This is a genomic window from Pseudoalteromonas sp. CST2 (assembly GCF_028599385.1).
GTDB classification, from domain to species: domain Bacteria; phylum Pseudomonadota; class Gammaproteobacteria; order Enterobacterales; family Alteromonadaceae; genus Pseudoalteromonas; species Pseudoalteromonas atlantica.
Genome location: NZ_JAQREO010000009.1, coordinates 1 through 115,343, shown reverse-complemented (window position 1 = coordinate 115,343; position 115,343 = coordinate 1). Strand labels below are relative to the sequence as shown.

At 40.5% G+C, this 115,343-nt stretch carries 103 protein-coding genes and 1 pseudogene (1 of these 104 running past the window's edge); 72 read left to right on the top strand and 32 right to left on the bottom strand.

Annotated elements, in window-relative coordinates; translation table 11 throughout:
* Positions 1–1,398, bottom strand: partial view of a TonB-dependent receptor plug domain-containing protein gene (locus PSH41_RS13010; RefSeq protein ID WP_273589213.1) — the 5' portion only. 663 nt of this gene lie to the left of the window's left edge; the window shows 1,398 of its 2,061 coding nt (coding positions 1–1,398); its start codon is at positions 1,396–1,398; its stop codon lies beyond the left edge, outside the window.
* A gap of 427 nt (positions 1,399–1,825) precedes the next feature.
* Between PSH41_RS13010 and PSH41_RS13005 the strand changes: the two genes are divergently transcribed.
* From PSH41_RS13005 to PSH41_RS12995, 3 genes are all read left to right on the top strand, one after another.
* A complete protein-coding gene (locus PSH41_RS13005) occupies positions 1,826–2,842 on the top strand; it encodes a Kelch repeat-containing protein (protein WP_273589212.1) in 1,017 nt (338 codons plus the stop codon).
* The gene (locus PSH41_RS13000; protein WP_273589211.1) at positions 2,839–3,555 is read left to right on the top strand and encodes an SIR2 family NAD-dependent protein deacylase; all 717 of its coding nucleotides are present in this window, start codon (positions 2,839–2,841) and stop codon (positions 3,553–3,555) included. The genes PSH41_RS13005 and PSH41_RS13000 overlap by 4 nt, the downstream gene beginning before the upstream one ends.
* A 121-nt stretch (positions 3,556–3,676) precedes the next feature.
* Positions 3,677–4,474, top strand: coding sequence for a response regulator (locus PSH41_RS12995; protein ID WP_004587007.1), 798 nt, complete (start codon positions 3,677–3,679; stop codon positions 4,472–4,474).
* A 59-nt stretch (positions 4,475–4,533) separates the two neighbouring features.
* On the opposite strand, the gene PSH41_RS12990 is transcribed toward PSH41_RS12995, so the two are convergent.
* Positions 4,534–5,136 carry a LysE/ArgO family amino acid transporter gene (locus PSH41_RS12990; protein ID WP_024032917.1) on the bottom strand — a complete coding sequence of 201 codons (603 nt, stop codon included), beginning with the start codon at positions 5,134–5,136 and terminating at the stop codon, positions 4,534–4,536.
* Between the two features lie 72 nt (positions 5,137–5,208).
* On the opposite strand from PSH41_RS12990, the gene PSH41_RS12985 reads away from it, so the two are divergent.
* A complete protein-coding gene (locus PSH41_RS12985) occupies positions 5,209–6,141 on the top strand; it encodes a LysR family transcriptional regulator ArgP (RefSeq protein WP_256850923.1) in 933 nt (310 codons plus the stop codon).
* Between the two features lie 15 nt (positions 6,142–6,156).
* On the opposite strand, the gene PSH41_RS12980 is transcribed toward PSH41_RS12985, so the two are convergent.
* On the bottom strand, positions 6,157–7,470 hold the full coding sequence (locus PSH41_RS12980) for a M20/M25/M40 family metallo-hydrolase (protein ID WP_273589210.1): 1,314 nt from the start codon (positions 7,468–7,470) through the stop codon (positions 6,157–6,159).
* Between the two features lie 668 nt (positions 7,471–8,138).
* Here PSH41_RS12980 and PSH41_RS12975 point away from each other — a divergent pair.
* The 5 genes from PSH41_RS12975 (at position 8,139) to PSH41_RS12955 (ending at position 11,502) form a co-directional block, all read left to right on the top strand.
* On the top strand, positions 8,139–8,786 hold the full coding sequence (locus tag PSH41_RS12975; protein WP_273589209.1) for a hypothetical protein: 648 nt from the start codon (positions 8,139–8,141) through the stop codon (positions 8,784–8,786).
* 115 nt (positions 8,787–8,901) lie between these two features.
* Positions 8,902–9,954 (top strand): serine hydrolase domain-containing protein, encoded by a 1,053-nt coding sequence (locus PSH41_RS12970; protein WP_273589208.1) that lies wholly within the window; start codon positions 8,902–8,904, stop codon positions 9,952–9,954.
* Between the two features lie 491 nt (positions 9,955–10,445).
* Positions 10,446–10,784 (top strand): hypothetical protein, encoded by a 339-nt coding sequence (locus PSH41_RS12965; RefSeq protein ID WP_273589207.1) that lies wholly within the window; start codon positions 10,446–10,448, stop codon positions 10,782–10,784.
* A gap of 207 nt (positions 10,785–10,991) precedes the next feature.
* Positions 10,992–11,246 (top strand): type II toxin-antitoxin system Phd/YefM family antitoxin, encoded by a 255-nt coding sequence (locus tag PSH41_RS12960; protein WP_004587013.1) that lies wholly within the window; start codon positions 10,992–10,994, stop codon positions 11,244–11,246.
* A complete protein-coding gene (locus tag PSH41_RS12955) occupies positions 11,239–11,502 on the top strand; it encodes a Txe/YoeB family addiction module toxin (protein ID WP_248532388.1) in 264 nt (87 codons plus the stop codon). Before PSH41_RS12960 ends, PSH41_RS12955 begins: the two co-directional genes overlap by 8 nt.
* 127 nt (positions 11,503–11,629) lie before the next feature.
* Here the strand turns inward: PSH41_RS12955 and PSH41_RS12950 are convergent, their stop codons facing one another.
* Together PSH41_RS12950 and PSH41_RS12945 are read right to left on the bottom strand one after the other, a co-directional pair.
* Complete coding sequence (locus PSH41_RS12950) at positions 11,630–12,310, bottom strand: SDR family oxidoreductase (RefSeq protein WP_273589206.1); 681 nt, start codon at positions 12,308–12,310, stop codon at positions 11,630–11,632.
* A 227-nt stretch (positions 12,311–12,537) separates the two neighbouring features.
* Positions 12,538–13,536, bottom strand: a complete 999-nt coding sequence (locus tag PSH41_RS12945; protein ID WP_273589205.1) for a DUF4382 domain-containing protein — start codon at positions 13,534–13,536, stop codon at positions 12,538–12,540.
* A 346-nt stretch (positions 13,537–13,882) separates the two neighbouring features.
* Here PSH41_RS12945 and PSH41_RS12940 point away from each other — a divergent pair, with 346 nt between their 5' ends.
* The 3 genes from PSH41_RS12940 to PSH41_RS12930 all read left to right on the top strand — a co-directional run bounded on the left by PSH41_RS12940 (position 13,883) and on the right by PSH41_RS12930 (position 16,137).
* Positions 13,883–14,737 (top strand): mechanosensitive ion channel family protein, encoded by an 855-nt coding sequence (locus PSH41_RS12940; RefSeq protein WP_024032909.1) that lies wholly within the window; start codon positions 13,883–13,885, stop codon positions 14,735–14,737.
* Between the two features lie 257 nt (positions 14,738–14,994).
* Positions 14,995–15,525 carry a GNAT family N-acetyltransferase gene (locus PSH41_RS12935; protein WP_273589204.1) on the top strand — a complete coding sequence of 177 codons (531 nt, stop codon included), beginning with the start codon at positions 14,995–14,997 and terminating at the stop codon, positions 15,523–15,525.
* Positions 15,526–15,756: 231 nt separating this feature from the next.
* A complete protein-coding gene (locus PSH41_RS12930; protein ID WP_273589203.1) occupies positions 15,757–16,137 on the top strand; it encodes a VOC family protein in 381 nt (126 codons plus the stop codon).
* A 129-nt stretch (positions 16,138–16,266) separates the two neighbouring features.
* Here the strand turns inward: PSH41_RS12930 and PSH41_RS12925 are convergent, their stop codons facing one another.
* Positions 16,267–16,947, bottom strand: a complete 681-nt coding sequence (locus PSH41_RS12925) for an SDR family oxidoreductase (protein WP_273589202.1) — start codon at positions 16,945–16,947, stop codon at positions 16,267–16,269.
* 367 nt (positions 16,948–17,314) lie between these two features.
* Positions 17,315–18,223 (bottom strand): LysR family transcriptional regulator, encoded by a 909-nt coding sequence (locus PSH41_RS12920; RefSeq protein WP_273589201.1) that lies wholly within the window; start codon positions 18,221–18,223, stop codon positions 17,315–17,317.
* Between the two features lie 190 nt (positions 18,224–18,413).
* Here PSH41_RS12920 and PSH41_RS12915 point away from each other — a divergent pair, with 190 nt between their 5' ends.
* Complete coding sequence (locus PSH41_RS12915) at positions 18,414–19,733, top strand: alpha-amylase family glycosyl hydrolase (RefSeq protein WP_273589200.1); 1,320 nt, start codon at positions 18,414–18,416, stop codon at positions 19,731–19,733.
* Positions 19,734–19,868: 135 nt separating this feature from the next.
* Positions 19,869–21,071, top strand: a complete 1,203-nt coding sequence (locus PSH41_RS12910) for an MFS transporter (RefSeq protein ID WP_273589199.1) — start codon at positions 19,869–19,871, stop codon at positions 21,069–21,071.
* A gap of 279 nt (positions 21,072–21,350) precedes the next feature.
* Here PSH41_RS12910 and astB read toward each other — a convergent pair whose 3' ends face one another.
* The 3 genes from astB to PSH41_RS12895 all read right to left on the bottom strand — a co-directional run bounded on the left by astB (position 21,351) and on the right by PSH41_RS12895 (position 25,226).
* Positions 21,351–22,697, bottom strand: coding sequence for an N-succinylarginine dihydrolase (gene astB / locus PSH41_RS12905; protein WP_121638288.1), 1,347 nt, complete (start codon positions 22,695–22,697; stop codon positions 21,351–21,353).
* A 412-nt stretch (positions 22,698–23,109) separates the two neighbouring features.
* A complete protein-coding gene (locus PSH41_RS12900) occupies positions 23,110–24,213 on the bottom strand; it encodes an L-dopachrome tautomerase-related protein (RefSeq protein ID WP_273589198.1) in 1,104 nt (367 codons plus the stop codon).
* Between the two features lie 2 nt (positions 24,214–24,215).
* The gene (locus tag PSH41_RS12895) at positions 24,216–25,226 is read right to left on the bottom strand and encodes a zinc-binding alcohol dehydrogenase family protein (RefSeq protein WP_273589197.1); all 1,011 of its coding nucleotides are present in this window, start codon (positions 25,224–25,226) and stop codon (positions 24,216–24,218) included.
* 113 nt (positions 25,227–25,339) lie between these two features.
* Between PSH41_RS12895 and PSH41_RS12890 the strand changes: the two genes are divergently transcribed.
* A complete protein-coding gene (locus PSH41_RS12890) occupies positions 25,340–26,239 on the top strand; it encodes a LysR family transcriptional regulator (RefSeq protein ID WP_029773656.1) in 900 nt (299 codons plus the stop codon).
* Here the strand turns inward: PSH41_RS12890 and PSH41_RS12885 are convergent.
* The gene (locus PSH41_RS12885; protein WP_273589196.1) at positions 26,228–26,686 is read right to left on the bottom strand and encodes a MarR family winged helix-turn-helix transcriptional regulator; all 459 of its coding nucleotides are present in this window, start codon (positions 26,684–26,686) and stop codon (positions 26,228–26,230) included. The two genes, PSH41_RS12890 and PSH41_RS12885, sit on opposite strands and share 12 nt — an antisense overlap.
* 135 nt (positions 26,687–26,821) lie before the next feature.
* Here PSH41_RS12885 and PSH41_RS12880 point away from each other — a divergent pair, with 135 nt between their 5' ends.
* Entirely contained in the window at positions 26,822–27,250 is a 429-nt protein-coding gene (locus PSH41_RS12880; protein ID WP_004587024.1) for an organic hydroperoxide resistance protein, read from the top strand.
* A gap of 275 nt (positions 27,251–27,525) precedes the next feature.
* Here PSH41_RS12880 and PSH41_RS12875 read toward each other — a convergent pair whose 3' ends face one another.
* The 3 genes from PSH41_RS12875 to PSH41_RS12865 all read right to left on the bottom strand — a co-directional run bounded on the left by PSH41_RS12875 (position 27,526) and on the right by PSH41_RS12865 (position 30,957).
* Positions 27,526–27,993: a nuclear transport factor 2 family protein gene (locus PSH41_RS12875; RefSeq protein WP_008129990.1), complete on the bottom strand. Its 468-nt coding sequence runs from the start codon at positions 27,991–27,993 to the stop codon at positions 27,526–27,528.
* Between the two features lie 89 nt (positions 27,994–28,082).
* Positions 28,083–30,218: an FAD-binding oxidoreductase gene (locus PSH41_RS12870; RefSeq protein ID WP_273589195.1), complete on the bottom strand. Its 2,136-nt coding sequence runs from the start codon at positions 30,216–30,218 to the stop codon at positions 28,083–28,085.
* A 118-nt stretch (positions 30,219–30,336) separates the two neighbouring features.
* Positions 30,337–30,957, bottom strand: coding sequence for a glutathione S-transferase family protein (locus tag PSH41_RS12865; protein WP_203987869.1), 621 nt, complete (start codon positions 30,955–30,957; stop codon positions 30,337–30,339).
* Between the two features lie 181 nt (positions 30,958–31,138).
* On the opposite strand from PSH41_RS12865, the gene PSH41_RS12860 reads away from it, so the two are divergent.
* The 5 genes from PSH41_RS12860 to PSH41_RS12840 all read left to right on the top strand — a co-directional run bounded on the left by PSH41_RS12860 (position 31,139) and on the right by PSH41_RS12840 (position 37,252).
* Positions 31,139–32,023, top strand: a complete 885-nt coding sequence (locus PSH41_RS12860; RefSeq protein WP_273589194.1) for a LysR family transcriptional regulator — start codon at positions 31,139–31,141, stop codon at positions 32,021–32,023.
* A 357-nt stretch (positions 32,024–32,380) separates the two neighbouring features.
* The gene (locus tag PSH41_RS12855; protein WP_004587025.1) at positions 32,381–32,734 is read left to right on the top strand and encodes a metalloregulator ArsR/SmtB family transcription factor; all 354 of its coding nucleotides are present in this window, start codon (positions 32,381–32,383) and stop codon (positions 32,732–32,734) included.
* Positions 32,735–32,772: 38 nt separating this feature from the next.
* Positions 32,773–33,783 (top strand): ArsJ-associated glyceraldehyde-3-phosphate dehydrogenase, encoded by a 1,011-nt coding sequence (locus tag PSH41_RS12850; protein ID WP_273589193.1) that lies wholly within the window; start codon positions 32,773–32,775, stop codon positions 33,781–33,783.
* A gap of 31 nt (positions 33,784–33,814) precedes the next feature.
* Positions 33,815–35,032 carry an organoarsenical effux MFS transporter ArsJ gene (gene arsJ / locus PSH41_RS12845; RefSeq protein WP_273589192.1) on the top strand — a complete coding sequence of 406 codons (1,218 nt, stop codon included), beginning with the start codon at positions 33,815–33,817 and terminating at the stop codon, positions 35,030–35,032.
* A gap of 99 nt (positions 35,033–35,131) precedes the next feature.
* On the top strand, positions 35,132–37,252 hold the full coding sequence (locus PSH41_RS12840; RefSeq protein WP_273589191.1) for a methyl-accepting chemotaxis protein: 2,121 nt from the start codon (positions 35,132–35,134) through the stop codon (positions 37,250–37,252).
* A 97-nt stretch (positions 37,253–37,349) separates the two neighbouring features.
* Here PSH41_RS12840 and PSH41_RS12835 read toward each other — a convergent pair whose 3' ends face one another.
* A complete protein-coding gene (locus PSH41_RS12835) occupies positions 37,350–37,937 on the bottom strand; it encodes a TetR/AcrR family transcriptional regulator (RefSeq protein ID WP_024032893.1) in 588 nt (195 codons plus the stop codon).
* A gap of 132 nt (positions 37,938–38,069) precedes the next feature.
* On the opposite strand from PSH41_RS12835, the gene PSH41_RS12830 reads away from it, so the two are divergent.
* Positions 38,070–38,612 (top strand): carboxymuconolactone decarboxylase family protein, encoded by a 543-nt coding sequence (locus PSH41_RS12830; protein ID WP_024032892.1) that lies wholly within the window; start codon positions 38,070–38,072, stop codon positions 38,610–38,612.
* A gap of 63 nt (positions 38,613–38,675) precedes the next feature.
* Here the strand turns inward: PSH41_RS12830 and PSH41_RS12825 are convergent, their stop codons facing one another.
* The gene (locus PSH41_RS12825; protein WP_055255511.1) at positions 38,676–39,206 is read right to left on the bottom strand and encodes a hypothetical protein; all 531 of its coding nucleotides are present in this window, start codon (positions 39,204–39,206) and stop codon (positions 38,676–38,678) included.
* A 53-nt stretch (positions 39,207–39,259) separates the two neighbouring features.
* Here PSH41_RS12825 and PSH41_RS12820 point away from each other — a divergent pair, with 53 nt between their 5' ends.
* Positions 39,260–39,643: a DUF1294 domain-containing protein gene (locus PSH41_RS12820; RefSeq protein ID WP_273589190.1), complete on the top strand. Its 384-nt coding sequence runs from the start codon at positions 39,260–39,262 to the stop codon at positions 39,641–39,643.
* 38 nt (positions 39,644–39,681) lie between these two features.
* Here PSH41_RS12820 and PSH41_RS12815 read toward each other — a convergent pair whose 3' ends face one another.
* Complete coding sequence (locus PSH41_RS12815; RefSeq protein ID WP_273589189.1) at positions 39,682–40,038, bottom strand: PEGA domain-containing protein; 357 nt, start codon at positions 40,036–40,038, stop codon at positions 39,682–39,684.
* Between the two features lie 171 nt (positions 40,039–40,209).
* Entirely contained in the window at positions 40,210–42,183 is a 1,974-nt protein-coding gene (locus tag PSH41_RS12810; RefSeq protein ID WP_273589188.1) for a serine/threonine-protein kinase, read from the bottom strand.
* A gap of 484 nt (positions 42,184–42,667) precedes the next feature.
* On the opposite strand from PSH41_RS12810, the gene tagH reads away from it, so the two are divergent.
* The 33 genes from tagH to PSH41_RS12645 all read left to right on the top strand — a co-directional run bounded on the left by tagH (position 42,668) and on the right by PSH41_RS12645 (position 80,481).
* The gene (gene tagH / locus PSH41_RS12805) at positions 42,668–43,942 is read left to right on the top strand and encodes a type VI secretion system-associated FHA domain protein TagH (RefSeq protein WP_273589187.1); all 1,275 of its coding nucleotides are present in this window, start codon (positions 42,668–42,670) and stop codon (positions 43,940–43,942) included.
* A 15-nt stretch (positions 43,943–43,957) separates the two neighbouring features.
* The gene (gene tssJ, locus PSH41_RS12800) at positions 43,958–44,422 is read left to right on the top strand and encodes a type VI secretion system lipoprotein TssJ (protein ID WP_024032885.1); all 465 of its coding nucleotides are present in this window, start codon (positions 43,958–43,960) and stop codon (positions 44,420–44,422) included.
* Positions 44,423–44,436: 14 nt separating this feature from the next.
* Entirely contained in the window at positions 44,437–45,765 is a 1,329-nt protein-coding gene (gene tssK / locus PSH41_RS12795; protein WP_024032884.1) for a type VI secretion system baseplate subunit TssK, read from the top strand.
* Between the two features lie 20 nt (positions 45,766–45,785).
* Positions 45,786–47,066: a type VI secretion system protein TssL, long form gene (tssL, locus tag PSH41_RS12790; protein ID WP_273589186.1), complete on the top strand. Its 1,281-nt coding sequence runs from the start codon at positions 45,786–45,788 to the stop codon at positions 47,064–47,066.
* Positions 47,067–47,076: 10 nt separating this feature from the next.
* Entirely contained in the window at positions 47,077–50,586 is a 3,510-nt protein-coding gene (gene tssM / locus PSH41_RS12785; protein ID WP_273589185.1) for a type VI secretion system membrane subunit TssM, read from the top strand.
* Complete coding sequence (gene tagF / locus PSH41_RS12780; RefSeq protein ID WP_273589184.1) at positions 50,568–51,296, top strand: type VI secretion system-associated protein TagF; 729 nt, start codon at positions 50,568–50,570, stop codon at positions 51,294–51,296. Before tssM ends, tagF begins: the two co-directional genes overlap by 19 nt.
* Entirely contained in the window at positions 51,289–52,086 is a 798-nt protein-coding gene (locus PSH41_RS12775) for a PP2C family protein-serine/threonine phosphatase (RefSeq protein WP_273589183.1), read from the top strand. Before tagF ends, PSH41_RS12775 begins: the two co-directional genes overlap by 8 nt.
* A gap of 186 nt (positions 52,087–52,272) precedes the next feature.
* Positions 52,273–53,385 (top strand): type VI secretion system protein TssA, encoded by a 1,113-nt coding sequence (tssA, locus tag PSH41_RS12770; RefSeq protein ID WP_273589182.1) that lies wholly within the window; start codon positions 52,273–52,275, stop codon positions 53,383–53,385.
* A 16-nt stretch (positions 53,386–53,401) separates the two neighbouring features.
* Entirely contained in the window at positions 53,402–53,905 is a 504-nt protein-coding gene (gene tssB, locus PSH41_RS12765; RefSeq protein WP_024032878.1) for a type VI secretion system contractile sheath small subunit, read from the top strand.
* Positions 53,902–55,392 (top strand): type VI secretion system contractile sheath large subunit, encoded by a 1,491-nt coding sequence (tssC, locus tag PSH41_RS12760; RefSeq protein WP_024032877.1) that lies wholly within the window; start codon positions 53,902–53,904, stop codon positions 55,390–55,392. Before tssB ends, tssC (PSH41_RS12760) begins: the two co-directional genes overlap by 4 nt.
* 36 nt (positions 55,393–55,428) lie before the next feature.
* Positions 55,429–56,955: a type VI secretion system contractile sheath large subunit gene (tssC, locus tag PSH41_RS12755; protein WP_273589181.1), complete on the top strand. Its 1,527-nt coding sequence runs from the start codon at positions 55,429–55,431 to the stop codon at positions 56,953–56,955.
* A gap of 2 nt (positions 56,956–56,957) precedes the next feature.
* Positions 56,958–57,734, top strand: a complete 777-nt coding sequence (locus tag PSH41_RS12750) for a type VI secretion system accessory protein TagJ (protein WP_126009407.1) — start codon at positions 56,958–56,960, stop codon at positions 57,732–57,734.
* A gap of 17 nt (positions 57,735–57,751) precedes the next feature.
* The gene (tssE, locus tag PSH41_RS12745; protein ID WP_064387136.1) at positions 57,752–58,237 is read left to right on the top strand and encodes a type VI secretion system baseplate subunit TssE; all 486 of its coding nucleotides are present in this window, start codon (positions 57,752–57,754) and stop codon (positions 58,235–58,237) included.
* Complete coding sequence (gene tssF, locus PSH41_RS12740; RefSeq protein ID WP_273589180.1) at positions 58,234–60,060, top strand: type VI secretion system baseplate subunit TssF; 1,827 nt, start codon at positions 58,234–58,236, stop codon at positions 60,058–60,060. Before tssE ends, tssF begins: the two co-directional genes overlap by 4 nt.
* Positions 60,057–61,046 carry a type VI secretion system baseplate subunit TssG gene (tssG, locus tag PSH41_RS12735; protein ID WP_126009403.1) on the top strand — a complete coding sequence of 330 codons (990 nt, stop codon included), beginning with the start codon at positions 60,057–60,059 and terminating at the stop codon, positions 61,044–61,046. The genes tssF and tssG overlap by 4 nt, the downstream gene beginning before the upstream one ends.
* Positions 61,047–61,068: 22 nt before the next feature.
* Positions 61,069–63,672: a type VI secretion system ATPase TssH gene (gene tssH, locus PSH41_RS12730; protein WP_273589179.1), complete on the top strand. Its 2,604-nt coding sequence runs from the start codon at positions 61,069–61,071 to the stop codon at positions 63,670–63,672.
* 237 nt (positions 63,673–63,909) lie between these two features.
* Entirely contained in the window at positions 63,910–64,389 is a 480-nt protein-coding gene (locus tag PSH41_RS12725; RefSeq protein WP_024032870.1) for an Hcp family type VI secretion system effector, read from the top strand.
* A 74-nt stretch (positions 64,390–64,463) separates the two neighbouring features.
* Entirely contained in the window at positions 64,464–66,341 is a 1,878-nt protein-coding gene (locus PSH41_RS12720) for a type VI secretion system Vgr family protein (protein ID WP_024032869.1), read from the top strand.
* A 7-nt stretch (positions 66,342–66,348) separates the two neighbouring features.
* Positions 66,349–66,705, top strand: a complete 357-nt coding sequence (locus tag PSH41_RS12715; protein ID WP_024032868.1) for a hypothetical protein — start codon at positions 66,349–66,351, stop codon at positions 66,703–66,705.
* Positions 66,706–66,742: 37 nt separating this feature from the next.
* The gene (locus PSH41_RS12710; RefSeq protein ID WP_024032867.1) at positions 66,743–67,033 is read left to right on the top strand and encodes a PAAR domain-containing protein; all 291 of its coding nucleotides are present in this window, start codon (positions 66,743–66,745) and stop codon (positions 67,031–67,033) included.
* A 2-nt stretch (positions 67,034–67,035) separates the two neighbouring features.
* On the top strand, positions 67,036–68,061 hold the full coding sequence (locus PSH41_RS12705) for a hypothetical protein (RefSeq protein ID WP_273589178.1): 1,026 nt from the start codon (positions 67,036–67,038) through the stop codon (positions 68,059–68,061).
* A complete protein-coding gene (locus tag PSH41_RS12700; RefSeq protein WP_273589177.1) occupies positions 68,058–68,909 on the top strand; it encodes a hypothetical protein in 852 nt (283 codons plus the stop codon). The genes PSH41_RS12705 and PSH41_RS12700 overlap by 4 nt, the downstream gene beginning before the upstream one ends.
* The gene (locus PSH41_RS12695) at positions 68,909–73,783 is read left to right on the top strand and encodes an RHS repeat-associated core domain-containing protein (protein WP_273589176.1); all 4,875 of its coding nucleotides are present in this window, start codon (positions 68,909–68,911) and stop codon (positions 73,781–73,783) included. The genes PSH41_RS12700 and PSH41_RS12695 overlap by 1 nt, the downstream gene beginning before the upstream one ends.
* A gap of 13 nt (positions 73,784–73,796) precedes the next feature.
* Positions 73,797–74,267, top strand: coding sequence for a hypothetical protein (locus PSH41_RS12690; RefSeq protein ID WP_273589175.1), 471 nt, complete (start codon positions 73,797–73,799; stop codon positions 74,265–74,267).
* A 111-nt stretch (positions 74,268–74,378) separates the two neighbouring features.
* Positions 74,379–75,146, top strand: coding sequence for a peptidoglycan-binding domain-containing protein (locus PSH41_RS12685; RefSeq protein WP_273589174.1), 768 nt, complete (start codon positions 74,379–74,381; stop codon positions 75,144–75,146).
* Entirely contained in the window at positions 75,143–75,673 is a 531-nt protein-coding gene (locus PSH41_RS12680; protein ID WP_273589173.1) for a hypothetical protein, read from the top strand. Before PSH41_RS12685 ends, PSH41_RS12680 begins: the two co-directional genes overlap by 4 nt.
* 55 nt (positions 75,674–75,728) lie before the next feature.
* The gene (locus PSH41_RS12675; protein ID WP_273589172.1) at positions 75,729–75,938 is read left to right on the top strand and encodes a hypothetical protein; all 210 of its coding nucleotides are present in this window, start codon (positions 75,729–75,731) and stop codon (positions 75,936–75,938) included.
* A gap of 97 nt (positions 75,939–76,035) precedes the next feature.
* Complete coding sequence (locus PSH41_RS12670) at positions 76,036–76,572, top strand: hypothetical protein (RefSeq protein WP_273589171.1); 537 nt, start codon at positions 76,036–76,038, stop codon at positions 76,570–76,572.
* Complete coding sequence (locus PSH41_RS12665; RefSeq protein ID WP_273589170.1) at positions 76,562–76,933, top strand: hypothetical protein; 372 nt, start codon at positions 76,562–76,564, stop codon at positions 76,931–76,933. Before PSH41_RS12670 ends, PSH41_RS12665 begins: the two co-directional genes overlap by 11 nt.
* 558 nt (positions 76,934–77,491) lie before the next feature.
* Positions 77,492–77,758 carry a hypothetical protein gene (locus PSH41_RS12660; RefSeq protein ID WP_104643876.1) on the top strand — a complete coding sequence of 89 codons (267 nt, stop codon included), beginning with the start codon at positions 77,492–77,494 and terminating at the stop codon, positions 77,756–77,758.
* A gap of 89 nt (positions 77,759–77,847) precedes the next feature.
* Positions 77,848–78,627, top strand: a complete 780-nt coding sequence (locus tag PSH41_RS12655; protein WP_273589169.1) for a hypothetical protein — start codon at positions 77,848–77,850, stop codon at positions 78,625–78,627.
* A 145-nt stretch (positions 78,628–78,772) separates the two neighbouring features.
* Positions 78,773–79,291, top strand: a complete 519-nt coding sequence (locus tag PSH41_RS12650) for a DUF6795 domain-containing protein (RefSeq protein ID WP_024032856.1) — start codon at positions 78,773–78,775, stop codon at positions 79,289–79,291.
* Between the two features lie 23 nt (positions 79,292–79,314).
* The gene (locus tag PSH41_RS12645) at positions 79,315–80,481 is read left to right on the top strand and encodes a lipase family protein (RefSeq protein ID WP_064387120.1); all 1,167 of its coding nucleotides are present in this window, start codon (positions 79,315–79,317) and stop codon (positions 80,479–80,481) included.
* Positions 80,482–80,495: 14 nt separating this feature from the next.
* On the opposite strand, the gene soxR is transcribed toward PSH41_RS12645, so the two are convergent.
* On the bottom strand, positions 80,496–80,957 hold the full coding sequence (soxR, locus tag PSH41_RS12640; protein ID WP_248461796.1) for a redox-sensitive transcriptional activator SoxR: 462 nt from the start codon (positions 80,955–80,957) through the stop codon (positions 80,496–80,498).
* A gap of 77 nt (positions 80,958–81,034) precedes the next feature.
* Here soxR and PSH41_RS12635 point away from each other — a divergent pair, with 77 nt between their 5' ends.
* From PSH41_RS12635 to PSH41_RS12615, 5 genes are all read left to right on the top strand, one after another.
* Positions 81,035–81,508, top strand: a complete 474-nt coding sequence (locus PSH41_RS12635) for a flavodoxin family protein (RefSeq protein WP_138576565.1) — start codon at positions 81,035–81,037, stop codon at positions 81,506–81,508.
* Between the two features lie 64 nt (positions 81,509–81,572).
* On the top strand, positions 81,573–82,085 hold the full coding sequence (locus PSH41_RS12630; protein WP_273589168.1) for a DsrE family protein: 513 nt from the start codon (positions 81,573–81,575) through the stop codon (positions 82,083–82,085).
* Positions 82,085–82,708, top strand: coding sequence for a GDSL-type esterase/lipase family protein (locus tag PSH41_RS12625; protein WP_273589167.1), 624 nt, complete (start codon positions 82,085–82,087; stop codon positions 82,706–82,708). Before PSH41_RS12630 ends, PSH41_RS12625 begins: the two co-directional genes overlap by 1 nt.
* A 125-nt stretch (positions 82,709–82,833) precedes the next feature.
* Entirely contained in the window at positions 82,834–84,384 is a 1,551-nt protein-coding gene (locus PSH41_RS12620; protein ID WP_273589166.1) for an EAL domain-containing protein, read from the top strand.
* A gap of 58 nt (positions 84,385–84,442) precedes the next feature.
* Entirely contained in the window at positions 84,443–84,964 is a 522-nt protein-coding gene (locus PSH41_RS12615) for a hypothetical protein (protein WP_273589165.1), read from the top strand.
* Between the two features lie 33 nt (positions 84,965–84,997).
* Here PSH41_RS12615 and PSH41_RS12610 read toward each other — a convergent pair whose 3' ends face one another.
* Positions 84,998–87,247 (bottom strand): TonB-dependent receptor, encoded by a 2,250-nt coding sequence (locus tag PSH41_RS12610; protein ID WP_273589164.1) that lies wholly within the window; start codon positions 87,245–87,247, stop codon positions 84,998–85,000.
* A gap of 279 nt (positions 87,248–87,526) precedes the next feature.
* Between PSH41_RS12610 and PSH41_RS12605 the strand changes: the two are divergent.
* The 4 genes and pseudogenes from PSH41_RS12605 to PSH41_RS12590 all read left to right on the top strand — a co-directional run.
* Positions 87,527–88,537: pseudogene (locus tag PSH41_RS12605) on the top strand (LacI family DNA-binding transcriptional regulator); the annotation flags it as partial.
* Positions 88,538–88,701: 164 nt separating this feature from the next.
* A complete protein-coding gene (locus PSH41_RS12600; RefSeq protein WP_138576559.1) occupies positions 88,702–89,940 on the top strand; it encodes an MFS transporter in 1,239 nt (412 codons plus the stop codon).
* A 16-nt stretch (positions 89,941–89,956) separates the two neighbouring features.
* Positions 89,957–91,453 (top strand): trehalase family glycosidase, encoded by a 1,497-nt coding sequence (locus PSH41_RS12595; RefSeq protein WP_273589163.1) that lies wholly within the window; start codon positions 89,957–89,959, stop codon positions 91,451–91,453.
* A gap of 178 nt (positions 91,454–91,631) precedes the next feature.
* Positions 91,632–92,321, top strand: a complete 690-nt coding sequence (locus PSH41_RS12590; protein ID WP_064387111.1) for a response regulator transcription factor — start codon at positions 91,632–91,634, stop codon at positions 92,319–92,321.
* A gap of 129 nt (positions 92,322–92,450) precedes the next feature.
* Here the strand turns inward: PSH41_RS12590 and PSH41_RS12585 are convergent, their stop codons facing one another.
* Genes PSH41_RS12585 through PSH41_RS12570 form a run of 4 tightly spaced genes read right to left on the bottom strand, consistent with a single transcriptional unit; the run spans position 92,451 to position 95,577 of the window.
* Positions 92,451–93,224, bottom strand: coding sequence for a CsgG/HfaB family protein (locus PSH41_RS12585; RefSeq protein WP_004587046.1), 774 nt, complete (start codon positions 93,222–93,224; stop codon positions 92,451–92,453).
* Positions 93,224–93,649: a curli assembly protein CsgF gene (locus PSH41_RS12580; RefSeq protein ID WP_004587047.1), complete on the bottom strand. Its 426-nt coding sequence runs from the start codon at positions 93,647–93,649 to the stop codon at positions 93,224–93,226. Before PSH41_RS12580 ends, PSH41_RS12585 begins: the two co-directional genes overlap by 1 nt.
* Positions 93,639–94,037 (bottom strand): curli production assembly/transport protein CsgE, encoded by a 399-nt coding sequence (locus PSH41_RS12575; protein WP_064387109.1) that lies wholly within the window; start codon positions 94,035–94,037, stop codon positions 93,639–93,641. The genes PSH41_RS12580 and PSH41_RS12575 overlap by 11 nt, the downstream gene beginning before the upstream one ends.
* 37 nt (positions 94,038–94,074) lie before the next feature.
* Positions 94,075–95,577 (bottom strand): curlin, encoded by a 1,503-nt coding sequence (locus tag PSH41_RS12570; protein WP_273589162.1) that lies wholly within the window; start codon positions 95,575–95,577, stop codon positions 94,075–94,077.
* A 571-nt stretch (positions 95,578–96,148) separates the two neighbouring features.
* Between PSH41_RS12570 and PSH41_RS12565 the strand changes: the two genes are divergently transcribed.
* Positions 96,149–98,650: a S8 family serine peptidase gene (locus PSH41_RS12565; protein ID WP_273589161.1), complete on the top strand. Its 2,502-nt coding sequence runs from the start codon at positions 96,149–96,151 to the stop codon at positions 98,648–98,650.
* Positions 98,651–98,950: 300 nt separating this feature from the next.
* Here the strand turns inward: PSH41_RS12565 and puuE are convergent, their stop codons facing one another.
* Genes puuE through xdhA form a run of 8 tightly spaced genes read right to left on the bottom strand, consistent with a single transcriptional unit; the run spans position 98,951 to position 108,011 of the window.
* Positions 98,951–99,889, bottom strand: coding sequence for an allantoinase PuuE (gene puuE, locus PSH41_RS12560; RefSeq protein WP_273589160.1), 939 nt, complete (start codon positions 99,887–99,889; stop codon positions 98,951–98,953).
* Between the two features lies 1 nt (position 99,890).
* Positions 99,891–101,096 carry a urate hydroxylase PuuD gene (locus tag PSH41_RS12555; protein WP_273589159.1) on the bottom strand — a complete coding sequence of 402 codons (1,206 nt, stop codon included), beginning with the start codon at positions 101,094–101,096 and terminating at the stop codon, positions 99,891–99,893.
* A 4-nt stretch (positions 101,097–101,100) separates the two neighbouring features.
* Entirely contained in the window at positions 101,101–102,468 is a 1,368-nt protein-coding gene (gene guaD / locus PSH41_RS12550) for a guanine deaminase (RefSeq protein ID WP_273589158.1), read from the bottom strand.
* A 2-nt stretch (positions 102,469–102,470) separates the two neighbouring features.
* Entirely contained in the window at positions 102,471–102,809 is a 339-nt protein-coding gene (gene uraH / locus PSH41_RS12545) for a hydroxyisourate hydrolase (RefSeq protein ID WP_058547809.1), read from the bottom strand.
* Positions 102,806–103,306, bottom strand: coding sequence for a 2-oxo-4-hydroxy-4-carboxy-5-ureidoimidazoline decarboxylase (gene uraD / locus PSH41_RS12540; protein ID WP_273589157.1), 501 nt, complete (start codon positions 103,304–103,306; stop codon positions 102,806–102,808). Before uraD ends, uraH begins: the two co-directional genes overlap by 4 nt.
* The gene (xdhC, locus tag PSH41_RS12535; protein WP_058547807.1) at positions 103,303–104,193 is read right to left on the bottom strand and encodes a xanthine dehydrogenase accessory protein XdhC; all 891 of its coding nucleotides are present in this window, start codon (positions 104,191–104,193) and stop codon (positions 103,303–103,305) included. The genes uraD and xdhC overlap by 4 nt, the downstream gene beginning before the upstream one ends.
* Positions 104,186–106,525: a xanthine dehydrogenase molybdopterin binding subunit gene (gene xdhB, locus PSH41_RS12530; protein WP_273589156.1), complete on the bottom strand. Its 2,340-nt coding sequence runs from the start codon at positions 106,523–106,525 to the stop codon at positions 104,186–104,188. The genes xdhC and xdhB overlap by 8 nt, the downstream gene beginning before the upstream one ends.
* Positions 106,512–108,011 (bottom strand): xanthine dehydrogenase small subunit, encoded by a 1,500-nt coding sequence (gene xdhA, locus PSH41_RS12525; RefSeq protein WP_273589155.1) that lies wholly within the window; start codon positions 108,009–108,011, stop codon positions 106,512–106,514. Before xdhA ends, xdhB begins: the two co-directional genes overlap by 14 nt.
* A 200-nt stretch (positions 108,012–108,211) precedes the next feature.
* Between xdhA and PSH41_RS12520 the strand changes: the two genes are divergently transcribed.
* The 6 genes from PSH41_RS12520 to PSH41_RS12495 all read left to right on the top strand — a co-directional run bounded on the left by PSH41_RS12520 (position 108,212) and on the right by PSH41_RS12495 (position 115,154).
* The gene (locus PSH41_RS12520; RefSeq protein WP_273589154.1) at positions 108,212–109,771 is read left to right on the top strand and encodes an ABC transporter ATP-binding protein; all 1,560 of its coding nucleotides are present in this window, start codon (positions 108,212–108,214) and stop codon (positions 109,769–109,771) included.
* The gene (locus tag PSH41_RS12515) at positions 109,768–110,871 is read left to right on the top strand and encodes an ABC transporter permease (protein WP_273589153.1); all 1,104 of its coding nucleotides are present in this window, start codon (positions 109,768–109,770) and stop codon (positions 110,869–110,871) included. Before PSH41_RS12520 ends, PSH41_RS12515 begins: the two co-directional genes overlap by 4 nt.
* A 2-nt stretch (positions 110,872–110,873) precedes the next feature.
* Positions 110,874–111,800: an ABC transporter permease gene (locus tag PSH41_RS12510; RefSeq protein WP_273589152.1), complete on the top strand. Its 927-nt coding sequence runs from the start codon at positions 110,874–110,876 to the stop codon at positions 111,798–111,800.
* 66 nt (positions 111,801–111,866) lie between these two features.
* A complete protein-coding gene (locus tag PSH41_RS12505) occupies positions 111,867–112,934 on the top strand; it encodes a BMP family ABC transporter substrate-binding protein (RefSeq protein ID WP_273589151.1) in 1,068 nt (355 codons plus the stop codon).
* 78 nt (positions 112,935–113,012) lie between these two features.
* Entirely contained in the window at positions 113,013–114,389 is a 1,377-nt protein-coding gene (locus PSH41_RS12500; RefSeq protein WP_273589150.1) for a uracil-xanthine permease family protein, read from the top strand.
* Between the two features lie 30 nt (positions 114,390–114,419).
* Positions 114,420–115,154 carry a DUF5020 family protein gene (locus PSH41_RS12495; protein WP_273589149.1) on the top strand — a complete coding sequence of 245 codons (735 nt, stop codon included), beginning with the start codon at positions 114,420–114,422 and terminating at the stop codon, positions 115,152–115,154.
* Positions 115,155–115,343: the final 189 nt, after the last annotated feature.

Genomic DNA, 115,343 nt, shown 5'->3' with positions numbered 1-115,343 from the left:
ACCATTTAAAAATGTAGCTATATGGTATTGATCTATTTCAGCAATACCCGACTGCATGCCAATTACGTCTGAGATTTTTTGGCCATTTACTCTAAAGTTATCGTTAAATTCAATTAGTGTAGGAATACGTACGCTTCGTGAAATTGAACCCCATGCTAGGTGCTCGCTATTTGGCTGATAGGTAAAGCGGGCAAGGGGTTGATTTTCCCAACCGGTTAAATCGTTATGCTCTATTTTTGTGCCTACAATGAGGTTTAACGTATCAGGAATAACACTATATTGCGCTTGCAGCATAGCACCGTATTGATGAAGGTCTTCTAGGTCTTTATCGCTATTAATAAAAATGCTGTCTTGAAAAGAAATATCATTAAATCGATAATTAAGCCCCCAATCTACCTGGAGTGCACCGGTAATAAAGTTCATTTGATAATCAACGTCAATCGATTCAAAATCTTCATTTATATAGGGTTGTTCACCATGTTGTTTAAGCCACGACATTTGCAGCATTTGGTTTGCATTATCTGAAAGACGATGCTCAACACGGGTCATTAATCGTGTATCGCGCCTATCTGCAATAGTTGGAAATTGCTGACTGCGGTTAGACGCATCTACTACCCCAGTAAGGTTTTGGCCGTGCTCTGTGTGGGTATGATCCCCTTGCAGGAGGATTGACCACTCATCACTTGGCGTAAAATCAGCTCTAAAGCCGCCAGCGTGCTGTTTAGTAAAGTCATTAGGTTTAATGCGGCTGCCTTTTTTAGAAGGTGCGGTATTTTTAGTATTATAGTAGCCCCTGTAACTACCAATATCAGAAATATCACCACCATGGCGAAGGCTTATGTCGGCATTTATTTGATTACCTGTAATTGCTTTAGCGTAAGTGTTGCGTGTATCTAAGCTATTTTTAGTAATGATATTGATAACGCCGTTATTTGCGTTATTACCCCATAACAACCCGCCCTGACCACGAATAACCTCAATGCGTTCTATATCGTATAAAGGCACATGCAACGACTCCCAATACACAGCCGCAAATTTTGGGGTATATAGGCTTTGCCCATCTATCATTACTAATAATTTGCTGGAATACCGTGAAGCAACACCGCGTGCAGAAATAGCCCATTGATTGTTATCAAGTTGTCTTACGGCAAGGCCTGGCACCATTTTTAATGCCTCTGGGATAGAGGTAGCGCCCGAACTTGTAATTTGCTCTTTGCTTAGCACATAAATAGAAGAGGCGGTGTTAAAGGCCGATTGTGCTCGTTTCATTGCAGAAGTTGCTTGAACATCCATTCCCATTAACGCGTCAAGGTCTAAGTCATCGTCGTTTAATGGTTCTGCAGCAAGTATTGGTGAGGCAATAATAAGTGAGCACAATAACTTTTTAGGTATTTTCACCTAGGTTTCTCCACAGGGATCAAAAATCAAAAACAGGATATATTTTTGTAAAACATTTGTTACCACAAAATATTAGCATACTTTATATTGCTAAAAGTACACTTTATTAAGCTAACTAGCATAAATTACTAAGTAGTAAGGGTGTTTTAAAATTTAACGCTAAATTATTAAAGTTTTGTAGTTTTTAAATAAAATTAACAAATAAAGCTACAAAATCAAGTAATAAGGCAGTGTACATTAGGCGCTGCTTGTAAATTCGCTTATCTAATTTAGCTCGCTGGCTATATCATTAATTATTAGATGGTATGTAAAACGCAGCACACCTAAACACACGCATTAATAAGGTAAATTACTTATAGTTAGCTGGTTCATACAGGTAAAATAATTTACCCTAAGTGTATTAGTCACTTTTATATTATTTGTTTTTATGAGCCTTCTTTTTTCTATTGCGCTAGCAAGCCTTCCTGCTTTACCCGAACCCGTTGCAAACAATGCCGTAGCTAAGGTTACTGTTGAAAACCAACGCTATTTTTTGAGTTTTATGGGGCTTGGTAAAAACAAACAACACACAGATGTACACAATAAGGTATTTTCACTAAAACTAGGCGACAGCGCTTGGCAGCAACAAGCGAGTGTGCCTTCAAGTTTGCCATTAAAGGGGCGCTTAGCTAGTACTGCTGTTGGCTTAGGTGAATACGCTTATATTTTTGGTGGCTACACGGTAGATAGCGATCATACTGAAATTTCAAGCCCCGATGTGTACCGTTTCGATATAAAAAACAATACATATAAGCACCTTGCAAGTATGCCTGTACCGGTTGATGACAGCGTAGCGCTAAGCTACAAAGAGCGTTACATATACCTTATTAGCGGCTGGCATAACGATGGCAACGTAAATTTAGTACAGGTGTTCGATACTAAAAACAATACATGGCAGCAGGCGTCGCCTTTTTTAGGTGAGCCTGTATTTGGCCAAGCGGCTGCTATTAGTGGTAACACCATTGTTATTTGCGATGGCGTTAAAACCCAAGCAAATCCAGATTCACGCCGCTCGTTTGCAGGTGTTGCGCAGTGTTTAAAAGGCACAATAAATGCCAACAATCCGCTAAAAATAGATTGGCGCACGTTACCTCATCCTACAGGTGAATCGCATTACCGCATGGCTGCTACTAGCTACAATAACAATATTTACATGATTGGCGGCTCTAATAACCCCTATAACTACAACGGTATTGGTTACAATAAACAGCCCGCTCCGGCGAGCAACCATGTGTGGCGTTTTAATATAAAGCAAAACACGTGGCAAGTATTACCTAATGTAGCTGTTGGCAGTATGGATCACCGTGGCCTACTTGAGCACAATGGGGCTTTATATCGTATTGGCGGTATGAACAACCAACAACAAGTAATAAACGATGTACTAGGGTACGAGGTAGCACAGTGAATACACTTTATATTACCGGTGCAGGGGTAAGTGCTGCTAGTGGCATACCTACATTTAGAGGCGAAGATGGCTTTTGGACTATAGGCAGTAAAAACTATACGCCTATGGAAATGGCCACGCGTGCTATGTATCAAAGTAATCCACGCGAGTTTTTAGCTTGGTATTACAACCGTTTTGCTGCCTATCGTAACCATGGCCCGAATGAAGTGCACCATTGGCTGAGCGATAAAAATTTAATAACCCAAAACATAGATGGCCTTGATGGCAAAGCCGGTAACAAAAATTACATTGCTATACACGGCAGGCTCGATCAAATGACGTTATTTCATGAGCAAGGCGAAGCCGTTAAACCGCTTATGACTCCGTGGGATAGTGTAGATGAAAGCCGCCTGCATGAGTCTCTTTTTGAGCTATTTAATATTCAAAACCAAACACCTGAGCTTAATCATTCGTTTAAGCCTTTTGTGTTGTTGTTCGATGAATTTTATACTGAGCTTTACAGAATAACCGAAGCACAACAGCGTATGCTCAACGCCGATAAAATTGTATTTATGGGCACCTCGTTTAGTGTAAATATCACCCAAATGGCATTAGAAGTAGCCCGTAATTACGGCATACCTTTAGAAGTAGTAGACCCTAACCCTGTTCACATAATGCACAGCAATGTAACGTACAAAAAAATGAATGCATTAGAATACATCCAATCTAATTAGAAAGTGCTATATTTTAAAGAGATTGCTAATGTTTTCTTAAATATTACAATCTCTTTATATAATATTAACGAGTTAACAATGTTATTATTATCCTTATTATAACAATACTAAAGAGACTTGAATGAGCGACCTAACTGCAATAGCAAACTTGTCCATTTTACTTGTAGAGCCTTCAGAGGTTCAGCAAAAAATAATAATAAAATCGCTTGCAGAAAGTGGTGTTAAACAAGTAGAAACTGCGGCTACTCAAGCGCAGGTTTTATCGTTACTTGAAAGTTACCACCCAGACCTAGTAATAAGCTCGATGTACTTATCAGACGGCACAGCCGACTCATTATTGCAAAAAATAAGACTTAACCCCGCCACGGAACATCAACCTTTTATGCTTATATCGAGCGAGCGTAATAAAAAGTACCTTGAGCAACTACGCCAATCCGGTGTGCTGGCTATTTTACCTAAGCCTTTTAGTGCAAAAGCCATTACTCGCGCACTCAAAGCAACCCTCGATATAATAAGCGAAGAAGAAGTAGATCTTGATCATTTTGATGTAACGCTACTTCGCGTACTTGTAGTAGACGACAGCCGCTTTGCTCGTAAACACATAATACGCGTGCTTGCTGGCATGGGGATCCCCGAACCGGTAGAAGCCGAAAACGGAAAAGAAGCCATAGCGCACCTTAGTGAGCAATCGTTCGATTTAATCGTTACCGATTACAACATGCCAGAAATGGATGGACGCGAGCTAACCGAAACAGTACGTGGCTCAAATGCTTACTCGCATATTCCTATTTTAATGGTGAGCTCAGAGGCAAACGACACTCACCTAGCTAATATTGCACAAGCAGGAGTTGATGCCATTTGCGATAAACCGTTTGAACCGGCCACAGTGCGAGAATTACTTTATAAAATAATGTCTTAGTCTTTTAAAAAACGGCTAACAACATTGGTAGTTAAATACATAACTACCGCTGTTTTGGCTTATTGGCTTGGCACGTTATATAACTGAAACGCTACAAAACATAAAATAACCGCAATACAGCTATCAAATACGCGCCATCTAAACGGGGAGCTTAAAACCTTTTTTAATTTTGGCGCAAACAACACTAAGCTACTAAACCAAATAACAGAGGCCACACAAGCACCAATAGCAAAGTGCATAGGCGCGGGTTGTAATGCGCCAATGCTGCCAAGCAGCAATACGGTGTCTAAATAAACATGTGGATTTAGTAAGCTTATAGCAAAGGCCGCAAGGGCCGTTTTCCACCAACTCACTTTTATTACCTGAGTTACTTTTAACCCCGATGTGCCTTTAATTGCACTGCGCGCAGAGCCAAATGCTAAGTAAAGTAACATAGCTATACCGCCCCACGTTAACCACGGTAATAACCCCGGCAGCCATAGCTTTAACTCATTAGCGGCAAATACACCTACAATAATTAGCGTGGCGTCGCAAAGAATACAAACCGCAGCTAAAACAAAACGGTTAGCGCCCGCCATACATTGGCTTAAAATCCAAATATTTTGCGCCCCAATGGCAATAATTAAACTCAGCCCCAGCATCACACCCGACAAAAACGACATACTTCAAATCCACTCAAATAAAACCCGTTATCCAATGCCTTGCAGGGTAGGGGGGATTCTGTTACAAATCCAATGAATATATTTATTGTTATATGCGTAAAACTCATGATTGATTACCAGTTACTCAATGCGCTTAGTGCCGTTATAAGTGAAGGCGGATTTGAAAAGGCCTCAAAAAAATTATTTATTACCCAATCGGCGGTGAGTAGGCGTATTCATCAGCTTGAGGCCAAACTAGGCGAGCCCGTATTAATAAGAACCCAACCGCCAACGCCCACGGCACTTGGTAAACGTTTACTTAACCATTTACAGCAAGTATTACAGCTAGAAGTAGCCCTTAATGTAGAGGCACTTAACGAGCACACAGATTTAAACACCCCGCTTAGCGTAAAGCTTGCTGCTAATGCGGATTCGCTTGCCACCTGGCTGCCCGAAGCACTCGCCGTATTAGATACAGAGCTTGCGTGCAAATTACGCTTTGAAGTCATTAGTGAAGATCAATCCATTGCCCATAAAAGAATGAAAGACGGCGAGGTTATGGTGTGTATTAGCTCATCCCCCGAGCCCGTTAATGGCGGCCTAGTTAGCCCGCTTGGCGCCATACGCTACAAAGCCATTGCAAGCCCCGATTTTATAAAACAACATAAGCTTACTGAGCTTTCGCAATTAGCGCATTTACCGTGCTTGGTATTTAGTGAGTATGACAAGCTACAACACCAGTTTTTAGAAGATATTAATGGCTCAGCCCCACTGTTTACCCATATTTACCCTTCGTCAGAGGGATTTAAACAAGCCATGATAGCAGGCCTAGGTTATGGGCTATTACCTACATTACAGCTAGGAGACTCGCTGATAAAAGGCGAGTTAGTCGATTTATTCCCAGAATATTATATAGATACACCTTTGTACTGGCACTATTGGCAAACCGAAAGCCCGCAGCTTAAAACGTTGCGTAAGTTTGCATTGCAAGTAGCAGGCAAACGGTTAGAGCCTATTAGCCCATAAAGGCTAAGCCTGCGTTTATAACTGCCCTAATCTGTAAATAAGCAGTGCTGTTTTAGCGGTGTTTTTATTAAGTGAGGTTAAATCGGCGGTTTCGTTTTTAGTGTGTGCGCCACTGCCCATTAGTCCTAGGCCGTCAAGCGCCATATCAACATGGTTTGCAGCAAACGAAATATCAGCCGCGCCGGCATTACGTGGGTTTGCAGCCTCCACTTTGTTATAGCCTAAGTCTTGGCTTGCTTGGCTATACAGTGCAAGCAGCTTTTTATTACCCTTGGTGAGCCCCATTGGTGGGTAGCCGTCTTCAAAAATAAGCTCAGCATGGCTGCCATTTAAGCTTTTAGCCACTATTTGCTGCATCACTTTTTTAGCGCCTTCTACCTGCTTTGGCGAAAGTGCCCGTAAATCACCCGCTACATGGACGGTTTGCGCAATTACGTTACTTTTACCAAACGCCGTGGCTGACGAGTTAGCACTGTCGTAATCGGCATTTGTACCGCCCACAATAAGCCCGGGGTTAAAGGTTAAATTAGGTTGTGTAGCTAGTTGCTCTCTAAAGTCATTTAAAATACGCGACGCCTCGTAAATAGCGCCATAGCCCACATTGTCACTAAATATTTGCGATGAATGTGCAGCATTGGCCGTTACATTTAACGTCCAGCCGGTATAGCCACGGCGCGCCGCCATCGCGGTTTTAATATTGTTATCGCCGTTCTCAAAACCTAGCGCTACGTCAGCCCAAATTGCGCCATCAACAATCGCCTTTTTAGATAAGCTAAGCGGGCGACCGCTGCTTTCTTCATCGCCGGTAAGCAGTACTTTTACGCTTACGTTTTCAAGTAAATTGAGCGCTTGTAAGCTTTTAAGTGCGGTAATTATAATAGTGTTACCACCTTTCATGTCGGCTACACCTGGGCCTCTGGCGGTGTGTTCATCAATTTGTTTATAGGTAGTAAAGTTATCGTGTTTAGCAAACACGGTATCTAGATGGCCGATCATCAGTATTTTTATTGCATCGGGGTTTTTACTTTTGTGCGCAGCTAATACATGCCCTGCGCGGTTAAAAGCGCTGCCATCTAGCCACTCAACCTTAAAACCAATGGCTTTTAGTTGCTCGCTTGCAAGCGCGCCCACCTTTTTTACGCCTTCAATATTTAGTGAACCGCTATTAATGTTTACCGCTTGTTCTATTTCTTTAAGCGCTTGCGGCATGTTCTGCTCAACTTGTTTTACTATTTCACGCTCGTTTTTATTAAGCGCCGCATGGCTTGTAAGCGACAGGGAACTTGCAAGGATAAATATAAGTGCTTGGCTAAATTTTAAAAGTGACATAACAGCCTCATAATTGAAGAAAAGAGTTAGGGCGTGTTTATTTTTGATGGTTGAATTTGCAGCAGTGTGTTTGGTTTTTAGGCAAGGCAGAGCCTATGTAGTGTGGTTACTCCCCATAAATAGGCGATAACGTAGCATAAATGCCAAACATGCGCTGCCCGCTGGGTTCTTTCTAGGGACGATAAACTCTTTGTTGCTCGGTTTTTACTTAGCCCACTAGGTTACAAACCTCGCGCCGCGATTTAATCGCCCCTAGATTGAACAAATTTCAATCCGCAAAGGTCAACACGCCCCAATATGAAGTAAAAATACAAAGGGTTCAATAGAAGTAGATTGTGATTCTTAACTAATTTTATAAGCAATAACAGGTTACAAGTTTACGGGTTAATGGGTGTATGCGTTACTGGTTTAAACTCAGGTATTTAAAATATGATTTATTAATTAATAATTAATAATCAACTAATACAACTACACAGCTATATGTCTGATATTACTGATCTCCACCATTTTGGGGTTTTGCTGCATTTAGGAAAGGAAAGTCGAAGCTAACTATCTGTTTACAGGTGTTTATTTTATAGCTAGGATGAAATTAGTATAAAATAGGGACATTTCGCAGTTTATAAACGGCAAATGTCGTAGACTAAATTGTTATGTTCAACGGAGAGGTAATGCCTAATTACTCTACCCCTGCTTGGGTTAATATTAGAACAATTGGACGTTCAAAGATTATGACTTTGACAATTTTCATTCCTGTCATAGGGTATATGATCATTTTTAATGAACAGTTGATTCACTTATTTGAACTTTCAGAAAATTTATTTTCTTCTATAACGGTGACTAATGCCACACAAGAAGATGTAGTTTCAGAAGACAGTAAAACTAGGTTGTTCTATTTTTATTTTGGTTTTACATTTTTAGGGCTTGGCTCGCTTTTATTTCAAGTATTTTGTCCTAATCTAATCAAGGAACATGGTTCGGATAGAGAGTTCATAAAAGAGGAACTTTCACTTATGACAATTAAAAGAGTTAAATCAATTTTAGATTTTTTACATAATAAAGTACCTGAGAAAAACGATGAGTTGGTCAAACTTCAAAATGATATAAGTTTTTCAACTTCTGGTATCAGCAATGATGACATGGATAAACGTTATAAAAGTGCCACAATTAATTTAATGCTTATGCAGTGGCAATATGAAAATTGGTCAAGTAAGAATGCAAGGCGCTTCATCAATTTCTTTTATAGCATAGGCTTTTTAATCTTAGCTATCCCATCTATAGAAATGTTTTATAAAGTTGCTAAAGAGTTTATAAGTTGAACATAACAACACCTTCAAACGGACGAAAAACAGTTTGTTGTTTTCACTTCGTTCAGCATTTTAGCAAACAATTTTTTGCCTCTTAATGAGGCGTTAAGTTCCAGAAGGAAGTTTGGTGTATAAATTAATTTTAATCGTGTTTTTTTCCATTTCTTCTAATGTTCTTGCAAATATGCAAGAAGAGTTGACGGCTACGCTAGAAAATATTCGATTACAAAATGATATCCCATCTATGTCTGTAGCTATAATTACATCAGGTGAACTAACTTATATTAAAGGGTTTGGCTTTATTGATGATAAAGATAAAAAACCTACCAATTCAGAGTCATTGTTTCGTATCGCTTCAATATCTAAGCTATTTACCGCTCAAGCAGTAATGCAACTAGTTGAGAAAAACAAAATAAAATTAAATGAAAAAATAGGCCACCATATACCCCGTTTTCAAGACAGTAATATTACGGTTAAAGATCTACTTACTCACTCTTCAGGAATAGATGATTCAATCAAACCTATAAATTTTGATAAGCAAAGAGCAATAAATTCCTACTTAGATAGCGTCATACATTTTTTACCTAAAAACACTGAAAATAAAACTTTTGAATATAGCGATACTAATTTTAATATTTTAGGTGCGGTTATAAGTGCGGCTTCTGGACAAGAATATGAAAAGTTCATACAAGACAATATATTGAAACCTGCTCAGATGAAAAAAAGTAATTATTCGTTAGTTGGGAATGAGTACTTTGCTGAAGCGAGTCCAACTTACAAAGGTAAGTTAATCGATAAAGCTGATCAACGTCCTTATGATGTATCATTTAACCCAAGTGAAGGTTTAGTATCTAATGTTCGTGATTTAAGTCAGTGGCTAAAGCTAACCCTTGCTCGTGATGCATCAATTTTAAAAGAGAGAACATATAATGAAATGTTGGAGCCGCAAATAAAAACTACGTGGGGTGAAATATATATGGCGCTGGGTTGGCAAGTATACAAAACTGAACATGGTAAAGTCGCTAGGCATCCAGGTAGTATCAGAGGATATAAATCGCTAGTTCTTGCTTACCCAGAAAGTAAAAACGCAATGATTATTCTCACTAACTCAAGCAATACTCCACGATGGGAAATAGCAAAATCGATTACACAATTATTAAGACGTAATTCTGAGTGGTAGTAGAACTTAACAAGCAGTTAAACAAGGACAAAAAATAGTTGGCTTTTGCTCCTTCGTCGCTAATTTTAGACAACTATTTTATTGCCTGTTAACAGGGCGCTATCTAGGAGATAGCATTTAGCAAAGTACATTTAGGCCAATAGGGGGATTAGGTGTAGGTTCAATTCCTCTAGCGATTGTTGGCTCTGTAGCCCTTTTATTAATTTTACTTCGTTACTTAACCATTCGTTTAGTTCCTTTGGCAAACGACAACAGTAAAAAGGAGGTGTCTATGGTAAAAACAATAACTGCTCGTACTCGTATTTTTTTAAGCTCTGCGTTTGAAACTTTATGGGCTTACGGAGTCAGCAGCGTCGCAGGTTTGCACCTTTTGGCCTAAGTGTATTTCGATTGCTAACGAGGCGTCCAATCATCGCCACTTAGTGACAGCCTAAAGAGTGCTAGCACACAGCCACTGGTTATGGCGGCATTAATAGTTTAAGGAGTAGTGTATGGAGTGGTTTTTATTAATTTGCTTTTTTGTTAGCGTAACATCTTTGTATTTTAGTTATGGGTCTAGGCATTATAATCCCGAAAAAGTGTTGGTAGACATGGGAGAGCAAGTGTTCATTTCTCACTTACCCGTTGCTAGATTAAATAAAAAGTATGGGAAAACTATTCCTAAGTCTTCGGCTACTAAAATCCAGTTAGCTGGTAATTATGTCAGTTTTTTCAATGCGAGTGATAATGCTGTTGATATTTGGGCACCAAGCGATCGTTTAGCGAAGCCCATTTTTGAGTATGCAAGAGAGATTTTTAAAGGTGCAGACGTTGTTGTTATAAACTGCTAACAATCATATTAATTTTGAGCTAGTTCATAATAAGCTGCTCACAAGGATAATTGCATGTGTGCATTGCTGCCGGCTCGAATTTTAGATCTTATGTCCGTGCGCTTTATTTAGAAATTTGCTACCACCACAAAGTAATGCACAGTATCCTGTACATGTAATAATTTTCAAGCTAAACTTGTCTTATATAATGTACAAGTGAGGTGCAAAATGAGAATAGTGTCTTTTACCGAAGCCCGAAATAGTCTAAAAGCCGTTTTGGATAATGTAATTAATGATGCAGATACGACAGTAATCACTCGTCGTGACACTGAAGATGCGGTTGTAATGTCATTAGATTACTACAACAGCCTTATGGAAACTGTTCATTTACTTCGCTCTCCAGCGAACGCTGAACATTTAAACCGTTCAATTGCGCAGTATAAAGCGGGCAAAACGACTCCACGAGAACTTATTGATGAGTAACAGGTTATTATCATGGACTGATGAAGCTTGGAATAGTTATGTCTACTGGCAGACTCAAGATAAGAAAACCTTGAAACGTATAAATAAGCTAATTGCTGATGTTAAGCGTTCTCCATTTGATGGGATTGGAAAACCGGAACCCCTCAAAGAAAATCTTTCAGGTTTTTGGTCTCGCAGAATAGATGATACAAATCGTTTGGTATATGCCGTGGATGAAACGGCAATTACAGTTATCTCGTGTCGTTACCATTACTAAATAAACAAGATAAACAAGACACCCTCTGAAATTATTCATACTATCCAGCCAGTAGTTATCAAAAACAACCATCAGGTTTAACGCCATTGGCATTTAACCTGACAGCTCAAATTTAACCCAAACAACGTTAATTAGTCGGCATTAAATAAATCTCGCGCACGTTGTTGCGCTGGTTTGCTTCAATGGCAAACAATACGGCGTCGGCTACATCTTGTGGGTCGAGTTTGTCGGGCTTTGCTTCATCAAAAAATGGAGTGTTTACCATGCCAGGGGCTATGGTGGTACAGCGGCCGTTCCATTCGCTCATTTCTTCAGCTAAGTTTTGCCCAAACCCGTAAGCAAACCATTTAGTTGCACCGTAAATAGAGCCTTTTATTGGCTTACGGCCAGCGGCTGAGCTGGTTAATATAAAGTGGCCTTTGTTTTGGCGTAAATGGGGCAGGGTTGCTTTTGCCGTCCACAGCATGGCTTTAATGTTTATGTCTATCATGGTTGACCATTCATCGGGGTCGCCTTTTTCAGTGCCTGCGGTTGAAACGCCCATACCTGCGTTGGCAAATGCGGCATCTAGTCGGCCAAATTTTTTAAGCCCTTTTGTTACTACGTTTTCAAGTTCGGTAAAGTCGGTGGCATCTGCGGGTACACTCAGTGCGTTATCTTCACCTAACGACTCAACTAGTTCAGCTAATTTATCTTCACTTCTGGCGGTAAGAATGACTTTATGGCCGTTATTAACCAATGTTTTTGCACTCGCTTCACCTATGCCACTAGAGGCTCCTGTAATTAGAACTACTTTTTCTTTCGCCATGATTATTTCTCCTATGTTTACATATTCAAAATGATAAGAACGGTTTAACTAATACGTGCTATTAACTGTACCAGTTCTGGGTTAACGGGGCTTGAATGCAGGTCACTTTACGAATGAATTATTTGGATGATGTTAGGTGAGTGGCTTTAATGGTTTTTTGCAAAGGTGGAGTGTTCGTTTTTGTTATACTTTTTATAAAAAAGCGCACCTTAAAGTGCGCTATACGTTTATTGTGTTATGTCAAAGCTAACTGAAAGGTCCTCAGTTTGCGGTACACTAATTTGCTTAAGTTGATAAACAGTGAAATCTGTATCTTCTAGCTCTGCATCGTCTATATGTGCGGTGCACGTATAGCCAAGTTGGTAGTCTCCCGGTGTAATGAAAGCAAGCTCAAACTCATATTGGTTATCGTCTTGGTCAAATACAACATTTGCGGTCGCAAGTGGAGCATCTTCTGGGGTTTGCTCATCTATTTCGTATATATCTTTAGGTGTTTGAGCATCTGATGAATATAAATATACGGCGTGTCCAAACGTTGAATCTGCAGCAGCAGTGGCGATATTGTCTGTTTCACAGTTATTAATAAGCGCTTGGCTTACTGTGCCTTCAATTTCTTGTGACTCAGAAAGATTTTGTAATCGTACGCCTCTAGGTTTTAAAAAGATCTCCTCATTATTTTGGGGATCGACCAGCGATTTTTTTAGGTCAAATTCTAAAACAAAGTCGTTATCAGTTTGGTTAAGTGTAAAGCCATCGAGTTGTATTTCGCCTACACCATCATTCCCTTTTCTTTTTACCACGAGCGGAGCAATGCTGTCGTCTTCGTATACTACGTGAGATGTAAAACTAAGGTTATTAGTATCGCCATTTATAACCTGAGCGCGGATCCACGAGTATTCGCCTGCTGGCACTTCTTGATCGTCAAGCAGCTCAAAAACATCATCCCCGGTGTAATCGAGCAAATTAACCATTTGTGGTTGAGATGCGTCAGCTTCACTTCGGGTTTCAAAACTAAATTCTTCATCGCCTTGTGTTTTAATAGTGATTGAATCAAACACGACGTTAACCGCTTTTAAACCACTAACCGGCGCATCTGACACACCAAGGCTAAAGGTTGATTTGTCGCTAGATTGTGGCGGTGTTGTGTCATTGTCATCACTTGAAGAGCCACACCCGGCTAATGCAAAAAGAACGGCGCTGCTGACTAATGTTGATTTAAAATTCATGATTTACTCCTTTAGTTTATAGAGCAGATTGTAGAAGGGCTAAGCTGAATTTAGATTGAACTGGTTTTTAGAATAGTTACTTGAAGTTAATCTTTATTTTACTTTGCGCATTTTTGAACAAAAGTATGTACGCCATAGGTTAACAAATTTGTGAGCACTAAGGTTTTAAGTGTGAAAATTTAAGCGAAAAAAAGAAAAACTTTGCCCAATTAATTTGCTGATATAGGCACACCTTCCACTTATTTTAATGCTATCGCTTTAAAATTTTTACTATATACTCCCGCCACTTCTTTTGAAGTGTATAGATTTAATTCTTGCTGATAATCAGCCCATAGTTGGAATATGTATGAAAGATAAACTTATTGTGTTTTGGCAAAGCCATTCAGAAACAATCATCACTTTAGGTTACAAAGTGGTATTAGCCTTGGCTATTTTAGTTGCGAGTGCACTTATTGCCCGCTCGGTTAAAAAAGCGATTAAAAATTCTAAGTCGCCATTAAAAAAAGTAGACGAAACGCTACTGCCGCTTTTATCGAGCATTGCGGGGTATTTAGTTTATATAATTGCTGGGCTGTTTATTTTAGATATTTTTGGCGTTAATACGGCAAGTTTAATAGCGCTAATGGGCGCGGCGGGTTTAGCGATTGGTTTGGCGCTTAAAAACACCTTAAGTAATATTGCAGCAGGCATTATGCTACTCATACTTAGGCCATTTAAAATAGGCGATTTTGTAGATGCGAGCGGCACGCTTGGCACAGTGAACGAAATAAACTTATTTACGACCATTTTTAAAACCACCGACGGCCTTTATATCGCATCGCCTAACGGTAAAGTGTGGGGCGGCAACATTAAAAACTTTACCCGCAACGGTAAAAGGCGCATGGATATAGTAGTGGGAATTTCGTACGCCGACTCTATTGATGTTGGCTTAAATGTACTTAAAGAAGTTGCCGAATCAGAAAGCCGATTACTCGCAGAGCCAGCGCCTAAAGTAATGGTTACTTCAATAGGCGAAAGCGCAGTAAATATTCAATTACGTGCATGGGCTGTAAATGGCGATTACTGGCAAACCGTGTGGGATTTAAATAAACGCGTTAAAGAGGCCATAGAAGGCGCGGGGCTGAGTATTCCGTTTCCGCAGCGAACGCTGCATATATCTGAGTCGATGGCATCGGCAGTAACGGTTAATAATGGTAAATAACGGTAAGTAAAACCTTTAAACACTATTAGCATAAGCACAAATAAAAATAGCGAGCCTTGGCTCGCTATTTTTGTATTAGCTTTTTGCTGACGAGTATTAACCTTTTAATTGAAAGTCGTATACCGAGCCTAAATTAAGCAGCTGGGTTAGTTCATCCAGAAAGAAAATTAAATAGACACCCACCCTAAGTTTTGCATTAAGTGAGCCGCCAGATTAAATAAAGTGGGTGTCATCTTAATTAAAAGGAGTTGAGTAATTTGCTAGAAACTAAAAGACTTTTGCTTCGTCCATTAACTAGTAACGATATTAAACCTTTATCACTAATTTTATCTGATCATGAGGTTATGCTTTTTTCTTTAAATGGTGTTATGGATGAAATAGCAACATCAAATTTTGTCCAATGGTGTCAAAAAAGCTATGAAGAATATGACTTCGGGCCTTGGGCAATAATTGATAAAAATAATAACAAGTTGCTTGGTTTTTCAGGCCTAAATAAAGAAACATATAATGATAAGCTAGTCGTAAATTTAGGATATAGACTTGGCAGAGAACATTGGAATAAAGGCTATGCTACTGAAGCTGTTTGTGCAGTTATAGAGTATGCTTTCACTAATTTAAATATTTCAGAAATAATTGCGATAGTGGAGCCTGAAAATACGGGATCAATTAGTGTCATCGAGAAGCTTGGATTTGGTGTGTTCGAGCTTGGCCAATATCACAAAAAGGCAGTTAAACAGTACACCCTAACCATTAAACAGTGGCGATGCTTTAGTAACTCATTGGATTAGACGCTTTACTACTGCAGGCTCATGGTGTCAGGTAGGCAGCCGTCATATCTCAATGGAGAGTACATTGTAGTGAGTGTTCCATAATAAAACCCATTAAACTATTAACCACTTATAGTGTTCACTTTGATAGGCTAAGCTTCAGGCTTTTGTTTATATAAAAAGCAAAATATTACATGGTAGTGCCTAAACAACAGGCATACTTGTCACTTTTAATTTTTACAGGGAAGTTAAATGAACTTAAATCAAATTACATTACCCGTTACAGATATGGAAATTTCGACTAAATTTTATCGCGACTTAGGTTTTACTCAAATTGTAGATACCCCACATTATGCTCGCTTTGAATGCCCAGATGGGGATGCAACTTTCTCATTGTCTTTAGAACGAGGTGAGTTTGATTGTGGCACGGTAATATATTTTGAACATGAACAATTAGATGAACTGGTTGAAGCTTTGAAAGTTAAAGGTTTTGTATTTGTTCAAGAACCTACAGACCAAAGTTATTTATGGCGAGAGGCCGTACTGCATGATCCGTCAGGACATAAAATTAAGCTATATTGGGCGGGTGTTAATAGAGTTAACCCACCTTGGCGTGTAGAAGTACGCAGCTAATACAAATCAGATCTTTAATTATGCAGTGTTCAACTTTACGCTATTAAAACCTAACCTCAAAATACAAACAACCATCAGGTTTAACGCCATTGGCATTAAACCTGATAGCTCAAATTTAACCAATCAGCGTTAATTAGTCGGCATTAAATATATCTCGCGCACGTTGTTGCGCTGGTTTGCTTCAATGGCAAATAGTACGGCGTCGGCCACATCTTGTGGGTCGAGTTTGTCGGGTTTAGCTTCATCAAAAAATGGGGTGTTTACCATGCCAGGGGCTATGGTGGTACAGCGGCCGTTCCACTCGCTCATTTCCTCAGCTAAGTTTTGCCCAAACCCGTAAGCAAACCATTTAGTTGCACCGTAAATAGAGCCTTTTATTGGCTTACGGCCAGCGGCTGAGCTGGTTAATATAAAGTGGCCTTTGTTTTGGCGTAAATGAGGCAGGGTTGCTTTTGCCGTCCACAGCAGGGCTTTAATGTTTATGTCTATCATGGTTGACCATTCATCGGGGTCGCCTTTTTCAGTGCCTGCGGTTGAAACGCCCATACCCGCGTTGGCGAATGCGGCATCTAGTCGGCCAAATTTTTTAAGCCCTTTTGTTACTACGTTTTCAAGTTCGGTAAAGTCGGTGGCATCTGCGGGTACACTCAGTGCGTTATCTTCACCTAACGACTCAATTAGTTCAGCTAATTTATCTTCACTTCTGGCGGTAAGAATGACTTTATGGCTGTTATTAACCAATGTTTTTGCACTTGCTTCACCTATGCCACTAGAGGCACCTGTAATTAGAACTACTTTTTCTTTCGCCATGATTATTTCTCCTATGTTTACATATTCAAAATGATAATAACGGTTTAATTAATACGTGCTATTGACTGTACCAGTTCTGGGTTAACGGGGCTTGAATGGAGAGGCCTGTTTATCATTTGAGGTTGAATTTTCAGCTGTGTATAGTATTTAGATAAGGCTTAGACTAGGTAGTGTGGGTGCTCCCCATAAATAGGCAATATGATAAAAATGCTAAGCCTGCACAATTTTCAGCGCTAACTTTTAAGGTGCTTTAGTATAAAGTCACTCAATTTAAAATGATGACACTTTTTACTTCAACTAATTTTAATCGTTTTTTACGTTGTGTGGTATATAAAAGATTACCTAGCGACTTAATATAAATATTAGGTTAAATTAAATCGCTTGCATCAATAATAGCGTCAATAACATACTTTATACGCTTAGGCCGGCTGCTTATTTGAGGGTATAAAATATATACATCTTTTGTCTCTATTTGGTAGTTATCAAACAAACTTATTAAAGCCCCTCTTTCTAGCTCTTTTTGCACCATATAGCGTGGTAAGCGCGCTATACCTTTGTGTGCTAAGCACGCTTTTTTCAAAACCTCGTTGTCTGAAGACATTAATTTACCTTGTAACTGGATATTTAAAGCTAATTGCTCTTGATGAAATGTCCACTCTCTCCAATGCGAGAGCACTAAGCATGGAAAGTCTATTAACTGCTCAGGTGTAATAGGGTAGTTATTTAGTGCAATAAACTCTGGTGAAGCACAGCATACGTATTTCACTTGGCCGATTTTTTTGGCAACCATATCCTCTGGTGGGGCGTTACATATTCTGACTGCAAAATCGTAATCATCAGCTATTAGGTTATGAGTAGGGTTTCCGGTATCGAGGCAGATAGAAAGGCCGTTATGCTTATTCATAACGTCAGATAAAATAGGCCACAAGCTATATTGAGCAAGGCCTACGGGTGCTGTGCATTTTACTTCACCTGCAATTGAATCTTCGTTGTTATTTAATAATGTTTTGGTATCTGACCAAAATCGGGTTAATTTTCTCGACTGTTCAAAAAGAACCTCACCAGCTGATGTAAGGCGCATAGTACGCGTATTTCTTACTAATAGCTGTTTTTCTAGCTGGGCTTCCAGTTGTTTTATTTGCTTTGATAAATACCCTTTTGAAACACCTAAGCTAAGTGCAGCTTTCGAGTAACTTCCTTGCTTAACAACTTCTGCAAATAATCGTACATCATCTAGTTTCATAATGGTGGCTTGGTGTGGTTTGTATAAAAACATTATCAAGCATTGTTTCTATATGTAAACAGTGATTTTGTTTTTAGCCGGTTGTTCTTGTTTTTAAATACTCGACAATAGTGCCACTTTTACTCAACAGAGATCATTAATGGTACTTAAAAATATAATATTAAATAAAGCGCATGCTTTTACTCTTTTTGTTTCGTTGTTATTTTTAAGTGGATGCAATACCGTGCAACCACAAGATAAATTGCATGCTTATGAACCCCAACCGTATGTAGAATTAACACATCCTCAGTGGAGTAAAAATGCCACTATTTATGAGGTTAATATTCGTCAATATACGCCCGAAGGTACTTTTAATGCGTTTGCCTCGCACTTACCTCGATTAAAGGACTTAGGCGTAGATATACTGTGGTTAATGCCAATTCAACCCATAGGTGAAAAAAATCGTAAAGGTAAACGAGGAAGTTACTACGCAGTAAAGGATTACCAAGCTGTTAACCCAGAGTTCGGCACTATGGATGAGTTTAAGTCGCTAGTTGATCAAGCGCATGAACTTGGCATGTACGTAATACTTGATTGGGTGGCTAATCATTCTGCGTGGGATAACCCACTCACAATAAGTAACCCCGAATGGTACACAAAAGATCATAACGGTAGTTTTCAGCCTACCCCATGGTGGGATTGGACCGATATTATTGATTTTGATTACGAAAACCCACAGCTGCGTAAATACATGACTGACTCATTAATTTATTGGGTTAAAGAAGCAAATATTGATGGCTATCGTGCAGATGTGGCTGGGTTTATTCCTACCAACTTTTGGGACACTGTTCGCATTGAGCTTGATAAAATAAAGCCTGTTTTTATGCTTGCAGAATGGGATGCAAGAGATTTGCATAAAAAAGCGTTTGATATGACCTATGCATGGGAGCTACACGATACGCTAGTTGATGTTAATAAAGGGCATGGCGATGCATCAACAGTTTATTCTCATTTTGCGCATGCGTTGAGTGCTTGGCCTGACAATGCAATCAAAATGAATTTTGTTGATAATCACGATAAAAATTCGTGGGAAAAGTCTATGTTTGCGCGCCATGGTAAATACCTAAATGCGGGTATTGTATTAACAGTGACTGCAGAGGGAATGCCACTCATTTACAGTGGGCAAGAAGCTGGGTTGGACAGGCCTCTGGCATTTTTTGAAAAAGATGAGATCACTTGGAAGGCTCACCCTGTGGGTGATTTATACAAACAATTATTTAAACTAAAGCATAAAAATCAGGCACTTTGGAACGGTAATTGGGGTGGTAAAATGATTCCTGTGCCTAATAACAACAGTAAGGCTATTTTTTCTTTTGCTCGGCAAAAAGCTGAAGATAAAGTATTTGTAGTTATTAATTTTTCAGATAAAGCGCAAAGTGTCTCTTTTAATGAAACAATTCAATTAGGTGAATACACCGAATATTTTTCAAATAAGGCCACAGTTATCAATGCAGATACTCAGCTATCTGTACCTGCGTATGGCTATAAGGTATTCGTAAAATAAGTGTGCAGTTTAAAAATGTTTTTTATAACTGACGCCACACGTTTTCCACTTTAAATAGCCATACTACTACCGCAATTCGACATGGTTAGTGTTTGGCTATTCGCTATTTTTAAAATCAAAGTTAAAGGATCTTCTATGAGTGCAGATGTTGCGTCGGCATCTAATCAGTTAAATAAAGCTGCTATTTTATTAGTGTTAGCACTAGGTACGTTTATTTTAGGATTATCAGAATTTTCAATGATGCCTATGCTGCCGCTGATCAGTGAAACGTTTGGCTCAACCCCTTCGCAAAGTGGCTATGCAATTAGCGCCTATGCTATTGGTGTTGTGGTAGGTGCGCCGGTATTAATGCTTACAACGGCCAATATGCGAAAACGCAAAGCTTTGCTGATTTTTTTAAGCCTAATGTGTATTTCTAATGGTTTGAGTGCATTAGCAACCTCATTAGAGCAGCTCGTTATTTTTCGCTTTTTAAGTGGCTTACCTCACGGCGCTTACTTTGGTGCCGCTATTTTGCTTGCCTCCGATATTGCCCCTTCGGGTAAACGCGCGAGCTTTATGTCAAAAGTATTTATGGGCTTAACCATTGCGACCATCGTTGGCGTGCCTATTGTTACCTTGGTGGGGCAAAACCTAAGCTGGCGTTATTGCTTAGGTGGCGCTGCGGTTTTAGCGTTTATTGCGTTTATATTTGTATACAAAGTAGTGCCAAATATTGATAACGCTAAGCCATCTAACTTACTTAACGAGTTTGGCGTACTTAAAAATAAACTGGTGTGGTCTATTTTAGGTATTGTTGTTATTGGCTTTGGTGGCGTGTTTTGTATTTATACGTACATTGCCGATACAATTTTAGATGTAACTAAAGCAGCCCCTTACACTATTTCTATCGCTATGGTGATGTTTGGTATTGGTTGTACGTTAGGTAATTACATATTAGGTAAAGCGGCCGATAAATCTGCCATTAAAACCACAGGGCTTGCACTTGTGTGTACCATTGTATTTGCAATTGCCTACGTTAGCGCAAGTTACAATATTTGGCTGCTTTATACGGTTATATTTTTAATTGGCTGTAGTATCGGTATAGCAACACTTATTCAATCTCTATTAATGGATGTAGCCCCAGAGGGCCATGCAATGATTGGTGCTTTAGTACAATGCGCATTTAACACCGCAAATGCTATCGGCCCTTGGGTTGGAGGGGCTGTTATTGCACAAGGTGCAGCGCCTAACCAAACAGGCTATGTCGCAGCGGCGTTGTTTTTAGGTGGCTTAGTAATGTGGTTTTTAAGCTACCTGCAATTAAACCGGCAGCAAGCAACAGCACAAACGTGTTGAATATACTCTTGTATTGACGAACTTACCCTACTGCTTAACGGTAAAGTGTGGGGCGACAACATTAAAAACGTTTAAGTGCATGGGCTGTAAATGGCGATTACTGGCAAACCATGTGGGATTTAAATAAACGCGTTAAAGAGGCCATAGAAGGCGCGGGGCTGAGTCGATGGCATCGGCAGTAACGGTTAATAAAGGTATTTAAACTCTATTAGCACAAACACAAATAAAAATAGCGAGCCTTGGCTCGCTATTTTTGTATCAGCTTTTTGCTGACGAGTATTAACCTTCTAATTGAAAGTCGTATACCGAGCCTAAGTTAAGCAGCTGGGTGAGTTCATCCAGTGCTTGGTAGCTTTCGGTAAGTAGGGCTGAATCGGCAAAGTCGCTTGCACCTAGCTTATCGCGGTAGTTACGCTTTGCCCAGTCACAAAGCTGAGTGTATTTATTATCGGTTAAAATAACCTCTGGGTTTACCGCAGCAAGTTCTTGCTCGTTAAGAGCTACACGTAAACGCAGGCAGGCAGGGCCGCCGCCATTTTGCATACTTTGGCGCAGGTCAAAAAACTGCACTTGGTTTACTGGGTTATCGGCTAAAATCATTTCTTCAATGTAGGCATTTACTGCGCTATTACGTTGACACTCTTGTGGCGCTACTAATAGCATTGAGCCATCATCTAGGCTTACTAATTGGCTATTAAACAAGTAACTGCTTACTGCATCGCTAATGCTTACTTTATCGGTAGGTACTTCAATTATGTATAGCTGTTTACTGCCGGTGTAGGCATCGCGAATTTCTTGCAGGGCATCGTGTTGGTTTAAAAATGCTTGCTGATGGCAAAGCAATACGTTTGCGTTACCTACTGCAATTACATCGTTATGAAACACGCCTTGGTCTATAACATCTGGATTTTGCTGCAGTAAAATTTGGCTCGATTCTTTTAAATTATGTAATCGGCAAATGGCTTCTGAGGCTTCTAGTGTTTGCCTTGCAGGAAACTTAGCCGGTTTTGGTAACTGGCTGTTAAAGGCACTTGCGCCAAATACAAACATTTCTAGGCCTTGCTCGCCGTGGCTGTCGCAAAGTCGGGTATGGTTAGCCGCGCCTTCGTCGCCAAAAAAGCCCTGATCGGGTAAATGCGTGTGATGTGCAAAGTAGCTATCGTTATTAAACATGGCTTTTAGTAAGCGGGTAGTTGTAGCAGGCTCTAGGGAGCGATGAAACTTATTGTTTAAATTAGCTGAGGTAAAATGCACTTTGCCATCGAGGGTGTCTGGCGATGGAGAAACAGTGGCTGCATTGGCGGTCCACATTGCAGAGGCCGAATAACACGCGCGCAATAAAATAGGGTCTGCTTTAAATGCTTTATGAATAACTTGCGAGTCGTTGCCGGTAAAACCTAGGCGACGTAATACGTTTAAATCGGGGCGTGCGTGGGGCGCAAACACACCTTGTGTTAGGCCTTTGTCGTGCATGGCTTTCATTTTTTCAAGGCCCTGTAACACAGCTTCTTGAGGGTTTGAAAAACTTGCCGCATTATTTAACGAGGCAACGTTACCATACGATAAACCCGCATAGTTGTGAGTAGGGCCAACTAAGCCATCAAAATTTACTTCTAAGGCGTGCATACACGTTCCAATCATATTGTTTTTAGTTACTTAACAATACAACGCAATGGCCGCGCTTGCAAAGCCTATAAATACGAAATTTATCGGCTGTAAACGCGCTCTTTATCGCACGTGGTATGGGTATTACTCGGATCGTTTACCTGCCATACGCTAATGTCTAAACGCCATAGTAGGTAAAGGGTGTGGTATAGGTTAGCCATGGTATTTTCCTTGAAAGTTTCACTGAACACATCTGTACTTTGAAAGAATTATGCCAACTGTTAATTGAATATTTTATGAATACAAATCAGATATTTATTAAAACACTAAAAATAAATTTTGAGCGCTTAGCACCATTTTGGGGCTAAAAGGCTTAAAAGTTGCACCAAAAAGCCACGCAGCGGGGGCGTGGCGTATGGTTTATACGCTGTATTTAGCGCCCTACTTTACCCTTTACTAGTGGGTCGAACGACAGCACACTAAATTTTCCTTGGCTGGCGTTTTTACCGTTATTTAATACTGGCGAGCGATGTAGCTCATCTACGGTAAAATATATTTTATGATCGGCGCCATAACTAAAGCCATCAGGCCAGCTTAAGCGCTCGTCTTTAAATAATACCTGGTATTTACCGCTTGGTTTTACTACACCAATTGCGCCGTTGGTTATGTCGGTAACATACACATTACCGCCGCCATCAACAATAATGCCATCTGAAATTGGTTTAGTGCCGTAACGCGTTACTTTACTTTCAAGGGCGCTTGCGCTCAGGCTTTTATTGTTAATATCGCTTGTGGCAATACGATAAACCGATGTGCCAGACATAGAGCCAAAGTAAAGCCACTGTTCGCTTGGGTCGAGTGTGATTGGGTTTACGCCTAAACGTGCTGGTTGGCCGCCTAGTTTCATGGTGCGCCCTTCAATGACCATGTCGATGTTTTCGGCTGTGGTGTATGGACTATTTTGTAATACTCTGCGCGCCTCACCTGTTTTTAAATTTACGGTAATAATAGCGGCTTGGCTGCCTTGTGCGGTGTCGGCAATGTATACAACGCCGTGTTTATTATCGATAACTAAATCGTTTAAAAACGAGGTGTCGGTAATGGTGGGTTTAGCTAAATAAATTATTTTATGCAGCTGCTCTTTGTTGGTATCCCAACCGACTAAACGCCCAGCATGATCAGGGCCTGATGTATCAAGCATCCATAACACGCCATCGGCAGATACATTTATGCCAAGTACGTCGTAAAACCCTTTACCGTTTTTGTACGCGTATGCCCATTCTTCATTAGGGTAGGGTTTGGTGGTGCCATCGCTTAATAGCTCCATAATTTTTTGTTTTTGGCCGTAAAAACCATGTACCGATAAAAACTTACGACCCGATGGCGTAATAGCAATATTACCCGGTGGGTGTTGTGCATCAAATGTAGCAACTGTTTTTAAATCGGTGTGCGTAGGTTGGGTATTAGCAAATGCAATGCTGGTTAACAATGCGGTGTTGCAGGCTGCTGCTAAAAGTATTTTTTTAATCTGGTTCATGCTTAAAAGCCTTCTAAAACAAGTTTACCGCGTGAGGTGTGCGATTCTAAAATTTGATGTGCTTTATATAAATTAGCGGCGTTAATTGGGCCTAAATTTTGCCCAAGCGTGGTTTTAAGTGTACCTGCGTCTATCAGCTCGCTAATTTCATTAAGTAAGGTGTGCTGCGCTGTTATATCGGCGGTAGTAAATAGCGAGCGGGTAAACATAAACTCCCAATGCACCGATATACACTTACGCTTAAATTTTAAAATATCGAACGATGAAGGGTCATCTATTAGCGCAAATTTACCTTGCGGTTTAATACACTCTACTATTTGATCTTGGTATTGGTCGGTATGGGTTAAGCTAATAACGTAATCAAACTCAGCTAAACCAAGCTCTAGGCGCTGCTCGTTTAAGTTTTTAGTATGATCAAGCACATGATCCGCTCCTAACTCTTTAAGCCAAGTTACGCTTTGCTCGCGTGATGCAGTACCTACCACCTTTAGCCCCGTAAGTTGCTTGGCAAGCTGTACCAAAATAGAGCCAACGCCACCTGCGGCGCCAATAACTAAAATAGATTGCTGAGTATTTTGCTTATTTTTAGGCACTTGCAGGCGATCAAACAGCATTTCGTAGGCGGTAATACTGGTTAGCGGCAGCGCTGCGGCTTGTGCGTCGGTTAATGTTTTAGGCGCACCCCCTACAATACGCTCGTCAACTAATTGAAATTGCGCATTACTGCCTTGGCGCGATAAATCGCCAGCGTAAAATACACGATCTCCCACATTAAATAACGATACCGACTCGCCAACGGCTTTTACAACGCCTACACCGTCCCAGCCTAATACTTTGTAGCCTTGCTCTGGCGCTACATTTGCACGTATTTTTGTATCTACAGGGTTTACCGAAATAGCCTTTACTTCAATAAGTAGGTCGTGCCCGCTGGCTGTTGGGGTATCAAGCTCAATTGCTTGTATAGAGCTTGCTGTAAGCGTTTTAGTGTTTTTGGTGTAGCCAAATGCTTTCATGTGCGTTCCTGATGATTTTAACCAAGTGTTTTTAACTTATAAGCACTATAGCTCAGTTGAAAAATAGAAAAAGACATGAAAAACTAAAGCACTTTCAAATTTTAATTGAAAATATGCGATCATTTAACGATATTCAAACTTTTATAGATGTAGCCAGTTGCGCCAGTATTTCTGAAGCCGCACGACAAAACGAGCAAACCCCAGCGGCGGTAAGTGCAGCTATTAAGCGCCTAGAAAAAGACTTAGGAAACGTGCTGTTTATTCGCTCTACTCGCAGCTTACGCTTAAGTGTGGCAGGGGAGCAGTTTTTAAGTTACGCCAAAGACTCCCTTTCGCTTATTCAACAAGGGGTAGCTGCAGTACAAACCGCAGTGGGCGAAGTAACGGGAACGCTACAGGTATCGGCTCCGTGCGACTTAGGGCGCAATAAACTAAGTGAATGGCTTAATGAGTTTTTAGCACACTACCCGCATGTAAAACTTAAACTGCACTTAAGTGACGAAGTAAGCGACATTTACAGCCAATCAATTGATATTGCGCTGCGCTTTGGTGTACCAAAAGATTCGCAGTTAATTGCAGCGCCGCTTTTTTTAAATAATGCGCGTATTTTAGTGGCCTCTCCTGAATATGTGGCAAACAATGGGTTGCTTACACATCCACTTAACTTAACGCAGCACACCACCATTACCTTTATGCGCTTTGGCGAGGTGTTTAAAGAGTGGCGATTTTATAAAAATGGCGCAGTGCAAAAAGTGCAGCTAAATTGCCAACACATAGTTAACGATGGCGAAATGGTTAGGCGCTGGGCGTTAGAGGGCAAAGGCATTGCGTATAAGTCGTACTTAGATGTAATTGATGATTTAGCAAGCGGGCAACTCGTTCATTTATGCCCCGAGTGGCAAAGCGATCCGCTACCGCTTTATATGATGTACGCCGATCGGCGCCAAATGACCCCAGTGATCAGCGCATTTAGGGCGTTTATTCAACAAAAAATAACCGCGTTAGTTGGCTAACTCATCATCGTTTTTAGTTGTTAAATCGCTTATTACTAAATCAAGCAGCTGCATTAGCTGTTTGGCTTGTGTGGGCTCTACACTTTCAAACTTACATAATATATTTTTTGGAATATCAGCAGCTTCGTTTTTAAGGGCTTGCCCACTTTGGGTAAGCTGAATTAGGCGCTTACGCTTATCGTGCTCATCTTTAATAACAGCCAGCAGAGACTTTTCGGTCATTTTTTTGAGTATTTGGGTCATAGCGCCACCATCAATAGCGGTTTTATCTATTAGCTGCGCTATGGTTATTTTGTCTTGCTCCCACAGCGCCATCATTACTACATACTGCGGATACGTTAAATTAAGTGCAGCTAAAGGCTCACGGTAAGCACGTGCAATGCTATTTGATGCCATATATAACCTATGACAAAGCTGATTTTTTAATTTTAATTGCTCAAATGACATACCCAACTCCTAGTGCGTTAATAGCTTCAACTCAAAAAACATTTTAATTTGCATGCAAAGTATTTGCAATCTCTAATTACTTGCCCTATTATTTTGCATGCAAACTAAATTAATTGATAAACTTTGGAGTTCACTATGAATGTATTACAAAACGTTGCCTACACAGCAAAAGCAACTGCAACCGGTGGCCGTGAAGGTGTAGCTAAATCTGACGATGGCCGTTTAAATGTAAACTTATCAACCCCAAAAGGGCTAGGTGGCGACGATGGACAAGGCACAAACCCAGAGCAATTATTTGCAGCTGGTTATGCAGCGTGCTTTATTGGTGCACTAAAATTTGTAGCCGGTAGCGAAAAAATTGCGTTACCAAGTGATACACACATTAACTCTGAAGTATCTATTGGCGCGATTGAAGGCGGTTTTGGCATTGCAGTAAAATTAGCTGTATCACTCGGTGATATGGATAAAACAGCAGCGCAAGAGCTGGTAAATAAAGCACACCAAGTATGTCCATACTCAAACGCTACACGCGGTAATATTGAAGTTGAGCTTTCGGTTATTTAATTAACTGATTACTTAGCATTGTAATAGCCCAGTGGTTTGCCACTGGGCTTTTTTGTAAGCAAAGTTTATTAAATAGCTTTATAAATACATGAAAACAGCATGATTAAATTAACCCATGTACCATCAATTGACACAGATGTATTTGTCTTGCAGTGATTAAGTAAGCAGCTCTTTAATGCTGAAAAATGTTGGGAGGATGCAAAGGGTTAAGGCGTTCTGCATGAACGCCGATAGAGGACTGGCTTTATCGCCTGTATCGGGTCTATTGGGTGTGCTTACAGCCCTAATTCCGATAACCCTGGGTGATCGTCGGGGCGGCGCCCCTGAGGCCAGTGGAATTTGCGCTCTGATTCTTTGATGGGTAAGTCGTTGATGCATGCGAAGCGGTTTTGCATTAAGCCGTTTTCATCGAATTCCCAGTTTTCGTTGCCGTAGGAGCGAAACCAGTTGCCGCTGTCGTCGTGCCACTCATACGCGTAACGCACGGCTATACGATTTTCAGTGAAAGCCCATAGCTCTTTTATCAGCCTATATTCCAATTCTTTTTCCCATTTTCCTGTTAAAAATGCGGCGGCTTCCTCACGGCTGTTCACGAAAGAGCTGCGATTACGCCATTTGGTATCCACTGTATAAGCAAGTGATACCTTTTCAGCGTTACGGCTGTTCCAACCATCTTCTGCTAGACGCACTTTTTCGATGGCGCTTTCGCGGGTAAAAGGGGGCAGTGGTGGGCGTGTACTCATGTTTAAATCCTCTTTGGGTAAAGTAACGTTGAATAACTTGTATAGGTTTCATCAATAAGTGACTTTGAATATTAGCCTGATTAATTGAGCTACAAATCTAATATAACAGTGTCGCAATCTTTCGCTGGCACAGCGCAGCATAACAATACGTCTGATGCGTCAATATGCGCACTTGGCTTGGTGCGATACGTTACAGCACCACTTTTTAGTTTAACCGCACATGAGCCACATTGGCCGCTGCGGCAACTGTATGGTGGCGTAAGTCCTTTGCTTTCGGCCACCTCTAGCAAGGGGCTATCACCTTTATTCCAGCTTTGTTCAATACCCGAGTGAGCAAACTTTATCACAGCAGATTCAGCCTCTAGCTCAGCGTGGTTGCAGGTATCTGTTGATTGACGTGCTAAAGATGATGGCCCAAACGCTTCGGCGTGAATATCTTGATCTTTTACCCCAATGCCGATCAGTAAGTCATACATACTTTGCATAAAACCTTGAGGGCCACACAGATAAAAGTCTTTGTCGAACAGCGATGGGAAATCGACGCTATGCTCTGTGGCCATTGCATTGAGTACGTCCATTACCAAGTTTTGGCTAATTCGCCCTTGGGAAGTGTAATTGTTCGACGCCGCAGAACTCTCTGTCTGAGCGTAGTGAATATCACTTAATACAGAATAATACTGAATACGCCCAGCGCTGCGCTTTGCAATGTTGCTCAGCTCTGCATAAAAAGCGCGTTGCTCACTATTTTTTGCGGCTTGAATAACTGCCATCGGGCGGATATAGCGAGTGCGAATACCTTCATTAAGTGCATCATTTGCCATGGCCACCATTGGCGTTATTCCCACACCTGCACCTATTAAAATGGCTGGGCGCTGCTGTGTGTTATCGATAAAAAAATGGCCGCTTGGTGCTTTAATCTGTATTTCACTGCCAATCGATATTCGAGAATGCAAGGTACTTGATACCAGACCATACTCTTCACGTTTTACTGAAATACGGTAACCACTTTGCGATGGGGCACTGGATACAGTGTAATTGCGCACAAGCCAGTTTTCAGTATTTTGCTGTTTAATACGCAGGGTTAAATGTTGCCCAGGGGAAAATGGCAGTACGGGAGAATCATCTTTTGGCTGTAAATAAAATGAGCGGATTGTACTGCTCTCGTCTTCGATTTTACTGACGGTAAATGCGCGCCACTGGTTGCGTTTAGCTTGTGCTTTAACGATTGCTTCTGCCTGTGACCAAGTACCCGTTGCTTCAGAATTGGGTGAGTAGCTGTTGAATTGAGCGCGAAATGGCAGTGCCGCTTTTAATGTCACCCCTTGGGTTAGGGTAAATTGCCAGCCGCGCTGTGCACCTTGAAACCCTTTAATTATCGATGAGTCACTCTCCAGCAAGGTAACCGTGCCGGTTAACATAAAAACATCGCCGCTGGTAAAATCAACAAACAGTAAACCCGCTTTGGGGTTTAACAGGAAATTACCCAGCGTATTGAAGAAGTTATTTCCTGCATAATCAGGAATGGTGAGGGTGTTTTCGTCAACCTTTATAAAACCTGGCATGCCACCACGGTGTGACACATCAACCCCCATAGCATTACGGGCAGATAGCTGACGGTTTACTTCGTTTGCAGGTTCGTGACCCGCAGAACTGGCAACAAAAAACGTATCCGCTTGGCGGATAAAGGCTTTTAGGCTATCACTTAGTTCAAAAAACGTTTCAGCGCGCGGAGCTTTGTATGTCGCATCTGGCGAACGGATAAAATGAAGGTTGCGAGTTTGAATATATTGCGGACAATTGCCAAAAGATTGCTCAACTTCTAGGGTAAATTGGTGACTCGCTGCGCTAGTAACACAAGCGTTGACGCGGTTTCTACGCCGGGTCGACATTTCTAACCCCAATAAACCCAATCGAGCACCTTGTGTGATTGCTGTGGCTAATGGATCACCTGATAAAATTGGGGTGTTTACTGTGAGCTGAGTCGGGGAAGGGGACTGCACGAAGCCCGGCTTTCCAGGTAAAATTGACGCCCAAAGTTGCCCCTTATCTGATGTACTACCCAGCACCATAAACGGCAGTTGTTGGAAAAACTGCCTATGCTGATCTGGCATAAATTCGCGTATCACGCGGCGGCCAATAGTACGCATTTTTTGGTAACTTCCGGCACGTCTTTGCATTTGCTGTTCACCTTCGTGAAAAGCACTTGAAGTAATGTGTGTGTTCATAATGACTCCATTAGCGCAGTGCGCCGGAAAAGCATTTGCCAAAAATATTAAACTGGTGATGCAAAAGAATGTCGGGCTCAAACCTATTCATTGAAAGGCAGAGCCGCTAAAAAAACACTTACTTTACCAGCCCAGCTTTTGTAGCCTGCATAGGAACGAAACCGCTTAACCCTTCTACGTTAGATAACCAGCGACGTATATTCGGATATGGGTCAAGAGATACATCCCCCTCGGGAGCGTGGGCGACATAGCTGTATATCGCAAAGTCAGCCAAGCTCACTTTATTTGCCACTAAGAAGTCATTGCCATTGAGTTGCTGTTCCAGTTTTGTTAGGGCTTTTGCTGCTGTTTCTTTAGCGAAAACAGGGTCAACCGGCGAGTTGAAAACATTAATTAACCTCGCTGCACCAGGACCGTAGGATATCTCTCCTGCAGACATGGCAAGAAAACGATGCATCTCAGCTTCGCTGGCAAGATCTTGTGGAATATATGAAGGGGCATATTTGCGTGCCAAGTAAATCAAGATTGATATTGAATCGTGGATTACCACGTCAGAATCCTCAATTACTGGTACTACACCCAATGGATTGAGAGCCAAAAAGGGGGCTTGTTTATGCTCCCCCGCGGGTAAGTCTACATAAATAACTTCATGGGCTATGCCTGCAACACTTGCAAATAACTCTACTCGGTGGGCATGGCCGGATAATGGAAAACCGTGAATTTTAATGGCGTTTGACATGATATTTACCTTATTTAATCGTTAACTGATGACTTTTGCTGTTAGCCACTGACCTGTTATGGCATGGGTAAATATTAGGCGTTGCGTTTCTTGTGAACAATATGTTGATTTATAGAATAACTATGTACAGAATGTTCATAAATTGGGCGAAGCATTACACGGAGCAATATAAGGAGCTCTTATGGATACACTTGACGGCATGCGCACGTTTATTGCGGTGGCAAAGCAAAAATCTTTCACAGGTGGTGCCAAGCAACTAGGCATAAGCACTAAACTGGCGAGTAAATACATTGCTCAGCTGGAGCAAAAACACGGTGCTTTGTTGTTCCACCGTACTACGCGCAGTGTTACGTTGACCGAAACTGGGCAGGCGTATTTTGTGCGATGCGTTCCTTTGTTGGAACAATTTGAAGAGCTAGAAGATGTCATTCAGCATCGGCAGTCTGCTCTGTCTGGCACGGTTCGCTTAACCGCACCTACCGCATTTGGCAGTACTAAATTAGTTGATGCACTGGCCCCATTTTTAGCCAAGCATCCGAAAATCAATGTTGAGTTGAACCTGTCTGATCAGTACGTTGCTATTATCGATGAAGGTGTGGATGTTGCTGTGAGGTTTGGGCCGTTGAAAGATTCAACGCTGATCGCAAAAAAATTGATGGATATGCGTATTGTTTTTTTTGCCTCTCCTGAGTATTTAAATCGCAATGGCAAACCAAGGCATCCCCGTGCGCTGGCAACACACAATTGTTTATTGCAAACTTCTCAAAACGACCCTGAAAACTGGAAGTTCAAGGAAGATGGCAATACGTTCACCGTTAATGTTAGCGGCGATTTTGCTTCTAACTCCCCCAGAGCAGTAACCCACATGGCTTCTCAAGGGCTGGGAATAGGCATGGGCCCACAATACGTGACAGAGCCTTACGTAAAAGACGGCTCATTGCAGTTACTGTTCGAACCCTATGAAGCAAGCATATTGGAGCTAAACGCAGTGTATGCTTCAAACCGCCACTTACCGGCAAGAATACGAGCATTACTTGATCATCTTGCGCTTTCTTTTGCAACTTAGTGGTAATTACCTCAATAGCTACTGTGCAGGCACAATGTATAACGTATCTGCTTATTGATTTAGACTTTGCTTGTGAAGTAGAGCAAAGCGTAGGGCATCTTTTTATTGCACAGACCTGCGTAAATACTTTGTTAGCATAAGGCTTTAAATGGCAGCAGCGATAAAACAAGTATGCTCATACTAAAACGTTACAAAAGCCCAGTGGGTTGCCACTGGGCTTTTTTGTGCGCTGCAATTTACTAGAGATCACATTAATTGAAGTGGGCTTTTAAATAAACATACGAAAAATCGTATATTCACTATTTCATATGTTCTCATTTTGTTTTATTGTATGCACACTAACTAAACGAGGATGCTATGGAACAACTCAACCCACTACAATTTTACAAATGCTTAGCCGACGATACACGCTTAAAAGCCATGTTATTAATTAGCCATGAGCAAGAGCTGTGTGTGTGTGAGCTTGTTGCTGCGCTGGAACTGAGCCAACCTAAAGTGTCGCGCCATTTAGCGCAGCTTAGGCAATGTGGCCTATTGAGCGACCGTAAGCAAAATCAATGGGTGTATTACAGTATTAATAAAGCCCTGCCACAATGGGCTCTTAGCGTACTAACGCAAACACGAAACGAAAATTCTGCGTTTTATAACGATGATTTAAATCGACTCAATGCTATGGGTAATCGCCCAGAGCGTGCAGCAAGCTGCTGTTAATTAAGCAAATTGATATAACTTTACTAAAGGTATTTATTATGACAATTAAAGTAGGTATTAACGGCTTTGGCCGTATGGGACGTTTAACACTGCGCGCAGCACTAGAGTGGCCAGAAGTAGAATTTATTAAAGTAAACGATGTAGCGGGCGATGCTAAAACACATGCCCATTTATTAGAGTTTGACTCAGTGCACGGGCGTTTAGCGCACAGCGTTACAGCAAACGAGAATAGCTTTAATGTAGGCAAACACACTATTGCAGTTACCAATAATAAAACCATTAGCGATACCGATTGGTCTGATTGCGATGTAGTGATAGAAGCCAGCGGTAAAATGAAAACCACTGAGCTGTTAAATCAATATTTAGCACAAGGTGTTAAGCGCGTTGTGGTAACCGCTCCGGTAAAAGAAGACGGCATTTTAAATGTGGTTATGGGCGTTAACGATAATTTATATAACCCAGATGAGCACAAAATTGTGACTGCGGCTTCGTGTACGACTAACTGTTTAGCGCCTATTGTAAAAGTACTGCAAGAAAAAGTAGGCATAAAGCACGGCTCAATGACCACTATTCACGATATTACCAATACCCAAACTATTATTGATGCGCCACATAAAGATTTACGTCGTGCTCGTTCGTGCGGGACAAGTTTAATACCTACCACAACCGGTAGTGCAACAGCCATTACGCATATATTCCCTGAGCTAAAAGGTAAGTTAAATGGCCATGCCGTGCGCGTACCATTAACTAACGCATCTATTACTGACTGTGTATTTGAGCTTGAGCGTGGTGTAACTGCCGCTGAGGTGAATGAATGGTTTGCTCAAGCGTCTAAAAATGAGCTTGCTGGCGTATTAGGTTATGAAGAAAAACCACTTGTATCGATTGATTACAAAACCGATCCACGCAGTAGCATTATTGATGCGCTTTCTACCATGGTTATTAATAATACCCAGCTTAAATTATACGCTTGGTACGATAACGAATGGGGCTACGCTAATCGTACTGCCGAGCTTATGCTTAAAGTTGCTAAAAGTGACTTGGTTTAACCATTAATTAAAGGTTTTAAGGGTGTTAACCATGTTTGAGCAACTCGCTAATTTACCTACAGCAATAAAACAGTATTTAATAATTACCAGTAATTACTGGGCATTTACCTTAACCGATGGCGCACTACGTATGCTGGTGGTGCTGCATTTTCATCAGTTAGGGTATGGTGCGCTGGACATTGCCATGCTGTTTTTGTTTTACGAAATTTTTGGTGTGATCACCAATTTAGTGGGCGGTTGGCTAGGGGCTCATTTAGGCCTTAATAAAACCATGAACTTTGGCTTGGCGCTGCAAATAATGGCGCTTGCCATGTTATGTGCGCCAAGTGAATGGCTTACAGTGGCTTATGTTATGGCGGCGCAAGCGCTTAGCGGCATAGCAAAAGATTTAAATAAAATGAGCGCCAAAAGCGCCATTAAACACTTAGTGCCCGAGGGAGAAAGCGGCCAAGGCCAGCTCTATAAATGGGTGGCTATTTTAACGGGCTCAAAAAATGCGTTAAAAGGGGTCGGCTTCTTTTTAGGTGGTTTACTCCTTACGGTACTGGGTTTTGTAGGTGCTTTAAAAGCCCTAATTATACTACTTACTATTGCGTGGATTATTAGCGTTGTATTTTTAAAAGGCGACATGGGCAAGGCTAAAAATAAGCCTAAGTTTAAGGAGCTATTTTCTAAATCCCGTGCAATAAATTTATTAAGCGCAGCACGGTTATGTTTGTTTGCCGCGCGTGATGTATGGTTTGTAGTGGCTTTACCTATTTATTTAGCCCAGCAGTTTAACTGGAATTTTTGGTGGGTAAGTGGCTTTATGGCACTTTGGGTAATTGGCTACGGTGGTGTGCAATCGCAAGCGCCGCGAATTACCGGCACCAGTAACTCAAACGTTGATACCGTTAAACATGCCTATTTATGGGTGTTGCTACTAAGTGGTGTAACAGCACTATTAGCTCTTTTTATGCAACTTGATGTGGCCGTGCATGCCACGCTGATTATAGGTTTGCTTATTTTTGGCGGTGTATTTGCCGTTAATTCATCTGTGCATAGTTACTTAATTGTCAGCTTTGCTAAAAGCGATGGTGTATCGCTTGATGTTGGCTTTTATTACATGGCCAATGCCATGGGGCGTTTACTGGGCACAGTGCTTTCGGGGTGGGTGTTTCAGGTTTATGGCTTTGTAGCGTGTTTGTGGGTGAGCGTTGCTTTACTCATAGGTGCCACGATAACCACTGCTATTTTGGCCAAGCGTTAGGCTTAATTGTTCAAAAAACTTAAATTATTTTATGTTATTGATGGCTTGATGCAGTTTGTATATTAAACTGTAGGGGTGTTTTAACAAAAGGTAATTTAAGTGCGAGAACTCACGTTAGCAAAAAAGTTATTATGGATAACTGTAGGGAGTACATTTTTAACAGTATTAGTACTTTCTGGGGTTTTATGGTGGCAAATGTCATCAAACAGCGAGGCGCTCGCTAAAGAATCTGAAGATTATATCGTGGCCGAAGTTGAGCAAAAGCTTAACGCAAACGCGGCTGCTTACGGCGAAAAAATTGCCGGATTTATCAACGAAGCTTACCGAATTCCAAACTCATTAGCTGCATTACTTGGTGATGCGGCTAATACTCAAACATTAAACCGCGACACGGTAGTGAGCATTAACCGCTCTATACTTGAAAAAAATCGGTTTTTATCGTCAATTTATTCGCAGTTTGAAGCCAATGCCTTTGATGGGCAAGACGCGCAATTTAAGCAAGGATATAAACACTCAGTTAATGGCGATGGCACGTTAGAAGTATATATAACGCGTGACCAAAACGGCATTATTGAGCAGCAAAAAGTAGCTAACGCTGCCGATAAATACCTGACCTCGTTAAACGAATTTGGTATTCGTGAAGCGCATTGGTATTTATGCGCAAAAGATACACTTAAGCCCTGTATTATGGAACCTTACCTTTACGAAATACCTTCTGGCGATTCGGTTATGCTTACCTCTTTAACCGTACCTATTACTAAATCGGGCCGCTTTATTGGTTTAGCAGGCGTTGATTTAACGCTCCCTACGTTTCAGGGCTTAACCGAAAAACTTTCGAGCGAACTTTATAACGGCCAAGCAAAAGTAACACTTTTAAGTGACATAGGTTTAATTGTAGGCAGCAGTCATTATAAATCTAAATTAGGCCGCCCATTTAAAGAGGCAGTTAGTAGTAACACTTACAGTGAGCTGGTTAAATTTAAAGGGCAACATGGCCTTTTTAAAACACCTAGCGAGTATTTAGTTAACTACCCAATTAATATTAAGCTGGCTAACACTCAGTGGAGCCTACTTATTGAAGTGCCAAGTAATTTAGCGCTAGAGGGGCCCAATGCCTTAGCTAAAAACATGAGTGACTCGGCCAATCAGCTCGGTGTTGTTATTTTAATAACCGGTGCTGTTATTGCTTTAATCGCTTTTATTATTATGAAAGTAGTAGTAGGCACTGTGGTTGCACCCCTTGAGCAAATTCAACAACGTGTAGATAACCTTGCCAGCTCAGAAGGTGACTTAACTCATACGCTCCATGTAGATACCCACGCAGAGCTGATTGCGCTTGCGGGTGGTTTTAATGCCTTTTTAGCTAAGCTACGTGGCTTAATTGCAGAGCTTAAAGATGTGTCATCGCAAACAAAACAGCAAGGCGAAATAGCACAGCATATTGCTATTGATACAAAACATAATGTGCAATCGCAGTTTCAAGAAATTGAAAGCGTAGTAACCGCTATGAACGAAATGAGCGCCACCGCACTTGAAGTTGCCAGAGCCTCTGAGCAATCTGCTCAACAAGCGGATGAAATAAATGGTTTAGTGGTTAGCAGTGAGTCGAGCTTGTCATCGGCTATGAGCCAAGTGAAAACCATGTCTGAAGAAATAAAAGAAGCCAACCAAGCGGTTGAAAAAGTGGCTTCGCGTAGTAAAGATATTACACAAATTTTAGATGTGATAAGAACCATTTCAGAGCAAACCAACTTACTTGCACTTAATGCAGCTATTGAAGCAGCACGCGCTGGCGAGCACGGCAGAGGCTTTGCCGTAGTTGCCGATGAAGTACGTGCACTGGCGTCTAAAACACGCTCATCTACCGATGATATTAGCCAACTTATAGATAGCTTATTGTTAGAAGTAGGTAATGCATCAACCGTAATTGAAAAAGGCGTAGTACGCGCGCAAAGCGCAGTAGACGAAACCTCAGTGGCGTTTGACGCGCTGCACAGTGTGGTAGTAAAAGTAGATGAAATTACTAATCAAATTACCCACATTGCCACCGCAGCCGAGGAGCAAAGCTTAGTAACCGAAGAGATAAACCGTAACCTTACGCTTATTTCTGATGCGGCATCACAACTTGCTGATTTATCTACCAAAGCGGGCGATAGTAGCGAAGCGCTTAATGCATTGGTAGCACAGCAAGATAGCGAGCTTAATAAACTTAAAACGTAAGTAAAGCTCAACCCTAGCAAATATAAAAAGCGGCTAATTCACACGAATTAGCCGCTTTTTTTAGTTGAGACTTTTTAGAAGTTAGTAATGCGAAACGTTATAGCTTTTTGATCAAGGCAAACATTTGGTTGATCATTGGCTGCGCTAATTGCTCAACCCCTGGGCGGTTAAAATAGCCACGCAGCCCAGTAAATTGCACCTGAAAAAACTGCGCGTATTCAAGCGCGGTAAGGTTGCTGCTTAGCTCATTATTTTTAATGGCTTGAGCAAACAAGGTGGTTAAGTAGGCTTCAAACTTTGCTGATAGATCTAGGCTTAGCTCGTATAACGAGGCGTCTTTTTCTGCAAATTCGCTGTTTGCTTTTACCAACATACAAATAGCACTTGGGCTACAGTCTTTGGTTTTAATAATTACGTTTTCTACAAACGCACGCAAACCACCTAAAACAGAGTCAGAACTTGCTAAAAACCCATCAATTTGGCTTTTCATTTGTACTGTGTAGTCTTTTAAAGACTCGCTGTATAGGCCTTCTTTAGAGCCAAACGCTGCATATATACTGCCTGGGCGCATGTTAATGGCTTCTTGTAAATCGCGGGTTGAGGTGGCGTTAAACCCCTTTTCCCAAAACAATTGGCTTGCAACGCGAATTACATTATCGCGCTCAAATTTAACTTTGTTTGCCATTTTATTCTCAACTATTTTGAACGTATGCTCAATTTTAACTTGAACAGTCGCTCAAAATCAAATAGTATGCGTCTCGAAGTTACTTAACCTGACACCAGGTTACTCAAACACATTAATTTATTGGAGCAGAACATGGCAGAATTTACGTTATATACCCAAGACAACGCACCAGAAGAGTCAAAATCGCTTATGGCTGATTCAGTAGCAGCATTTGGCATGTTACCTAACCTTCATGCCGTAATGGCAGAAGCGCCTACGCTACTTAAAGGTTACCAAGTACTGCATGAGTTATTTCAAAACACCTCGTTTAACGCAGAAGAGCTAACTGTGGTATGGCAAACAATTAATGTTGAGCACGAGTGTCATTACTGTGTACCAGCACACAGCGCAATTGCCGCTTCAATGAATGTAGACCAAGATATTGTTGATGCTCTAGTAAACAAAACACCACTTGCAGATGCAAAACTTGAAACACTACGTGAAACCACACTTGCAATGACACGCGATCGCGGCGTAATTAGCGATGAGCAAATTGAAAAGTTTTTTGCAGCAGGTTACGGTAAACAGCAACTACTAGAAATTGTTGTAGGCTTATCGCAAAAAGTAATGAGCAACTACACTAACCACCTTGCTGATACACCAGTTGACGAACCATTTAAAAAGTTTGCTAAATAATAGCGGTTTTATAAATAACAAAGGCAGCTTAGGCTGCCTTTTTGTGTTTTAAGCGAATGGCCATTATTTAAATTTAACGGCTTTAGTGCTGCGTGTATAAGTACGCTGCTCGGGCTTAGTCCACTCACCCTTTTTTAAATAAGAAGTTGAAACTACAAACGTATCGTTTTTTAGCTCGCTGATCGAGCGCACTTTAGTAATACCTTCTTTACTGCCTGTTACCTCTTCATACGCTACAAATTGGGTAGGGCTGAGCACTTTCATGGTGCCTTTTGTGTAAAAACCTGCGGTAGTAAAATAGTAAAACACCAATGACTCTTTTTTACTGTCGTAAAAAATCATTGATTCCCCACCATACTCACCTTCATTAATAGAGTGCTTGGTATGTATAGCTTTACCATTTAATGCGCGCTCCCAGTGGCCAACATCTTGTACAGGTTTTGCACCTTTAGGTACGTCAAAATCGGCCTGCCATGTACCTAAATAAGGTTTAAAAACAGCGAGTTCTTTATCAAGGTTACTTGGGGTATCAGCGGCGTAGCTATTAAAGGCGTATAAGCATAATACTAAAAATAGGGCTTTAAAGTATGTCATAATTTGGCTCTTATTATTTTGGTTTAACTCTTTTTAGTATAGGCGATCATGAATTGATAAAGAAAACATTAATCACCTTCTCACTGCTTTTTTTGGTCGCAGTATGGCAAGCTCATTGGCTTTATAATATGAGTATTTATATACCAAGCTACTTTACAGGTTTAAGCTTTTTTACTTTTATAATGTACGCATGGGATAAACGACAAGCTAAACAATCAGCGCATAAAAAAGTAAACCGCACACCCGAGCGCATGCTTCAGTTACTGTCGTTACTAGGCGGTTGGCCCGGCGCACTCATTGCACAGCAATGGCTTAGGCATAAATCGCAAAAACGTCGTTTTATAGTGGTGTTATGGCTGTGTATTTTTGGGAATGTGAGTGTAATAGGGGCTATTACATTTTTTGCAGAAAACGTGAGAGTTATGCCTTTAAATTAATGTGTATTTAAAGGCATAAATACAATTTTACACGGTGTTTAGTTTGCAGCTTCAGTTTTGGCTATTTCATCTAACTCTACTGTAAGTATGGTTTTTTTATCAACCACAACCCACTTACGATAAGTTTGGTAACCTGGTTTGCTTACCTCAACATCGTATTCACCTTCTTTTAGTTCGATCGCGTCTTGGTATACCGGTTTGATATTCATAATACGTACGCGAGCGTCATTAGGGTTAGTAATTACGGTAAGTGAGATTGGAGCAACCACTTCGGCTACTTCAGCCTGAACATCGGCAACATTGTCTTCAACTTTTTGTTCAGTTTCATTCATATTTGAAGTGTTTGCACAGCCACTTAAGATGAGTAATGCTGCAAGTGCGGTTATTTTTTTCATTGGTACTCCATAAATCATTATAGTAATTAAAATTGCGAAATATCATGGAGGAGTACAAGCGTTAGCTTAACTCGTCGTCCTTGACTTTCGTCGGTAAAACTAAGTGTTCATCAACTTTTAAAGTGTATTGTAAAAGCAAAGCCACAATCGCTTTGCTTTACTGTTTATAAGTTACAATAAAACATTATCAAGTGATTGAGTAATGGCTTCACTTCGCTCTACTAGTTGTTCAGCAGTACGATACATTTTTCTCTTCATTAAGGTATTCGCCATTGTAATGTATCGTTTAGATAACTCTTGCTTTAAAGAAACCAAAAGCGAAAAGTCTGATGGTAAATCCACTGACTCCACGTTAATCTGCTCTTCAAATTCTAATAGTTCTTTGTATTGTTCAATGCCTTCCAGCTTTTCTGTGTAGCGATTAAAGCGTGGCTGATAAAAAACAACAGCGTCTGCAGTTGGAAATTGTGCTTGCTGGCCTTTATTTACTTTTTCCTGGTACAAGGTGAGTGCATCGATTGCCGACTCTCTTTTGAGCAGCTCAGCGAATTGCAGCTCTTCTTTTTGCGTATTAGTAAAGATAGCTTTCCCTACGTTTAATAACGCTTTTTGAGCAATAACGTCGTCTTCTTGTATAGCATTATCAAGCGCTAGCTTGTAGTTATCAAAGTGAATTTGTGAAGGCTGATAGACGTACGTGTCATCGACCTGTTTTAAATCGATAATTAACTGAGGAATACTATTGTTATCAACTTCGTTATAACGAGATTGCTCTAAAAGTAAATTAATTCGCGATGTAATATCAAAAATAATAGATTGTCTTTCTCTTAAAATACTTTCCAGTTGCACAGAAAGCTTTTCTGAATCTGGGTAGTATTCAAGTGCCTGAGTGTATACATCTATTGTTTCGTCGAAGTTCTTAAACTTATCACCACTATTATTTAGCTGATTAGCCATACCATCAAAGCTTTGCAAAACACTCTCTTGATTTACACGCAATAAGCCTTGCTTTAAAACTTCGTATTGCGGCGGTATTTCAGAAAGCTTATCGAGTATGCTTGGGCCATTCCACGACATCCACGTTTTTACTTGCTGATTTATAGCCTGAGCATTGTCTAATTTTGCTTCGAGCTGTTTTACATTGTTATCGTTAGATAAGTAATATTGCCCTGCTAATACTGTAGCAATCACTAAGCTTGCTACTAGTGCGATAGCTGGTTTGTAATTATGGTTTAATTTAGCAGTAATGGGGTCGAGTGAACTTAATCTATCAGAAGCGTTTAATGCAATTGCTTTATTTAAGCTACCCCACAACCATAATGGGCAGTTACTAGGGCGTTTGGCCGTGGCATCTTTTGCTAGCTTATCGGCTGCTACGCGGTTAAATGGATGTTTGCTGCTTAATAGTTCAAGGGCTATACATGCGTAAGAAAATACATCATCTTTAACTGATGCTTCTGCACCTTTAAGTTGCTCCGGGCTTGCATAGGTGGGGGTGTAACCACCTACAACTGCGGCATTTTGTTGGTTTTGAACAGCATAGGCATCTTCAATGGTTTTATGTTTCGCAATACCAAAATCAAGTACTTTTAAGTTGCCGTTAGAATCAAAAATAATATTCGATGGCTTTAAATCATTGTGGATAACACCGCGTGCATGCGCGTAAATCAGTGCATCAGCTAACTGCTCTAAAATCACTTTGGCTTTTTTAAACACCATGCCAGTGGGTTTATTTCTTTTTATTATTTGCTCAAGTGTTTCGCCTTCAACAAGCTCCATTGTTACATAGTGAAGATCGCCATCTGAACCTGCTGAATAGACTTTAACTATATTAGGGTGAGCTAACTGTTGTGTTTTAGTGGTTTCATCTTTTAGGAGAGTGATGGCCTCTTCTGAGTGTGAAAACTCTTCGAGTAACACCTTTATCGCCACAAACACTTCAGGGCGGCTTGGGCTTTCTAAAAATAAATCCCTTGCGCGATAGATATAACACATGCCGCCTTGGCCAATTAATTCTTCAACCAAGTAACGAGCAGATATTTTTTTGCCAATTAGATTGAGCTTATTTTTAGCTTGGGGTTTTTTGAGATTTGAATCAAGCGACGCTATCTGAGTTTTATCGTTAGAATTATTGATACCGCTCATTATAAATCCTTTTATTGTGTATATATAAATAATTGCAAAGGTGAATTTTTATCGTTTTTATCAATTCTCCCTTTGATAACGTCAGTATTTTTACAAAAAAAGATTACTTTAGCAATCTTTCTAGCGTAGAAGTTTCATACAAAATTAATTATGTCGCCTGTTTTAACTCACTTAAAATTTGTTTTTATTTTTAAACTTAAAAAATAACGTGCTTAAAAGCGCTGTAAAAGGCGTAAAAGGTACATTTATCGGTAATTTTTCACTTTATTTTGTTTGGGGTTAAGTTTGTTACAGTGTGCTGAAAAAGGAACATTCAAACGGTGATTTAATTATTGGATTTCATGTTTTTAGGTTTATTAGATTTATCATTGTCTTCAAATTTAAATATATGTGTATATTTTTATATATTAATTTCAATGTTGACAATAGTTTCGCTTCTACTTTATCCTAATAAAAATGTAGATTTATGGGACTAACTTATCAAATGGAACTGATACTAAATATAACTAGTTATCATAGACTCTCGCCTGAAATTGAAGCTTCTAAAACAACTAAACACTCTCTTATTTTTGGCCGCTCGGAAGCGTGCGATTGGCACTTGCCTGATCCTGAAAAAATAATTTCTAGCCGACACGGCCGTATTGAAAAAGAAGGTGATTCGTTTTACTTATACGATACCTCTACTAACGGAACGTTTGTTAATTTTGGCGTGTCTGCGCTTGGCCAAGGCAATAAACACCGTTTAGCGCACAGTGATGTGATTACTGTGGGGGACTTTCAAATTGAAGTCGAGTTAGCTGATTCTCAATCTACGACAGCATACACTGAAGCACGCCCAAATACGGATGACTTTGCACCAAGAAATAGTGCCCCGGCACCTGCAATAGATAATTTTTCTTCAAGTAACTTATTTTTAAATGAATCTATTTTAGATGAGTCAATGCCTGCTGTTTCAATGAAAGAAGAAAACATGGCACAGACTGATAATCAAATTCCTGAAAATTGGGATGAATTATCACATTTAATGAACCCTGATGTGTCAGTCTCACCGCAAAACCATTTTGATGATGTTGCAGTGGCAGAGCAACCCGTTAAAGTTGAGCCACAAAAAACACCAGAACCCGTTAAGCAGCCAGTAAAACAAACGCAAACACACGCTAGTACCGCAAGCGCTAATTCTGCTTTATCTGAGGCGTTTTTAAAAGGTTTAGGTGTTAAAACTGAGCTTCAAAATGCCCTTAATACACCAGAGTTGTGGTTTGAAATGGGGCAAAGTTTAAATTTACTATTAAACGAGCTGATGGAGTCATTACGACAACGAGCATTGGTAAAAAATCAATTACGTTTGAATCAAACCATGTTTCAAACAAAGCAAAATAACCCTATAAAATTTTCTGCTGATATTGATGATGTTATTCAGAATTTATTCATAAGAAATAGTGCAAGCTTCCTGTCGTCTCGTGAATCGATTAAAGAAAGTTTTACTGATACACGAAGACATGAACATGCTTTATTAGCAGGAGCTGATGGTGTACTTAAAGGGATTTTAGAGCAGGTTTCTCCCCAGCAGATCACCCAGCAAGTAAATGAAAACTCTAATGTATTAAAGATTATTCCAGGCCAGTCAGAAGCAAAATGTTGGAAGATATACCAAAGCCTTCATGAAGAGCTAGCGCATGATGTTAATGCGAAAGGCGCTATGGCGTTATCTGACGATTTTTTAAAGGCTTACAATGATAAAACTCAAGAAACGTTTTAGGAAGGAAAGTAAATAATGTCTAAACTTAAGCTCTTTTTTATGAGCATTAGCCTACTCTTTTTGACGGTTGGGTGTACCACCGTAAATAAAATAGTGCCGCCTTCAACTGATTTAATTATTAATGTTTCTAAAGATGTAAATCCAGACACATCAGAGAGACCGTCGCCAGTTGTTATGAAAATATTTGAACTTAGTTCACGAACTATTTTTGATACGCAGGACTTTTTTAGCTTATACGAAACGCCTGAAAAGCTACTGGGTCCAGATTTACTTAAAAAAGATGAGTTAGAGCTACAACCAAACTCAGTACAAAAATACAAAATGAGCCTTAACAGAAATACCCGTTATGTGGGTGTTGTTGTGGCCTATAGAGATATCGACCAAGCAAGGTGGAGAGCTGTTATTGAGGTTGACCCAACAGGCTATGACGATATAGATGTAAATGTTGAAGCAATTGCTACATACATGAGAGAGCGATAAAAAGGATTTGTAAAATGGGTGATAACACTCGTGTTGCGTGGACTGAAGGGATGTTCTTAAGGCCGCAACATTTTCAACAATCAGATAAGCATTTTTCTAACTTAATAAATCAATTATGCAAAGGGAATTTGTCTGATCCGTGGGGCATACTTGATATAAGTATAGACACACAATTATTGAGCTCAGGGCAGTTTGCTCTTGAGTCTTTAAGTGCTATCACGCCTGATTTACTCCCAATTGAAATGCCGCAATCAACCCCTTTACCTGAGCCATTAGTGGTTAATAAAGACGTGTATGATGAGGTGGTATACCTTGCCATCCCTGCATTGAAAAGCAGTGGTATTAATATTTCAGCGCTGGATGAAAATATCGTCACGCGCTATAAGCTAAATGATCTAACAGTTAGTGATGACTCTTTGGGAGCTCAATCTCAAGAGGTAATTCAAGTTGCTAAAATCTATAGCAAACTTGTGCTTTCATCAGATGATCACGCTGGTTATATTTTGCTACCTGTGGCGCGCATTATTGAAGTAAGCAGCGAAGGCAGCATTAAGCTTGACACTAAATACATACCAGCCTCTTTAAAAGTAGGTCAATGCAAGCCGTTACTTGGTTTAGTAAGAGAAATAGGCTCTATGATAAAACAGCGCGCAGAGAGTATTTCTGTGCGTTTATGTCAAGGTTATGCAGGGAGCACCTCTGTTGCTGACTTTATCATGCTGCAAACCCTTAATAAGTACGATGCTGTTTTTGACAATCTACTTAGCGTGAATAACCTCCACCCAAATGTATTTTATACCCGTCTTATTGAGCTTGCTGGCGAGCTATCTACTTTTAGTACTGCGAATAAAAGAGTACCAAAGCTGCCTAAGTACGATCATGAAAATTTGGGCAAAGTATTTTCTGAAGTAGTTAATTTCTTATATCAATCTTTAAGTCATGTTATTGAACAAACTGCGACAGAAATTAAATTAGAGCAAAGCAAGTTTGGTATTTCGTTTGGCGCACTAAAAGATAAATCTGTACTTAACTCGGCACAATTTGTTTTAGCAATCAAAGCAAGTGTACCGCACGAAGAGCTGCGCAAAATACTGCCCTCACAAATTAAGATCGGTAGTGTAGAAACCATACGTGACTTAGTTAATAACCAAATTCCTGGTATTACCATTAGTAACTTACCAACGGCACCGCGCCAAATCCCATACCATGCAGGTTTTCATTACTTTGAGTTAAACAAGCAGGGTGAACATTGGGAAAAACTTCGTTCAAGTGGTGGTATCGCTATCCACTTATCGGGCAATTACCCAGAGCTACAAATAAGCCTTTGGGCAATTAGAACCTAACTTTTAAAGGAAGAGTTTCAATGGACGAAACCATTATAAAACCTCGCCCTGGTAGACTAGGGCGTGACACTTCAAACACTCCTAATGTAGATAACGATGCTGATAAAACAGTGATGTCTGTTGAGCCTGTTGCCAGCAGTGTTGCTAATACGTCTAAAGTTTCAATTTTTAAAAACCCACTTTTAGAAGCGGCAACAGATTGCTTTTCAATTGTAATTTCGATTAGCCAAACTAAAGAGATGACAAATATTGCTGCTTTAAAGCATCGCTGTGTTGAGGCTGTAAAGCGCTTTGAAGTTGAAGTGCGTAACCAGGGGCTTTCTAAAGATGTCATTACCAACTCGCGTTATTGCTTGTGCGCGATTTTAGATGAATCAGTTTTAAATTCTAAATGGAGCTCAATGGAGTGGGCTGATGAGAGTTTACTATCGACGTTTCATAAAGAAACGTTTGGCGGTGAATATTTTTACACCCTGCTTGATAATGCACTAGCTCAACCTGAACAACACAAACAATTTATTGAGCTGCAGTACCATTGTTTAAACTTAGGCTTTAAAGGTAAATACAGGCTAGACAACGGTGGCGATACTAAAATAGAAGAATATCGCTCTCAAATGTATCACCTTTTAAATCAATTAGATGGCCCATTGAACAATAAACTTTCACCTAATTGGAAGCAGCGTGTTGCCGCTGGCGTAGAGCTTAGAAATCAAGTTCCGCTTTGGGTGATTTTTTCAGTGCTGGGCTTAGTGCTGTTAATGGTTTACTTATTTATCAACATGAAATTAAACGACGGCGTTACTTCACTTAACGATAAGCTGGCTGTTATTCATCCTATAGCGCAAAACGAAAGTGTAGATAAAAAAGATAAGCAACTATTAGTACTTGAGCAGTTACTGCAAACAGAAATTCAGATGGGGATTGTGACAGTAAAGAAAAACCTAGACCGCATAAGAATTTCAATAAACAGCGAAAGTCTATTTAATCAAGGCGATGCTAAATTATTACCGTCAATTCAACCCATTTTAGAAAAGCTAGCACTTAGTTTAGAAGGAACAAAAGGGCGTATTTTAATTACTGGGCATACCGACGATACGCCTATTCGGACTGATAAATACCCATCAAATTGGCACCTTTCTTTAGCCCGTGCAACGCAAGTTGCTAATTCTATGGCTAAAAGTACAAATCTAAGTGGCCGTTTATGGCCTGAAGGTAAAGGTGCTGCAGAGCCTATCGCCAGCAATTCAGATTCAGCTTCTCGGTCACTAAACCGACGAATTGAAATCGATTTATTATTTTAATGAGGCTGACATGAGTTTTTCACACAAAATAAAAAAAATTACTTACGTACTTACTTCTAAAACAGCCATGTTAATTATCGGCTTTTTGGCGTTATCTTTATTAATTTGGTTTGGCGGTCCGCTTATTGCGATTGCTGACTTTATCCCTTTAGAGAGTGTAGCAGCACGCCTGTTAACTATTTTGTTTGTTATTTTAGTGTTTGCTATCACCAAAATTTATAGCTTAACGCAACAAAGCAAACGCGATGAGAAAATGGCCGATGAACTAATTGAAAGCGATGAGTCGAACAGTAACGAGGTGAATGAAGAGATCACCACGTTAAAAAATCGCATGAATGAAGCCATCAACTTACTCAAAGATGTAAAGCTATTTAAAGGTAAAAATATATATCAATTACCTTGGTATATTATGATTGGCCCGCCTGGTGCCGGTAAAACAACGGTTATTAATAACTCAGGCTTAGACTATCCGTTAAAAGATAAGTTAGGTGTTGATTTAGTCCACGGTGTTGGTGGTACACGAAACTGTGATTGGTGGTTCACTAATAAAGCCGTACTTATCGATACCGCAGGGCGATACACTACACAAAGTAGCCACGCAAAACATGACTCACGCGCATGGGAGGGCTTTTTAGGGCTTTTACGCAAGTACCGCCCTCTACGCCCCATTAACGGTGTAATGATCAGCATGGGTATTTCTGAGCTCATGAGTCAAACTAAAACAGAGCGTAACCTACATGCCCGCGCAATTAAACAGCGCTTACAAGAGTTACAAAACCAGTTGGGTATGACTTTTCCGGTGTACGTTATTCTTTCTAAAGTTGACTTAATTGAAGGTTTTAGAGAGTTTTTTGGCGAGCTTACAGAAGAGGAATGCGAGCAAGTTTGGGGTGTTACTTTTGAGTTAGACCTAGATAAAGACACTCAAGTTGAAGCGTTTAATAAAGAGTTTCACGCATTAATTTCAAAACTGACAGAAATGCTTAATCGTAGGCTGATTAACGAGCGTAATGAAGAAATACGAGCCAAAATTTTCGAATTTCCGAGACAACTTCGTGTGCTGCAAGGTGTGGGCGATGCGTTTTTAAAAGAAATTTTTACCCCTAACGCTTATGAAGAACTCCCTATGTTTAGGGGCGTGTATTTGACCAGTGCAACTCAAGAAGGGAAGCCAGCTAGCTTTTTAAATGACGTAAACTCAGCAGATTCTAGTTATATAAATCAATCGAAAAGCTTCTTTATTAAAAATGTTTTAGAAGGTGTAATTTTCCCTGAGCAAAACCTAGCCAGCACTAACAAACATCACGATAAGCAAAACAAATGGCTCAGAGTAGGTAGTATTTCTTTAGCCAGTATTGCGGTAATTGGTTTTTCTATTTCGTGGTATTTTAGCTTTGCATGGAATAATAATTTAATGGCTGCTACAGATGAAGCCATTGAAACTTATCAGGAGCTAGATGCCGCCTCGTTTGATAGAAGCAACTTATTAGTATTAAACGACAGGCTCAATGCGCTAAGAAACTTACCAGCTAACAACCCTGCGTTAGTTGATGACGATGAATCTCAGTCAATTGGTTTTAATAAGCTTAATGAAATTAAACAGTCATCTACACAAGCCTATAACAGGTCTCTACAAACGTATTTAGAACCCTATATCGCAAATACGTTAATTAAAGAAATGGAAGCGCACCCAGAGCACCTTAGCTATTTATACGAGACGCTAAAGTGCTATTTAATGCTATTCCAACCTGAGTACTTTGAAAGTGAAGATATTTCGGCTTGGTTTAATGCATACCTAGAAAGAAATCTACCGGGTGATAAAAATGCGCTAACTCGCGGCCAGTTAATGAACCACATTGCTGCCTTACTAGAGCTTGGTGTGAGTCAAACCAAAATAGATAATCAAGCAGTGCGTATAGCTAGAGCTGAATTAACTAAGTTACCAATAGCCGAAAGAGCATACCAACGCCTACAAGCTGATTTTCTTGATAGCAGCATTCCGCCATTTAGATTAACAGACATTATTAGTTTTGAAAGTGCGCAAAAATTCACATTCAGAAACAATGGCGAGCTGACTCGAAGTATCCCTGGTTTATATACCTTCAACGGTTTTCACGGCATTTTTAATGTTGAAAAAAGTAAAATGCTTGGAAATTTGATGGCAAGCAGCTGGGTATATGGCGAGGAAGCATCGGGCACTTATGATATTTCTAAAGAAGAGATTGAAAAGAAATTAGAGCAGCGTTATTTCCAAGATTATGTCTTCTTTTGGCAGTCATTTATCGACGATTTAAGCCTTAATCAGTACAGCTCACCTGCTGAGGGTGTGAATATTACTGATGTACTTGCTGGCTCAGAAGCACCGATTAAAAACATTATTATGGCTGTGCAAAAAAATGTGCAACTAACCAAATTGCCGGTGTCAGAGAATCAAAAAGCAGCGGGTAAAGTTGCCGCTAATGCCGCTGAAATTGCAATGCAAACTAAAGCTAACAGAATTAAACGTTTTTTACCTGACGAAGCGCCTAAGTTTGACATTAAACTGCCAGGTTATCAGGTTGAAGAAGCGTTTGAAGATGTTATAAATATTGATGCTCAGCAATTAGATAACATTCAGAAAAACCTCAGAGAGCTTAATGTATATCTAACTAAGCTTGATAGAGGTGATCAGTTAAAGTCATCAATAAAAGATCAAATCAGTGGAAAAAGTAAACCAAGTTTCATTCGCCAGCTTGAGTTCCAAAGCCGTGATCTACCTTACCCATTTAATAGCTGGTTATTAGATATAAGCAGAGATACCAGTAATATCACTAAAAATAGCGCTAACAGACACTTAAATGAGATTTGGAAAAGCCAAGTTTTACGTGAGTACAACGCAGCTATTGTGGGCCGATACCCTTTCTCTCCTTATGCACAAAAAGAAGTGAATATGAAAGACTTTACACGCTTCTTTGGACCAGATGGCACTATTGATAGCTTCTTCACTAACTATGTAGCGCCAAGTGTGGATATGAGTTCGAGTCCGTGGAAGTTTGAAAAAGACATTGGCATAAGCGCTGATACTTTAGCCATGTTTGAACTAGCCCATCAAATTCAAACGGTATTCTTCGATGGTGGAAGTGCAACACCTAGAATTGAGTTTGGATTAAGAACCGTTGAATTAGATCAAACTGTCTCTAAATTTAGAGTGGAAATAGATGGCCAGTCCATGTCATATCGTCATGGCCCAATCAAAATTACTAACTTTGTATGGCCAGGTTCATCAGGGCAAAGTACCACAAGAATTGAGTTTACGCCGCCAAGTGGTGGCCGCCCAATTAATACGACTTACCAAGGTGAATGGTCGCTTTATCGCATGCTAGATGAGCTAAGCGCTAAAAGAGCTAAAACACGTGAGGATTTAGAGTTACATTTTTCTCTCATGGGTAACAACGCAAAAGTTGAGCTATTGCCAAAATCAATTAGGCATCCATTTTGGAATAAAAGTGTAGAGAAGTTTTCATGTCCGACCCGATTATAAATATAGGCTACCTCGGCAAAGTCCCTAGCTTGGGGGACTTTGTTCAAGACAGCGTTTCGAAAGAATTTTCAGAGCACTGGGAGCAATGGCTGCAAGCAGCTATTGCTGTAAGCAAGGAACAGTTAGGCGACAATTGGCAAGATAACTACCTAACAGGTCCTGTATGGCATTTTGCTTTATCGCCAAATATTGTTGGCGATAAAGGCGTAATGGGAACCCTATTACCGAGTATGGATGCAGTAGGGCGCCATTACCCATTTACAGTGGCCAGTACATTAGAAGTTGCGCCGATAGAAGTATTAAATTCGGGCGTTTTCTCCTTAGAGTACGAAGACACAGTACTTAAAGTGCTCGATAGCGCTGTTGACCTTTTTACTTGGCGAAAAGATGTTGCTAAATCGATAAGCACCCTTATAGCGCCTAAAAAGCAGCTTAGTATTTCTCCCTCTAGCGACAAAAATAAAGAAGGTGAAGCATTTGAGTTCTCAGGTGATGAGCTATCAAGTGATGTTTTAAAAGACGCCCTACATGCACTTTTATATAAAAAGCATGGTGATTATAGTGTTTGGTGGACACACGGTTCATGCAATATAAAGCCTATGATGCTTGTTACTTCAGGACTACCGCCTGTTAACCAAGTTGCTGCTATGTTAGATGGCCGATGGAAACATTGGGAATGGAATTACACACAGGTAAAAAATAGTGATTAGCAATTTAAGTACAAGTTACGCAATAACTCATCGCGGTGCAGTTAGGCAATTAAATGAAGACTCTCATGTTGAAATTAATAGCCATAACTTATGGGTAGTAGCTGATGGAATGGGTGGACATGAAGCGGGTGAAGTTGCAAGCCAACTAGTCGTAGATGTTATTAGAGCAAAAGTTGAAGAAAAGACACTAGCTACGCTTAGCGTTTCTCATATTGTTTCAGCTATTGAAGATGCAAATCGCCAATTAAATGATTACAGCGCTCAGTACTTAGGAAGTAAAACGGCGGGCAGCACAGTAACCGCCTTATTTATAAAAGATAATCAATATTACGTTTTGTGGGTAGGTGACAGCCGGGCATACATGTTGCGAAATGGCCGATTACAGCAAGTATCGCGGGATCATAGCCAAGTAAATGACCTTATCGATGAGGGCGTAATTTCAGTCGAGGAAGCAAAAACGCATCCTCTTTCGAATGTGATTACCCGTGCAGTGGGCGTTACAGACGAAGTTAAAGTAGATGTAGTACAAGGTGAAGTAAATACTAATGATATTTTCTTGCTTTGTTCAGATGGCTTAACAGGCGAATTGTCTGATGAAGAAATATGTTTGTCATTAGAACCTAATAGTATTATTGATTCAGGTATGGCGCTAATGCATTCTTCTTTAGTAAGAGGTGCACGCGATAATGTTACCTGTATTATAATTAAATATGGCCATGAAAATTTTAGTAGCAAATCGGAAACATACAAAATTCAAGATGAAGCTACAATTCCACTTTTTACTAAATAATTATTTATTACTAATTATATAACTTTAAGTGTTAATTTATTTATATTGAAAGTTTATTGTTTATATATTTGCAATTGTTTTGGTTTAAACACAATTGTAACTAGGCTTGTATTTTAATATAAAGAATGTAATATGAAATCCGCTCCGCTTTATTGGAGTTTTATGGATAATTATTAGGACGACGGAATGTTTGTATTTGAAGAGTATATTTCCCCTATTTCTGAAACTGAGATCGCAGGTTTAGACCCTCGCTCGGATGTTTCTCCTACGTCGACTTATTACGCCTTAAAAGATTTAAGAAACCAACTTCGTGCCGCTGAAAGAAACGCGTTAGTAGACGAAGAAGGTATTTCATCACTTGCTCGCGACTGGTTACCTTTATTAGAGCAATGCAGTAGCGCAATTAAATCACAAAGCAAAGACATTGAGTATTTAGCGTGGTTTATTGAAGCTTTATGCCGAATTCACGGTTTTAAAGGGCTTGCTTTTGGCTTTAAAGTGGCCAGCCACTTATTAGATAATTATTTCGACGCGCTATACCCTACCCTCGATGCAGACGATGAAATTTCAGACAAAGTATCGGCTCTTGGCGGATTAAATGGCTCCGCAGGTGAGGGGACTCTTATTATCCCCATCAAAAGCATACTGTTAACTGACAGTGTTAGCTTAGACCCTTTTACATTTTGGGAATATCAGCAAGGTTATGATATTTCAAGGTTAAATGATGAGAAAAGAGAGAAAAAGCTAGCACAAGGCGCGGTCGATTTTGAATTAATCGAAAAAAGCGCTGCAGAAACAAGCACTGAATTTTTTGTCAACTTAAAGCAAGATATAGAAGAGGCAATTACTGAGTTTGCCCAGCTTAGCGATGTGATGGATAAAGTGACTGGGCAGCCGCAACCTACCTCAAATATTAAACAAGCGCTTGAAGTAAGTTTGGCAGCCGTTAACCACATTGCAGCGGATAAACTTGTTGCAGCTGAACAGGCTCTCATCTCTGAGCAAACGCAAGAGCAACTCACTCAAAACGATGAAGATCAAGATGCTGTTGAAGCGCCTAAAAAGGCCATTAACCAAGCAATTGATTCTCGTGAGAATGCGATAAATAAGCTTAAAGAAATAGCGGCGTTTTTTAGAAAAACCGAACCGCATTCTCCAATGTCATACACGATAGAACAAGTGATTCGATGGAGCGAATTATCGCTGCCTGAATTATTAAATGAATTAATAACAGATAGTGATGCTAGGACCGGGTACTTTAAGTTGTCTGGCATTAAGATCAGCGAAACTGAAACATAAGTAAAAGGAGTTCTCTATGAGTATCCATGATAAATTAAAACGAGTACGTAAGCCTCGCGTTCACATCACTTATGATGTTGAAACTGAAGGGACTGCGGTAAAAAAAGAATTACCATTTGTTGTTGGTGTAATGGGTGATTTTTCAGGTGATAACACTGAAGCATTAAAACCATTAAAAGACAGACGCTTTATTCAAATTGACCGCGAAAACTTTAACGATGTTTTAAAACGCATGAGCCCTTCATTAAAACTTGTTGTAGAAAATACACTGAGCGATGATGACTCTGAGTTTGAAGTTAACCTTAGCTTTAAATCAATCGATGACTTTGAGCCTGCAGCAGTTGTTAATCAGGTAGAACCATTACGTAAGCTAATGGAAACACGTAATAAATTACGCGATTTAATGACTAAGATTGACCGTTCAGAAGAGCTTGAAAATGTTTTAGAAGAAGTATTAAGCAATACTTCAAGCCTTGATTCTATTGCTAAGGAACTTAAGCTAGAGGAGACTGAAAAATGAGTGCAGAGCAACTAAGTACTGAATTAGAGTCAACAGCTGAGGCAAGCTCATCGTTATTAGAGCAAGCAATTGGCGCCACTAAGCAAACTGATGCAAGTCGTGCAGAAGAACTACTTAAAACATTAACTGAAGAGGCATTAAAAGGCACAGTTCAATGGAATAAAAACATGACTGTGACGTTTAATGAAGCAATTCAATTAATCGATCAGAAAATCTCAAAGCAGCTTAGTGTTGTTATGCACAGCGAAGAGTTTCAAAAGTTAGAAGGTTCTTGGCGTGGTTTGCACCACCTTGTAATGAATTCTGAAACCAGCTCAACGCTTAAAATTCGTGTTTTAAACATGAAGAAAAAAGAACTACATAAAGATTTAAGCAAAGCAGTTGAGTTTGACCAAAGCCAAACATTTAAAAAGATTTACGAGTCTGAATTTGGTACTCCTGGTGGCGAACCTTATGGCACAATTGTGGGTGACTTTGAATTTACTAACCACCCAGAAGATGTGGAAACGTTAAGCCTAATGTCGAATGTGGCAGCAGCTGGTTTCTGTCCATTTATTGCCGCTTCTTCACCGTCTTTATTCGGGTTTGATAACTGGGAAGAGTTGACTAAACCTCGTGATTTAGAAAAAGTGTTTGAATCATTAGAGTACACAAAATGGCGCTCGTTTAGAGACAGCGATGATTCACGTTTTGTATCGCTAACTATGCCTCGCTTCTTATCACGTTTACCTTACGGTGCAGCTTCTAAACCTGTAGAAGAGTTTAACTATGAAGAGTTTGAAGTTGAACCAAAAGCAGGCCGTTCAGTAAGCACTGATAATAGCGACTACTGCTGGAGTAATGCAGCTTACGCAATGGCCACTAATATGACCAAAGCGTTTTCGCAATACGGTTTTTGTACTGCGATACGTGGTGCTGAAGGTGGCGGTAAAGTTGAAGGCTTACCAACGCATATTTTCACAAGTGATGATGGCGATCCGGATCTTAAATGCCCAACAGAAATTGGCATAACAGACCGTCGTGAAGCTGAGCTAAGTAAACTTGGTTTCTTACCTCTGTGTCATTACAAAAACACCGATTACGCTGTTTTCTTTGGTGGCCAAAGCTGTCAAAAACCACAAATATATTCAACGCCTGATGCAACAGCTAATGCTGCAATTTCAGCTCGCTTACCTTACTTAATGGCGACGTCTCGTTTTGCACATTACTTAAAAGTGATGGCGCGCGATAAAATTGGTAGCTTTATGGAAGCGGAAGATGTTGAGTCATGGTTAAACCGTTGGATTCTATCGTATGTAAATGCGACCGAGGGTGGTGGCCAAGATATTAGAGCACGTTACCCATTAGCCGATGCAAAAGTATCAGTTAAAGAAATACCAGGTCAGCCAGGCGCTTATAACGCAGTGGCATGGTTACGACCTTGGCTACAAATGGAAGAGCTTACCTCTTCATTACGTCTTGTAGCTAAAATTCCAGAGATTGGTTAATTAACTAGTCTTTAGCGTTAAGGATAATGCAGTAAAATGAATCACGAAGAGTTTTCATTTATAAATCAAGACTACGCTTTTCACCAAAAGTCGCAGTCTAGAATTAGCGATAATGATGCTTTGCTTGATAGGTTTTTGAACGAAAAAAACTTAGACAAGGCACTGTTATTGTGGCTTGAAGGCTCTTCTGATTCACCTATCTCTTGGACAAAAGAATCGCTTGGTCCTTATTTACAACGAATTATTGTTGAACTTGATCAGCTAATTTCTCAACAGCTAAATAGCATTATTCATGCTACACGATTTCAAAAGTTAGAAGCCAGCTGGCGTAATTTATGGTGGTTAACCCTCCAAACAGAGCAATACGACAAAGAAAATAAAGTAAAAATAAAAGTATTAAACTGTGATTGGGCAACCCTCTCTAAAGATGTAAACAAAGCGATAGATTTCGACCAAAGTTACTTTTTTCAGTTACTCTATCAAAGTGAATTTGATAGTGCCGGTGGCGAGCCTTTTGGTGTAGTAATTGGCGATTACGAAATTAGTAATATGTCATCTAATGGCACTATTTATAACGATATTGATACTATTAAAGAAATCTCGCGCACTGCAGCTGCTGCATTCTCACCATTTATATGTTCAGCGTCTCCAAACCTTTTTGGCGCAGATAACTTTTCTGACCTAGGGTACTACGCAGATTTATTCAATCAATTTGAGCAACCTGAATATGTAAAATGGCAAAGCTTTAGATCAATGGAAGAGGCACGCTTTGTTGGTTTAACGTTACCGCACGTTTTAGTTAGAGCACCCTACAGTAACGATGGTAAACGCCATCAAGACTTTTATTTTAAAGAACAAATAAAAAACCCCGAAACAGATATGTTATGGGGTAATGCTGCGTTTCAGTTTGTATCAACAATAATTAGGGCTTACTGTGATAGCGGATGGTTTGGGCACATTAGAGGGATAGAGCCTGGTAAAGTGTCAAAAGGGCTAGTCACAGGGCTTGCAAAAGATAGCTTTGCAAACGATATCTACCAAAAAGAAGCTAAACCGCCATTGGATTTATTAGTAACAAGTAAATTTGAAAAGCAGTTCTCTGAACTTGGATTTATTCCAACGTCATCAGTGACTAATACTGAACATATTGTTTTTTATAGTAATGCATCGGTACAAAAAGCAAAAAATTACGAATCCAGTGCAGCTAATATAAATGCACGCCTTTCATCTATGTTGCAATACATTTTATGCGTATCTCGCTTTGCACATTATTTAAAAATACTTGCCCGCGATAGAGTCGGTTCATACATAAATGCGCATGCGTGCGAGCGCGACTTACAGTCGTGGATCAATAATTATACAACGGCGTCAGACTCAGCATCTGAGCAAATCAGAAGTAAATATCCACTGAGTAATGCGCGTATAAAAGTAAGTGAAAACAAAGCAAATCCAGGTCACTTTTTTTCTGTTTTACAACTACAACCCCATTTTCAATTAGATCAAATGGTCTCGAGCATTAAATTAATAACAGAGCTCAGTCCTCACCACAAAATAAAGGAATAACCATGAAGAAAATACATAGCTTGATTCGCGAGGGAAAACTAACTGAAGCACTATCTTTGTGTGCTACAGAGCTTCAAGACGAGCCTTTAAATTTTGATATAAGAAGTATCTATTCAGAATTACTTTGCATAAATGGTGATCTAGAAAAAGCAGACAAACAACTCGACTTTATGGTTCAAAAAAATCCTGAGTTTGCTGTAGGTGCTGTAAATCTTAGACATTTGATCCGTGCTCAGCAATCACGAATAGACTTTTACCAAGGTAAAGGGATCCCTAAATTATTTCATGATGCTGATGAGATAGACACGCTGTTTTTAAAAATGCATGTGGCATTGCTAGAGGGCGAAATAGACGAAGCTGCTGAGCTTTCTGCGCAAATGGAAACGTTAAGAGTTACAACGTTAAGTGATGCAGAGTCTGTGGCACGCGATTTGGACGATACATTAAACCCTTATTTAGAAGTACTAGGCACAAATGGCGAATTTTACTTGGCAAATTTTGATGAAATTGAATCGATAAAAGTAGAGCCTGTAAGTTCAGTATTAGAAAGCATTTGGCTACGCGTTGAAATAACGATTAAAGAAGGCCCTTCAGGCACTGCACATTTACCGCTTGTCTATGCCAATGCTGAATCGGATCTTGAAAAATTAGGTCAGGTTTCGGACTGGGTTGAACTCAAAGATGAATTCATTATTGGTAAAGGCATGAAAATGCTGTTTGTAAATGATGAAGCCATCACAATTCCTAATTTAAAAATTAATGCTGTAGAAGCAGCATAATTTATATTTGAACAATAATGATAGAACATAAGCAGCAGCTTCAAGCATCTATTTTAGATAGGCTCATTGATGATGAGCCTGACTTTCAAGATGCACCATCGCGTACCGAAGGGATCACTATAAGTGAGCTACGTAAAAATGTGCGCAGAGATATAGAAGCACTGCTTAACGCCCGAATTCAATGGCATACGTGGCCTACACAATATAGTGAGCTTGCTACATCGTGTTTATCGTACGGTTTACCCGATTTTTCAAGTATGTCGGTCAGTTCTCACGAAGGTCGAGCACTGCTATGCGAGACAGTTAGAAACACTATTTTAAAATTTGAGCCACGATTTTTAGAAGTTGAAGTATTTACTGATGAAGAAGTACCGGTTAATCGCGTTTTAAACTTGCGTATTAATGCGCTTTTATACGCTGATCCTGAGCCAGAATTTATAAGCTTTGATTCTGAGGTAGAGCCCGTAAATTTAGGTATGAAGATTATTGAGGCATCATTATGAACGATGAATTATTAAAATATTACAATCGTGAATTAGCATTTGTGCGTCATTTAGGTAAAGACTTTGCTGAGAAATACCCAAAAGTAGCTGGGCGTTTAAAGCTTAGTGAAGATCATGTTGAAGACCCTCATGTATCACGGCTTATTGAATCGTTTGCATTTTTAACAGCCAATATTAGACAAAAGCTAGATGACAGTTTTCCTGAATTAACGGATGCTTTATTAGGGCAGATGCTACCAGATTATCAGGCACCTATCCCTTCTATGTCGATTGTAAAATTAGAAGCCGAAAACCTTTCAACCGCGGGTGTTGTCATCCCAAGAGCAAGTGAAGTTGAAACTAACGTTGATTCTATGAAGCAATGTAAGTTTCAAACCTGTTACGAAACCTACCTTTGGCCCATTGAAATTACTAAAGCCCAGTTTGATAACAGCCCTTTTGTAGCGCCTAAGCCGCGTTGGCATGAAAAGGCAAAGTCTATATTTAAGTTAGAGCTAACCGGTGAATACAAGGGCGTTTCGCTTGCAGAAACTGGTTTAGAAAAACTTCGCGTATATATAAACGGGCAGTGGCACCATACTCTTAAAGTGTATGAACTGTTATTTAAACACAGCATTGGTATAGCCATAGATAATGGCGAAGAAGGCATTAAATACCTATCAAAAAACCAATTAAAAGCGGTCGGGTTTGAAACACACGAAGCGGTTGTGCCTTACTCTCAGCGCTCTGCTGCCGGTTATCGTTTATTGGTTGAAAACTTTACTTTTCCTGAGAAGTTTCGTTTTTTTGAACTTGAAGGTATACGCGGCGCACTACCTAAAAACGCCAACAAATGTGATATCTATATATACCTTGATACTGAGTCAAGTGAGCTTGAGAAACAGGTTGATGAGGATATGTTTTTACTCGGGTGCACGCCAATAATTAACTTATTTGAACAAGAACTTGAGCCAATTCGCCCTGAGATAAGTGAATACGAGTATCAACTTGCACCGCGTTATATGGACTCAGAAATTTCTGAAGTGATTGGTATTTCAGAGGTTATAGCGTTTGATCACAAAGGTAATAAACAAGTCGTTGCGCCATTTTATGGTCAAACTCATCCAAATTATCAAGGTCACGAAGACCTATTTTGGCATATAAGAAGAGAAACAGCGTCGTGGGCGGGCGGTTATGTAGAGTCTGGCACCGAGACATTTATGTCATTGGTAGATGCCAAATTTGAAAACAGCGCTATGGAATATGGTGAAGGTAACTCTGTACTCACTGTACGCGCACATTGTAGCAACCGTAATTTACCTGCGAGTATGCCATTTGGCGACGATGAGCTTGGATTACTAATGCCAGAGCGCGGCGATGTAATTAAAAAAATTCGTTGTTTAGCGCCTTTTACACATGCAGTTAGACCCGTATTAGCCGATGCAACGCGCTGGCAGCTTGTTAATCATTTAACACTCGATACGTTTAGCGGTGAAGATGCGTGTAATAAATTAAAAGAAGTACTTCGTCTGTATGACTTTAGAGCATCGCCTCAAACCAAAGGGCTAATAGATAATATATATCGCGTTAGTATTGAGCCTGCAACCGCGCGTGTTATTCAAAAAGGCAGGGTAAGTTTTGTAACTGGCAGCGAGATAGAAATTACTTTTGCTAACGATGATTTTTCGGGCAGTGGCATGTTCTTTTTTGCCGCAGTGTTGGATCATTTCTTTGCTCAGTTTGCCGCTATAAATAGTTACACACGTTTGAGCTTGCGTTTAAAAGAGCAAGAGCAAATATATTATCAGTGGCCTGCGCGCGTAGGTGATAGACCACTACTATGATAAAGCAACTGATTGCCCAAGCTTCTCAAGTCGATTTTTATAAAGCGGTTTTCATTATTGAAAACCAGCTTAAAAAGCGTGGCTTAGATTATCGCCACGTCGGTTACGATAGCAACCCAAAGCAAGAACTAATAAAATTTACGGCCACACAAAAGTTTGGCTACCCGGGAAATGCAATTACTAAGCTAGAAGAAACTGGCTTTGAAGATGGCCTGCACAAGGTCAATATGCAGGTTTCATTTATGGGGTTAACTGGCTGCTCTGGTGCATTACCGCAATTTTATAGTGAACTGGTTATGCAAAGGCTGCGCTATAAAGACACGACCATGCGCGATTTTTACGACATGTTTAATCATCGTCTGATCTCTTTGTATTACCGAGCTTGGAAAAAATATAAGCCTTCATTAAACCATGTAAACAATGACAAAAATAAAGACCCATATACCAAAATATTGGGGCTATTAAGTGGTGGCTATAATGAGCATCAGTTGCATTTTTCGGGTTTGTACAGTCGAAAAATTCGTAACGCATTTGATTTACAAAGTGTGCTTAGCTCATACCTAGGTTGCGAAGTAAAAATAAAACAAATGGTTGGTCAATGGCATGAACTTCACCAACAAGAGCAAACACGCCTTGCAAGCCAAGTATTATTTGAAGGTCAGCATGCGCAGCTAGGTGTAGATACCATGCTAGGTAAAAAGGTTTGGGATGTCTCTTCTAATATTGAAGTGCATATACAATCAAACGATCCAAAAAAAGCAAAACTTCTTTTACCCAAAGGGGCTTTGTTTGAACTCGCAAACAAAATTACTAAAGACTACGTTGGAAACTCAATTCAGTTCCGCTTAGTTATTGAAACTGACTTTCAGCATTTAGGCGCCGCTCAGCTGGCTAAGAATGACTGCCAATTAGGCGCAAATTCTTTTTTAGCGGTACAAAATAACAAATCAAAATCTAACCCTACTAAGTTATCGTTTAAGGGATAATTAAAATTAAAAGGAACACTGTATGTCTTCGATGACACTCAATAAATTAGTTGAAAAACTAAGCCCTGATTGCAGAAAAAGCCTAGAGGCGGCGGTTGCAATTTGTAATAGCAGAAGCCACTTTACAGTGGAGCTTGAACATTGGTTACTTGCCATGATTGAGCAGCAACTAGATGATGTTAGACTTATTTTTGGCTCTTTTGACATTGATATTGAAAAAGTAAAACAAGACTTAAATCAATCTTTAGAAGCGTTTAAAACCGGTAGTGAGTCATCACCTAGTTTATCTGTACATGTTACTAGCTTATTAAAGCAATCTTGGTTAAGTACCAGTATTGAGTTTACAGATAATCAAATTCGCAGTGCCTACGTTATTTATACGCTTGTAAAAGACGATACCTTATCGAGCTTAGTAACCCGTTGCAGTAAGTTATTTAATAAAATAGAGCCAGGGCAGTTGCTTCATGCGTGGCCAGAAATAGTTGCTCAATCGCAAGAGCGTAATCATTCAGTACAAAACACGGCTAGCCAATCGGCTACAAACCCTAAAACCCCGAGCCTTGACCAATTTACTGTTGATTTAACTGCTCAAGCAAAAGCCGGAAAAATAGATCCTATTTTAGGACGCGACTTCGAAATTCGCCAGATGGTTGATATTTTGACCAGACGCCGTCAAAACAACCCTATTTTAACCGGTGAAGCGGGTGTAGGTAAAACAGCCGTAGTTGAAGGCTTAGCTTTAAGAATTGCACAAAAAGATGTACCGGCCGTGCTGCAGAATGTAAAAATTCACAGCTTAGATTTAGCACTATTACAAGCTGGCGCAGGTATGAAAGGCGAGTTTGAAAATCGTCTTAAATCATTAATTAACGAAGTAAAAAATTCAGTTAACCCGGTTATTTTATTTATTGATGAAGCTCATACAATGATTGGTAGCGGTGGAGCCGCAGGCCAAAACGATGCTGCTAACTTATTAAAACCAGCACTTGCTCGCGGCGAACTTAGAACCATTGCTGCTACAACGTGGGCTGAATATAAAAAGTTTTTTGAAAAAGATGCAGCTCTAACACGCCGCTTCCAAGTGGTAAAAGTAGAAGAGCCAACGCCAGAAAAAGCAGTGGCTATGTTACGTGGTTTAGTGCCCGTAATGGAAAAACACCACAAAGTATTTATTTCTGAACAAGCACTCGAAAGTGCAGTGCACTTATCGCATCGCTATATTACGGCAAGGCAACTACCCGATAAAGCGGTGGCATTATTAGATACTGCCTGTGCGCGGGTGGCAATGAGCCAAGCATCTACACCAAACACTATAGAGCAACTTGTAAATCGATTAAGCGAAATAGAAACACAAGTGCAGATGCTACACCGTGAACAAAAAACAGGTTTAGATCATTCAGTGCAACTAGATACACTTAAAACTGAACTTGTAACTATTGAAGAGCAGTTAGCGCCGTTAACTGAGCAGTTTAAAGTAGAAAAAGAAATTGTAGCTGAGCTTAATCAGGCACTCGAGTCTATTAACTCAGAACAAGAAAATTCATCAGATGAAATTTTAGCCAATCTTAAGCAGAGTAAAGAAAAGTTAACTGCTTTTGAACATAATATGGTTCATTGGCAAGTGGATGAAGAGCTTATTGCACAGGTTATATCAGATTGGACTGGCATACCTGTAGGTAAAATGCACGAAGATGAAATACATGGCATTTTAAACCTTGCACAGCAAATGAAAAAACGTGTTGTAGGGCAGGACCATGGGTTAGATTTAATCGCTAAGGTAGTGCAAACATCTCGCGCCCAACTAGCAGATGAAAGCCGACCTAACGGTATTTTTATGTTGGCAGGTCCAAGTGGTGTAGGTAAAACCGAGACTGCACTTTCGCTTGCACAAGAAGTGTATGGCAGTGAAGAAAATGTCACCATTATTAATATGTCTGAGTTCAAAGAAGAGCACAAAGTATCACTACTGCTTGGTTCACCTCCTGGGTATGTAGGTTATGGCGAAGGTGGCATATTAACCGAAGCCGTAAGAAGAAAACCGTACAGCGTAGTGTTGCTCGATGAAATGGAAAAAGCTCACCCTGGTGTACAAGATATTTTCTATCAAGTGTTTGATAAAGGTACAATTAAAGACGGTGAAGGCCGTGATATCGACTTCAAAAATACAATCATTATTATGACCTCTAATGTGGGAACTGATACCACCATGAGCTTATTTGAAGACGAAGAAAGTAAACCTAGTATCAAAGGTTTATTAAAAGCATTACAAGATGATTTACTCGCATCATTTAAACCTGCTTTTTTAGGGCGTATTAATGTAATACCTTACATTCCACTAAGTGACGATATTCTTACAGAAATTGCATCACTACAAATTGATAAAATAATTAAACGCGTTAATAAGCATTACGATGCTGAGCTTAAATATGAAAATGACGTAATAGAATATATTATTGATAATTGTCAAAATGCAGGGTCCGGTGCTAGGAACATTCATACCATTTTGCAAAATAAATTATTGCCTTTGTTGTCGGAAGTTTTACTTTCTAGCATGATTGATGACAAAAAAATAAATAGTATATCGCTATCAGTTAAAGATAATGAATTTAATATTGAGTTAAATTAAAGTTTATTTAATTTAACTTAGTATTAAGGTTGTTTCTTTATTTTTAGGGTATTATAATTTTGGTGCCTTAAATCACTACATGGAATTTTGAGACATTGTCTTCATCTAAGGAAAGGAATCTGAAGGCCTTTTCATTGCTGTATTAAAGATAATGATTTCAAAGGAATTTTTGGGAAACCAAAGTAAATAATCCAGTCTAAATGGATAACATTGTTTAATTAAAAGGAGCATTATCAAATGCAAGCAAATACATATTTAAAATACGGTTCAATCAAAGGCGAAACTACAGCTGAATCTTTCAAAGATTTAATCACAGTATTATCTTTAGATTGGAACGTAAGCCGTGAAATTAGCGCAGCAACTGGTACAGCAATGGACCGTGAGTCTAGCTCTACTCGTCTTGGCGACGTTACTATCACTAAACTTCAAGATAAAGCATCTCCGGATCTTTTCAAAGAAGCGACAATTGGTAAAGGCTTACCAGCTATTTTCCATATCACTAAACAAGGTGATAAAGTTGAAGAAATCATGAAAATCGAACTTACAGATGCGATGATTTCTAGCTATTCAGTGTCAGTACAAAACGATCGTCCTATTGAAACAATCACTATCAGCTACACAGAAATGATGATGACTGTTACTCCAACAGACGACAAAAATAACATTACTGCTCCACTTGTATACGGTTACAGCGGTGTTAAAGGTCAACAAATGTAATATTTGTTATCTTATAATGGCTCTGAGCTTTTGCTCAGAGCTTTTTTTGATCTTTAGGATGGGAAAGGCAAGGAATGCAAGCAGCAACACAAAATAACAACGTAATTCAGATTAGCACCCCTGCTGGTAAAGATGCCCTCTATTTAACTCGTTTTGTTGCCCAAGAGGCAATGTCAGACTTATTTGTTATGTCTGCCAATATGTACACAATTGGCAAGCAAATAGCACATGAAGATTTGGTTGGAAAGCCAGTATCTATTAAGGTAAAAAATGCACAAGGCGGCGGTGAGCGTTACTATCATGGAATAGTAAGCCATTTGGTTTCAAACGGCAGCCGTACAGCTGATGTAGAAGAACAAAAAAACTATATAGATTACCAAGCAACTATCGTCCCGTTTGCAGCATCTATGCGCAACCGTAAAAACAGCCGAATATTCCAAAAGAAAACAATTAAAGAAATATTTGCTGACCTATTTGGCCAACACAATGTTGCCTTTAGCGATAAAACCAGCAAAACATACCCTAAATACGAGTACTGTGTTCAGTACCAAGAGTCAGACTTTGACTTTATTCAACGATTGCTTCAACAAGAAGGTATTTTTTACTTTTTTGAGCATACCAACAGCAACCATACCTTGGTATTAGCTGATGACATTACCGCTTATGAAGTGTGCGACGAAGCAAAGGTAGTTTACTCAACTGGCCATTTAAGCGAATCTCATGTATCACGTTGGCAGGGCGGTTTAAGTATTGCGCCAGGCAGCTTTAAACGCGTTGGTTACGATTTTAAACAGCCATCACGTTACCCAGATGGTGAGCAAGCTAATCCAGAGTTACCGACTCAATCAGTATCAGAAATTTTTGAATACACGGGCGAGCAAGAATGCCACCCGCGCGCAGCTAATTTAGCATCTGTTCAGCTTGAGTCATTACAGCGAGACATGAAGCTTTCTAGTGGTCGTAGTGATTGTCGTTCATTTACAGTGGGTAAACTCTTTAGCTTTAAAAAGCACGAAGACCCACGTCTTGAAGGTAAAACATTTGTTATTACCTCTATGATGACGTCAATAACGGTGCCTAATCAGTCTGGCTCTCAGCAGTCGTCAGTAGAAGAAGTCTACTCAAACCATTTTGAATGCGTACCCAAAGATATACCCTACAGAGCGCAAATAAATAAGAAAAAACCAGTTATAAACGGTGTGCAAACGGCAATCGTAACTGGCGACAGCGCCGATGAAATAATGATTGACCAATATGGTCGCGTAAAAGTGCAATTTGACTGGGACCGAGAAGGTAAAAAAGATTCAAAAAGCTCGTGTTGGATCCGTGTTGCGCAAAACTGGGCAGGTAAAAAGTGGGGAGCGTTTTTCTTCCCTCGGGTAGGCCAAGAAGTACTTGTAGACTTTATAAATGGCGACCCAGACCAACCAATTATTAGCGGAGCAGTGTACAACGCAGATTTAATGCCTCCGTATGCACTACCTGGCGAAAAAACACAAAGTGGTATTAAAACACGCTCTACCAAAGAAGGCGGAGCCGATAACTTTAATGAGCTAAGGTTTGAGGATAAAAAAGGCAGCGAGCTGGTTTATATTCAAGCAGAAAAAGATAAGCAGCTTTACGTAAAAAATGACCAAAACGACAAAACAGATCACGACCATAATATTGAAATTGGCAACGATCGAAAAGTTGATATTGGCAATAATGAAACACTAAAAGTGGCTAAAAATCGCAGTGACGATATAGGTGAAAACGACACGTTAAAAGTGGGTAAAACACTTAATATTGAAGCTGGTGATGAAATAGTAATTAAAACAGGCTCTGCACAAATTAAAATGAGCAGCAGCGGTAATATAACTATAGAAGGCACTAATATAGACATTAAAGGCAGTAACGTTAAAGTTGATGGTAGCGCCATTACTTTATCTGCCGGCATGATTAAATTAAATTAGTGCAGTTATGGAAATAATAAATAGCTTTTATACAGGGCATAGAAACGGCATTAATAATAATGGTTACGTTGTATATTGCCGTTATGGTTTGCCGTATTTAATTTGTTTACCAATAAATAGGCCAGATGATCCATTGCTAAATCCTGCATTAACGCATTTAAAAGCTATGGATGGTTATTATGCTAATCAGTTTTTAAGTAATTTACATAATGCTTTAAATAGTGAGGATACCATAGCCGCTTTATATCAGTACGCATTACAAAGCCCGGTATCAATTTCGGATTATAGTAAGGCAGAATTAGTTGATACATTATCGGGTTTAGTTTCTCAAAGTAAATTATTAATTATTCCTTTATTTGATTAGTTTTATTGTCAAAAAGTAAATAAGACAAGGAGTCTTTATGGGTAAGCCCGCAGCTACAATTGGTCATATGCATGTATGCCCTAAAACCACAGGTACAGTCCCGCATGTTGGCGGCCCTGTTGTGGTAGGCTCAACTAATGTATTAATAGGTAGCATGCCCGCAGCACGTAAAGGCGATATGTTAGTGTGTGTTGGGCCACCCGACAGCATAAAGTCAGGCTCTGGTAGCGTAAAAATTAACGGTAAACCCGCAGCTCGAATGGGTGATGATAGCTCCCACGGCGGAAAAATTGTTGTTGGTAACCCTACTGTATTAATAGGTGGCTAACCTTGCTGTCTACTTACATAAGTAATCATCAAGCACAATTGCTCAGTATTAGTAAGGCGCAGTGCTGCCCGTTTACTTCTGTAGGTTATGTAAAAACACTTAAAAAAAAGCTGTTAGAAACAACGTGGCTAACCGCTAAAAAAAATAATACTCCTCAACACTTTACACAACCCGATTTAACTTTAATTAATACGTTAGTAACGAGTGAGCAAAGCCTTGATGTGACTGCGCAGGCATGTATAGAGGTTATGGCTAATTTACCGCAAACAATTAACCTGGCTTTTATAAACTCGTTGCTCAACAGCCCATCCCTGCATGACTTAGCAAAGGCTGTTATTTATAAAGTTTTATTACAGCAACACAGCTTTAATTTAATTGCATTAATTGACTTAAACACTATTTATTTTGCATTGGCTAATAGCACCGAACAAGAGGCAACACCAGCCGAAACAGTGGCGCTTATCAGCGCATTCAACCCTAATGCAAACATACAAGTGCTAAAACATGTGTTTGATGAGCTATGTAAAAGTAAGCTTGTTAATTCACCGTTAATGTCGCTTTTTTTATTATCACTAAGTTGGGAACAAGTAAACGCATTAAGTAATTACGCAAGCAATGTTTTAACAGTCGATGACACGTTACATGTGCTATTACAAAGTGGCTATGTAAAGCTAGTGCCCTTAGCGTGTATGTCGTTAAACCAAGTAGAAAACCCAACAGCTATTATTGCCTTAATAAGGCGAATGCTCGGTGATAAGCTCGATTTACTCGTAAGCTATGACATTCAAGTAAGTGCGTTTAATGCTGAACAACAAGCACTAGTGGCTTTTAAACAGCAATTACAGCAAAACTGGCCTAAATACGAGGAGGAGCTTTGCTTACAAAGGTTTGTAGCTGGAAAATCTCTTAATAAAAGGTTAAACGCAATAGAAATGTCGGCAATGGACTGTTATAGCCAAGCAATATTTAATTTGTATACCTACTACAAATCGATGGCTAAAAATGTAAAAGCAGAGGCGCAAGCATGAAGGCGTTCAATGTAAACGTAAGCTGTTTTTCTACGCCTTTGTCGCAAGACATAGATACACTGCTATATGCAGATACCCCAACTCCACCTAACGGTATTACTTGGCAATCATGGAATGCCTGTATTTATGATTGCATAGTAAAAGCGAAAGAACTTTTTGCAAAAGTAGAAGACTCAAACTTGCCACTTGTATGGTTATTGCCAGCACTTGCGTACCAAGATGAGCTAAAGCAGCTTTTAGCAAAAAGTTTTAAACAGTTGTTCCCTGAGCATGTAGAGCACTTATTATTTTATGGCGCTGTTGGTGCTAATACGTTAGTGCAGTTGGCGGTGCAAAAAAAATGGCATAAGGCAAACGTGATTGCCATTGATGCTACCTATAAAGCCGATAAAAACAATGAGTGGGTATACTTAGGAGTAGGTGGTGCACTCGCGACTATTGAAACGGCTCAAATTGGCTGGATGCAAACTAGTCATGAATTTGCTCCTTCAATAGATTTTATAAAGCACGACCAACTAGGCGGTATATTTTCAAAAATCGCACAGGATAATAAAGACCATATAGATCTTATATTTGCACCTGGCAACGGCATACATCAGCAAAGTGATGTTTGGCTGACTAATTTACAATTGCTCATTAATTTAATTAATGAGCATACACATTATGAATTACCTAATTACAAATTAGGTAAAATTGGTGCGCTTGAAGGACTCGTCAATTTATATCAATTGACCTCAAGCCCGGCTATTGTAAATCACTTTAAACACGCGTTAGTGATTTCTCAAGAACAATCAAAATATCAGGCCGCAGCATCATACTTATGGATAAGTGAGGAAGTACACAACTAATGCAAAGTAATACGGTTGTTTTACAAGGAACGAGTTACCCCATTTGCCTAGTTGCTGGCAAAGGCCAAACGCCGTCAGGTTATGCGCCAAGTGTGGCAAACACCCCTGAAACGGCTAAACAACAAATAGCTCAAATTGGTGGTGCGTTAACAGGTGACGCTGCCAAACGTCTTGATGTAATTAATTTATTAAATAGCGCTGGCGTTAACTGCCCACGCAGTGCCTCTGCCCGCGAAACCGCAAGCGTACTTACCCAGGCCTTAGTAAGTGGCGCAGTAACGTGTTACCACCAAAAAGCAAAGTCGGCCATTCAAGTAAGCGATAATACAAATAGTGGCTCAGCGGGCAAAAAGTCGAGCAATAAATCAAGCTCAACCGCATCAGGTAAAAGCGCATCGCAAGCACCCGCTAAAAATACGGGTGGTGCAAGTAATAACACCGCAAGTGAAGAGCCCATTACCAATCAAGAGTGCCGCTCAGATCCTGTTTCAATGCTCTCTGGCGAAGAAATTCTCCCGCTTATCGACTTTACCCTAGCAGGCAGTCGCCAATTAGTGTGGCGACGTTTGTATCGCTCATCTCATGCTGATGTGTGCACAACAATGGGTAATGGTTGGCGCCATGACTTTATGGCAAGCCTTACAGAGCATTATTTGCCGCCGCCAAAAGTGGGCCCTAAGCAAAAAGGCACTTACTGGTTAGAGTACCAAGACGAGCACGGCGCTAAACATAAATTTGAAAAGGTGAAACCTGGCCAATCAAGCTATCAGTTAAGTAGTAACCTTGCGCTACATTACCAAACAAATGGTAAGCAAGTACTTGTAACACCAGATGACCAACACCTTACGTTTAAACCAGGCGAAAGCGCGTGGCTGCTTGAAAAAATAATTAACGAAAAAGGTCAAAGCATCGCGTTTTATTACGATGCTAAAGAGCGCCTACACCGTATAGAAGTAAATAAAGTACGTGGCTGTATTATTAGCTACAACGCGCAAGGTTTGTTAAGCAAAATAGCAGCGTACTACACCGATAAAAACAACAAACAACAATTGCTATCGCCATTACTAGCAAGCTACGAGTACGACGAAAACAAAAACCTTGCTCAGTCTACTAATCAGCAAAACGAAACTGAGCGCTACGCCTACAACGCCGCTAATTTATTAACAAAGCGTACCCGAGCCAGTGGCTTTAGCCATCATTTTGAGTGGGATAGCTACTCACCCAGCGCTAAATGTATAAAGCAGTGGGGCGATAACAACACCTATACTTACCAGTTTGAATACAACCTTGAGCGCGGTGAAACAACCTGTATAGACTCTCGCGGCCACAAAGAACACTTTGTACATAACGCACAAGGTAAATTGGTAAAACATACCGACCCTAACGGCAATGTTTGGCAATATACATACAATGTACAAGGCCAAAAACTCAGTGAAATAAAGCCCGATAGCAGCACAACGCGCTATAGCTACACACCTTTCGGCCAATTAGAAACAATAACGCAGCCAGATGGTAGCCAAACCCATTTTGCTTACAACCAACTTGGGCAACGTGTACTAACTACCTTACCTGATGGCCAAACCATTACGCGTAAATACAGTGTGGCTGGCTTATTACAAAGCGAAACCTTTGGTGATGGCCGCACCACATTATACAGCTACGATAAGCTCGGCCAGTTAACTCAGCATATTAATAAAAATGGTCAAATCACCAAGTTTATTTGGAACGAGCAAGGCGAGCTATTAGCAAAGCATCATAACGATGAGTTAATACGTTACAGTTATGACAGCCTAGGCCGCGTAAATGCCACACTGAATAACGCAGGCTTACTCACTCAATATAAATACAATGAGCACGGCCAGCTTACACAAACCATTGCCTTTGATGAAAACGAGCCTGAAAATAAGCAGCATCAATACTTTAGCTACGACGAAGCAGGGCGGTTAATTAGCTCGCAAAACAGCAAAGGCCACACCACCGAGCAACACTTTGAAGGGCTAAGCCAACCGCATTGTGTTATTCAGCCCGATGGCAGCGCACTGCATTTAACGTACGACAAAGAGCGCAACTTAACAGCCATCGAGCGAAGCGATGGTCACGTATACCGCATAAGTTACGACGCGAACGAAAACCCAACGCAAATAACCGGGTTTGATGGCACGCTACAGCAATATAAGTACGATGCCTGTAACCGCTTAGCCTCAGTAACGCAAAGCAACAAACGCCATGTAAAAATAGAGCGCGACAGCCTTGGCCGTGTAACTGCGCAGCATGCAAGCCTTGCAAGCGGCTCCCATATTGTTAATAACGCCAATTATTACAGCTACACAAAGCAAGGTAAAATAGCGCGTGCACATAATGCGCAATCAACACTTAAACAACGCTTTGATAAAGGCGGGCGGCTACTGTGCGCCGAGCAAGTTAATAACCAGCAACAAGCGCATACCTTAAAATACAGCTACGACGAATACGGCAGAAGGCAAACCCTTACCCTGCCAGATTCAACCACGCTTAAATACAGCTACAACCAGTTTGGCCAGCTAAGCGGTATTAACTTACAGCAAACCAACAGTAAAGAGATTGAGCTAGCTGAGCCGCTTGTAACATTAAGCTACGACAGCCAAGGTAATATTAAAACCCAGCAGTTTGGTAACAGCATTACCCTCAATCAACAGTTTGATGTATTTAATCGTTTAACGCAGCAGCAGCTTACACACCCAGCGCAAGCATTATTTGATACCTGTACGTACAACTACGACAGTGTAAACCAGCTTATTGCCCGCAAAAACGAAGGTGTAAGCAGCCAAAATATCAATTTTGAATACAACAGCTTAGGCCAGTTGATACAGCAAACACTGGCAAGTTCACGTGCTGATACAACCACGCACTACCAGTGGGATAGCTTTGGTAACCCGCAAAGTCAGACTGTTCAATCAAACACAAGCGATGCAGACCTTAGAGATACAGGCGAGCAGGGTATAGAACATGATGCAGCCAGTAATGAGCATACAGTCAGCCCTTCTATTGATTTAACACACGCCACCCATAGCGAATACAATGAGTTAGCGCCAAATGGTAGTGAAAGTAGTAGTAAAAATAGTAGCAACGTTGAATCAGTAATAAACAATGAAAGTACGAACAACACCACAATAAACAGTGCCACCGACGCCGACCGCCTAACACACTTTGGCGACAGCGACTTTTACTACGACGATTTTGGTAACCAAATACGCGAAACCGGCAAAGGCATAAAAACCCGCCGTGAATACAATGCATTTAACCAATTAAGTTGTTTTAATAATAACGGCACGCTCACGCAATACGACTACGACCCTCTCGGGCGCCGTATTGCCAAGCACACTGAGCAGGGTAAGATTGACTACATTTGGGATAACGACCAGCTAATTGGTGAATACCAACACGGTGAATATACGTGGTATATCAACCTGCCAAATCAATTTCACCCAGTCGCGCTGATTAAACAAGGCGAGGTGTACTACTACCACCTAGACCAACTTAACACCCCACGCTTTGTAACCAACAACAAAGCAGAAGTCGTATGGGAAAACCAAGCCGATATGTATGGTTATGAAGAACCAGAAGCCGAGTCTGACACTAATAAAGGAAACACCTTCACTCAGCCAATCCGCTTTCAAGGGCAATATTTAGATGAAGAGAGCGGCCTGCATTACAACCGTTATCGCTACTATAGCCCTAAACAACAGCGCTTTATAAACCAAGACCCGATTGGATTAGTGGGTGGAATAAACCATTATCAATATGCGCCAAATCCGGTTAATTGGGTGGATCCGTTTGGTTTAATGTGTGAAGAGGGTGAGAAGAGCTTAAAAGAAGCGTTAGATACAAGAGTCGCTTCTGGGTGTATAAGCCCTAAGCTATCTGAAAAATTATTTAAAGCAGCTCAAGATGGGCAATTAACTCCAAAAGAAATTAAAAACAGTTTAATAGAAGATAGCTCTCATAAGCTTATTAAAAAAATAAATGATGCCAAACCTGGATATTCTATAGAGGGCCCTAGTTCTTTTGCAGATGTTCTCGATAAGTTAGAGCAGGCGAAAAAGAGAATTGATGATAATGGTGGTTATGTTCCTAAATACTCAGATGATGAATTGCGTTCAATGGCATCATCGGGTCAACCTCCAACGGATAGGTTTGTTGTTAGGTTTTCTACAGCTCCTAAAGATAATAAGACTAAAGAAGTAATTATACCTGAATTGAATAAAGGGCCTATTGGTCATTTACGTGATTCTTCAGGCCGCCACCCTCTCTGGATGAGTACTTTTGATCAGATAGAGTATGCTGATAGCGATCCTAAAATAATTGCTGATGTGTTTGGCACTAATTATGATCCTAACCAAGACTATGTTTTATATGTTATAGATAGAGGTGAGGATCACGAACAGAATGGTTCCGATGTTTTCGTTCCAACTTTTGCTAACATCAAAGAAAAATTAAAGATGGAATTTGCAGGAGAGCTTGAGCCGCATTTAATTGATAAAGTTATGACGCCGGAATATTCTGAAAAATTTAGAGAGCATTGGTCTGAGTTTAATACATATCTTTCTGATAAAGGATTACATTGGACTGAAAGCTTTAAAGAAAATAGGGCTCAAGCTTTTGCTGTTGAGTATTTCTCAGATTTGCATCAAGCTGATGAGTTCTTAACTAGGCAAATTATCTTATCCGAGATCGGTGCTTGGGAAGTGTTTACGGGAGATGGTCTAACAGAAATGAAGTCTCAAAAAGGTAAACCAGGCGCACTCGAAACGCTTGAGATTCAACATAGACCAGTGTCTGTGAAAGAGTTGACAGCTCAGAAAAAACTATTGGAAATACGATTAAAACATAGTTAGCTAACGGATGAATATGAAACAGTTTAGTTTAATAAATACTGAAGCAGAACAGCGAAGATATAAACATATTAAATTGATACCGCAGAATGAGAGTGGAAATGACTTTTTTGATGTGTACTTAAGTGAAACTTATATAATTATTTATATTTACTCTATAAATAAGGTTGAAAAATTGGAGAATCAAATTGAAATTCCAATTGTTGCAGCTGAGTGGCTTGAAAATATTATTGTTAATGGTTTTTGGAAAAAGCCCACAGATGGTGGATTACCAAAAAACCAACATGCGGTTTCTGAAGTTTTTCAAGGTGAAGAAATTTTGATTAGTCGTAGCTCAAACGCGGGCACATATGGAAAAGGAGGCTTTAATATTAGAAATAAAGCGAGAAATTCATATATCTTGTCAACTAGGCCACAGTCAATTCAAATAACCGATGATATTGTTGAACTATATATTTTAAACTTGCTTCGGGAGCTTTCATTATAGTTTTTCCTATAAAACAACAAAAAATAATAAATAACATTTCAAATAGTGGGTGTTAACTTGTTACTAACACATTGTAGTTAAAAATATAACTTTAAAGAAAAGGATGCTTCGATGGCAGCAATCAGAATAACTCAATCTGTTGGGTTGGGCGGTACTAACAGTTTAAATGATGTAAAAACGGTACAAACGGCTTTGAATAAATTACTAAAACTTATTCCACCTACACAAGTTTTAGTGGTTGATGGTCGCTTAAACACTCGCCCAGAAAACTCAAAAACTATTGCTGCTATTAAGTTATTCCAAAGCAAAGCCTTAAACATGGTTCGACCCGATGGAAAAATAAATCCGAATGATGCTACTTTTCGCAAAATTAATGAAAAGCTCGCCTTATTTAACTCTCAAAAAGCAGGAATGAAAGATCCTCAACTTTTCTTGAACAATGTAATAAAACCAACGCTGTTAAAAATCGGTTTATCATCAAAAAAAGCAGAAATCTTATTGCTGGGCACAGCGATTCAAGAAAGTCGATTGAAGTATCGGCAACAACTAGGCGGTGGACCTGCTTTGAGTTATTTTCAGATAGAGCCAGCTACTCATGATGACATTTGGGATAATTACCTAAGTTACAGAGGAGAGTTAGCATTAAAAGTTAAAAGCTTAATGACTACTGAAGATAAGTTAAAAGAGCTAAAAGAGAATGATGCTTATGCATGCGCCATTGCTAGAATCCACTATTTAAGAGCACCAGCCGCCTTGCCAGAAGCTAATGATACTAATGCGCAGGCTCAGTATTGGAAAACTTATTACAATACGCCACTTGGAAAGGGTACTGTGCAAGAGTTTATCCATAATTGGCAGACGTATGGAGTAAGTATATGAATGTTTTTAAGGCCTTAATTTGTACTCTACTATTAACGATAAGTCATACCGCTTTCGCATCAGAGTGCTTAAATATAAAAGTAACTAAGCCTATAAAAATTGATGACAAAACAGGGCTATTGCAGTCATTGAAGTTTGAGCAAGTTAAATTACTCCACAAAGATAAATCAGGTATTTGCTTACCTACAAGGGATACTTACATCTTGTCTTTTAGTGAAGGGATCCCTTTTATTGCTACTCGATTAAAAGGTCATACGCCAGAAATAACATTGCTCGAAAAAGGCAAACATTATTATGCATTAATAAAGTTTTATGCAGGTAACAAATTGCAAGTACTAAAGGGATATCAAATCATCAACTCAGAGCTATATGCACTACCTAATTTCACTTTGAGTAGTAATGTAAGCAATATTAGTATTGATGAAGGGGTTATTAGCGTAAAGAATACTAAGTTAGTTGAAGAGCTCTCTATTGATTCAGTTACGCTTTATAACTTTGATTTATCAGGTGTATCAGTTAAGCATTAAGTAATGTACTTACTAAATAACTATAATATTGAACTATCAAGGGTATTTAAAAAGCATGATAAAAAGTAACCTTGGTAAGTTTTTTCTGATAACAGCCTTGTTTTTTATTGCACCGTGTAATGAAGCTCAAGGTGCCTCGCAAGTTATATTTAAATGTAATGTGGATGTGCCTTCACCTATTGAGCTGGTTGTTAACAAAGTAGGGAATAAATATCACTTAGCTGAATTTACTATAAATGCAGCCACAGTTATTGATCTTGGATAAATGAAAATAGACTTCGTATGTCTAGCTTTAACAGAGTAAATAAGTTCAATGCTGTAGATAAGCTTGAAAAAAGTAATTAAATTAAAAGGAGTTTTTTATGTTTGGGAATGAATACCAACGCCACAAAGAAAGACAGTTAAAAGTTCGACTTAGTCATGAAATAAATCAAGCAAGGCTATTTAAAGATATTGACAAACTTCCGGGGTTGACTGGCGCTGGGGTTATGTATATTGATTCAAGCTTTACGGTTGTAGAGTTGAGAGCTTATAGTGGCTCATCTTTAACTCGTCCGAAAATAGTACTTCGCGAACAACCAAAAAATATGAATCAGCAAGAGTTTGCAGGTCATTTGAAAAATAGTCAGAGTAGTGCACGAGAGTCACGTTTAGTTGGTGAGGTTGCCGGTACAGTTTTAAGTTGTAGTGCGGCTGTGTTAGGTTGGATAGTCGTTTTTGGTAGTGCTGCGGCGATCCCAATTTCTGGCGGGACAAGTTCTGCCGTTACATATTTAGCAGTGGCTGCCAGTACGGCGAGTTCACTTCAATGCATTAACGGTGGTGTCAGAACCTATAACGAAAGCGTAAACCCTGAATTAAACGACTTATATGTATCAGAATGTAACTATGGCGCTTGATGTAGTTTCATTGGCTGGAGCTGCAGCTGCCGGTGCTGCAACTCTAAAAGCAGTTAAACTACTAAAAGCAAATACCAATAAAACTACCGAGGCTCTTCTAAAAGGCCTTTCTAGTAGTGAAAGAAAACGTTTAACTCAAGATATAATTAGGTTGAATCACCCTGGCGTTTCTAACCAAGTATTGAAGAGGATGGTCAGAAACGGACAATTTCCTAAGCGCTATAGCGGCGTTCAAATTACCCAAGCATTGAGATTACAGCTTAAGGATACTATTGGCGCATCTTTTAGTTTTGGGGGAAGTGCGTTATCTGGAACGGTGAATTCACTCGCAATTGGAATATATGAGGAGTTGAGTAAGTAGTGTCTAAAAACGATGAGGTATTTCTATTATTTCCACCATGGAAGCTTTTACGAAGGTTTCTATTAGTAACAGTGCTCTTACTTTTGGGTACTGTATACTCCGGAATGACTGTGTTAACGCAATACTTTGATACAGAACCTGAGTGGCTGTTAGGAATTTTATTTTTTACAGGGCTAGCATTTTGCCTTATAAATTTTAAAGTAAGCCAAGGCTCTTTTTTTTTGCGCAAATATATTAAAATTCTATGCTTTATTTTTAGCTGTGATTTGCTTACCGGCTTTTATAATTTTAGAAGGTAATGGGTATTATATTGCAACAGTTATCAATATAGCCTTTATGTTGCTCTCTTTTTATTTAATTAAAGGAGAAAAATACCAAGGTCTTGTTAAATATCAGTATGATTTTTTTAAAGATATAAAAGACGCTCGTGCTGCTGTCGAAAAAGAAATGTCAAAAGGTAACCGAAGGAACAAAAAGTAATAAAATTTTACTTACCTTTATTCAATTTAGAACTTTAGGGAGCTATAAAAGCCTAAGCTAAGGCACTATAGAAATGATATGGAACAACAAAACCAACAAACATTAACTAACCTTGTTTACGATATATACGAAGACCCAACTTTAATAGAAGAGCATCAAGTGCTTATCATGCCCTTGTTGAGCGATTTAGTTGCCACAGCACCAGCTGGCTTTGAGGGCATGGCGACGATGATTAATACCCATATTTCTAATGGGTTTAAATTCAAAAATCCTAAAATACAAAAATTTGAACTTGAGTCAGGGCTTTTAAAACTTAAAACGTATTTTCAAAAAATAAACCTTTAATACCTACCTCTCTTTTTTATTGAGCACCCACATTTTTAATTTTAATGCAGCACGTGTGCTGCATTTGTTTTTCTCATTAAGGATGATGTATGAGCCTTATTACTACGAGTATTTTAATGCTGTTTTTACAGCCTTTATTTGTATATTTAGCTCTTTTTAAAGAGTCTGAGCAAAGTGCCCAAAACCGTTCACTTGATAACGAAGATGCTATGTATCTATTTATAGCGCCAGGGTTAGCTGTATTTTATCCTGATGACTTTTGGCAGGCGGTACTTTATTTAGGAAGTGTATGCCTATTAGGTTTAATGCTCGCCATTATTGCAAAAAGCAAAGCTAAAAAACGATTAACAAGGGATGACGCTATCGGGTTTACTATTGCCAGTTTTTTATTTTTTTGGCTTATAAAATTTATTATTGGTGGGATAGGGTATCTTTTTAGCGAAAATGCCGCGAATGGTTCAGCGGCCGACATAGGCCAGCAAGCTTTTTCATCAACTTCAGGTGAGCTTTTAAACTGGGGGTATTTATATTACCAGTTTTGGCCAACGCTATACTTTTCACTATCCATGCTAACCACTTTAGTTATAAAAATAATTGAAAGCCGGTTTGATAAACATTCAATTTCAGGCTCGCTGTTAATTTTGGGTGCAGTTTTAGCTGGCGTATCACCGTTATTTGGCAATGCTTTTATTTTAGGTGTGATAGCTAACTTTTTTATATTTTTTGTTGTGTGTACGGCATGCATAGAAATTGATAAAAAGAGCGATCCTTCAGCCGGTGCTATTAGTATTATGTATGCTTTTTTGCTTATGGGCGGCATCATGTTTAGTGGCATTGGTAAATTAATATATACACTATTTTATAATTAGATTAGTGATTGTTTTTTGATTAAAAAACATGCAGTATAATTGTACCTAATTAGACCCCTACTTTTTCAGTATAAATATGGCTGGTGTAATTAATTAGCCATATATATTAAGTAGTTTATAGCTAGGCCTTGGGAGAGAGTTTGCTTTGTTTTTATCGCGCTTAAAAATTTTTGTATTGGTAATAGTCTCTATTGCCGTTGTTTTTTTTACTACATCACAGGCTTGTGCAGATATGTTTGGCTTTTTTAATAAACAAGAATTTTATTTATCGGCTCCAGTAAAAGGGCAGTTATTAGATAATGGGCAGCCAGTTGCAAACACTAAAGTGATGCGCTCACTTACCTATGGCGATGAATACGTTGATGAAACCACAACAGATGAACAGGGTTATTTTACCTTCACAGAAAAAACAATAAAAACAGGTAAACCTTCTAATATGTTTGATAACGACTCGTTGGTTCAACATATTTATTTAGAAAACGGCACGCCAGAAGGGATTGTTTTGTGGTACACACTTGTTTCAATTCATGAAGATAGCGATACACTCAAAGCGCTTCTTGCACACTTAGAGTGTGATATTGGCCAAGAGCCACAAACTTACGATATTCCAATTAAAGAAGATACAAGCCACACTTTTGCGATATACACATCATGTAAACTTTAACTATTTATTTAAAGGGAACTTATATGAATACTTTGACACCCACTCAAGCCGTACAATTAGCAAACCTTGCTTATAAAGCAAAAAGTATTAAAACCACTAATTTACTCAATCGCACACTTCATGCCTCTTTGCGCGACAATTTTAACTTTTCTGTTAACCCTGGCGCAGTACAAGGGGTAACGGGCAGCTTTTTTTCTCATTTATTTAATTTAAGCACGGGCTTTGCTTTAGTAGGGCATGGGCTTGGCGCGTATGAGGGCGATTCGGTTATAACTATTCGGGGGACTAACTCGCTAAGAGATGGATTAACCGATGGGCACTTTGGTGTGAGTGGTGGGTCAAATGGCAGTATGGTGCATGCTGGTTTTAATAAGACTTTTTATAGTATGAAGCCTGCGCTGCAAGAGTTTATAGCAGCGAATATTCAAGATAAAGTGACTGGTTGCGTTCATTTAGTTGGCCACAGCTTGGGTGGTGCGTTAGCGACGCTTTCTGCTGATTGGATCAAAGCTGAGTATTCACTTCCTGTAAAATTATATACGTTTGGTTCGCCGCGTGTTGGGCTTGAAAACTTTTCTCGCGCAGCAACATCCAGAATCGATAAAATTTATCGCTGTACACATGGGGCTGACCCAGTGGCTAAAGTGCCTTTATGGCCTTTTTCGCATGCTCCGCACAATGGCCAAGAAATACGTTTAGATAGTGGACAAGGTTTAAAAGGTGCTGCTCATACTCTTGCTGGTACGCCTGGCTACTTAAACACTGCCAATAGCAATAATTGGAACAACTTAACTATACAAGCTAATCACTTTTTAAACATGCCTGTGCGTTTAAAATTTGAAGACAGAAATCAAGCATCATTTACCTCACATTGGGCAGATAAACTTGGTGCTGCATTAATTACCCTTTTAAAAGATGCAGGCTATTACAGCGCAGTTGCTGCCCAAGCAGCCATTGGAACCGGTCTCACTTTTTACGATATGTTGGCGCGAACGCTTGATAAAATAGCTAAAGCGTCAGCCTCGTTTGCAACACAAACCTTAGGTTTACTGGGGCATATGTTAGTGTTTGCAGGCAAAGTAATTAGTAAAGCGGTGGAGCTGACTTATAGCTTTATAAAATCTGTATTCGACTCAACCCTAGGCGCTTTATACAGAGCTGCAAGAGAAGGGCTTAGCGGCCTAGACTAACCTTAATTTAAATCTCAATCTCGCTCTAACAAAATAGCACCACTTTGGTTTTCGCCTAAGTGGTCGTTTTTGTTATAAATAGGGCACTTACTCATAGATAAACACCCACAACCAATACAGCCATCTACGCGGTCGCGTAGGCGCTGCATATAAGCTATGCGCTCATCAAGCTGTGCTTGCCATTGCTTTGAAAGGGCTGACCAGTCTTTTTGTGTGGGAGTGCGCTGCTCAGGTAATGTGGCCAGGGTGTGTTTAATTTCATCAAGTGTTATTCCCATGGCTTGTGCGGCTTTTATTACCGCTATACGGCGCAGCACATCTTTTTTATAGCGGCGTTGGTTGCCGCTATTTCGCCAACTACGTATGAGTCCTTTTGTTTCGTAAAAGTGTAGGGTTGATACTTTTACGCCGCTGCGCTTAGCGACATAACCTACGGTTAGGTTAGCCTCGGTTAGTTTTTTTTGATCTATTGGCATTGTTTTAAATTTCCGGTTGACCTCAATATAAGTTGAGGTTTTAAGCTTCTTTCAACATTAAAAAAGGAGCTAACTAAATGCAACAAAAACTTAAACGCAGCACTGTTATTATTTACTCAAGCGCACGTAAAAATGGTAATACGCAGGCACACGTTAACAGCTTTGCTGAGCAAAACGATGTAAGGATAATATGTTTAGATGATTATAAAATAGCGCCGTACTGTTATAACAAAAACTATAAAAGCGATGACTTTTACGCTGTATTTGAAGCACTATTAAAGTATGACCACTGGGTGTTTGCCTCACCCGTTTATTGGTACAGCACCACGGTACAAATGAAGTTATTTATTGATAGAATAACCGACTACATGGACGATGAAGCATTAAAACCAAAATTACGAACGCTGCGTAGTAAGCATTTTTCAGTGCTTTCTAATGCGTCATCAACTGAAGCGCCGGCGTGTTTTGTAGAGCAATTTAAAAATACGTTTAGTTATTTAGGTATGCAGTTTATTAATCATCACCATAAAAGTACCCAAAAGGTTGCTTAAATTGCAGCCTTTTTTGGTTGTCTCTGGTAGTTTAGTAATACGCTTAAAAACACAGGATTGTTTTATGGAATATTTACTAGGGTTAGTGCTGCTTTTTAGCCCGTTTATTAATGCTAATGAGCAACCAATTAACGGGTTTGGTAATTATTATAATGTACCCGAGCATGACAAAATTAATAGCTCTACGGTATTTAAAATAGCATTTGATGTTGCCGATGGTGCTAAAAAAGGCGAGCAAAATAATTCAATAAATTCGTTAGCGCGTTTTATTAACATGCATGTAGCGCATGGTGTAAAGCCTGAAAACATTCAACTTGCATTAGTTGTGCACGGCAGCGCAAGCGTTGATGTGTTAGCTAACAGCGAATATAAAAAACGCTTTAGTGATGACAATAAAAACCAAGCGTTAATTGAGCAGCTACTTGCTAATAACACTCAGGTGTATGTGTGCGGGCAATCGGCAACTCACTTTAAAGTAACGCCTGAATTGCTCATTGATGGCGTAAAAATGTCGCTTTCTGCGATGACCGCGCACGCACAACTTCAACAACAAGGCTATACGCTTAATCCATTTTAATGACGCAAATAACAAAAAATATACTCTGCTTTGGCGACTCTAATACGTGGGGCTTAAACCCCGAAACAGGAAAGCGCTATGATGAAAATACCCGTTGGACGGCGCGGTTACAGCAACAGCTAGGCAGCGGCTTTACCGTAATAGAGTCGGGGCAGCCAAACCGTACGCTTGTGAATAACCCGCCTTTTACGGGGGAGCTTAATGGTATTCGCTATTTAAAACTCGATTTGCAGCAACACGCTTTACACACGCTTATTATTGCACTTGGCACTAACGATTTAAAAAAGCGTTTTAACTTAGTCCCAGCAGATATAGCCACCGGCCTTACGCATTTTATTGGCTCTATTAAACAATTTTACTCGCCTGCTAATTTACCGAACATAATTGTTATTGGTCCTTTATTTATTAACCCTCAGCATGGGTTAAGCCGTATTTATTTAAACTGTAATCAAAAGTTACAACCCTTAAACGCTCTCTTTAAACGTGTAGCACACGAGCACGCGCTTAATTACGTTGATATATCACACCTTAACGCCCCCCTAGGGAGCGATGGTATACATTTAAATAGCCAAGGCCATAAGCAGCTTAGCGATATACTCAGCCACCTGGTTTTGCAATTATAATGCAAACAAATCAATAAATTAAAAAGTAATTTGCTTTAATTATTTTACAAGCTTGATTGCTTTTATGCCCAAATATGCAATTATTATTGCACCTGACTCACACTCAGCTTCTTTAAAAAGGTGTTATGAAACAATATCAACGTAGGTCTTTAATTGCAGTATTAAGCGGTGTCGTGGTTTTTATTATATGTGCTAGCACACTGATGTACTTTGCTGCACAAAAGCTAAGCAGGCAGTTAGCGCGAGATTCAAATTATATTGTTCAACACATAGATGCTGCCGCAACAGAGCGTAGAAAAATTTTAACCCGCCTAAATAACGCAAACGCTAAACAATGTAATAACAATACATTGATAGAAATGCGCCGCGCGTTGTTTGATGCACAATACGTGATAGATATTGGCTTTTTTACAAATAATGAGCTGGTTTGCACCACCGGTGCAGGAAAGCTGGCAGCTACAATTACCGATAATCCTCCCGACTACATTCGAATTGATAAACACGATAATAAACCTGTGCGCGTAAGGTACGAACCGCAATTGTATTTGCTTTTGTTTAGTGGCCGTGCAATGGAAGTGATAATTGTAAGGCAAGGTAATTACAATTTAATAGTCGATACGCGCGCTTTTAACGATAAAGTAATTGTTTCTCATCAGTGGGAAGTACTTTATAAAAACACGCTCGAGACGTTTCATTTAGCGGGGGCTAAAGGGGTTTATGAGCAGGTAAAAAATCACTCATTTTTACCTTATGAATCAATTATTAAATGCAGTACTAATAACCCCGGGTACTGCGCAGCCGCACAACTTCCGTGGAGCCAATTTTTTGCTGATAATCAATTTTTATTGATTATTTCGCTTATTTTAATTTCGTTAGCGGGTGTATCGAGTGGGCTGTTAATTGACTATAGCTTAGCGGCTAGGCGCTCAACTATAACGCGGGTGCGCAAAGGCCTTAAAAAAGGCTCATTTTATTGGACCTACCAACCCATTATTTGTTTGCAAACAGGTAAAGTGGTTGGCTGTGAGGCGTTGGCCCGTTTTGAAGATAAATACGGGGTTTTATTTCCTGATCAATTTATTCCTATTATCAGAAAAACCAATTTAACGTGGCGCTTTACCCAAGCCATGATTGAAAAAGTACTTTATGAGCTAACCACCGTTGAGGTATTACCGCGCAATTTTAAAATTTCTATTAATATTTTTCCCTACGATGTAGAAACAGGCAATATTGCGCTTTTAAAAGACATACCTGCACTCACCGATTCGCGCTTTATTATTTGTTTAGAAATAACAGAAGACGAATACTTAGACTCAACAGTTGCCCATACCCACTTTAAAAGGCTGGTTGAGGCGGGCTTTAATTTATCGATAGATGATTTTGGTACGGGTTACTCTAACTTAAAAAATTTACAAAACTTGAGCTTTCATCAACTTAAAATTGACCGCACCTTTGTACAAGACATAACAACACAAGGCTTAAAGGCCTCAATGATCCCCAATATTATGGCGTTGGTACGTAAGTTTAACTACACCTGTGTAGCAGAAGGCATAGAAACAAATGAGCAAGAAGCCATACTAAAACAAGCTGGCGTACATTATGGCCAAGGCTGGAAATATGCCAAGCCTATGGCACTTCGTGAGTTTAAAGCGTATTTAAAATTGCAAACGGTTTAAACGTGTTTTACCTCATATACGTATCAGTATGATATTTATAACAGTGTAAGGTTTTAAAATGATTAAAATAATAGCCAGTGCATTTATGGTGTTAATGCTTAGTGCGTGCTCAGCCCAATATCCAAATCAGCAAATTACCGGTAAGCAGTTTCCTACCATTAGCGGCCAAAGCCTAGATGAGAAAAGCGTAACCATACCGAGTAATTTTAAAGCCGATAAAACCTTGTTACTCATAGGCTATAAACAAGATAGCCAATTTGACATAGACCGTTGGTTAATTGGCTTAGATATGACAGGAGTTACATTACCCACTTACGAACTGCCTACCATAGCAGGTATGGCCCCGCGTATGTTTAGTACATTTATAGACAGCGGTATGCGCAAGGGTATACCAAAAGAGCTATGGGGCGGGGTAATCACTATTTATGAAGATGGTGAAGCTGTGCAAAAATTTACAGGTAATAAAAACCCAAACAATACTCGCGTTGTTTTAATAGATAGCAAAGGTAAAATTTTACATTTTTACGATAGGGGCTTTTCGGTAGAGGCGCTTAATAAACTAAACGAAAAAATAAAATAAAGGGAGCCAAGCTCCCTTTATTATTAAGAGTATTTAAAACGCATAACTTACACTAAAGCGCGTAGTGCGTGGCATAATATAGCGGCCATTTGGGGCATCGGCATTACGTGGGTCGCCCTCTGTTATACCTTGCTCATCCGTTAAGTTATCAATGGCCAGTTGTAGTTTTATGCCTTCCATAGGTTCTAAAATTAAACCTAAGTCTACTTTTTCGTAGCCATCAAGAGTCACCGTGTTTTCGTTGTTACCAAAGCGGTCATCAACAGCCGACAGTGTGCCATATAACGTGGCATACATACCTTGTAGCTCAAAGTCGTAGCTAGGTGTGATACGCACTTGCCACTTTGGCTGACGCTGAGATTCATTTCCTTCATTGGTTGGGCTTTGCGTAATTTCGGTTTCTTGTAGTGTGGTATTTAAATTAACCGAAAAACCCGACTGATGATTAAAGTTATAATCAAGCTCAACACCGTACGCTTCGTTTGTTAAAATTTCTGCAGGTACACCAGGGCGGCGTACAAATGTATCGCCCTTAACTTCGTTAACAAACAAGGTAGCGTAAAAGTCTGTAGAGTCAGAAATTAGCTTGTAGCCAAATTCGCCTTGGGTTACTTCTTTAATTAGCTTTTCGCCGCCTTCATAAGCGCTAAAGTTATCTCTAAAGTCGTCAAAGTAAGGCATTTTATAACCACGGTTTACGCGTGCAAATACACCCATGTCATCGTTTATTGAATAGTTAATCCCCGTTGTCCACGATGTTTTACTTTCATCATAGTTAACTGTTTTGGTAATAATTCCATCAAGGCCTTCATCAACACTGTATTCTACTTCATGACTTTCGTGGCGCACGCCTGCATCTAATGTAAAGTCGTCGGCAAATTTGTATTGAGCTGTTACATAAAACGCATGGGTGCGCGCATCACCTGTTGAGCTAATATCGTAGTTAAAATCGCAGCCATCAGTGCTTTGATTACACTCAATGCCAGTTAGCGACTCGCCGCCGGCTTCTAGTACGTGGTAAGCCGTATTACCTAAACTCCACCAATCGTTTGCCGATGTACTAGCTGTGTAGTAACCAAACGTGGCTGATAAATTATCAAATTGCTTTGAAAACACTAAATCGTTTGTAAATGAGCTAATTTCTTTTAAAACAACCCAGCGGCCAAGTTGTTGTATTGGGGTGTCGCTTGCGTACTCAGTATTGGTTACTGCACCAAATGCGGTTTGCCCATTATCGGCAACTTCACCAACCGTGGTTGCTGAACCACTTGGCACCAACCCGTATGTATTGGCATCCCCTTTAGTTATATTAAAGCGGTCAGAAAATTGCCAACCATTATCAAGCTCTAGTTTAATGCTACCGCCTGTTACATGGCCGTCCCAGCCTCGGCCATCCCCTAAGTCAATATCGTGTGCTTGTGCATCGGGGCCGGTAAAAATGGTTGCTTGGCGGTTTAACGTGCCAAGTTGGGTATATTCTGCGTCAATCCCTCCAATATTAAGTGGGGTAGGTAAGTACCATGCACCATGGTCATCTGTTTGACGGGTATAAAAGTTAAGCTCGCCGTTATCTAAATCTTTAGTGATATTAATAGTAAATTGGCTGCCTTTCTCAGAGGTAAAACCTGCATCACGAATACCCGGAGAGCTTTTTACATAGCCGCCAACCATAAAGTATAAATCGTCAGTAATTTCACCACTAATAACAGCATCTACTCGTTGTAGGTCGTAATCAGATGTTGTGTATTTAAATAAGCCTTCGGTGTCTTCACCACCGCGCTTTAGCCTAAAGTTAGTTGTTAAACCCGGTTGACCGTTTGATAAAACAGGGTTTGGCCCACCGCGTAAAGCCTCCATGGTCTCAATCGTTTCATCAATTCTAAAAAGTGAAGAGTTTTCTAAAAACGATAATGTAGGGGCTGGGTAAACGGGTGACCCTTCAATACTTAGGGTTAAAAATGGGGCGTCACCGCCGCCAGGAAAACCACGTACAAATACATTGGCACCAGATTCACCCCCTGAGCTTTCTACCCAAACCCCAGGTACGGCTTTAAACAGATCGGCAGTGCTTTTAGGTGAAAGTTTAATAATTTGCTGGCTATCAATATTTGTAACAGCGTAGCCTGCATCAATTTTTCTGATGCCGACCCCGGTAGGTGTGCCCGAAACAACAATTCGCTCTACCTTGGTTTCTTGTGCTTGCTCTTGTGCAAAGGTGGCGTGTGAGCTCAAGGCTAAAGTTATAGCGCACGCTAATGTACTTTTTGCTTTATTGAATGTCATGTGTGATCCCGTTTTTAGTGTGTTAAACAGTGTGTTTTTTACTGCGCTGTATACAAATTTTTTATGTAAACAGGCTGTATATGATGAAACCTTAAAGATTAATGCAAACGTTTGCAATATTTATTTGTAAATTATTTATGAATTATATTTGTAGAAATATTGAGCGTAAAAGCCTAGGTATGGCTTTTTTAGCCTGTGAGGCAAGCCAGAAAAAATTAATAATGCTATATTGTCAGCTAGTTACATTAAACATTAGTTAGTACAACGCGGCTCAGGGTTTTCATGGATAACAAAAAAATAAAATTAGCTGATTTAGCAAAGCTGGCAGGGGTGTCTACCTCTACGGTTTCGCGTGCTTTAAATGACAACCCGTTAATAAAACAAGAAACACGCGATAAATTAAAACAACTCGCTAAAGAGCATAATTTTAGTTTAAACACCGCTGCAAGCCGCTTACGAACGCAAAAAACAAATGTTGTTGCTGTTATCATTAACTTAGATGAACAAACCGAACAATCGATTAGCGATCCATTTTTACTTAAAGTGGTTAGCGAAATTAATCTTGCACTTAATCAACAAGGGCTAGAGCTTTTATTGTCTAATTCAATAATGGCACAGCACGATTGGGCCAATTATTTTATTAATGGTCGAAGGGCCGATGGTATTATTGTGGTTGGGCAGGGTAAAGATCAGCGCAATATAGAGGCGGCTGCTAAAGCGGGGATCCCTTTGGTTGTGTGGGGAGACCCTAAAACACCCAGTAATTACCCTATTGTAGGCAGTGATAACTACTTAGGTGGAATGCAAGCCACTGCGCACTTAATCGAACACGGTGCAAAAAATATTTTATTTTTAGGCGACCCAGAGCACGGTGAAATTAGCGAAAGACACCGCGGTTATGTGGCTGCGCTATCTACACATAAACTAGAGCAGCACGTTGTTTCTATTGATATTACTAGTAGTTCGGCGTATCAAGAAATTAATAGTCTATTGCGCGAAAAAGGGCTCTACTTTGATGCAATAATGGCTTGTAGCGACATGGTTGCCTTAGGGGCAATGAAGGCGTTAAAAGAGCGCTATGTCAGTATTCCTAACGATGTTGCATTGGTGGGCTTTGACGATATAGCAATGGCAGATATTAGCCATCCGTCGCTTTCAACAATTAAACAAAATACTCAATTAGCGGCTGAACTTTTAGTTAAAAAGCTTATGCAACAATTTATGGGTCAAAAAGTTGAATCTCAAGTTATTGATATAGAATTAATAACTCGCCAATCGAGTAAACGCTGATTTATAAATGATAGATACAAATTTTAAAACTTAAAATGCAAACGATTGCATTGATTTTTATTCTACACTAAACTCAACGTTCACTGACACAAACACACACGCTAATTACCCAAAGGTGTTAGCTTTAATCGTTATGGCGCACTGCGTTATAAGTAAGGCAAGCTATGAGTAAAACAAAAATCACACTAGCAATTGCTGCAAGCTATTTTATTTTCGCAATATTATTAAATAGCGTAGGAACAGTCATTTTGCAGGCAATAAACACATTGGGCGTTAGCAAAACTGAGGCGTCTGTTTTGGAAGGCTTTAAAGACTTATCAATTGCGATAATGTCTTTTGTTGTTGCCTCGTTCATTCCTAGATTAGGGTATAAGCTCGCAATGTTAGGGGCTTTAGCGGTCGTTGCATTAGCGTGCTTAAGCACCGCACTGATCAGCGAATTTTATATGTTTAAAGTGCTATTTGCAGTGATAGGCTGTGGCTTTGCGGTAGTCAAAGTTTCTGTTTATTCGATTATTGGCCAAGTAACCGAAGATGCGAATAGTCACTCGTCACTTTTAAACACTATCGAAGGCATTTTTATGGTGGGTGTATTAAGTGGTTATTGGATTTTTACCGCCTTTATAGACCCAAGCCAAAGCAATGCGTGGCTCAATGTTTATTACGCGTTGGCTGCGCTTACTTTAATTGTATTACTAAGTGTTGTTATTGCACCGATTGCGCCTGCAATTGATAAAAATAAAACTGACTCTAGTTTGAGTGACTTTATAGCCATGCTTAAATTAACGTATCAGCCCTTGGTGCTTATTTTTATTATAAGTGCATTTTTATATGTTCTTATTGAACAAGGCGTAGGCACTTGGCTGCCAACCTTTAATAACCAAGTTTTACAATTGCCTGTGGCTATAAGTATTCAGTTAGCGAGTATTTTTGCAGCGGCGTTAGCGTTTGGTCGTTTAGTTGCTGGGCAGGTACTGAAACATATTAATTGGTTTTTTGTACTGTGCGGATGCTTAGTCGCCATGGCATTACTTATTATTATAACGTTACCCCTAACTGAAAACCTGCCTAATACAGCAATCACTAGCCTATTTGATGCACCACTGGCTGCATTTGTTTTGCCCCTCATTGGTTTTTTTATGGCGCCAATTTATCCAGTTTTAAATTCGGTAATGCTCAGCGCATTAGAAAAGCACCAACATGCTGCCATGACAGGGTTAATCGTTGTATTTTCAGCACTTGGAGGCACAACTGGTTCAATGATCACAGGCTACGTATTTGAGCATTTTAGTGGTCAGCACGCATTTTACCTGTCGTTAATTCCCATTAGCTTAATTTTTATAAGCGTGATTATTTTTAAACAGCGCACCCGCGCCATTTCTCAGCACGCTGCCAGCATATAATTGATTTAGGATTGTTATGAATTTTTTTGAGAGCCAGTTATTTAAAGATGTACAGACCCAAAATATTTTTGATGACTGTAAAACATTTGCAGATGCAACTGCACGAACCAGCTGGCAAAGTGCGTGTAAGCACTATGAGCAAGTAGCACCGCTTAATCAAGCCCAATTAAAAGAGTTTGTAAATGCTCACTTTATTACGACCCCCTTACTACGTATGCAAAGTGAGTCAGATACCGCAAGTGTTAAACACTACATTAACTCTTTGTGGCATGGTTTGAGACGGGCGGCTGATAAACCTAAAGCCGATTCTTTATTAGCATTAAAGCATAGCTACATTGTGCCTGGTGGGCGTTTTCAGGAAATATACTACTGGGATAGCTACTTTACAGCGCTCGGCTTAATGGATGCTAATAAACCTGAAATTGTTGAAGATATGCTGCAAAACTTTATCGACCTTATAAACGATTATGGGTGTATTCCAAATGGCAACCGCAGTTACTACTTATCGCGTTCACAGCCACCTATTTTAGCGCTTATGGTTGAATTGCTATGGCAGCACGAGCACAGTAAAACCAATAATGTAGCATGGCTTGAAAAATGTGTTGATGCGCTTGAAAAAGAGTATGCGTTTTGGATGCAAGGCGCAGAAGAGCTTACTAACGGGAAAACGGCACTAAGGCGAGTTGTAAAAATGCCATGCGGTGGCAAGTTAAATCGTTATTGGGACGATGAAGCAGCCCCTAGGGCAGAATCCCTGAGAGAAGATCTGGCACTCGCAGAGGGCTTAGCTGAGCATAAAAAGCCCGACTTTTATCGACATATACGTGCTGCGTGTGAATCTGGCTGGGACTTTAGTTCTCGCTGGCTAGCTGAGCCTAATTCACTTAGCTCTATACAAACAACCGATATATTACCCATTGATCTTAATTGTTTGCTTTATAACCTAGAAAAACAGCTTAGTAAGTTTAATAAGCTGCTAGGTAATAGCCAACAAGCCGATTTATTTAGCGACTACGCAGCAGCTCGCCGCACACTGATTAATAAATATATGTGGAGTGAGCAGCAACACTTTTTTGTTGATTATAATCATCACAAAGCGAGTCAATCTAAGGTGTTAAGCGCTGCCGCAAGTACTGCATTATTTTTTAACTTAGCGACTGATCAGCAAGCTCAACATATTGCCGAGCGACTAAGCCGCGACTTTTTAAAGGCCGGTGGCATAGTTACTACCGTTACTTCTACATCACAGCAATGGGATAGCCCTAATGGGTGGGCTCCGCTGCAGTGGTTTGCTGTTAAAGGGCTTAATAATTACGGTTTTAGTGATCTTAGTAAACGTATAATGAAAAACTGGTTAACAATGGTAGAAAACGACTTTTCTGTTAATCAGTGCCTACTAGAAAAATACAATGTGTGCGTGCCTCAATTAAAAGCAGGGGGCGGTGAATACGTAGTACAGCAAGGTTTTGGCTGGACTAACGGGGTTACCTCACGCTTTTATACGTTATGTTAGGACTGATCAGAGCAGTGTTTTATATGAAAATAATTCACTAATTTTCATTAAGTTATTGTAACTATTAACTAAATATAATTGGTGATTGTTTTATGCCGTGTATGAATAATACCAAGGGCGCATTGTAAGTTGTTAATAAATTCGGTAATGTGGTGTAAACATTTCAAGGAAGAAATCTATGCTACAACCACACGCCGTTTTTGTAAAAACCACGTTTCAATCTTCTTTTCACTGTGAAAGCTACACAACTATATTAAAAACCATGCAAGCCATTTTTGGCGATATTAAAATGGACGACGTGATCCCTAAAAACGAGAAAAGGGACAAGTTTGATTTATTTTTAATTGATGGCGCTAAAAATAACTGGCTAGATTTGCTGCCTGCCGACTTAATTTGCCTCGCTAAAAAGCATAAAGTTGTCTTATTTAATGTAGAGCCCAATGCCGTGTGTGAAAAAAACCTACTGTTAAATCATTTCAATGGTGTGTTTTATAAATCAGATGCACCAGAAACTATTTTTAAAGGGCTAGTTAGAATAACCGCAGGCGAGTTATGGTTTACGCGAAAGGTTATATCAAAAGCGTTTTCAGATATTCTCTCGGTTGCCTCTTCGTTTAATAGCCTACAAGAAGATATCACCCTTAAAAAAGGGGATTATGCGCACCTTACTAAACGTGAAAAATCGGTTATTCACTTAATTGCTCAAGGGGCGAGCAATAACGCCATTGCCGATAAACTTAATATAAGTGACCACACCGTTAAAACGCATTTGTACAGTGCCTTTAAAAAAACCAATTCTCGTAACCGTGTTGAATTAGCAAATTGGGCTCAGCGTTACATATCGGTTTTATTACCTATGGCTAAGTAGTTATAGCAATTTTTTAAAAACGATTGTTGTATACACTCATATAAAAAAGGCTACATTATGTAGCCTTTTTTATTTTTAAATTATAGCCTTATACTAATTCGCTTAATCAAGTGTTATTGCGCATTGGTATTACGCTGCTTTTTGTGCCCACAAGCCCCTATCAATTCCTTTTGTAATTAAGTCTGTGAGTGCTTTTTCAATGGCTTGGGTTACACATATGCTCATCGGTTCGTTATCACTAAAGCCGGCTTCAGCTTCGGCTAAGCGTTTGTAGCTTACGTACCTAAAAAATCCTGCACGCATTTCTTGGCTAAGTACTTTTTTGCTGGTGGCTACGCTAAGTAATACTTGGCCGGTGCGAACATCAACTGCGCGTAAATATATAGATATTGCATCTTCACGGTATAACTCAGAGGCGCCAATACCAAAGTATTCCATTCCTAAACCGCCTGTTTTTACATTGGTATCGTAGCTAATAATACCGCCTTCTAAAATTATTTTAGCGGTTGTAAGGGGCGGTAAATCTGGTTGGTTAGGGTTGTCAGATTGGCCTGCACGTATAATTTTTCGCTCTGTTAAAATATTTTGTAAGCCTTCGCGTTCAACCGGTGTAAACCAATCAGACTCGTGCAGTGCTTGCACTAAAATAGAGTTAGCGCCTTGCGTTACTGCCGTTGAAAACGAGCTAACATTAGTTTGCGGTTTGTATTGGCCTGTTTGATCTCTAAACGAATACACAGACACAGGGATACTGCCTACAGGTTTAGGTAAGTTTTTTAAATCACTAAATATTTCAGTGGGTTCTAATGTGGTGGCGACTTGCTGTGAGGGAGGTATTAAGTTTCCCATACTTGAGCAACCGGTTATGGCTAATAGAGTTATTGTTATGAGTATTTTGCGCATTATCCAAACCTCGGAACTTCGATGATCACGACAGAGTCATCTAATATATTGGTTATTTTTACTGTAATAGTGTCGGTTGTGCTGGTGATGACTTCTATTTGATAATCGCCACTCATAAATATTGAGTCTTGGTCAAACAGGCTGTCTTCAATTTCTTCGCCAAACGCCATATCGGTAATTTCTCTTACCATGCGGTTTAAATACGTGCGCTCTAATGAGTCTTGAAATTGCTCGGCGTAGCCTTTTTCGATGGTTGGGGCTTTGTGTTTGTTTTGCGCTTGCGCTTTACTAAGCAGCATCGTGGCATTGAGTGGGTTACCACCAAAGCTTGGATTGATTGGGGTATAAATAATTTCAGTTGCCGAGGCTGAAAAACTAAGTGTTGTTATTATTATAAGTGCTATTTTTTTCATTTTACCATCCATTTACTGCCATATCGGGTGACGATGTTGCCATATTTGAGCGTGCCATCGCGTCTATTACAGTGTAAACAGCTTGCTCAACGCGTTCGTCGAGGGGCGCTAATCTACGTCCTAAATAGGTTACATACACGAGTTGGTTATTCATAATTAGCGAAAGCTTTGTGCCAGCTTTTGGTATTACTGTTTCTCTTATTTCTATATTAAAACCAGCGGTTGAAGGGAGATCTCGCCAGTAATTTGAAAATTCGTAATAAAATTGATGGCCAAAACGACTAATGCTTCTATCAAGCAGTAAGCCATCTATTTCTAGTTCTTGCGCAGCATTGCTTAGCGAAGAAAAAAACAGAAAAAAACTCAGTAGGTAGTAACGTAAGTGAAAATTTTTTTTCATAATAAAATGGGGAGGGTTAACCTCCCCACCTCAATAATTACATTTGCGTAATTGTTGCTGTATTGCCATCACCAATTTGCGTAACAGAAACCGTGCTGTCGTAGCCAATTACTGAGCCTTCAACAAGGTTATCGTTACCTACTTGAGTAACTGTAAACGATACGTTTTCACCGCCCACTAAAAAGGCTGACTGCTCAACGCCGCTTACCCAGTTACCTTCACCTTCTTGTGAAATATCAATACTGTGGCTACTACCTTCAACCATCATATCGACTAGGTTTAACATGCCATCTTGCGCAATATCGATTTGGTTATCGTTACTATCTAAAATACCTGCAAGCGTAACAACTGCCTCGTTTTGAGCACCACTTTGGGCAATATCAATATCGTTATTGTTTGATGTAAGCGATACATCAGGGTACGACGATTGCACCAGCATGACGTTTTCATCACCAGATTGAACTAAATCAACATCGTTACCTGTACCGTTAAAGTTAGCAAGGTGAACAGAGTTTAAGTTGCCAACTTGAGAGGTTGAAAACTCATTATCAGAGCCAATTACACCCATGTAAGATTCGTTAAAGTCACCGTTTTGTAGTGAAGTTAGCTCGTTGTTATCGCCAATTAAATCGGCTGTCATTAAGTTTTCAGCGCCAACTTGCGTTGCTGTCACTTCATTATTTGCGCCTTCAAATAAGTTTGATTCAATTGTATTTAATGAACCTTCTTGATCTAAATCTATTTGGTTATCATCGCCAACAACAGCTGCAAACGTTACTGCATTTGTTAAGCCATCTTGCTCAATTTCAATTTCATTTGCATCACCAGAAATTGAACTAAATGCTACAGCGTTACGGTCGCCGTTTTGTTCAACTTCAAGCTCATTTTCATTACCTTGTAAGCTACTTACTTTAAAGGTATTCCAGTAGCCGTCTTGAACTAAATCAAGTGTATTTTCATCGCCTGAAAGCATGGTGATTTCTGCTTCATGCCATTCACCCTGTTGTAAAGACATGATTTCATTTGCATTACCTTGCATATCCATGTTGTAGAACCAGTGGCCGCCGCTACCTTGCTCTACATCAATAAGATTGTCATCACCGGTTACGATGTTAATCGCTTCGTTATTTACGAAAAAGCCTTGGCCAAATTGGCTAACAAATAACATGTTGTTGTTACCTGTTACCTCAGAAATAAACCCATTAGCAACGCCATCTTGCGAGTACACTTGCGTGTTATTATCGCCAGTTGTTGTTACTTCGGCATAATTACCAAATTGGCTTTGCACAACTTCAGTGTCGTTATTGTTACCTGTGGTGGTAACAAGCATGGTGTTGCTGTCGCCTTCTTGATAAAGAAACGCGTTATTTTCATTTGAAGTTTGGCTGAGGGTTAAGCTGTTTTCTAGACTCTCTGTAGATACCTGTGTACTTAGTTGCGAGCTAGACACTGATTTGTTTTGTGTATCTGCGTGTGAGGCAAAGCTGGTACCGACTGCTAATGCAACAGCGCAGCTTAAAAGTGTTTTATTCAACTTCATTATTATTCTCCTTGAAATAGTAAAATCAAATACCTTAAGTGTTATAAATTTTAATAAGATATTTTCGCTCAGCATGCCGTGCTGAAATAATGGTGTGATCCACTGTTAATTTGATTTTGTAAATCGTTTGTTATTACAAATGCTAAGTTTAAGCCTGTCATTTTTATTAAACATAAAGTGGCTAAACTTTTTTGTAAGAACACCTTCACTGTATTCTCCCCGGCGAAGGACTTAAATCATCTTTTTTTACCAATTTTATTTTTTATGTATTTCATCGAGTTATAAAAAAGTATTTATATAGGAACAAAACTAGGAAGGAAAACTAGTAAAAATGTTTGGTCCTTAAAAAGGTAAAAATGGCGGACGGTAATTCATAAAAATGACTGTGTTGTATGTTTTTTTGTTAATCAGTCTGGTTAAAAATGTTGATTTTTAGTTGTTTGTTATTTTTTGACTTGTGTAAATCCATATTTATTAGTTTTCTAGTTCTATGCCACGTGATCCTCTTGTATTTGAAGTTGTAAGTAAACTTACTTAGTACGGCTAAGTTAAACCAACTATGGATAGAACAATGAAAACAAAATTATCTATTATCACTCTTGCTTTACTCCCGTGTTTAGCTGCTGCAAAACTACCTGATGCAGGTGTTAAACACCCTGTTGTAGCAAGTAGTGATGCAGTAATTGTTAAATACAAAAAAAATGCATCAGCACAAATGCGTAAACAAGCGCGTTCGTTAGTTAAAGCAAAAATTTCAGATGTAAACGCTGATGAAATTGATGATAACTATAAGTCTTTACTTTCTGGGCGGTTAGCTAAGTTTAAAATTTCGGGCATGAGTACTAAAGAAGCCATTGCGCGCTTAAAATCTCACCAAGCGATTGAATACGTTGAGCCTGATTACCAAGTAAGCATTGCTCAAACGCCTGATGATCCGCGCTTTGATGAGTTATGGGGTTTAAATAACGACGGCCAAACAGGCGGTACTGCCGATGCTGATATTGATGCAGTAGAAGCATGGGATATTTCGACAGGTAGCCGCGATGTTGTGGTAGGTGTAATTGATACCGGTATTGACTATAGCCACAGCGATTTAGCTAGCAATATGTGGGTTAATAGCAGTGAAGTGCCTGGAGATGGCATCGATAATGACGGTAACGGCTTTGTAGATGACGTGCACGGTATTAATGCAATTACCAACAGTGGTGACCCTATGGATGATGAAGGCCATGGTACTCACGTATCGGGCACCATAGGCGCAAGCGGTAATAACGCAACAGGTGTTGTAGGCGTTAACCACGAAGTATCGCTGGTAGGGTGTAAATTTTTAGATGCTGCAGGTAATGGCTCAACATCAGATGCAATTAAGTGTATTGATTACATGGTAGGACTTAAAAATGCCGGTGTTAACTTACGTGTTTTAAATAATAGCTGGGGCGGTGGTGGTTATAGCCAAGCATTAGCCGATGCAATTGCCTCAAGCGAAGCAGCCGATTTAATGTTTGTAGCGGCAGCGGGCAACGACACCATAGATAACGATGTAAACCCGCATTATCCTTCTAACTACGAAAACGCGAGCGTGTTATCTGTAGCAAGTACGGATCAAACCGATAATATTTCGTGGTTTTCGCATTATGGTTTAACCAGCGTTGATATGGGCGCACCTGGTAGCGCAATTTTATCTACTACACCAGGAGAGAGCTATGCGTCTTACTCAGGCACATCAATGGCGACTCCTCATGTAGCTGGCGCTGCAGCGTTAGTGCTATCTATTAACCCAGAACTTAACACACAAGAGCTTAAAGAATTACTAATGAGCTCTGGCGATGCAAACGCTGCACTGCAAGGTGTAACGGTGGCAGGTACGCGCCTTAATGTTAACCAAGCACTTATTGATGCAGATCCTACACCTGGCTTTAAAATTTCAGCCGATCCACTTACGCAACAAATTGTAGCGGGCCAAGCTACAAATTACACATTTACCATTGGCTCAATTGCCCAGTGGGATGAAGAAGTAACGCTTGAACTATCATCAACATTAAGCGGCGCTTATTTGTCGGCTAGCACGGCTCGCCCTGGTGATGAAGTAATGCTTAACGTTGAAACCGACACTGATACACAGTGGGGTGAATACGAGCTAACCGTTACTGCAACAGCGGATGAAATTGTTAAACAGCAGTCAGTTAAATTAATGATTCAACCGGTAGGCCTAAACGACTTTACCTACAGCAGTAATGCAAGTGTTGATATTCCTGATAACTCGCCAGTGGGCGCCGTATCAGTAATTAATGTACCTGATGATTTAACTGTGTTTGGTACAACAGCGGATGTTGATATTACGCATACTTACTCAGGCGATTTAGTGGTTAAGCTAGTATCAGCACAAGGCACGCAAGTAACGCTACAAAGCAACGTGGGTGGTTCAAGCGACGACATAGTGAGAAGCTTTACATCTGAGTCATTTAACGGTGAAGTGGCAACAGGTGATTGGACGCTACACGTTGAAGATACCGCAGCAGCCGATACGGGTACCATTAATACTTGGTCTCTTACATTAAGCGCTATTGGTGAAGTTAGCCCACAACCACCGCGTGCGGGTTTTGATGTAGAAACACAAGGTTTAACCGTTAACTTTACTGATTCAAGTACGGATGCAAACAACGATATTACACAGTGGAGCTGGGAGTTTGGTGATGGTGCAACATCATCTGATCAAAACCCAATGCATGTGTATGCAGCCTCTGGTAATTATGATGTTGTACTAACCGTAACTGACAGCGAAGGCAATACAAGCACGTCAACGCAAACGGTTGTAGTAAGTGATGTAGAGCTTGAGCTTACTCTTAAACGCGCTAATAAATCTCGCCTTGATACTATGCGTGTAGATTTAAGTTGGGAACGTGTTGGCGCTGAGTCATTAAGCGTATACCGTAACGGTGAGCTGGTTGATACCACATCAGACAACGGCCGTTACCGCGACTACGTACGTGGTGCTACATTACCATCGTACGATTACCAATTATGTGTAACTGAAAATGTATGTTCTAACATCATTACAGTGTCATTTAACTAACTACTCCTAAAGTGACCTTAAGCCCAGCACTGCTGGGCTTTTTTTGTTTTACGATAAATCTAATAAGCTCTTAGAATTTAGTTTTAACGGCTCACATCTAGGCTTTATTATACCAATGCGCATAATTAAGTAATCTATTTTGAGGATGTATAAACGTGTTGAAAGCAAGGCAAAAAATTCGCTATTTAGTCGTTCTCGGCAATTGCTCCTGCATTGCTCTACCTTCTGCATCCATGCAGTCGTAAAAGAGAATTTTTAACGCAAGTAGCGACACGTTTAGCCCCTGAAAATGATTAAGTACTATTGCGGATTGGTATTATACGGATGAGTTTTAAGCCAGTGCTCGGCGATTTGCTCGCGCGTGGCAAACCACACTTGCTCATGCGATTTAGCATATTCTAAAAACCGTGCAAGGGCTTTAATGCGCCCAGGGCGGCCAATTAAGCGACAATGCAGCCCTATAGACATCATTTTAGGGGCGTTTTCATCTTGTGGGTCGCCTTCCTCGTATAGCGTATCGAATGCATCTTTTAAATAATTATAAAACTGATCGCCGGCATTAAAGCCTTGCACTGCAGCAAAGCGCATGTCGTTTACATCAAGCGTATAGGGCACTATTAGCTGTGGCTTACCTTCTTTAATACTGTAAAAGGGTAAGTCGTCGCTGTAATCGTCGGCATCATATAAAAACGAGCCATTTTCTACCACAAGGGCTGCTGTGTTAGGGCTTGTGCGCCCGGTGTACCAGCCTGTGGGCTTTTTACCGGTAAGCGTTTGAATGATTTCAATGGCTTTTTGCATGTGCTCGCGCTCGGTTTGTTTATCTATATGTTGATAATTAATCCAGCGCAGGCCGTGGCTTGCAATTTCGTGCCCAGCCTCAACAAAGGCTTTAGCTATATCGGGGTGGCGCTCAAGGGCCATTGCCACAGCAAAAATGGTGACCGGTATATCGTATTTTTTAAAGAGTTTAAGTAAGCGCCACACGCCTGCGCGCGAGCCATATTCGTAAATAGACTCCATGCTTATGTGGCGGTCTTCTACATGCGGGGCGCTGACTATTTCAGATAAAAATGTTTCGGCCGCTGCATCACCATGCAGTACACAGTTTTCACCGCCTTCTTCGTAATTTAACACTACTTGCACGGCTATACGGGCTTTATTAGGCCAATTGGCATGCGGAGTGTGTGCACCATAACCAATTAAATCGCGCGGGTAGTGTTTAAATTGCTCGCTCATGTTACTGCTCCTTTTTTACTGCGCTAAGCCAAGTGCCAAGCATTTCACGCTCTGCATCAGTCATTTTGGTCATATTTGCCAATGGCATATCTTTGGTAATAACGGCGCGAGTATGAATAAGTGCACTGGCTTTTTTTACATCAGCAAGTGAGTCGAGCTTAAAGCCGAGCGGCGCGGTTTGAAAAAGCTTCGATGTAGGGGTTTCACTGTGGCACTGTCTGCAGTGTTTATTAATAATATCCCACGCTTGCGCATCACTTATGCTTGCTTGTAGCTCATTATTCGCGTTTACAGAACTACTAGGCCACGGTGCTATGGCTAGCATTAACGCAAAAAATGCGGCAATACCGCTTATTAGTACTGAAGGCTTATTAACACCTTGGTGCTTTAAGTTAAAAAAGTGGCGTATCCACATACCAATAATAAAAAAGCCAATAAGCACTAACCAACCAAACTCATGGCTATAGGTATACGAAAAATGGTTACTTAGCATAATAAAAATAACTGGTAGGGTGGCGTAGTTATTATGGACCGAGCACTGCTTTGCTTTTAAGCCCGGCGCTGAATCAGGAATGCGCCCAGCTTCTACTTCGCTTACCATGTAGCGCTGTGCAGGCATAATAATGTGATATACATTACCGGCCATACAGGTACCAATTAATGCACCAACATGAATATACACCGCGCGGTCACTAAATAGCTGATCAACCCCATACGCCCATAACGCTAAAAAGCCTACCCCTAGGGCAATAAATGCTTTGCCGTTTTCAACAAGCGGGCTTTTACACAATAACCGATATACACCATAGCCTAAGCCTATAAAACCAAGTGATGCACCAATAGCTGCAAACTTACTGAGCTCACTTTTACTGGCATCAAGTAAATACACATCTGCGCCCACATAATATAACAGCGTAAATAACAGCGCGCCGCTGATCCAGGTTGTGTAGGCCTCCCATTTAAACCAATGTAGGGTAGAGGGCATTTGCTCTGGGCCATTTTGATACTTAGCCACTTCGTAAAAGCCGCCGCCATGAATAGCCCATAAATCGCCTTTTATGCCTTTATCTTGTTTCCATTGTGGCGGTGTTTGTAAGTTATTATCAAGCCACACAAAATAAAATGAGGCGCCAATCCACGCTATACCTGCTACCACGTGAAAGTATCTAAACACCAAATGAGCAAGCTCAAATAAATAGTTTTCCATCGGGTTATGCCTCTTCTAAATCGGGTGTGGGTGTGGGTGTGGCTGCAAACTGGGCTTGTTCGTCGCGTTTATACACGCTTTTACCCATAATGTAGGTTTGTTCAATACAGCGGTCGTCGCCTAGCATCATCATGGCAAAAAGCTGCTCGTGCAGGGTTTTTGCATGGCCAATTCTGAATTTTAAAAATGAGGTAGCCGCGTAATCCATGATAATAAAATCGGCTTCACAGCCTATTGCAAAGTTACCTATTGTGCCTTCTAAATCAAGCGCTCGTGCACCGCCTAAAGTAGCTAGGTACATGCCTTTAAACGCTGAAAAGCGCTGGCCTTGTAATTGCTGAATTTTGTACGCTTCGTTACCTGTTTGTAGCATAGAAAAACTTGTGCCTGCGCCTACATCGGTACCCATACCCACATTTATTCCATGTTCTTCACAAGCTTTTAAATTTAATAAGCCCGAGCCTAAAAATAAGTTAGAGGTAGGGCAGTGCGATATAGCTGCGCCCTGATCTGCAAGACAGCAAAGCTCACGTTCAGATAAATGAATACTATGGGCAAATACCGAGCGTTTACGCACCATTTTAGCTTGCTCGTAAACGCCAACGTAATCTTCGGCTTCAGGAAATAACTCTTTTACCCATTCGCACTCGTCTTTGTTTTCAGATAAATGGGTATGCAGGTAGGTGTCGGGGTATTCTTCTAATAATTGAGTACATTTTTGTAGTTGTTCAGGGGTTGATGTAGGCGCAAAACGTGGCGTTACTGCATAGCTTAACCTATCAACATTGTGCCATTTTTCTATCAGTGCTTTTGATTGATCGTAACTGGTTTGCGCGCAATCTGATAAGTCATCTGGGCAGTTTCTGTCCATCATTACCTTACCGGCAATCATGCGTAAATTACGTTTTTGTGATTCGTTAAAAAATGCATCTACCGATTGCGGGTGCACAGTGCCAAATACCAAGGCGGTAGTGGTGCCATTACGCAGTAGCTCATCTAAAAAGCGATTAGATATGTCTTTTGAATAATGCTCACAGGTAAACTTTTTTTCAGTGGGGAAGGCGTATTCGGTAAGCCAGCTTAAAAGCTGCTCGCCATACGCACCAACCATTTCGGTTTGCGGTAAATGTATATGCGTGTCTATCATGCCGGGCATTACTAATTTACCATCGTGGCGAATAATAGTGGCTGACTTATCAATGCTTGGCAGTATGTCTTGCTCGTAACCAAGGTTAACCACTTTGCCGTTTTGAATAACTAATGCGCCTTTTTCAAAATAGCGATGGGCGCTTTCGCCTGCTATAGCTGGGTCGTCAACAAAATCGAGTATGTTGGCACAAATTACGGTTATTTTATTATTTTGCGTGCTCATAATTAGCTGCCTCTGTACGTTGAGTAGCCAAATGGGCTAAGCAATAATGGGATGTGATGATGCTTTTTATCTTGCAATCTAAAGGTTATTTGCGCCTCTGGGTAAAATGCTGGAGTAGGTTGGTTTTCATAATAACTATCTAAATCAAATACCAACTTATAGGTGGCAAATTCTACGTCTGTATTGAGCCAGTCGGTAATTCGCCCGTCGCTATTTGTTTTACCTTGAGCAATTAATTGCCACTCGTTATTAGTGAGTAAAAACAATTGTACAGCTACATTGGCTGCAGGTTTACCTGTGCTGGTATCGAGAATATGGGTAGTGATAGGGCTTTTATTCATAGCAATGACTCCAATCTTATTTTTGTTATTTTGGCTTGTTCGCCCGCGGCTATATTAAGCTCTGTACTGCGGGTGTTGTGTATGCGCTGCTCAATAAGTTCAAGCATTTGCTCAGCACTTTTGCCGCTGGCACACACAATAAATATAAAGCCAAATTTACTGAGGTATTCTTTATTTAGCGCAATCATTTTTTTAAGGGTTTGTTCGTTTGCTTTACTCATGCCTGATTGTTCGTGCCCCGCTTTTTGCGCTGTAGCGGCGTACTTTTTACTTAATGTTGATAAATCGCCAATTTGCGGGTGGCCTTCAAAAGCGGCTAAATAATCGCTCTCACCTAGGCTATCCCATACGCTTTGAGCGCTCTGAAATAGGTGCTCTTTATTTTCAAATGGCATGGTATTTAGCATACCGCTTACCCAGTTAGGGGCGGCGCAGCAATGCTCTAAGGCTTGATACGCTTGCGCTGCATTTAGGTTATTAATTTTTAAGCTACTCATGCGTTTTCTTCCTCTTGCGTGGTGCTAATTAGGGCATTTTTAAGTGCACGCCATTGCACACCTTGGCGTTTGGGCGCATGGGTTTGCATAGCCTGATAAAGGCCAATTAACTGCCCGCTAATTGATATTGCCACTTCCATAGGGAGCTTTCCCGTTACATTTTCTAGCCCAACAGGGCAGACCATTTGCTTTATTTGCTCGGTGGTAAAATCGCGATGAGCTAAGCGCTGCTTAAAGCGTTTTGCTTTGGTATCTGAGCCAATTACGCCAAGCCAATTGGCATCAGCGCGTTTAATAATGGCTTGTGTGAGTGCAAAATCGAGCTGGTGGTTATGGGTTAATATTAAGTAATTGTTAGCTTTAGGGGCGCGTTTTACTTGCTCTATTGGCTCTTCATCAACCACTTTTACTACGTTATTAGGAATAACTTGTGGGAATACATCGGCGCGGCTATCTATCCAACGTATACGCATAGGCAGCTGTGCCAATATACCAATAAGCGCCTGTGCTACATGGCCTGCGCCGTATATGTCGAGGGTAAAGCGCTCGCATTGCATGCACTCAAGCATCACTGTGGCAGCTCCGCCGCAGCACTGGCCTAAATTTGCGCCTAGGTTAAATTGCTCTATCACTTGGGCGGCCTCGCCTTTGGCAAGTAGCTCGCGTGCTTTTTCTATTACTACGTATTCAAGGTGACCACCGCCAAGGGTATCGTAAATGTGCTCGCCGCTTATTACCATTTTAGAGCCTGTGCCACGTGGGGTTGAGCCATTAGTTCCCAGCACAGTGGCAATAACATAGTTAGTGCCGCTTTGTTCGTGCTCGTTTATAGCTTGCGCCCAATTTTGCGTATGAAAACCCTGAAACGACTCATTTAAATTAGCCATGTTGCTGCTCCTTAAACCAGCTAGCGGTTTGCTCAATTGCATTTAATACACGCTCAGGTGTGGCAGGTGTATCAAGTGGGGCGGTGTATTTGTAATCGGCCACACTGCTTATAGCATTACGAATAGCACTCCACACGCTAAAGGCCAACATAAACGGCGGCTCGCCAACCGCTTTTGATCTAAATACCGTGGTTTCTGGATTGGCCGAGTTATATAAATTTACATTAAATTCGGCAGGGGTATCGCCAATTGCAGGAATTTTATAGTTAGCAGGGCCAAAGCTTGCAAGCTGGCCTTTATCATTCCATTGTAAGTCTTCGGTGGTAAGCCAGCCCATACCTTGCACAAAAGCGCCTTCAATTTGGCCTATATCAAGTGCAGGATTAATTGAGCTGCCCACATCGTGCAGTATATCAACGCGGGTTACGGTGTTTTCGCCTGTCAGCGTATCTACTTCTACTTCACTGAGTGCTACGCCGTGTGCGTAGTAAAAAAATGGCCGGCCTTCGCCTTTCGCTCTATCGTAATGAATTTTAGGCGTGGCGTAATAACCGGTTGATGAAAGCGATATACGATTCATGTAAGCAAGGTTTGCAAGTTCGCTAAAGCTAATTTCGCCTTTACTAAAGGTAATGAGGTTATCTTTAAATACAATACTTTGGCTGTCTACTTCAAAGTGCTCACTTATAAAGTTTATTAAACGCTCTTTTATGGTATTTACCGCATTTAGCGCCGCCATGCCGTTTAGGTCAGTCCCGCTTGATGCGGCGGTTGGCGAGGTGTTTGGTACTTTGTCGGTACGAGTAGCGCTTATGCTTACTGCGTCAAAATCAACGCCAAAGCCATGGGCTACTATTTGCGCTATTTTTGTATTAAGCCCTTGGCCCATTTCGGTGCCGCCATGATTTAAATGAATTGATCCATCACTATATACATGCACTAATGCACCCGCTTGGTTTAAGTGCTGTACGGTAAACGATATACCGTATTTAACCAGCGTCATTGCAAGGCCTTTTTTGATAATAGGCGATGATGCATTAAAGGCTTTAATTGCCTTTTTTCGCGCCCAGTAATCACCTGACTCCTCAAGCTGGCTTATCATATCTTTTAAAATATGCTGCTCTACTGTTTGATGATACGGCGTAGTGTCGCGGCCTTTTTTGTATAAATTAAGCTTTCGGATCTCAAGCGGATCTTTACCTAATTTAGCGGCTATATCGTCCATTATTAGCTCGCCCATGATCATGCCTTGCGGGCCACCAAATCCTCTAAAGGCGGTGTGGCTTACGGTGTTTACTTTACAGCGGTTCCCCTTAATTGTGGCCGCGGGGTAGTAATAAGCGTTATCAGCATGAAACATTGCGCGGTCGACAATAGCATCAGATAAATCAGGCGAATAACCACAAAACCCATTTACGGTTACATCAGCGCCTTCAATTAGGCCATTTTCGTCAAACCCTACATGGTATTGATTATAAAATGGGTGGCGCTTACCGGTAAGTTTAAAGTCGTCGCTGCGGGCTAGGCGCATTTTAACGGCGCAGCCAAGGTAGTAAACTGCAAGGGCTGCAAGGCAAGCCCACGGTGCGCCTTGGGTTTCTTTACCGCCAAAGGCTCCGCCCATGCGGCGGGTTTCTACATTTACAAAGCTAAATGGCTTTTTTAAAATTTTAGCAACTAAGTGCTGCACCTCTGTTGGGTGCTGGGTAGAACATTGCACATGAATCCCGCCATCGTTGTCGGGCTGAGCAAGTGCTATTTGCCCCTCAAGGTAAAAGTGTTCCTGTCCGCCTATGTGTATTTCACCTTTAAGTTGGTGGGCTGAATTATTTATGGCTTGCTCGCTATTACCGCGGTTAAGTGAGTGTGGCGGCCTTACCCAGTGCTCTTTTTTAATCGCTTCTTTAATATCAAGTATGGGGGTGGTTTGCTCGCATTCTAAAACCACTAAGCGAGCAGCGCGGCGCGCAATGGCGTAGCTTTTGGCAACCACTACCAGCACAGGTTGTCCGTGGTATTGAATTTCGTGATTGGTTAATAGCACATCCCCAGGGAATACTGGGCCAATATCAAGCTTACCGGGTACATCATCGGCCGATAAAATACGTTTAACGCCTTCAACTGCCAGTGCGAGACTTGTATCAATTGATTTAATAAAGCCGCTGGTAATGGGCGCAAGTACAGGGTAGGCGTGTAAGCAGCCATGAGGCTCTGGGTTATCGTCGGCGTAGTTTGCATTGCCACATACTTGTTTTATTGCACTTTCGTGGTACTTAGATTGGCCAACGCTTCCGCCTTGGGCTTTTAGTTTATCCATTTCAAAGTGACGCATGTGAAATCCTCGTAATGGCAATGTTGTTATTATTTTTACTGCTTGGCTGTGCACCGCAAAACTCAATACCAATACGCTGTAGCAAGTTTTTGCTTACCGTAGTGCGGTAATGTGCGCTGCTGCGTACATCGCTCATGGGAGCAAAGTCATCATTTATAGCACTAGCGGCATCTATAAAGGTGCATACTTGCAAGGGCTGAGCATTAAGCTTTTGCTCTATGTGCGCGGCGCGTTTTGGTATGGCAGCCATACCGCCCATGGCGCAGCGGGCATTGCTAATTACGCCTTGCGTTTGCTCTATAGCCAGCACTAAACACACAGTAGATATATCATCTTCAAAGCGTTTTGAAATTTTATGACACGCAAGCTTTAACGAGTCTGGGCGTTTAGGTACGGTAATTTTGCTAATGACTTCATCGCTTTTAATGACTGTTTTTTTGTAATCAACAAAGTAGTCGGCCACGTTTATTGTACGTGTGCCTGCTGCGCTTAATAAATCTAAAGTGGCATTAAGTGCAATGAGTAAAGGAGCTGGATCGCCAATAGGAGAGGCGTTTCCTATGCTGCCACCTAAGGTGCCACTGTTACGTACTTGGTTAGAGCCTAGGCGTTCAAACAGCTCTTTAGACTCAGGGTAGTAAGTGTAAAACGCTTCAACAAATTGGCTGTAAGGGAGTGCTGCACCAATATGTAGCTCGCCGCTGTTATCGCTTAAAGTGCACAGCTCTTTAGCTTGGCTGAGGGATATTATTACATCGGGCAATAGCATGTTTTGGCTAAGCTCAATGGCAAAGTCGGTGCCACCAGCAACCAAGTGTGCCTGCGGGTAACGCGCTTTAAGCTCAACAAGTTGCGCTGCACTTTGCGGTAAATAAAACGTACGAGGTCCATTTTTTAAACAAGGAATGTCATCACCTATATTTAGTGATGCCTTAAATTGTGCTGCCATGGCAGAGTAAGGCTCATTTTTACGCTCGTAGCTATAAGCTTTTTCAACTGCAAGTAAAATAGGGCTGTAACCCGTACAACGACATAAATTACCCCCTAGCGCATGAATAGCGGCTTTTTTACCTGGGTAAGTCGGGTTATTAATATAAAGCGCCAACATGCTCATTATTATGCCAGGGGTACAAAAACCACATTGCGAACCATGGCACTCAACCAATGCGCGTTGCACCGGATGTAAATCGTTAAGTGTAGGGTAAAGCCCTGTTGTTACAGCCTCTACGGTTACTATGTGTTTTGCGTGTGCATTACCTAATAAAATCAGGCAGCTATTCATGGTTTTATAGTGCCAAACTGGCTCACCGTTTGAGTTTAGTTTTTCTTCGCCAACTAAAATTGTGCATGCGCCACAATCGCCTGTTGCACACCCTTCTTTGGTGCCCATTTTCCCTTTTTTGGTGCGAAGCCAGTCCAAAATGGTGAGATTCGGCGCGCATTCTTCTACTTCTATTGGCGTGTCATTTAATAAAAACGTAATCACACAGACCCCCTTAACTTTTATAAAGCCCTGATATGTAAAGGCTTGGCGTATATTTTTTCTTGTTGTTTTTAAGCAGGTAAGAAAAAAACTTTTTCATCTTGGTAAGTTAATTGCAGATACCATGCCATTGTTGACCGTTTGGTCAGCTAAGTTTCTAGGCTAGCTTATTTAACCAACAAGCACAAAGAAAGGTTTAAATAATGGACAATAAATATCGCCTTACTATGCAGGGAATGACAAAGCAGTACCCCGGATGTATAGCCAACGACGGCGTAACAATAAAAATAAAACATGGTGAGGTGCATGCCCTGCTTGGTGAAAACGGCGCGGGTAAAAGCACGTTAATGAAAATGCTTTACGGTGTAGTTAAACCTGACCAAGGGGACATGTTTTTTAATGGTCGTAAAATGGACATAAAAGAACCCGCCGATGCCCGCGAATTAGGCATAGGTATGGTGTTTCAGCATTTTTCGTTATTTGAAACCCTAACAGTTGCGCAAAATATCGCGTTAGCGCTGGGCGATTTAGCAGGGCATAGCAGCACACTTGCTAGCAGAATTAGTAAAACATCGGCTAGGTACGGCATGCCGCTGGACCCGCATAGGTTAGTGTCTACGCTTTCAACAGGCGAGCGCCAACGAGTAGAAATAGTCAGGTGTTTATTATTAGATATTCAACTGCTTATTTTAGATGAACCCACCTCGGTACTCACTCCGCAAGAAGTAGACGCACTGTTTAAAACCCTGCATTCGCTTAAAAAAGAAGGCTGCTCGGTGTTGTTTATTAGCCATAAGTTGCATGAAGTTATTGAGCTGTGCGACAGCTCCACTATTTTGCGCGCCGGCAAGGTAAGTGGGCATTGCATTCCTAAAAACGAAACCAGCGAATCAATAGCTCGCTTAATGGTAGGCGGCAGCACCCCGATAAGTAACCAAACACGCAGAGCGACTGGCACAGGTGATTTTTTAACAGTCGATAACTTATCAACCAGTGCGCAGGCGTTATTTGATATTGCGCTTAAAAACGTGAACTTTGCCGTACAACAAGGCGAAATAGTCGGTATTGCAGGGGTTGCCGGTAATGGGCAAGAGGAGCTATTAAAAGCGCTTTCGGGAGAGGAGCCACAAAAAAATAGCAACGCAATAAAATTTAAAAATACCGCTGTTGATGCGTTATGCCCTCTAAAAAGGCGCAGGCTCGGGCTTGCATGCGTACCCGAGGACAGGCTAGGGCGCGGCGCAGTCCCTGATATGGATTTAGCGCACAATGCACTCCTTACCAGTTTTGATAGTGGTTTAGTTAAAAAAGGCTTTTTAGTAAAACAAAAAATTAGCCAACTCGCCGACAAAATCATTAAAAAATACAACGTAAAAACCCCCAGCAACCGTACTCACGCAGCAAGCCTTTCGGGCGGTAATTTGCAAAAGTTTATTATTGGCCGAGAGGTTGAGCAAAACCCACAATTGCTGGTTATGTCGCACCCTACTTGGGGGGTAGATATTGGCGCGCAAGTTGCCATTCACGAGGCAATTTTATCGCTGCGCGACGAAGGCTGTGCAGTACTGGTTATTTCAGAAGATTTAGACGAGCTCTATAAAATTTGTGACCGAATTGGCGCAATTTGCGATGGCAAACTCTCGCCTATTTTAAATACCGACTGTGTACCACTAGTGCAATTAGGGCAGTGGATGGCGGGCGATTTTAATCACGACACTAAAAGCAACACAGCAAAAATAACACCGCAAGGAGCGCCGGCATGATAAAGCTTGAACCCCGCGTAGAGCGCTCAAACACATGGAGTTATCTCTCTCCTGTTTTAGCCATTTTACTCACTTTAATAACAGGTTATGTGGTGTTTGCCTTACTAGGGCACGACCCGCTTAATGCCTTATATACCTTACTCGTAGCGCCTATTTCTGACTGGTATGGCGTTACCGAGCTATTAGTAATGACCATTCCAATTTTATTATGTGCCTATGGTTTAGCGCTGTGTTACAGGGCGTCGGTGTGGAATATAGGTGCTGAAGGGCAGCTACTGATTGGCGGCGTATGCGCCAGTGCCGTAGCTGTTAACTTTGTTGACTCTACAAGTTCTTTTGCATTAGGGCTTACATTACTTGCAGGTATTGCCGGTGGCATGCTGTGGGCAGGCTTAGCTGCCTTTATGAAATTACGTTTAAACACCAACGAAATTTTAGTCACCATTATGCTCAATTACATTGCCGTTAATGTGTTGCTGTGGTCAGTACACGGGCCATTAAAAGACCCATACGGTTATAACTTTCCTGAAAGCGCCTTATTTGGCGATAGCACTTTACTACCAGTTTTATTTGAGGGTACTCGCCTTCATTTAGGGCTTGCATTTGCGCTATTAGCGCTGTGTGCCACATGGGTATTTATTAGTAAAACCTTTGTGGGTTTTCAAATACAAGTACTTGGGCTTGATGCATCAGCTGCCAAAATGGCGGGCTATAAACGTGCGCTTTTAATTGCTGGTGTATTGGTAATAAGTGGCGGGTTAGCTGGGCTTGCAGGGGCTGGCGAGGTGGCTGGGCCTATAGGGCAATTAGTGCCGCAAATATCCCCCGGTTATGGTTACGCCGCAATTATTGTGGCCTTTTTAGGGCGCTTACATCCGCTTGGGATCACCTTGGCTGGGCTGTTAATGGGGCTTATTTATATGGGCGGTGAAATGGCGCAAATAGAAATTGGCCTACCCAACGCCATTACCGGTATTTTTCAGGGCTTAATGCTGTTTTATTTACTCTCGTGCGATGTGCTTATTGGTTATCGCATTAAATTGTTACTGCCATTTAAACAACAAATAACGCAGCTAACACCCATCGCACAGGAATCTTAAACATGGATTTAGAGGTATTCACAAATATTTTATACGCCACTATTCGCACCGGCACGCCTTTATTGCTGGTGGCTCTAGGTGAAATTGTATGCGAAAAAAGCGGCACACTTAACCTTGGGCAAGAGGGCATGATGTTATTAGGCGCGGTGGCAGGGTTTATAACCATGTACCAATGCGACAACCTCTTTATAGGCTTTAGCGTGGCTGCGCTTGTGGGGGTTATGGCGTCGTTAGTATTTGCGTTTGTAGCACTTAATTTAAATGCTAGCCAAGTGGCTGCCGGGTTAGCGCTAACTATTTTTGGCACGGGCTTGTCGGCATTTTTAGGTGTTGATTACGAGGGCAAAACTATTAATGCCTTACCTACTTTAGCAGTTGCAGGGTTTGAGCATATTCCGCTACTGGGTAAAGCATTGTTTTCGCAAGATGCCATTGTGTATTTAAGTTGGGCATTAGTACTTGGCGCTTATTTATTTTTTAAATACCACAGGGCAGGGCTTGCGGTACGCGCCATTGGTGAAAACCCAGGCGTTGGTAATAACTTAGGCTTGCCTGTAATGCGTACTCGCTATTTAGCGGTGATGTTTGGCGGCGCAATGGCGGGTATTGCAGGGGCGTACTTGTCGCTTGCTTACACCCCCCTTTGGACACAAAACATGACCTCGGGTCGAGGCTGGATAGCACTGGCTTTAGTGGTATTTGCAAGTTGGCGAATTGAGCGGGTAATGCTAGGCGCTTATTTATTTGGTTTTGCCAGCATTATGCACTTAGTGGCACAGGCGCTTGGCTTAGCGGTGGATTCTAATTTACTGGCCATGCTGCCTTATGGTGCAACGCTTATAGTACTGATTATGCTAAGTAAAAATAAACAAAAACTAAAAATGTACGAACCTATGTGGCTAGGTAAGCCTTGGCATAAGGGCCATTAAAATTTTATACAAAGAGTAACAATAAGCCTTCAACAGGATATTAAAAATACAACACGGAGAATAACAATGAAAAAACTAATAACAGCGCTTGGCGTAGCACTTAGCTTAGGGTTCAGCGCGAGTGCAATGGCAAAAGACAGCGTAAAAGTAGGGTTTGTATATGTAAGCCCGATTGGCGAAGCTGGTTGGACTTACACCCACGATGTAAGCCGCCGCTACCTAGAGGATAAATTTGGCGAAAAAATAAAAACCACCTTTGTAGAAAGCGTGCCAGAGGGCGCCGATGCAGAGCGAGTTATTACACAACTAGCCAAAAGCGGGCACGATTTAATATTTACCACCTCGTTTGGCTACATGAACCCGACCATTAAAGTGGCTAAACGTTTTCCTAACGTAAAGTTTGAGCATGCAACAGGTTATAAACGCGCTAAAAATGTGGGCACTTATTTTGACCGTATTTACGAAGGGCGCTACTTAACCGGTGTTATTGCTGGGCACATGAGTAAATCTGACAGTATTGGCTATATTGCCGCGTTTCCTATTCCTGAGGTAATACGCGGTATTAACGCGTTTACTTTAGGCCTGCGCTTAGTAAAACCTAACGCAAAAGTAAAAGTAGTGTGGGTTAATAGCTGGTTTGATCCTGGTAAAGAGCGCGAAGCTGCCGACAGTTTAATCGACCAAGGTGTTGATATTATTACCCAGCACACCGACTCTCCCGCCCCACTTCAAGCCGCAGAAGCCGCCGGAATATACGCGATTGGTTACCACTCAGATATGAGCGGCTATGGTAAAAAAGCGCACCTTACGGCGCCTGTGCATCATTGGGATGAGTTTTACGCCGAGCGCGTGCAGCAAGTGCTTGATGATAAATGGGAAACGCAAAATGTATGGAAAGGCATAGATGCCGGTATGACCCGCTTAGCGCCACTGAGTAAAGACATTCCTGCCAATGTTGTTGCAGAGATAGAGGCGATTAAAACCAAAATTGCCAACGGCGAGTTTCATCCATTTAGTGGCCCAATTAACAATCAGCAAGGTGAGCTGGTAACTAAAGCGGGGCAAACAATTGATGATAAAACCTTACTGGGTATGGACTTTTATGTAGAGGGTGTTGAAGGGCAGCTTAAATAAGCGTCACTGTATTTAAATTAAAACTTGGGCAGGGCGTGTATACCTTGCCCATATTAAAGCGCTAAAAGGATGTTGTCTATGTCAAACCAAGAAGCAATCTCAGAAGACATAATTTACGCAGTAGATGATAAACCAGGGCTGACCGAATCTTTTTTTGCTGCCCTGCAACATGTACTGGCAAGTTTTGTAGGTATTATTACGCCCACGCTTATTATTGGTGGCGTGTTGGGGCTTGGTAGCGAAATACCGTATTTAATTAGTATGGCGTTGTTTGTATCGGGGGTTGGTACATTTATTCAGGCTCGCCGTGTGGGGCCTGTTGGCTCGGGGCTTATATGCGTACAAGGCACCAGCTTTGCGTTTTTAGGCACTATTTTGGCAACCGGTTTTACCGTAAAAGCCACTGGAGGCGGAATCGATGAAGTACTTGCCACCATTTTTGCTGTGTGTTTTTTAGCAGCCTTTGTAGAGATATTTATTAGCTTTTTTATAGAAAAACTTGGCAAAGTAATTAAGCCTGTAGTGACCGGTGTGGTGATCACCACCATTGGGGTTTACCTCATTAAAGTAGGTATGACCGACATAGGCGGCGGGCAATGGTTATTAACTAATATGCCTGAAAAGTTTGCCTCGCCAAGCAACTTAATTGTGGGTTTTTCGGTGGTGGCGCTGGTGGTATTACTAAATGCTAGCAAAAATCAGTGGGTAAGGCTTACCGCTGTAGTCGTTGCCATGTTAGTAGGGTGGTTACTTGCTCTTATTTTAGGTATAGCCAAATTTCAAATGGGCGAATTTGATTTAATCGCCATGCCATTACCATTCAAATATGGTTTTAATATTGATTTTGGCGCCATGATTGCCTTTAGCTTTTTATACCTAATTACCGCCATTGAATCCACAGGCGATATAACTGCTAACTGCGCAGTGTCTAAATTACCGGTAAAAGGCGCAAGCTATTTAGCGCGTATACGCGGAGGTATTTTAGGCGATGGGGTTAACTCAATGATTGCTGCCGCATTTAATACGTTTCCTAATACCACTTTTAGCCAAAATAACGGCGTTATTCAATTAACCGGTGTAGCAAGTAGATACATTGGCCTGTGGATTGGTGTAATTTTGATTATTTTAGGGTTATTTCCGGTGATTGGTGCCGTGCTACAAAATATTCCTAAACCAGTGCTAGGCGGTGCAACGCTTGTTATGTTTGGTACCGTGGCAGCCGCAGGGGTAAAAATTCTTGCAAGCGAAAAAATAAATCGTCGTAGCTTACTTATTATTGCGGTGAGCTTAGGTATGGGGCTAGGGGTAAGCTTTGTGCCCGAAATGTTTATAAATGCGCCTAAGCTGGTAACCGCTATTTTTGGCAGCGCTGTAACGGTATCGGGTTTAACCGCCATCGTTATGACGCTTGTTTTACCAGAAAATTATTCAGCAAGTACAGATCATCTTAACTAGACTAATAATATTATAACAAAGGGATTAACAATGAAAATTACAACAATTAAAAAATTAGCCTTAGTAAGTGCTATCGCGGTGTGTTCAAGTAGCGTGTCGGCAAAAGAGCTGTGGTCAGATTTTAGTATAACCGCCATGACCGGCGCCGATTACCTCGAGCCGTTCTCGGGGGAGGAAGATGACAGAAGTGTAGTAACCATTGAGCATGCATCGGGGCATACATGGGGCGGTACCTTCTTTTTTATGGATAGATTAAGTAACCCCGATGAAGTATACGGAGAGCTAAACATAAACCCAACGCTTTACAAGCCACAAAACAGCTTTGTTAAAGAGGTATTTTTAGGCCTACAAACAGAATATGGCTCGGGCGATACCGATCAAAATAACTACTTATTAGGTGGCGGCGTATCGTTAGATGTACCAGGGTTTCAATATTTTAATGTGGCTTATTACCGTCGTTTTCAGGACGATATTGACATAGAGCGTGAAGATAACAACCAAATAACCGTAACGTGGGGCTATAACAAGGGTAACTTTAGATACGATGGCTTTTTAGATATTGTTGACAGTACCGACACTATGTTTGGTAAAAGCGAAGGCGGTTTTAACTTTACCTCACAACTTAAATACAACATTGCTCCTATGCTTGGCCTAGACACAGGTCGCCTTGATGTAGGTATAGAATACGTATATTGGAAAAATAAGTTTGGTGTAGATGGTCAAACAGAGCACAACCCAAACCTAATGGTTAAATGGCATTTTTAAAACTTTAAGCGTTACAGAATACAAAAAAGGCTGCTAGTTAATGCAGCCTTTTTTGTACATTAAACTGTCTTGTCCTGAAATGTGTTTACACATTTAGGACTTATTTTATGAAAACCACTAAAACTAAAGACGTTAAGCGTACTCAGCGAGATTATACATTAGGCTTTAAATTATCTATTGTTGAGCAAG

Coding starts and splice junctions, on each gene's coding strand:
- PSH41_RS13005 (WP_273589212.1), top strand. CDS start 1,826: ATGAGCCTTCTTTTTTCTATTGCGCTAGCAAGCCTTCCTGCTTTACCC.
- PSH41_RS12995 (WP_004587007.1), top strand. CDS start 3,677: ATGAGCGACCTAACTGCAATAGCAAACTTGTCCATTTTACTTGTAGAG.
- PSH41_RS12990 (WP_024032917.1), bottom strand. CDS start 5,136: ATGTCGTTTTTGTCGGGTGTGATGCTGGGGCTGAGTTTAATTATTGCC.
- PSH41_RS12985 (WP_256850923.1), top strand. CDS start 5,209: ATGAATATATTTATTGTTATATGCGTAAAACTCATGATTGATTACCAG.
- PSH41_RS12980 (WP_273589210.1), bottom strand. CDS start 7,470: ATGTCACTTTTAAAATTTAGCCAAGCACTTATATTTATCCTTGCAAGT.
- PSH41_RS12975 (WP_273589209.1), top strand. CDS start 8,139: ATGCCTAATTACTCTACCCCTGCTTGGGTTAATATTAGAACAATTGGA.
- PSH41_RS12965 (WP_273589207.1), top strand. CDS start 10,446: ATGGAGTGGTTTTTATTAATTTGCTTTTTTGTTAGCGTAACATCTTTG.
- PSH41_RS12960 (WP_004587013.1), top strand. CDS start 10,992: ATGAGAATAGTGTCTTTTACCGAAGCCCGAAATAGTCTAAAAGCCGTT.
- PSH41_RS12955 (WP_248532388.1), top strand. CDS start 11,239: ATGAGTAACAGGTTATTATCATGGACTGATGAAGCTTGGAATAGTTAT.
- PSH41_RS12950 (WP_273589206.1), bottom strand. CDS start 12,310: ATGGCGAAAGAAAAAGTAGTTCTAATTACAGGAGCCTCTAGTGGCATA.
- PSH41_RS12945 (WP_273589205.1), bottom strand. CDS start 13,536: ATGAATTTTAAATCAACATTAGTCAGCAGCGCCGTTCTTTTTGCATTA.
- PSH41_RS12940 (WP_024032909.1), top strand. CDS start 13,883: ATGAAAGATAAACTTATTGTGTTTTGGCAAAGCCATTCAGAAACAATC.
- PSH41_RS12930 (WP_273589203.1), top strand. CDS start 15,757: ATGAACTTAAATCAAATTACATTACCCGTTACAGATATGGAAATTTCG.
- PSH41_RS12925 (WP_273589202.1), bottom strand. CDS start 16,947: ATGGCGAAAGAAAAAGTAGTTCTAATTACAGGTGCCTCTAGTGGCATA.
- PSH41_RS12920 (WP_273589201.1), bottom strand. CDS start 18,223: ATGTTTTTATACAAACCACACCAAGCCACCATTATGAAACTAGATGAT.
- PSH41_RS12910 (WP_273589199.1), top strand. CDS start 19,869: ATGAGTGCAGATGTTGCGTCGGCATCTAATCAGTTAAATAAAGCTGCT.
- astB (WP_121638288.1), bottom strand. CDS start 22,697: ATGCACGCCTTAGAAGTAAATTTTGATGGCTTAGTTGGCCCTACTCAC.
- PSH41_RS12900 (WP_273589198.1), bottom strand. CDS start 24,213: ATGAACCAGATTAAAAAAATACTTTTAGCAGCAGCCTGCAACACCGCA.
- PSH41_RS12895 (WP_273589197.1), bottom strand. CDS start 25,226: ATGAAAGCATTTGGCTACACCAAAAACACTAAAACGCTTACAGCAAGC.
- PSH41_RS12890 (WP_029773656.1), top strand. CDS start 25,340: ATGCGATCATTTAACGATATTCAAACTTTTATAGATGTAGCCAGTTGC.
- PSH41_RS12885 (WP_273589196.1), bottom strand. CDS start 26,686: ATGTCATTTGAGCAATTAAAATTAAAAAATCAGCTTTGTCATAGGTTA.
- PSH41_RS12880 (WP_004587024.1), top strand. CDS start 26,822: ATGAATGTATTACAAAACGTTGCCTACACAGCAAAAGCAACTGCAACC.
- PSH41_RS12875 (WP_008129990.1), bottom strand. CDS start 27,993: ATGAGTACACGCCCACCACTGCCCCCTTTTACCCGCGAAAGCGCCATC.
- PSH41_RS12870 (WP_273589195.1), bottom strand. CDS start 30,218: ATGAACACACACATTACTTCAAGTGCTTTTCACGAAGGTGAACAGCAA.
- PSH41_RS12865 (WP_203987869.1), bottom strand. CDS start 30,957: ATGTCAAACGCCATTAAAATTCACGGTTTTCCATTATCCGGCCATGCC.
- PSH41_RS12860 (WP_273589194.1), top strand. CDS start 31,139: ATGGATACACTTGACGGCATGCGCACGTTTATTGCGGTGGCAAAGCAA.
- PSH41_RS12855 (WP_004587025.1), top strand. CDS start 32,381: ATGGAACAACTCAACCCACTACAATTTTACAAATGCTTAGCCGACGAT.
- PSH41_RS12850 (WP_273589193.1), top strand. CDS start 32,773: ATGACAATTAAAGTAGGTATTAACGGCTTTGGCCGTATGGGACGTTTA.
- arsJ (WP_273589192.1), top strand. CDS start 33,815: ATGTTTGAGCAACTCGCTAATTTACCTACAGCAATAAAACAGTATTTA.
- PSH41_RS12835 (WP_024032893.1), bottom strand. CDS start 37,937: ATGGCAAACAAAGTTAAATTTGAGCGCGATAATGTAATTCGCGTTGCA.
- PSH41_RS12830 (WP_024032892.1), top strand. CDS start 38,070: ATGGCAGAATTTACGTTATATACCCAAGACAACGCACCAGAAGAGTCA.
- PSH41_RS12825 (WP_055255511.1), bottom strand. CDS start 39,206: ATGACATACTTTAAAGCCCTATTTTTAGTATTATGCTTATACGCCTTT.
- PSH41_RS12815 (WP_273589189.1), bottom strand. CDS start 40,038: ATGAAAAAAATAACCGCACTTGCAGCATTACTCATCTTAAGTGGCTGT.
- PSH41_RS12810 (WP_273589188.1), bottom strand. CDS start 42,183: ATGAGCGGTATCAATAATTCTAACGATAAAACTCAGATAGCGTCGCTT.
- tagH (WP_273589187.1), top strand. CDS start 42,668: ATGGAACTGATACTAAATATAACTAGTTATCATAGACTCTCGCCTGAA.
- tssJ (WP_024032885.1), top strand. CDS start 43,958: ATGTCTAAACTTAAGCTCTTTTTTATGAGCATTAGCCTACTCTTTTTG.
- tssK (WP_024032884.1), top strand. CDS start 44,437: ATGGGTGATAACACTCGTGTTGCGTGGACTGAAGGGATGTTCTTAAGG.
- tssL (WP_273589186.1), top strand. CDS start 45,786: ATGGACGAAACCATTATAAAACCTCGCCCTGGTAGACTAGGGCGTGAC.
- tssM (WP_273589185.1), top strand. CDS start 47,077: ATGAGTTTTTCACACAAAATAAAAAAAATTACTTACGTACTTACTTCT.
- tagF (WP_273589184.1), top strand. CDS start 50,568: ATGTCCGACCCGATTATAAATATAGGCTACCTCGGCAAAGTCCCTAGC.
- tssA (WP_273589182.1), top strand. CDS start 52,273: ATGTTTGTATTTGAAGAGTATATTTCCCCTATTTCTGAAACTGAGATC.
- tssB (WP_024032878.1), top strand. CDS start 53,402: ATGAGTATCCATGATAAATTAAAACGAGTACGTAAGCCTCGCGTTCAC.
- tssC (WP_024032877.1), top strand. CDS start 53,902: ATGAGTGCAGAGCAACTAAGTACTGAATTAGAGTCAACAGCTGAGGCA.
- tssC (WP_273589181.1), top strand. CDS start 55,429: ATGAATCACGAAGAGTTTTCATTTATAAATCAAGACTACGCTTTTCAC.
- PSH41_RS12750 (WP_126009407.1), top strand. CDS start 56,958: ATGAAGAAAATACATAGCTTGATTCGCGAGGGAAAACTAACTGAAGCA.
- tssE (WP_064387136.1), top strand. CDS start 57,752: ATGATAGAACATAAGCAGCAGCTTCAAGCATCTATTTTAGATAGGCTC.
- tssF (WP_273589180.1), top strand. CDS start 58,234: ATGAACGATGAATTATTAAAATATTACAATCGTGAATTAGCATTTGTG.
- tssG (WP_126009403.1), top strand. CDS start 60,057: ATGATAAAGCAACTGATTGCCCAAGCTTCTCAAGTCGATTTTTATAAA.
- tssH (WP_273589179.1), top strand. CDS start 61,069: ATGTCTTCGATGACACTCAATAAATTAGTTGAAAAACTAAGCCCTGAT.
- PSH41_RS12725 (WP_024032870.1), top strand. CDS start 63,910: ATGCAAGCAAATACATATTTAAAATACGGTTCAATCAAAGGCGAAACT.
- PSH41_RS12720 (WP_024032869.1), top strand. CDS start 64,464: ATGCAAGCAGCAACACAAAATAACAACGTAATTCAGATTAGCACCCCT.
- PSH41_RS12715 (WP_024032868.1), top strand. CDS start 66,349: ATGGAAATAATAAATAGCTTTTATACAGGGCATAGAAACGGCATTAAT.
- PSH41_RS12710 (WP_024032867.1), top strand. CDS start 66,743: ATGGGTAAGCCCGCAGCTACAATTGGTCATATGCATGTATGCCCTAAA.
- PSH41_RS12700 (WP_273589177.1), top strand. CDS start 68,058: ATGAAGGCGTTCAATGTAAACGTAAGCTGTTTTTCTACGCCTTTGTCG.
- PSH41_RS12695 (WP_273589176.1), top strand. CDS start 68,909: ATGCAAAGTAATACGGTTGTTTTACAAGGAACGAGTTACCCCATTTGC.
- PSH41_RS12690 (WP_273589175.1), top strand. CDS start 73,797: ATGAAACAGTTTAGTTTAATAAATACTGAAGCAGAACAGCGAAGATAT.
- PSH41_RS12685 (WP_273589174.1), top strand. CDS start 74,379: ATGGCAGCAATCAGAATAACTCAATCTGTTGGGTTGGGCGGTACTAAC.
- PSH41_RS12680 (WP_273589173.1), top strand. CDS start 75,143: ATGAATGTTTTTAAGGCCTTAATTTGTACTCTACTATTAACGATAAGT.
- PSH41_RS12675 (WP_273589172.1), top strand. CDS start 75,729: ATGATAAAAAGTAACCTTGGTAAGTTTTTTCTGATAACAGCCTTGTTT.
- PSH41_RS12670 (WP_273589171.1), top strand. CDS start 76,036: ATGTTTGGGAATGAATACCAACGCCACAAAGAAAGACAGTTAAAAGTT.
- PSH41_RS12665 (WP_273589170.1), top strand. CDS start 76,562: ATGGCGCTTGATGTAGTTTCATTGGCTGGAGCTGCAGCTGCCGGTGCT.
- PSH41_RS12660 (WP_104643876.1), top strand. CDS start 77,492: ATGGAACAACAAAACCAACAAACATTAACTAACCTTGTTTACGATATA.
- PSH41_RS12655 (WP_273589169.1), top strand. CDS start 77,848: ATGAGCCTTATTACTACGAGTATTTTAATGCTGTTTTTACAGCCTTTA.
- PSH41_RS12645 (WP_064387120.1), top strand. CDS start 79,315: ATGAATACTTTGACACCCACTCAAGCCGTACAATTAGCAAACCTTGCT.
- soxR (WP_248461796.1), bottom strand. CDS start 80,957: ATGCCAATAGATCAAAAAAAACTAACCGAGGCTAACCTAACCGTAGGT.
- PSH41_RS12635 (WP_138576565.1), top strand. CDS start 81,035: ATGCAACAAAAACTTAAACGCAGCACTGTTATTATTTACTCAAGCGCA.
- PSH41_RS12630 (WP_273589168.1), top strand. CDS start 81,573: ATGGAATATTTACTAGGGTTAGTGCTGCTTTTTAGCCCGTTTATTAAT.
- PSH41_RS12625 (WP_273589167.1), top strand. CDS start 82,085: ATGACGCAAATAACAAAAAATATACTCTGCTTTGGCGACTCTAATACG.
- PSH41_RS12620 (WP_273589166.1), top strand. CDS start 82,834: ATGAAACAATATCAACGTAGGTCTTTAATTGCAGTATTAAGCGGTGTC.
- PSH41_RS12615 (WP_273589165.1), top strand. CDS start 84,443: ATGATTAAAATAATAGCCAGTGCATTTATGGTGTTAATGCTTAGTGCG.
- PSH41_RS12610 (WP_273589164.1), bottom strand. CDS start 87,247: ATGACATTCAATAAAGCAAAAAGTACATTAGCGTGCGCTATAACTTTA.
- PSH41_RS12600 (WP_138576559.1), top strand. CDS start 88,702: ATGAGTAAAACAAAAATCACACTAGCAATTGCTGCAAGCTATTTTATT.
- PSH41_RS12595 (WP_273589163.1), top strand. CDS start 89,957: ATGAATTTTTTTGAGAGCCAGTTATTTAAAGATGTACAGACCCAAAAT.
- PSH41_RS12590 (WP_064387111.1), top strand. CDS start 91,632: ATGCTACAACCACACGCCGTTTTTGTAAAAACCACGTTTCAATCTTCT.
- PSH41_RS12585 (WP_004587046.1), bottom strand. CDS start 93,224: ATGCGCAAAATACTCATAACAATAACTCTATTAGCCATAACCGGTTGC.
- PSH41_RS12580 (WP_004587047.1), bottom strand. CDS start 93,649: ATGGATGGTAAAATGAAAAAAATAGCACTTATAATAATAACAACACTT.
- PSH41_RS12575 (WP_064387109.1), bottom strand. CDS start 94,037: ATGAAAAAAAATTTTCACTTACGTTACTACCTACTGAGTTTTTTTCTG.
- PSH41_RS12570 (WP_273589162.1), bottom strand. CDS start 95,577: ATGAAGTTGAATAAAACACTTTTAAGCTGCGCTGTTGCATTAGCAGTC.
- PSH41_RS12565 (WP_273589161.1), top strand. CDS start 96,149: ATGAAAACAAAATTATCTATTATCACTCTTGCTTTACTCCCGTGTTTA.
- puuE (WP_273589160.1), bottom strand. CDS start 99,889: ATGAGCGAGCAATTTAAACACTACCCGCGCGATTTAATTGGTTATGGT.
- PSH41_RS12555 (WP_273589159.1), bottom strand. CDS start 101,096: ATGGAAAACTATTTATTTGAGCTTGCTCATTTGGTGTTTAGATACTTT.
- guaD (WP_273589158.1), bottom strand. CDS start 102,468: ATGAGCACGCAAAATAATAAAATAACCGTAATTTGTGCCAACATACTC.
- uraH (WP_058547809.1), bottom strand. CDS start 102,809: ATGAATAAAAGCCCTATCACTACCCATATTCTCGATACCAGCACAGGT.
- uraD (WP_273589157.1), bottom strand. CDS start 103,306: ATGAGTAGCTTAAAAATTAATAACCTAAATGCAGCGCAAGCGTATCAA.
- xdhC (WP_058547807.1), bottom strand. CDS start 104,193: ATGGCTAATTTAAATGAGTCGTTTCAGGGTTTTCATACGCAAAATTGG.
- xdhB (WP_273589156.1), bottom strand. CDS start 106,525: ATGCGTCACTTTGAAATGGATAAACTAAAAGCCCAAGGCGGAAGCGTT.
- PSH41_RS12520 (WP_273589154.1), top strand. CDS start 108,212: ATGGACAATAAATATCGCCTTACTATGCAGGGAATGACAAAGCAGTAC.
- PSH41_RS12515 (WP_273589153.1), top strand. CDS start 109,768: ATGATAAAGCTTGAACCCCGCGTAGAGCGCTCAAACACATGGAGTTAT.
- PSH41_RS12510 (WP_273589152.1), top strand. CDS start 110,874: ATGGATTTAGAGGTATTCACAAATATTTTATACGCCACTATTCGCACC.
- PSH41_RS12505 (WP_273589151.1), top strand. CDS start 111,867: ATGAAAAAACTAATAACAGCGCTTGGCGTAGCACTTAGCTTAGGGTTC.
- PSH41_RS12500 (WP_273589150.1), top strand. CDS start 113,013: ATGTCAAACCAAGAAGCAATCTCAGAAGACATAATTTACGCAGTAGAT.
- PSH41_RS12495 (WP_273589149.1), top strand. CDS start 114,420: ATGAAAATTACAACAATTAAAAAATTAGCCTTAGTAAGTGCTATCGCG.